Origin of the sequence: Pseudomonas sp. SDI, assembly GCF_003105155.1 — a bacterium.
GTDB lineage: Bacteria > Pseudomonadota > Gammaproteobacteria > Pseudomonadales > Pseudomonadaceae > Aquipseudomonas.
The window spans coordinates 1-112,700 of record NZ_QETK01000001.1; the positions used below are offsets into that span (position 1 = coordinate 1).

Annotated in this window: 107 protein-coding genes, 9 tRNA genes and 4 pseudogenes (1 of these 120 running past the window's edge); 40 read left to right on the forward strand and 80 right to left on the reverse strand. The window is 62.2% G+C overall.

What is annotated here, in order from left to right; genetic code table 11:
* Positions 1-305: 305 nt before the first annotated feature.
* Entirely contained in the window at positions 306-950 is a 645-nt protein-coding gene (gene leuD / locus DCO48_RS00005) for a 3-isopropylmalate dehydratase small subunit (RefSeq protein WP_116548591.1), read from the reverse strand.
* Positions 947-2,380, reverse strand: a complete 1,434-nt coding sequence (gene leuC / locus DCO48_RS00010) for a 3-isopropylmalate dehydratase large subunit (protein WP_116548592.1) — start codon at positions 2,378-2,380, stop codon at positions 947-949. The genes leuD and leuC overlap by 4 nt, the downstream gene beginning before the upstream one ends.
* A gap of 130 nt (positions 2,381-2,510) precedes the next feature.
* Between leuC and DCO48_RS00015 the strand changes: the two genes are divergently transcribed.
* Together DCO48_RS00015 and DCO48_RS00020 are read left to right on the forward strand one after the other, a co-directional pair.
* Entirely contained in the window at positions 2,511-3,389 is an 879-nt protein-coding gene (locus DCO48_RS00015) for a LysR family transcriptional regulator (RefSeq protein ID WP_116548593.1), read from the forward strand.
* A 69-nt stretch (positions 3,390-3,458) separates the two neighbouring features.
* Complete coding sequence (locus tag DCO48_RS00020; protein WP_116548594.1) at positions 3,459-6,755, forward strand: PAS domain S-box protein; 3,297 nt, start codon at positions 3,459-3,461, stop codon at positions 6,753-6,755.
* 76 nt (positions 6,756-6,831) lie between these two features.
* On the opposite strand, the gene DCO48_RS00025 is transcribed toward DCO48_RS00020, so the two are convergent.
* From DCO48_RS00025 to DCO48_RS00035, 4 genes are all read right to left on the reverse strand, one after another.
* The gene (locus tag DCO48_RS00025) at positions 6,832-7,275 is read right to left on the reverse strand and encodes an Hsp20 family protein (RefSeq protein WP_116548595.1); all 444 of its coding nucleotides are present in this window, start codon (positions 7,273-7,275) and stop codon (positions 6,832-6,834) included.
* Between the two features lie 115 nt (positions 7,276-7,390).
* A complete protein-coding gene (locus tag DCO48_RS00030) occupies positions 7,391-8,350 on the reverse strand; it encodes a tRNA-dihydrouridine synthase (RefSeq protein WP_116548596.1) in 960 nt (319 codons plus the stop codon).
* Between the two features lie 61 nt (positions 8,351-8,411).
* Entirely contained in the window at positions 8,412-8,582 is a 171-nt protein-coding gene (locus DCO48_RS22645; RefSeq protein ID WP_165840711.1) for a hypothetical protein, read from the reverse strand.
* 108 nt (positions 8,583-8,690) lie between these two features.
* On the reverse strand, positions 8,691-9,134 hold the full coding sequence (locus tag DCO48_RS00035; protein WP_116548597.1) for a thioesterase family protein: 444 nt from the start codon (positions 9,132-9,134) through the stop codon (positions 8,691-8,693).
* A 674-nt stretch (positions 9,135-9,808) separates the two neighbouring features.
* On the opposite strand from DCO48_RS00035, the gene DCO48_RS00040 reads away from it, so the two are divergent.
* From DCO48_RS00040 to DCO48_RS00050, 4 genes are all read left to right on the forward strand, one after another.
* Positions 9,809-10,186, forward strand: coding sequence for a hypothetical protein (locus DCO48_RS00040; protein ID WP_116548598.1), 378 nt, complete (start codon positions 9,809-9,811; stop codon positions 10,184-10,186).
* 228 nt (positions 10,187-10,414) lie between these two features.
* The gene (locus DCO48_RS00045) at positions 10,415-12,295 is read left to right on the forward strand and encodes a YcaO-like family protein (RefSeq protein WP_116548599.1); all 1,881 of its coding nucleotides are present in this window, start codon (positions 10,415-10,417) and stop codon (positions 12,293-12,295) included.
* Positions 12,292-13,038 (forward strand): hypothetical protein, encoded by a 747-nt coding sequence (locus DCO48_RS22525; protein ID WP_133247575.1) that lies wholly within the window; start codon positions 12,292-12,294, stop codon positions 13,036-13,038. Before DCO48_RS00045 ends, DCO48_RS22525 begins: the two co-directional genes overlap by 4 nt.
* Positions 13,038-13,769 carry an ATP-binding cassette domain-containing protein gene (locus DCO48_RS00050; protein WP_116548600.1) on the forward strand — a complete coding sequence of 244 codons (732 nt, stop codon included), beginning with the start codon at positions 13,038-13,040 and terminating at the stop codon, positions 13,767-13,769. The genes DCO48_RS22525 and DCO48_RS00050 overlap by 1 nt, the downstream gene beginning before the upstream one ends.
* On the opposite strand, the gene DCO48_RS00055 is transcribed toward DCO48_RS00050, so the two are convergent.
* The 7 genes from DCO48_RS00055 to gltX form a co-directional block, all read right to left on the reverse strand.
* Positions 13,758-14,606: an alpha/beta fold hydrolase gene (locus DCO48_RS00055; RefSeq protein ID WP_116548601.1), complete on the reverse strand. Its 849-nt coding sequence runs from the start codon at positions 14,604-14,606 to the stop codon at positions 13,758-13,760. The two genes, DCO48_RS00050 and DCO48_RS00055, sit on opposite strands and share 12 nt — an antisense overlap.
* Before the next feature lie 27 nt (positions 14,607-14,633).
* On the reverse strand, positions 14,634-15,173 hold the full coding sequence (locus DCO48_RS00060; protein ID WP_116548602.1) for a TetR/AcrR family transcriptional regulator: 540 nt from the start codon (positions 15,171-15,173) through the stop codon (positions 14,634-14,636).
* A gap of 165 nt (positions 15,174-15,338) precedes the next feature.
* Positions 15,339-15,414 (reverse strand) — tRNA-Glu (locus tag DCO48_RS00065).
* A 44-nt stretch (positions 15,415-15,458) separates the two neighbouring features.
* A tRNA-Ala gene (locus DCO48_RS00070) sits at positions 15,459-15,534 on the reverse strand.
* Positions 15,535-15,587: 53 nt separating this feature from the next.
* A tRNA-Glu gene (locus DCO48_RS00075) sits at positions 15,588-15,663 on the reverse strand.
* A gap of 77 nt (positions 15,664-15,740) precedes the next feature.
* Positions 15,741-15,816 (reverse strand) — tRNA-Ala (locus tag DCO48_RS00080).
* 299 nt (positions 15,817-16,115) lie between these two features.
* Positions 16,116-17,597: a glutamate--tRNA ligase gene (gene gltX / locus DCO48_RS00085; RefSeq protein WP_116548603.1), complete on the reverse strand. Its 1,482-nt coding sequence runs from the start codon at positions 17,595-17,597 to the stop codon at positions 16,116-16,118.
* Positions 17,598-17,740: 143 nt separating this feature from the next.
* Here gltX and DCO48_RS00090 point away from each other — a divergent pair, with 143 nt between their 5' ends.
* Together DCO48_RS00090 and DCO48_RS00095 are read left to right on the forward strand one after the other, a co-directional pair.
* Positions 17,741-18,781, forward strand: coding sequence for an HlyD family secretion protein (locus DCO48_RS00090; RefSeq protein WP_116548604.1), 1,041 nt, complete (start codon positions 17,741-17,743; stop codon positions 18,779-18,781).
* A 49-nt stretch (positions 18,782-18,830) separates the two neighbouring features.
* On the forward strand, positions 18,831-20,321 hold the full coding sequence (locus DCO48_RS00095) for a DHA2 family efflux MFS transporter permease subunit (protein ID WP_177410585.1): 1,491 nt from the start codon (positions 18,831-18,833) through the stop codon (positions 20,319-20,321).
* Positions 20,322-20,339: 18 nt separating this feature from the next.
* On the opposite strand, the gene uvrB is transcribed toward DCO48_RS00095, so the two are convergent.
* Positions 20,340-22,355 (reverse strand): excinuclease ABC subunit UvrB, encoded by a 2,016-nt coding sequence (uvrB, locus tag DCO48_RS00100; protein WP_116548606.1) that lies wholly within the window; start codon positions 22,353-22,355, stop codon positions 20,340-20,342.
* 293 nt (positions 22,356-22,648) lie between these two features.
* Here uvrB and DCO48_RS00105 point away from each other — a divergent pair, with 293 nt between their 5' ends.
* Both DCO48_RS00105 and DCO48_RS00110 read left to right on the forward strand, forming a co-directional pair.
* A complete protein-coding gene (locus DCO48_RS00105) occupies positions 22,649-23,839 on the forward strand; it encodes an amino acid aminotransferase (protein WP_116548607.1) in 1,191 nt (396 codons plus the stop codon).
* A 62-nt stretch (positions 23,840-23,901) separates the two neighbouring features.
* Positions 23,902-23,977, forward strand: a tRNA-Asn gene (locus DCO48_RS00110).
* Positions 23,978-24,107: 130 nt separating this feature from the next.
* Here the strand turns inward: DCO48_RS00110 and DCO48_RS00115 are convergent.
* The 4 genes from DCO48_RS00115 to DCO48_RS00130 form a co-directional block, all read right to left on the reverse strand.
* Positions 24,108-24,668: a DUF1285 domain-containing protein gene (locus DCO48_RS00115; protein WP_116548608.1), complete on the reverse strand. Its 561-nt coding sequence runs from the start codon at positions 24,666-24,668 to the stop codon at positions 24,108-24,110.
* 12 nt (positions 24,669-24,680) lie between these two features.
* Positions 24,681-25,283, reverse strand: coding sequence for a DUF4823 domain-containing protein (locus tag DCO48_RS00120; protein ID WP_116548609.1), 603 nt, complete (start codon positions 25,281-25,283; stop codon positions 24,681-24,683).
* 75 nt (positions 25,284-25,358) lie between these two features.
* Positions 25,359-26,327 (reverse strand): GTP 3',8-cyclase MoaA, encoded by a 969-nt coding sequence (locus DCO48_RS00125; RefSeq protein WP_116548610.1) that lies wholly within the window; start codon positions 26,325-26,327, stop codon positions 25,359-25,361.
* A gap of 125 nt (positions 26,328-26,452) precedes the next feature.
* A complete protein-coding gene (locus DCO48_RS00130; protein ID WP_116548611.1) occupies positions 26,453-27,091 on the reverse strand; it encodes a TetR/AcrR family transcriptional regulator in 639 nt (212 codons plus the stop codon).
* Positions 27,092-27,163: 72 nt separating this feature from the next.
* Here DCO48_RS00130 and DCO48_RS00135 point away from each other — a divergent pair, with 72 nt between their 5' ends.
* Positions 27,164-28,297 (forward strand): aminotransferase class V-fold PLP-dependent enzyme, encoded by a 1,134-nt coding sequence (locus DCO48_RS00135; RefSeq protein ID WP_116548612.1) that lies wholly within the window; start codon positions 27,164-27,166, stop codon positions 28,295-28,297.
* A 247-nt stretch (positions 28,298-28,544) separates the two neighbouring features.
* On the opposite strand, the gene DCO48_RS00140 is transcribed toward DCO48_RS00135, so the two are convergent.
* The 12 genes from DCO48_RS00140 to DCO48_RS00195 all read right to left on the reverse strand — a co-directional run bounded on the left by DCO48_RS00140 (position 28,545) and on the right by DCO48_RS00195 (position 38,367).
* Positions 28,545-29,330, reverse strand: a complete 786-nt coding sequence (locus DCO48_RS00140; RefSeq protein ID WP_116548613.1) for a TatD family hydrolase — start codon at positions 29,328-29,330, stop codon at positions 28,545-28,547.
* Positions 29,331-29,370: 40 nt separating this feature from the next.
* On the reverse strand, positions 29,371-30,357 hold the full coding sequence (locus DCO48_RS00145; RefSeq protein ID WP_116548614.1) for a DNA polymerase III subunit delta': 987 nt from the start codon (positions 30,355-30,357) through the stop codon (positions 29,371-29,373).
* A complete protein-coding gene (gene tmk, locus DCO48_RS00150) occupies positions 30,350-30,982 on the reverse strand; it encodes a dTMP kinase (protein ID WP_116548615.1) in 633 nt (210 codons plus the stop codon). The genes DCO48_RS00145 and tmk overlap by 8 nt, the downstream gene beginning before the upstream one ends.
* 19 nt (positions 30,983-31,001) lie before the next feature.
* Positions 31,002-32,195: an endolytic transglycosylase MltG gene (gene mltG / locus DCO48_RS00155; RefSeq protein WP_116548616.1), complete on the reverse strand. Its 1,194-nt coding sequence runs from the start codon at positions 32,193-32,195 to the stop codon at positions 31,002-31,004.
* Positions 32,196-32,198: 3 nt separating this feature from the next.
* Positions 32,199-33,014 (reverse strand): aminodeoxychorismate lyase, encoded by an 816-nt coding sequence (gene pabC, locus DCO48_RS00160; RefSeq protein WP_116548617.1) that lies wholly within the window; start codon positions 33,012-33,014, stop codon positions 32,199-32,201.
* Positions 33,014-34,258 carry a beta-ketoacyl-ACP synthase II gene (fabF, locus tag DCO48_RS00165; protein WP_116548618.1) on the reverse strand — a complete coding sequence of 415 codons (1,245 nt, stop codon included), beginning with the start codon at positions 34,256-34,258 and terminating at the stop codon, positions 33,014-33,016. The genes pabC and fabF overlap by 1 nt, the downstream gene beginning before the upstream one ends.
* Before the next feature lie 105 nt (positions 34,259-34,363).
* Positions 34,364-34,600, reverse strand: coding sequence for an acyl carrier protein (gene acpP / locus DCO48_RS00170; protein WP_003175607.1), 237 nt, complete (start codon positions 34,598-34,600; stop codon positions 34,364-34,366).
* Positions 34,601-34,807: 207 nt separating this feature from the next.
* A complete protein-coding gene (gene fabG / locus DCO48_RS00175; protein ID WP_116548619.1) occupies positions 34,808-35,548 on the reverse strand; it encodes a 3-oxoacyl-ACP reductase FabG in 741 nt (246 codons plus the stop codon).
* A 16-nt stretch (positions 35,549-35,564) separates the two neighbouring features.
* Positions 35,565-36,503, reverse strand: a complete 939-nt coding sequence (gene fabD, locus DCO48_RS00180) for an ACP S-malonyltransferase (protein WP_116548620.1) — start codon at positions 36,501-36,503, stop codon at positions 35,565-35,567.
* Positions 36,504-36,629: 126 nt separating this feature from the next.
* Entirely contained in the window at positions 36,630-37,640 is a 1,011-nt protein-coding gene (gene plsX / locus DCO48_RS00185; RefSeq protein WP_116548621.1) for a phosphate acyltransferase PlsX, read from the reverse strand.
* A gap of 3 nt (positions 37,641-37,643) precedes the next feature.
* The gene (rpmF, locus tag DCO48_RS00190) at positions 37,644-37,826 is read right to left on the reverse strand and encodes a 50S ribosomal protein L32 (protein WP_010223221.1); all 183 of its coding nucleotides are present in this window, start codon (positions 37,824-37,826) and stop codon (positions 37,644-37,646) included.
* A gap of 13 nt (positions 37,827-37,839) precedes the next feature.
* On the reverse strand, positions 37,840-38,367 hold the full coding sequence (locus DCO48_RS00195) for a YceD family protein (RefSeq protein ID WP_116548622.1): 528 nt from the start codon (positions 38,365-38,367) through the stop codon (positions 37,840-37,842).
* A gap of 95 nt (positions 38,368-38,462) precedes the next feature.
* Here DCO48_RS00195 and DCO48_RS00200 point away from each other — a divergent pair, with 95 nt between their 5' ends.
* Positions 38,463-39,041 carry a nucleoside triphosphate pyrophosphatase gene (locus tag DCO48_RS00200; protein WP_116548623.1) on the forward strand — a complete coding sequence of 193 codons (579 nt, stop codon included), beginning with the start codon at positions 38,463-38,465 and terminating at the stop codon, positions 39,039-39,041.
* 47 nt (positions 39,042-39,088) lie between these two features.
* Here the strand turns inward: DCO48_RS00200 and sppA are convergent, their stop codons facing one another.
* Genes sppA through rluC form a run of 3 tightly spaced genes read right to left on the reverse strand, consistent with a single transcriptional unit; the run spans position 39,089 to position 41,706 of the window.
* Entirely contained in the window at positions 39,089-40,072 is a 984-nt protein-coding gene (gene sppA / locus DCO48_RS00205; protein WP_116548624.1) for a signal peptide peptidase SppA, read from the reverse strand.
* Between the two features lie 7 nt (positions 40,073-40,079).
* On the reverse strand, positions 40,080-40,757 hold the full coding sequence (locus tag DCO48_RS00210) for an HAD-IA family hydrolase (protein WP_116548625.1): 678 nt from the start codon (positions 40,755-40,757) through the stop codon (positions 40,080-40,082).
* Positions 40,747-41,706 (reverse strand): 23S rRNA pseudouridine(955/2504/2580) synthase RluC, encoded by a 960-nt coding sequence (gene rluC / locus DCO48_RS00215; RefSeq protein WP_116548626.1) that lies wholly within the window; start codon positions 41,704-41,706, stop codon positions 40,747-40,749. Before rluC ends, DCO48_RS00210 begins: the two co-directional genes overlap by 11 nt.
* A gap of 747 nt (positions 41,707-42,453) precedes the next feature.
* Here rluC and rne point away from each other — a divergent pair.
* On the forward strand, positions 42,454-45,636 hold the full coding sequence (gene rne / locus DCO48_RS00220) for a ribonuclease E (protein ID WP_177410583.1): 3,183 nt from the start codon (positions 42,454-42,456) through the stop codon (positions 45,634-45,636).
* A gap of 118 nt (positions 45,637-45,754) precedes the next feature.
* On the opposite strand, the gene murB is transcribed toward rne, so the two are convergent.
* From murB to DCO48_RS00260, 8 genes are all read right to left on the reverse strand, one after another.
* Positions 45,755-46,774 carry a UDP-N-acetylmuramate dehydrogenase gene (murB, locus tag DCO48_RS00225; protein WP_116548628.1) on the reverse strand — a complete coding sequence of 340 codons (1,020 nt, stop codon included), beginning with the start codon at positions 46,772-46,774 and terminating at the stop codon, positions 45,755-45,757.
* Positions 46,771-47,235, reverse strand: coding sequence for a low molecular weight protein-tyrosine-phosphatase (locus DCO48_RS00230; protein ID WP_116548629.1), 465 nt, complete (start codon positions 47,233-47,235; stop codon positions 46,771-46,773). Before DCO48_RS00230 ends, murB begins: the two co-directional genes overlap by 4 nt.
* Positions 47,235-47,999, reverse strand: a complete 765-nt coding sequence (gene kdsB / locus DCO48_RS00235) for a 3-deoxy-manno-octulosonate cytidylyltransferase (RefSeq protein WP_116548630.1) — start codon at positions 47,997-47,999, stop codon at positions 47,235-47,237. The genes DCO48_RS00230 and kdsB overlap by 1 nt, the downstream gene beginning before the upstream one ends.
* Complete coding sequence (locus DCO48_RS00240) at positions 47,996-48,181, reverse strand: Trm112 family protein (RefSeq protein WP_003247142.1); 186 nt, start codon at positions 48,179-48,181, stop codon at positions 47,996-47,998. Before DCO48_RS00240 ends, kdsB begins: the two co-directional genes overlap by 4 nt.
* Positions 48,182-48,218: 37 nt before the next feature.
* Positions 48,219-49,229: a tetraacyldisaccharide 4'-kinase gene (lpxK, locus tag DCO48_RS00245; protein ID WP_116548631.1), complete on the reverse strand. Its 1,011-nt coding sequence runs from the start codon at positions 49,227-49,229 to the stop codon at positions 48,219-48,221.
* Positions 49,230-49,661 carry a biopolymer transporter ExbD gene (locus tag DCO48_RS00250; RefSeq protein WP_116548632.1) on the reverse strand — a complete coding sequence of 144 codons (432 nt, stop codon included), beginning with the start codon at positions 49,659-49,661 and terminating at the stop codon, positions 49,230-49,232.
* On the reverse strand, positions 49,658-50,293 hold the full coding sequence (locus DCO48_RS00255; protein WP_165840712.1) for a MotA/TolQ/ExbB proton channel family protein: 636 nt from the start codon (positions 50,291-50,293) through the stop codon (positions 49,658-49,660). The genes DCO48_RS00250 and DCO48_RS00255 overlap by 4 nt, the downstream gene beginning before the upstream one ends.
* A gap of 62 nt (positions 50,294-50,355) precedes the next feature.
* Positions 50,356-52,578: a DNA internalization-related competence protein ComEC/Rec2 gene (locus DCO48_RS00260; RefSeq protein WP_116548633.1), complete on the reverse strand. Its 2,223-nt coding sequence runs from the start codon at positions 52,576-52,578 to the stop codon at positions 50,356-50,358.
* A gap of 143 nt (positions 52,579-52,721) precedes the next feature.
* Between DCO48_RS00260 and DCO48_RS00265 the strand changes: the two genes are divergently transcribed.
* The gene (locus tag DCO48_RS00265) at positions 52,722-53,261 is read left to right on the forward strand and encodes a DUF2062 domain-containing protein (RefSeq protein ID WP_116548634.1); all 540 of its coding nucleotides are present in this window, start codon (positions 52,722-52,724) and stop codon (positions 53,259-53,261) included.
* Here the strand turns inward: DCO48_RS00265 and DCO48_RS00270 are convergent.
* The 3 genes from DCO48_RS00270 to DCO48_RS00280 form a co-directional block, all read right to left on the reverse strand.
* Positions 53,229-54,008: an ABC transporter permease gene (locus tag DCO48_RS00270; protein ID WP_116548635.1), complete on the reverse strand. Its 780-nt coding sequence runs from the start codon at positions 54,006-54,008 to the stop codon at positions 53,229-53,231. The two genes, DCO48_RS00265 and DCO48_RS00270, sit on opposite strands and share 33 nt — an antisense overlap.
* Positions 54,005-54,937, reverse strand: a complete 933-nt coding sequence (locus DCO48_RS00275) for an ABC transporter ATP-binding protein (RefSeq protein ID WP_116548636.1) — start codon at positions 54,935-54,937, stop codon at positions 54,005-54,007. Before DCO48_RS00275 ends, DCO48_RS00270 begins: the two co-directional genes overlap by 4 nt.
* Before the next feature lie 149 nt (positions 54,938-55,086).
* A complete protein-coding gene (locus DCO48_RS00280) occupies positions 55,087-55,710 on the reverse strand; it encodes a glutathione S-transferase family protein (protein ID WP_116548637.1) in 624 nt (207 codons plus the stop codon).
* 184 nt (positions 55,711-55,894) lie between these two features.
* Here DCO48_RS00280 and DCO48_RS00285 point away from each other — a divergent pair, with 184 nt between their 5' ends.
* The 3 genes from DCO48_RS00285 (at position 55,895) to DCO48_RS00295 (ending at position 59,667) form a co-directional block, all read left to right on the forward strand.
* Entirely contained in the window at positions 55,895-58,342 is a 2,448-nt protein-coding gene (locus DCO48_RS00285; protein ID WP_116548638.1) for an acyl-CoA dehydrogenase, read from the forward strand.
* 328 nt (positions 58,343-58,670) lie between these two features.
* The gene (locus tag DCO48_RS00290) at positions 58,671-59,144 is read left to right on the forward strand and encodes a hypothetical protein (RefSeq protein ID WP_116548639.1); all 474 of its coding nucleotides are present in this window, start codon (positions 58,671-58,673) and stop codon (positions 59,142-59,144) included.
* Positions 59,145-59,259: 115 nt separating this feature from the next.
* Positions 59,260-59,667: a PA2817 family protein gene (locus DCO48_RS00295; RefSeq protein ID WP_116548640.1), complete on the forward strand. Its 408-nt coding sequence runs from the start codon at positions 59,260-59,262 to the stop codon at positions 59,665-59,667.
* A 30-nt stretch (positions 59,668-59,697) separates the two neighbouring features.
* Here DCO48_RS00295 and DCO48_RS00300 read toward each other — a convergent pair whose 3' ends face one another.
* On the reverse strand, positions 59,698-61,191 hold the full coding sequence (locus tag DCO48_RS00300; RefSeq protein ID WP_116548641.1) for a PLP-dependent aminotransferase family protein: 1,494 nt from the start codon (positions 61,189-61,191) through the stop codon (positions 59,698-59,700).
* 90 nt (positions 61,192-61,281) lie between these two features.
* Between DCO48_RS00300 and DCO48_RS00305 the strand changes: the two genes are divergently transcribed.
* The gene (locus DCO48_RS00305; protein WP_116548642.1) at positions 61,282-61,740 is read left to right on the forward strand and encodes a GNAT family N-acetyltransferase; all 459 of its coding nucleotides are present in this window, start codon (positions 61,282-61,284) and stop codon (positions 61,738-61,740) included.
* 42 nt (positions 61,741-61,782) lie between these two features.
* Here the strand turns inward: DCO48_RS00305 and DCO48_RS00310 are convergent.
* The 3 genes from DCO48_RS00310 to DCO48_RS00320 form a co-directional block, all read right to left on the reverse strand.
* Positions 61,783-61,858, reverse strand: a tRNA-Gly gene (locus tag DCO48_RS00310).
* Between the two features lie 220 nt (positions 61,859-62,078).
* Positions 62,079-62,154 (reverse strand) — tRNA-Gly (locus DCO48_RS00315).
* Positions 62,155-62,159: 5 nt separating this feature from the next.
* Positions 62,160-62,235: transfer RNA gene (locus DCO48_RS00320), tRNA-Glu, on the reverse strand.
* Positions 62,236-62,570: 335 nt separating this feature from the next.
* Here DCO48_RS00320 and DCO48_RS00325 point away from each other — a divergent pair.
* Entirely contained in the window at positions 62,571-63,338 is a 768-nt protein-coding gene (locus DCO48_RS00325; protein ID WP_116548643.1) for a hypothetical protein, read from the forward strand.
* 94 nt (positions 63,339-63,432) lie between these two features.
* Here DCO48_RS00325 and DCO48_RS00330 read toward each other — a convergent pair whose 3' ends face one another.
* Positions 63,433-63,915: a GAF domain-containing protein gene (locus tag DCO48_RS00330; protein ID WP_116548644.1), complete on the reverse strand. Its 483-nt coding sequence runs from the start codon at positions 63,913-63,915 to the stop codon at positions 63,433-63,435.
* Positions 63,915-64,802, reverse strand: coding sequence for an ATP-binding protein (locus tag DCO48_RS00335; RefSeq protein ID WP_116548645.1), 888 nt, complete (start codon positions 64,800-64,802; stop codon positions 63,915-63,917). Before DCO48_RS00335 ends, DCO48_RS00330 begins: the two co-directional genes overlap by 1 nt.
* Positions 64,803-64,920: 118 nt before the next feature.
* On the opposite strand from DCO48_RS00335, the gene DCO48_RS00340 reads away from it, so the two are divergent.
* Positions 64,921-67,239, forward strand: coding sequence for a response regulator (locus tag DCO48_RS00340; RefSeq protein WP_116548646.1), 2,319 nt, complete (start codon positions 64,921-64,923; stop codon positions 67,237-67,239).
* Here the strand turns inward: DCO48_RS00340 and DCO48_RS00345 are convergent.
* The gene (locus DCO48_RS00345) at positions 67,232-67,717 is read right to left on the reverse strand and encodes a glutathione peroxidase (protein ID WP_116548647.1); all 486 of its coding nucleotides are present in this window, start codon (positions 67,715-67,717) and stop codon (positions 67,232-67,234) included. The genes DCO48_RS00340 and DCO48_RS00345 overlap by 8 nt on opposite strands.
* A gap of 35 nt (positions 67,718-67,752) precedes the next feature.
* Positions 67,753-68,145 carry a peptide-methionine (R)-S-oxide reductase MsrB gene (gene msrB, locus DCO48_RS00350; protein ID WP_116548648.1) on the reverse strand — a complete coding sequence of 131 codons (393 nt, stop codon included), beginning with the start codon at positions 68,143-68,145 and terminating at the stop codon, positions 67,753-67,755.
* A 163-nt stretch (positions 68,146-68,308) separates the two neighbouring features.
* Here msrB and DCO48_RS00355 point away from each other — a divergent pair, with 163 nt between their 5' ends.
* Both DCO48_RS00355 and htpX read left to right on the forward strand, forming a co-directional pair.
* A complete protein-coding gene (locus DCO48_RS00355) occupies positions 68,309-69,520 on the forward strand; it encodes a pyridoxal phosphate-dependent aminotransferase (protein WP_116548649.1) in 1,212 nt (403 codons plus the stop codon).
* A gap of 216 nt (positions 69,521-69,736) precedes the next feature.
* Positions 69,737-70,624, forward strand: a complete 888-nt coding sequence (gene htpX, locus DCO48_RS00360; RefSeq protein WP_116548650.1) for a protease HtpX — start codon at positions 69,737-69,739, stop codon at positions 70,622-70,624.
* A gap of 49 nt (positions 70,625-70,673) precedes the next feature.
* Here the strand turns inward: htpX and DCO48_RS00365 are convergent, their stop codons facing one another.
* On the reverse strand, positions 70,674-71,324 hold the full coding sequence (locus tag DCO48_RS00365) for a thiopurine S-methyltransferase (RefSeq protein WP_116548651.1): 651 nt from the start codon (positions 71,322-71,324) through the stop codon (positions 70,674-70,676).
* A gap of 103 nt (positions 71,325-71,427) precedes the next feature.
* Between DCO48_RS00365 and DCO48_RS00370 the strand changes: the two genes are divergently transcribed.
* The gene (locus DCO48_RS00370) at positions 71,428-72,195 is read left to right on the forward strand and encodes a class III extradiol ring-cleavage dioxygenase (protein ID WP_116548652.1); all 768 of its coding nucleotides are present in this window, start codon (positions 71,428-71,430) and stop codon (positions 72,193-72,195) included.
* 66 nt (positions 72,196-72,261) lie between these two features.
* Here the strand turns inward: DCO48_RS00370 and DCO48_RS00375 are convergent.
* Both DCO48_RS00375 and DCO48_RS00380 read right to left on the reverse strand, forming a co-directional pair.
* Positions 72,262-73,963: pseudogene (locus DCO48_RS00375) on the reverse strand (DEAD/DEAH box helicase).
* Between the two features lie 322 nt (positions 73,964-74,285).
* Positions 74,286-75,041, reverse strand: coding sequence for a spermidine synthase (locus DCO48_RS00380; RefSeq protein ID WP_116548654.1), 756 nt, complete (start codon positions 75,039-75,041; stop codon positions 74,286-74,288).
* A 129-nt stretch (positions 75,042-75,170) separates the two neighbouring features.
* Here DCO48_RS00380 and DCO48_RS00385 point away from each other — a divergent pair, with 129 nt between their 5' ends.
* Entirely contained in the window at positions 75,171-76,517 is a 1,347-nt protein-coding gene (locus DCO48_RS00385) for a class II 3-deoxy-7-phosphoheptulonate synthase (protein ID WP_116548655.1), read from the forward strand.
* Here the strand turns inward: DCO48_RS00385 and DCO48_RS00390 are convergent.
* Positions 76,498-77,739: a winged helix-turn-helix domain-containing protein gene (locus DCO48_RS00390; RefSeq protein WP_116548656.1), complete on the reverse strand. Its 1,242-nt coding sequence runs from the start codon at positions 77,737-77,739 to the stop codon at positions 76,498-76,500. The two genes, DCO48_RS00385 and DCO48_RS00390, sit on opposite strands and share 20 nt — an antisense overlap.
* 57 nt (positions 77,740-77,796) lie before the next feature.
* Positions 77,797-78,015, reverse strand: coding sequence for a DUF1127 domain-containing protein (locus tag DCO48_RS00395; protein WP_116548657.1), 219 nt, complete (start codon positions 78,013-78,015; stop codon positions 77,797-77,799).
* 96 nt (positions 78,016-78,111) lie between these two features.
* Here DCO48_RS00395 and DCO48_RS00400 point away from each other — a divergent pair, with 96 nt between their 5' ends.
* Entirely contained in the window at positions 78,112-78,963 is an 852-nt protein-coding gene (locus DCO48_RS00400; RefSeq protein ID WP_116548658.1) for a LysR substrate-binding domain-containing protein, read from the forward strand.
* Positions 78,964-78,965: 2 nt separating this feature from the next.
* Here the strand turns inward: DCO48_RS00400 and DCO48_RS00405 are convergent, their stop codons facing one another.
* On the reverse strand, positions 78,966-79,715 hold the full coding sequence (locus tag DCO48_RS00405; protein ID WP_116548659.1) for a sulfite exporter TauE/SafE family protein: 750 nt from the start codon (positions 79,713-79,715) through the stop codon (positions 78,966-78,968).
* Positions 79,716-79,824: 109 nt separating this feature from the next.
* Between DCO48_RS00405 and DCO48_RS00410 the strand changes: the two genes are divergently transcribed.
* The 3 genes from DCO48_RS00410 (at position 79,825) to DCO48_RS00420 (ending at position 81,880) form a co-directional block, all read left to right on the forward strand.
* Positions 79,825-80,787, forward strand: coding sequence for a LysR family transcriptional regulator (locus tag DCO48_RS00410; RefSeq protein ID WP_116548660.1), 963 nt, complete (start codon positions 79,825-79,827; stop codon positions 80,785-80,787).
* 46 nt (positions 80,788-80,833) lie between these two features.
* The gene (locus tag DCO48_RS00415) at positions 80,834-81,295 is read left to right on the forward strand and encodes a MarR family winged helix-turn-helix transcriptional regulator (RefSeq protein WP_116548661.1); all 462 of its coding nucleotides are present in this window, start codon (positions 80,834-80,836) and stop codon (positions 81,293-81,295) included.
* Positions 81,296-81,460: 165 nt separating this feature from the next.
* The gene (locus DCO48_RS00420; RefSeq protein ID WP_116548662.1) at positions 81,461-81,880 is read left to right on the forward strand and encodes an organic hydroperoxide resistance protein; all 420 of its coding nucleotides are present in this window, start codon (positions 81,461-81,463) and stop codon (positions 81,878-81,880) included.
* A gap of 59 nt (positions 81,881-81,939) precedes the next feature.
* On the opposite strand, the gene DCO48_RS00425 is transcribed toward DCO48_RS00420, so the two are convergent.
* On the reverse strand, positions 81,940-82,509 hold the full coding sequence (locus DCO48_RS00425; protein WP_116548663.1) for an elongation factor P: 570 nt from the start codon (positions 82,507-82,509) through the stop codon (positions 81,940-81,942).
* Positions 82,510-82,557: 48 nt separating this feature from the next.
* Entirely contained in the window at positions 82,558-83,691 is a 1,134-nt protein-coding gene (gene earP / locus DCO48_RS00430; RefSeq protein WP_116548664.1) for an elongation factor P maturation arginine rhamnosyltransferase EarP, read from the reverse strand.
* A gap of 133 nt (positions 83,692-83,824) precedes the next feature.
* On the opposite strand from earP, the gene DCO48_RS00435 reads away from it, so the two are divergent.
* Positions 83,825-84,244: a hypothetical protein gene (locus tag DCO48_RS00435; protein ID WP_116548665.1), complete on the forward strand. Its 420-nt coding sequence runs from the start codon at positions 83,825-83,827 to the stop codon at positions 84,242-84,244.
* Between the two features lies 1 nt (position 84,245).
* A complete protein-coding gene (locus DCO48_RS00440; RefSeq protein WP_116548666.1) occupies positions 84,246-84,728 on the forward strand; it encodes a GreA/GreB family elongation factor in 483 nt (160 codons plus the stop codon).
* On the opposite strand, the pseudogene DCO48_RS22855 reads toward DCO48_RS00440, so the two are convergent.
* The 4 genes and pseudogenes from DCO48_RS22855 to DCO48_RS00460 all read right to left on the reverse strand — a co-directional run.
* Positions 84,728-84,859, reverse strand: a pseudogene (locus DCO48_RS22855) (LysR family transcriptional regulator); the annotation flags it as partial. The gene DCO48_RS00440 and the pseudogene DCO48_RS22855 overlap by 1 nt on opposite strands.
* 79 nt (positions 84,860-84,938) lie before the next feature.
* A complete protein-coding gene (locus DCO48_RS00450; RefSeq protein WP_116548667.1) occupies positions 84,939-85,202 on the reverse strand; it encodes a bacteriocin immunity protein in 264 nt (87 codons plus the stop codon).
* Positions 85,203-85,208: 6 nt separating this feature from the next.
* Entirely contained in the window at positions 85,209-86,318 is a 1,110-nt protein-coding gene (locus tag DCO48_RS00455) for an S-type pyocin domain-containing protein (protein WP_256583935.1), read from the reverse strand.
* A gap of 264 nt (positions 86,319-86,582) precedes the next feature.
* A pseudogene (locus DCO48_RS00460) lies at positions 86,583-86,678 on the reverse strand (LysR family transcriptional regulator); the annotation flags it as partial.
* Between the two features lie 102 nt (positions 86,679-86,780).
* Here DCO48_RS00460 and DCO48_RS00465 point away from each other — a divergent pair.
* Positions 86,781-87,971 (forward strand): MFS transporter, encoded by a 1,191-nt coding sequence (locus DCO48_RS00465; RefSeq protein WP_256583936.1) that lies wholly within the window; start codon positions 86,781-86,783, stop codon positions 87,969-87,971.
* A gap of 60 nt (positions 87,972-88,031) precedes the next feature.
* Here DCO48_RS00465 and DCO48_RS00470 read toward each other — a convergent pair whose 3' ends face one another.
* From DCO48_RS00470 to DCO48_RS00490, 5 genes are all read right to left on the reverse strand, one after another.
* Complete coding sequence (locus DCO48_RS00470) at positions 88,032-89,369, reverse strand: TolC family outer membrane protein (protein ID WP_116548669.1); 1,338 nt, start codon at positions 89,367-89,369, stop codon at positions 88,032-88,034.
* Positions 89,370-89,379: 10 nt separating this feature from the next.
* Entirely contained in the window at positions 89,380-90,708 is a 1,329-nt protein-coding gene (locus tag DCO48_RS00475) for an HlyD family type I secretion periplasmic adaptor subunit (protein WP_305887837.1), read from the reverse strand.
* On the reverse strand, positions 90,705-92,447 hold the full coding sequence (locus DCO48_RS00480; RefSeq protein WP_116548670.1) for a type I secretion system permease/ATPase: 1,743 nt from the start codon (positions 92,445-92,447) through the stop codon (positions 90,705-90,707). The genes DCO48_RS00475 and DCO48_RS00480 overlap by 4 nt, the downstream gene beginning before the upstream one ends.
* Before the next feature lie 59 nt (positions 92,448-92,506).
* Positions 92,507-92,884: an AprI/Inh family metalloprotease inhibitor gene (locus DCO48_RS00485; protein WP_116548671.1), complete on the reverse strand. Its 378-nt coding sequence runs from the start codon at positions 92,882-92,884 to the stop codon at positions 92,507-92,509.
* A 63-nt stretch (positions 92,885-92,947) separates the two neighbouring features.
* The gene (locus DCO48_RS00490; RefSeq protein WP_116548672.1) at positions 92,948-94,405 is read right to left on the reverse strand and encodes a serralysin family metalloprotease; all 1,458 of its coding nucleotides are present in this window, start codon (positions 94,403-94,405) and stop codon (positions 92,948-92,950) included.
* 468 nt (positions 94,406-94,873) lie between these two features.
* Between DCO48_RS00490 and DCO48_RS00495 the strand changes: the two genes are divergently transcribed.
* Both DCO48_RS00495 and DCO48_RS00500 read left to right on the forward strand, forming a co-directional pair.
* Positions 94,874-95,254 (forward strand): hypothetical protein, encoded by a 381-nt coding sequence (locus DCO48_RS00495; RefSeq protein ID WP_116548673.1) that lies wholly within the window; start codon positions 94,874-94,876, stop codon positions 95,252-95,254.
* A 131-nt stretch (positions 95,255-95,385) separates the two neighbouring features.
* A complete protein-coding gene (locus DCO48_RS00500; protein ID WP_116548674.1) occupies positions 95,386-97,542 on the forward strand; it encodes a TonB-dependent siderophore receptor in 2,157 nt (718 codons plus the stop codon).
* A gap of 175 nt (positions 97,543-97,717) precedes the next feature.
* Here the strand turns inward: DCO48_RS00500 and DCO48_RS00505 are convergent.
* A tRNA-Ser gene (locus DCO48_RS00505) sits at positions 97,718-97,807 on the reverse strand.
* 199 nt (positions 97,808-98,006) lie between these two features.
* Here DCO48_RS00505 and DCO48_RS00510 point away from each other — a divergent pair.
* The 3 genes from DCO48_RS00510 (at position 98,007) to DCO48_RS00520 (ending at position 100,693) form a co-directional block, all read left to right on the forward strand.
* Positions 98,007-98,696, forward strand: a complete 690-nt coding sequence (locus DCO48_RS00510) for a crotonase/enoyl-CoA hydratase family protein (RefSeq protein WP_116548675.1) — start codon at positions 98,007-98,009, stop codon at positions 98,694-98,696.
* 236 nt (positions 98,697-98,932) lie between these two features.
* Positions 98,933-99,655 (forward strand): 1-acyl-sn-glycerol-3-phosphate acyltransferase, encoded by a 723-nt coding sequence (locus DCO48_RS00515; RefSeq protein WP_116548676.1) that lies wholly within the window; start codon positions 98,933-98,935, stop codon positions 99,653-99,655.
* Positions 99,656-99,721: 66 nt separating this feature from the next.
* A complete protein-coding gene (locus tag DCO48_RS00520) occupies positions 99,722-100,693 on the forward strand; it encodes a magnesium and cobalt transport protein CorA (RefSeq protein ID WP_116548677.1) in 972 nt (323 codons plus the stop codon).
* Between the two features lie 9 nt (positions 100,694-100,702).
* Here DCO48_RS00520 and DCO48_RS00525 read toward each other — a convergent pair whose 3' ends face one another.
* Complete coding sequence (locus DCO48_RS00525) at positions 100,703-101,428, reverse strand: amidotransferase (RefSeq protein WP_116548678.1); 726 nt, start codon at positions 101,426-101,428, stop codon at positions 100,703-100,705.
* Between the two features lie 531 nt (positions 101,429-101,959).
* Here DCO48_RS00525 and DCO48_RS00530 point away from each other — a divergent pair.
* On the forward strand, positions 101,960-102,760 hold the full coding sequence (locus DCO48_RS00530) for a cytochrome c (RefSeq protein WP_116548679.1): 801 nt from the start codon (positions 101,960-101,962) through the stop codon (positions 102,758-102,760).
* Positions 102,761-102,763: 3 nt separating this feature from the next.
* On the opposite strand, the gene DCO48_RS00535 is transcribed toward DCO48_RS00530, so the two are convergent.
* The 6 genes and pseudogenes from DCO48_RS00535 to DCO48_RS00560 all read right to left on the reverse strand — a co-directional run bounded on the left by DCO48_RS00535 (position 102,764) and on the right by DCO48_RS00560 (position 109,106).
* Positions 102,764-103,561, reverse strand: a complete 798-nt coding sequence (locus tag DCO48_RS00535; RefSeq protein ID WP_116548680.1) for a transglutaminase family protein — start codon at positions 103,559-103,561, stop codon at positions 102,764-102,766.
* Positions 103,558-104,508: an alpha-E domain-containing protein gene (locus DCO48_RS00540; RefSeq protein WP_116548681.1), complete on the reverse strand. Its 951-nt coding sequence runs from the start codon at positions 104,506-104,508 to the stop codon at positions 103,558-103,560. The genes DCO48_RS00535 and DCO48_RS00540 overlap by 4 nt, the downstream gene beginning before the upstream one ends.
* A 3-nt stretch (positions 104,509-104,511) precedes the next feature.
* Complete coding sequence (locus tag DCO48_RS00545; RefSeq protein ID WP_116548682.1) at positions 104,512-105,921, reverse strand: circularly permuted type 2 ATP-grasp protein; 1,410 nt, start codon at positions 105,919-105,921, stop codon at positions 104,512-104,514.
* A gap of 202 nt (positions 105,922-106,123) precedes the next feature.
* Positions 106,124-106,456, reverse strand: coding sequence for a ribonuclease E inhibitor RraB (locus DCO48_RS00550; RefSeq protein WP_116548683.1), 333 nt, complete (start codon positions 106,454-106,456; stop codon positions 106,124-106,126).
* A gap of 184 nt (positions 106,457-106,640) precedes the next feature.
* Positions 106,641-106,876 (reverse strand): annotated as a pseudogene (locus tag DCO48_RS00555) (hypothetical protein).
* Positions 106,877-107,021: 145 nt separating this feature from the next.
* Positions 107,022-109,106, reverse strand: a complete 2,085-nt coding sequence (locus DCO48_RS00560) for an LTA synthase family protein (RefSeq protein ID WP_116548684.1) — start codon at positions 109,104-109,106, stop codon at positions 107,022-107,024.
* A gap of 233 nt (positions 109,107-109,339) precedes the next feature.
* Between DCO48_RS00560 and DCO48_RS00565 the strand changes: the two genes are divergently transcribed.
* Complete coding sequence (locus tag DCO48_RS00565; protein WP_116548685.1) at positions 109,340-109,813, forward strand: methylated-DNA--[protein]-cysteine S-methyltransferase; 474 nt, start codon at positions 109,340-109,342, stop codon at positions 109,811-109,813.
* A 23-nt stretch (positions 109,814-109,836) separates the two neighbouring features.
* Here the strand turns inward: DCO48_RS00565 and DCO48_RS00570 are convergent, their stop codons facing one another.
* The gene (locus tag DCO48_RS00570; protein WP_116548686.1) at positions 109,837-110,028 is read right to left on the reverse strand and encodes a PLDc N-terminal domain-containing protein; all 192 of its coding nucleotides are present in this window, start codon (positions 110,026-110,028) and stop codon (positions 109,837-109,839) included.
* Between the two features lie 130 nt (positions 110,029-110,158).
* On the opposite strand from DCO48_RS00570, the gene DCO48_RS00575 reads away from it, so the two are divergent.
* Positions 110,159-111,100 (forward strand): ZIP family metal transporter, encoded by a 942-nt coding sequence (locus DCO48_RS00575; protein ID WP_116548687.1) that lies wholly within the window; start codon positions 110,159-110,161, stop codon positions 111,098-111,100.
* Here DCO48_RS00575 and DCO48_RS00580 read toward each other — a convergent pair.
* Positions 111,097-111,627, reverse strand: coding sequence for a hypothetical protein (locus DCO48_RS00580; RefSeq protein ID WP_116548688.1), 531 nt, complete (start codon positions 111,625-111,627; stop codon positions 111,097-111,099). The two genes, DCO48_RS00575 and DCO48_RS00580, sit on opposite strands and share 4 nt — an antisense overlap.
* A 60-nt stretch (positions 111,628-111,687) precedes the next feature.
* Positions 111,688-112,212, reverse strand: coding sequence for an ankyrin repeat domain-containing protein (locus DCO48_RS00585; protein ID WP_116548689.1), 525 nt, complete (start codon positions 112,210-112,212; stop codon positions 111,688-111,690).
* Positions 112,213-112,486: 274 nt separating this feature from the next.
* Between DCO48_RS00585 and DCO48_RS00590 the strand changes: the two genes are divergently transcribed.
* A protein-coding gene (locus DCO48_RS00590; protein WP_116548690.1) for a DUF3509 domain-containing protein crosses the window boundary here: on the forward strand, positions 112,487-112,700 show its 5' portion. Its footprint extends 59 nt past the window's final position; the window shows 214 of its 273 coding nt (coding positions 1-214); it begins with the start codon at positions 112,487-112,489; its stop codon lies off the right edge, out of view.

Sequence of the window (112,700 nt, forward strand, 5' to 3'; positions counted from 1 at the left end):
GCAGCGACCAGCGGGGCCAGCTGCGACAGGACGTGGCCGACCACGTCGGCGAGGTGCGGCAGCAGGGCGTGGCGCAGGTGGCCGACCTCGCCGCCGAGGTAGGGCAGGTCGGCGTGCTGCGGGCGTGCGGGATTGCCCAGGTGGGCCGCGGCTTGGTCGCCGAGCTCGTGCACGGCACTGTTGGTATAGGCTTTGGGGTGGGTGCCGAGGTTCTCCAGTACCTCGCGGTTGCAAGGTTAGCGCCCGCAGAGCTGGCCAGCCCCCTGTGGGCGCTGGCCTTATCGGCGATCAGGCCGACACTTCGCTCAAGCGTCGCGGAACAACCACGGCTGGCTCGCCCGGTGCTTGCCCTCGAACGCTGCAATCGCCTCGCTGTCCTGCAAGGTCAGGCCGATATCGTCCAGGCCATTGAGCAAGCAGTGCTTGCGGAACGCATCGATTTCGAAGCCCAGCACCTTGCCGTCGGGACGGCTGACGGTCTGCGCCTGCAAATCAATGGTCAGTTGGTAGCCCGGATTGGCTTCCACCTGTTTGAACAGCTCATCGACGTCGGCATCGCTGAGGATGATCGGCAACAAGCCGTTCTTGAAGCTGTTGTTGAAGAAGATGTCGGCATAGCTTGGCGCGATGATGCTGCGGAAACCGTACTCTTCCAACGCCCACGGCGCGTGCTCGCGGCTGGAGCCGCAACCGAAGTTCTCCCGCGCCAGCAACACGCTGGCCCCCTGGTAGCGCGCATGGTTGAGCACGAAATCCGGGTTCTGCGGGCGCTTGCTGTTGTCCTGGTACGGCTGCCCGACATCCAGGTAGCGCCACTCGTCGAACAGATTCGGGCCAAAGCCGGTGCGTTTGATCGACTTCAGGAACTGCTTGGGAATGATCTGGTCGGTGTCGACGTTGGCACGGTCCAGTGGTGCGACGAGGCCGGTATGCTGGGTAAAGGCTTTCATGCTGCGCTCCCTTGGATCAACTCGCGGACATCGACAAAACGCCCCGTCACGGCTGCAGCGGCAGCCATCGCCGGGCTCACCAGGTGGGTACGCCCACCGGCACCCTGGCGCCCTTCAAAGTTACGATTGGAGGTGGACGCGCAATGCTCGCCACTTTCCAGGCGGTCCGGGTTCATCGCCAGGCACATCGAGCAGCCCGGTTCACGCCACTCGAAACCGGCTTCGAGGAAGATCTTGTCCAGGCCTTCCTGCTCGGCCTGCGCCTTGACCAGGCCCGAGCCCGGCACGACGATGGCCTGCTTGACAGTAGCGGCAACCTTACGGCCTTTGGCGATCACTGCCGCCGCCCGCAGATCCTCGATCCGCGAGTTGGTGCAGGAGCCGATGAACACGCGGTCCAGCTGAATGTCGGTGATCGCCTGGTTGGCGCTCAAGCCCATGTACTTCAAGGCGCGCTCGATCGAGCCACGCTTGACCAGGTCGGCTTCGGCGGCCGGGTCCGGCACGCGTTGGTCAACCGCCAGGACCATTTCCGGCGAGGTACCCCAGCTGACCTGCGGCTTGATCTGTGCAGCGTCCAGTTCGACCACGGTGTCGAACACGGCATCAGCGTCGGAGACCAGGTCTTTCCAGGCTTCGACGGCCAGCTCCCACTGCTCGCCTTTTGGCGAATACGGACGGCCCTTGACGTAGGCAACGGTCTTCTCGTCGGTGGCCACCAGGCCGACCCGCGCACCGGCCTCGATGGACATGTTGCAGATGGTCATGCGGCCTTCGACGGACAGATCGCGAATAGCGCTGCCGGCAAATTCCATGGCATGACCGTTGCCACCGGCGGTGCCGATCTTGCCGATCACGGCAAGGACGATGTCCTTGGCGGTGACACCGAACGGCAACTGCCCTTCGACGCGCACCAGCATGTTCTTCATTTTCTTGGCCACCAGGCACTGGGTGGCGAGCACGTGCTCCACCTCGGAAGTGCCAATGCCATGGGCCAGGGCGCCGAAGGCACCGTGGGTGGAGGTGTGCGAGTCGCCGCAGACCACAGTCATGCCGGGCAAGGTGGCACCCTGCTCCGGGCCGATGACGTGCACGATCCCCTGACGCACGTCATTCATCTTGAATTCAGTGATGCCATATTCGTCACAGTTCTCATCGAGGGTCTGCACCTGCAGGCGCGACACCTGGTCGACGATGGCGTCGATACCGCCCTTGCGCTCCGGGGTCGTCGGCACGTTGTGGTCAGGCGTGGCGATGTTGGCATCGATGCGCCAGGGTTTGCGGTTGGCCAGGCGCAGGCCTTCGAAGGCTTGCGGCGACGTCACTTCGTGAATGATGTGACGGTCGATGTAGATCAGCGCCGAACCATCGTCGCGCTGCTTGACCAAATGCGAATCCCAAAGCTTGTCGTAGAGCGTTTTGCCGGCCATCAGACTGTTCCTCATCAGCGTCTTTCTATGCCAATAACCCCTTGGCTTGTATGGCGGATGCTATGGGGTTAGATTGAATAACTCAAATTCATAATTTTTATGGTTTGGATAACCGAAAGGAATACGAGTAGTGGACCTGGCAAACCTCAATGCCTTTATTGCAATTGCCGAAACCGGCAGCTTTTCCGGCGCAGGCGAGCGCCTGCACCTGACCCAGCCAGCCATCAGCAAACGCATTGCCGGGCTTGAGCAACAACTCGATGTGCGGCTGTTCGACCGCCTGGGCCGCGAAGTCAGCCTGACCGAGGCCGGCCGCGCCCTGCTGCCGCGCGCCTACCAGATTCTCAACGTGCTCGACGACACCCGCCGGGCCCTGAGCAACCTGACCGGCGAGGTCAGCGGTCGGCTGACCCTGGCCACCAGCCACCATATCGGTCTGCACCGCCTGCCGCCGCTGTTACGGGCCTTTACCCGGCAGTACCCGGCCGTGGCGCTGGATATCCAGTTTCTCGACTCGGAAGTGGCCTACGAGGAAATTCTCCACGGCCGCGCCGAAATCGCCGTGATTACCCTGGCGCCGGAGCCGCATCACCTGGTACGCGCCGTGCCGGTGTGGGACGACCCGCTGGATTTCGTCGTCGCCCCGGGCCATCCGCTAGCCTGCAAGGGTGCGGTCAACCTGACCGACATTGGTCACCACCCGGCGGTGTTTCCCGGCGGCAATACCTTTACCCGGCATATCGTCCAGCGCCTGTTCGAGGCCCAGGGCCTGACGCCGAACATCGCCATGAGCACCAACTACCTGGAAACCATCAAAATGATGGTGTCCATCGGCCTCGCCTGGAGTGTGCTGCCGCGGACTATGCTCGATGAGCAGGTTGCACCCATCGCCTTGCCGGGCATACAGCTGTCGCGCCAGCTAGGCTACATTCTGCACACGGAACGAACGTTATCGAATGCGGCCAGAGCGTTTATGGCACTGCTCGACAGCCATGCGAGAGAACAGTAGGACCGCCCGTCAGCGCCCACGGCCGGCCCGATCCCAAGGAAGTGTTATCCGCCAAAGGTCTGGTAATCGATGCCCAAATCAGCAAACCGTTTTCCGCGCCTGCCCCGAATCCACGCGGCAGACCCCCAGGAGTCGGAGCAAACCTGGGAGAACGCACCGCAACTGCTGGCGGCCCTGAACGGCGCGCGCCTGGGCGCCTGGTTCTGGGATGTTGACAGCGGCCGCATCAACTGGTCGCGCGGCACCCAGGCGCTGTTCGGCTTCGACCCGCATCAGCCGCTGCCCAACGACCTCGATTACCTGGACTTGCTACCGCCGGAAGACCGTGCCCGCACCTTGCAGGCGTTCCACGCGGTGCTCAATGGCGAGCCGGTGGAGCAGGCCCTGCGCCACCGCATCCGCTGGCCGGACGGTAGCCTGCACTGGCTGGAAATCAACGGCAGCATGAGCAAGGACCGCAACGGCCGACCGCAGATGATCGGGGTGATCCGCGAGATCACCCGCCAGCGCGAGCGCGAAAGCGCACTGATCAACTCGGAAAAACGCTTTGCCACGCTGTTCCACCTCAGCCCCAACGTGGTCCTGCTCACCCGGCGCAGCGACGGCATGATCTACGAGGTCAACCAGCACTTCGAGCAGACCCTCGGCTGGCCGGCCAGCCAGATCACCGACAAGACCACCCTGGAACTGGGCCTGTGGGTCAACCCGCAGCAGCGCCACCAGGTGCTGGAAGCCACCCGCGGCACCAAGGGCCCGGTCACCCTGGAGGTGCAGTTTCGCGCCAGCAGCGGGCAAGTCCACGATGGCATTCTCAGCACCCAGACCATCGAGCTGGAAGGTGTCGCCTACCTGCTCAGCACCTTCGTCGACACCAGCGAGCGCAAACGTGCCGAACAGGCACTCAAGGACAGCCAGGAACGCCTCGACCTGGCACTGGACTCGGCACAACTCGGCACCTGGGACTGGCACATTCCCAGCGGCATGCTCTACGGCTCGGCGCGCGCCGCGCAGTTGCACGGACTTGAGCCAGTGCCGTTCCACGAATCGTTCGAAGCGTTTTTCGAAGGCGTACCCGAGCAGGAACGCAGCACCATGCGCCAGGCCTACCGCAGCCTGCGCGAAGGGCCAGCCGGCAATTACCAGATCACCTACCGGATTCAGCTGGAGAACGGCACTTCACGCTATATAGAGAGCCGCGCCCGGTTATATCGCGACGCCCAGGGCAACCCGCTGCGCATGGCCGGGACGCTGCTCGACATCACCGACCAGGTCGAACGCGAGCAACGCCTGACCAGCTCCGAGGAAAAATTCGCCAGCCTGTTCCAGGTCAGCCCCGACCCGATCTGCGTCACCCGCCAGGACACCGGCCAGTTCATCGAGATCAACCCGGCGTTTACCCAGACCTTCGGCTGGAGTGCCGAGCAGGTGCTCAACCGCACCGCCGAGGAAATCGGCCTGTGGGCCGAATCGGCCGAGCGCGCCCGGCGCATCGAACAGGTAATCCGCGACCAGGCGCTGAACAATGTGGCCGTGGTGGTCAACCATCAGGACGGCCAGGCGCTGACCTGCGTGATCTCCAGCCGGCCGATCAAGGTCGACAACCAGACCTGCAGCGTGACCACCCTGCGCGACATCACCCAGCAGCAGCGCGCCGAGGCAGCCCTGAAGGCCAGCGAAGAGAAGTTCGCCATGGCCTTCCACTCCAGCCCCGACGCCATCACCATCACCGAGCGCGACAGTGGCCGCTATCTGGAAGTGAACGACGGTTTCTGCCGCCTTACCGGCTACCGCGCCGACGAGGTACTCGGCCGCAGCGCCAACGATATCGGGCTGTGGGCCGACGACAAGCAGCACACGCTGCTGCTGGCCGAAGTGCAGGAGCGCGGGCGGATTCATCACCGCGAGATGCTCGGACGCAGCAAGCGCGGGGAAATCCTCACCCTGGAAGTGTCGGTGGAGCCGATCACCCTCAACGAGGCCGACTGCCTGCTGCTGACCGCCCGCGACGTCAGCCAGTTGAAGAACGCCGAGGCGCAGATTCGTCACCTGGCCTATCACGACCCGCTGACCAACCTGCCCAACCGCGCGCTGCTGATGGACCGCCTGAGCCAGCAGATTGCCCTGCTCAAGCGCCACAATTTGCGCGGCGCCCTGCTGTTCCTCGACCTCGACCATTTCAAGCACATCAACGATTCGCTCGGCCACCCGGTCGGCGACACCGTGCTGAAGATCATCACCGCCCGGCTGGAGGCCAGCGTGCGCATGGAAGACACCGTCGCGCGCCTGGGCGGCGACGAGTTCGTGGTGCTGCTCAGCGGCCTGGAAGGCAGCCGCGAGGAGGTCACCGACAAGGTTCGGGAACTGGCCGATACCCTGCGCGAGCTGCTGGCCGAGCCAATGTCGCTGGACGGCCAACGCCTGCAGGTAACACCGAGTATCGGCGTGGCGCTGATACCCGACCATGGCTCGACCCCGGCCGACTTGCTCAAGCGGGCCGATATTGCCCTGTACCGGGCCAAGGATTCCGGGCGCAACACCACGCAACTGTTCCACACCACCATGCAGAAGGCGGCCAGCGAGCGCCTGCGCATGGAGAGCGACCTGCGCATGGCCCTGGCCCGAGGCGAACTGGCGCTGCACTTCCAGCCGCAAGTGGACGCGCGGGACAACCGCATCGTCGGTGCCGAGGTGCTGCTGCGCTGGCACCACCCGCTGCTCGGCCAGCAGCCGCCGGCGCAGTTCATTCAAGTGCTGGAGGAAAGCGGGCTGATTCTGGAAGTGGGCAGCTGGATTCTCGACGAGGCCTGCGATGCCTGCTCACGGATGTTGCAGGACGGGCTGATCGATGCCGAGGACTTCAGCCTGTGCGTGAACATCAGCCCCCGGCAGTTCCGCCAGAACGACTTTGTCGAGCGGGTGCGGCGCAGCCTGGATGACTACCGCCTGCCCTACGCGATGCTCAAGCTGGAGATAACCGAGGGTATCGTGATCCAGAACCTGGAGGACACCATCAGCAAGATGCGCGAATTGAAGGCGTTCGGCGTGAGTTTTGCGATGGACGACTTCGGCACCGGGTATTCGTCACTGACCTACCTGAAGCGCTTGCCGGTGGATGCGTTGAAGATCGACCAGTCGTTCGTGCGCGACGCACCGCTGGACCCGAACGACGCGGAGATCGTCCGGGCAATCGTGGCAATGGCGCGCAGCCTGGACCTGGCAGTGATTGCCGAAGGGGTCGAGCTAAGCGAGCAGCTGGAGTTTCTGGAGCGGCTGGGCTGCCATTTGTACCAGGGCTATCTGCACAGCCGGCCGTTGCCGCTGAACGAGTTCCGGGCGATGTTGCTGCAGGCGCCGGCGGATTACTGAAACGCCCAAGCTCAGGGGGCACTGTCGCTCAACAATCAGGCACAAAAAAGGGCACCTCACGGTGCCCTTTCTTCGATCAGTTCAGCGCCGCTTGGTCGCTGTTGATCGGGATGCGCTTGGCCTTGGCGTCTTCCGGCACGATGCGCAACAGATCGATGCTCAGCAGCCCGTTGGCCAACCCCGCGGCCTTGACCTCGATATGGTCGGCCAGGCGGAACGACAGCTTGAACGCACGCTGGGCGATGCCCTGGTGCAGGTAGGTGACGCTTTCGCCGCTGCCGTCACGTTTGCCGCCAGTGACAGTCAACACGCCCTTCTCCACTTGCAGATCAAGATCCTGCTCCTGGAAACCGGCCGCCGCAACGACGATTCGATAATGGTCATCGCCATGTTTTTCCACGTTGTAGGGTGGGTAGGTGCTACCCGACTCATTACGTGCCGCGGATTCGAACAGATCGTTGAAACGGTCGAAACCAACGGAATGACGGAACAGTGGAGCCAGAGAAAATGCGGTAGTCATGGTAAATCTCCTGAGTTATCAGCGAGTTGGTGTTCAACGCGACCCGACTTCGGCATCGCGTACTCCCTAGATAAGGACCACCCGGACGATTTCAAGCACGCCCATACACATTTTTTCAGGCCGCCTCGACCAACGGCATCCCGAGCAAGCGGCCGATCCGCTCGCAGTCCTGCTCGCGGCGCAGCTCGACAAACAGTTCGGCCGCCTCGGGATACGTGCGGGTGAGCATCGCCACCCACTGTTTCAGGCGCCCCGGCGCTGCACGCGGGGTCAGCTCGGCGATGACCTGGGCCCAGAACTCGCGGATCAACGGCAGCAAACCCTGCCAGCTCAGTGGCTCGAAGGCGACGCCATCGCGCACCGCAGCGATCTGCCGGGCCAGGTCCGGGCGCGAGACCAGGCCGCGACCCAGCATGATGTCCTCGACACCACTGACCTCACGGCAACGCCGCCAGTCGTCGAGGGTCCAGACCTCGCCATTGGCGAACACCGGCACCTTGACCACGTCCTGCACCCGCGCCACCCATTCCCAGTGTGCCGGCGGCTTGTAGCCTTCGACCTTGGTGCGCGCGTGCACCACCAGCTGTGCGGCGCCACCTTCGGCCAGCGCCAGGGCACAATCGATGGCGCCGTCCGGGCTGTCGAAGCCCAGGCGCATCTTCGCCGTGACCGGAATGTGCGCCGGCACCGCGCGGCGCACTTCAGACAAAATCGTATGGAGCAGCTCGGGCTCCTTGAGCAGCACCGCGCCACCGCGGGACTTGTTCACCGTCTTGGCCGGGCAGCCAAAATTCAGGTCGATCACCGGCGCGCCGAGCTCGCAGGCCAGCGCGGCGTTTTCCGCCAGGCATCCTGGGTCGGAACCGAGCAGTTGCACCCGCATCGGCACGCCGGCCGCGGTTTGCGCACCCTGGCGCAATTCCGGGGCGAGCTTGTAGAACTGCGACGGCGGCAACAGCCGGTCGCAGACGCGGATGAACTCGGTAACGCACCAGTCAACCCCACCGACCCGAGTCAGCAGGTCGCGCAGGATGTTGTCGACCAGCCCCTCCATCGGGGCCAGGGCAATTTGCATGGGAAGAAGGCCTGCGGCAAAAGCCGGCAGTTTAACAAAGGGCTGCGGCGAAGGATGATCTTTACTTTGCCGGCGAGACGTACTGCACCTGCGCCATCGCGCGCGGGCACTCAGGGTGAACAATGGATAACGAGCAACAGGCAAGGCCACACGGGCCGAGCATCATCTGGTTCACCGGGGTTTCCCGGGTCGGCACCACAATGCGCTGGCCGGCGAGATCAAGGATCTTCACCGGGATCAGCCGCAATAATGAAGCGCTGCACAAGCGGGCGCTGAGTTTCGATACTTCACGTTGTTCGGTGGTGTAGATCGTCGAGCGTATTCTCGCCCATACCGGGCTTCAACACGCCGACGGGTCGAGCAAGGCGGCGCCGTAGCCTTCGAGAAACTCGGCAGGCATGCGCTTGGGCTTGCCGCTGGACAACTCGATGCAGACAAAGGTGGTTTGCGCGCGCAACAAGGTGGTGCCATCGCTGGGCCGCACCAGCTGGAAATGCCGGGTCATCTTCAGGCGCTGGTCCCAATCGACGATCCACGTCGCCAATTGCAGCTCGTCGTCTTCGTAGGCGCTGGCCAGGTAGTCGATTTCGTGACGAACCACGGCCATCGCCCGGTCCAGGCGCCGGTATTCTGCCAGGTCCAGGCCCAAGCGCTGCGAATGGCGCCAGGCACAGCGCTCCAGCCAGGTGACGTAGACCGCGTTATTGGCGTGGCCGAGGCCGTCGATGTCGTCGGCAGCGACGCGAAGGTCGATGACGAATGGCGTTGCCAGATCCCAACTCATGTCCGCTCCAATCGGTGATGAATGGGCAGAGTGTAACGGATGCTTGGCCACCCCAGCGATAGACTACAAATTGTATTATTATCTCCCCATAGGCCGACATCCGAATGAACCAACGTAGCGTTACCTACCACTCGTCGGAACTCTTCGTGTGAAGGGAAAATTAACTTTAGCCAATCCTCATGGAGCAAGGAAAAAACCTACAGTAAAAATAAATAATTCCCACTAGGTAGAAAATTAAGATCCCACAAAATTAAGAGAGCCACGTCACACAAAAGACCTTCAAATACATTTCAGACAAAACAACCAGAAAAGACTGAAAGATTTTACGAACCAATTTCCCACAAAACCAAAACAACTGGTTAAACACCACTACCTTTGACTTGGAACGCCTATTCAAATAAAAATCCCGAACCCCAATCACGGAGAAAGCAAAAAGGGACGTAAGATATGAACAGCGAAAATAGTGTGTTAGGCGAAACCCTTCTTGCACTTGACCATTCCATACAGCACCAAATTGATATGGAGTTTTTTGGCAGATCAGGAGGTGCAGGTGGTTGCGGTGGCTCTGGTGGATGCAGCGGGGGTAGCAATTCTGTGAACTACGAACCCGTATAAAACGTCCATCAACCACGTGCCTCGCCAATTAGCTGGGCACGTGGCACGAGAAATCCGCCATGCCAATAAAAATTAATAACTATGAGCTATTGAACTTCGAACCGGACACTCTCCTACTCACGAAATCTGGAATAACCAAGCCAAATGAAACACCTATCAAATCCTTGCTATCCGAGCTTGCAACCCTTAAAAACCAATCAATCGCAGAGCAGCAGCTAGACACCATAATAGCGAACCACTTTGACACACCTAGAATCGCCTTAGATTTCTTGCTGGACACGGTAACGATTCAGCGAGCAGCAAAAGCACCCTACTATCGTAAGGAAACCTTATATTTTGATACCGAACCAATAAGCCAAGCCAAAGGAATATTTTCAGATAGCATAAACCTGGAGACCTGCTCATTCGACGAGCACAACGTCGTCCCCAAAAAATGAAAGAAAGCTATTTATTCTCGCAACATTCGACTTACACCCAAGCAACGCCAGAGACTTTTATTTCAAATTTTGTACAAAAAACCCCGAAAGCGCGATTATTCCAGGGTATTTCATAGAGGGAAAGTACCATCTCAGCCAGCCCTTCATACCAGCTATCGGGAATCCATGCGCATTCTGTGCAATCGATAGAATTCGAAACGCTGAAAAGCTCAGACCTGGAATGTGTCAATGCTTGAGGATGAACCCGTGAGCATTCCGCACGACTACTGCATAAAATTTACAGAAGCCGACGTCATGAGTGATACATTAAACTTTCACTGCAAAGGAAACTACCTGATTCACCAGACAACCCGACACATCAGCACACTGCACCATTTAAAAGACAACGATCTGATCACGCTTACCGGCAACGAACTACTGTTGTATCCGGATCACTGTGACACCACAGAGCCCAATGAAATTTCGCCACTTACATCGAAACAACCATTGCATCGCAAAGCATCTTGCGAAAAATTCAGTGACTACGCCATTCCAGTCGACACGTTGCGCGCCATCCTCTCACCATTGGTGTCTCGACCGGACCATCCTTACAAACGTGGATACCCTAGTGCTGGGGCACTTTACCCCGTTGAACTATTTTGCTGCGATCTGAACGCACAATCCGCCTGGCCGAACTCTCACGTTTATCACTTACTCCCTCGTTCGAGAAAGCTAGAGAGCATCCAAAACTGCTTCGCCGCCGAACACCTACACGACACATTATTGCCTACCAAACAGGACATCGGCAGCCCTTCGATCGCGTCAATCTATTTCATGTATTTACCCAAAGCGCTTTTCAAATATCGATATCGAGGGTATCGCCACGCTCTGTTGGAGGCTGGAGCTCTGCATACAGCTTATAGGACAGCACGCGTGAAAATACATAGCAAAGTTGCGCATTCAAATCACCCTGATTATCTATTTTTCCAACCCAACGCACTCAGAAGCCTTCCATCCTCTATCGATACTGGAAGCAAATGGCAAATTCACGGATCCGGCGTTGGCTGGGGGAGCAAGTCGATTGCCTCCGCCATGGGCGAATTCATTGAACGGCGCCACTTCTATCTGGACATTGCCAGAGAGAAGTCAGGCACTCTGCAAGACGCGTTAACCTCTGCGGAGGCCAATGAATTCGTAAGCGCCTTCCTCCAGACGAGCCGCACAGAAACCACTAAAGAAAAAATCAGAGCACACGCCTTTCAACTCACAAAAGCCTGGCGGACCAAAGACTGGTCACCCTGCTTCATCCCTAGCGTCTGCCTCTCACTCACACCAGTGACCGGCGACAGCGACAACAACTATTACCCGAACAGAGATACTTGTGGATGCAGCCTACACTGGAGCGCAAAACATTCAATCCAAGGCGCTATTCAAGAGTCCCTGGAAAGACAATTCCTAACACGCTTCTGGCTAACCAATACGTGCCAAAAAATCCTTAAGCCCATTGAGATCGATAAACTACTCAAGCATTCAGAGTGCGGCGCAACGTTCAAACACCTAAGTAGCGCCGGGACGCTACAGGCCTTCGACATCAGCGATAGTGATTTCCCAGGAACGTGCATAATAGCTATTTATAGCAGCGACGTCACTGGACGCGCTGTAAGGTATTGTGCAGGCATGTCTTACGCTAAGAATCGACGAGCCGCCCTCGAAAAATCCATACTTGAGCTTTGGCAGACATATCGCTTCATGAATCTTTTCTATAGAAGCGATTCGAAAAATGAAACAATAAAAGACGAATACTTAAGGCACTTCCTGACCTGCAGCAGCGAGCACACCGCAGCACAATTCAATAACATTACTGAGGCCCCGCCACCTAACAGAACCTCACACCCACTCACACTGAAAAACCTAATATCCGCACTTACCGCAAAAAACCTACACGACTACCTATACATGAACAGCACGAGCGTAAACGGAAATGATTTTTACGCCTGCAAATTTTTATCTCCAAACATATTCCTACACATGAACAACGCAGCAAACATAAACACAGAAAATAGCTACTCCCATGGCTTCAGCGACAAAATAATAAAATCAAGGCAGTCTACAATGGTGCCTTTCCCATGAATGCGAGATATAAAAACCTTCTACACCGCCTCCACTCCACCCTCCTTATATTACTCAAAGAACAGCTAAAAGAACCAACAGCAATACTTTGGAGCATTGTCTCACCTTGTATATTTTTCCACTTCATGGCGATTGCGCCGGACAACCGACCACCGCATGAAGGACATTACATAATCGTCGCCTCCTGGTTTTATGCCTACATTGCGTTAAGTACTGCCTTGTTCGGCTGTAGTTTTTATTTAATTGGCCGGCGCGAAAGCGGCTTTATTCGCTCTTTTATTTATAATCGATCCTCAATCGCACTCTACCTTGCTGCACACATCACTGGTTACGCCCTTATCGCGCTTTGCTATGCTAGCCTTTTTTATCTGGTTACACGCCCTGCTTTTGGCGACTACTCAGCAATGGAATTCATCAACCTCATCATTCGATTCTTTATTAGCTACACTTATTTTTCTTGTGCCGGCCTATTAATAGCACTCTTACCCTTGAAGTTCTCTACAGCCAGCACGCTATTCTCAATAATTTCTTTCACTATGCTATCGCTAAGTTACCTTAGCAGTACGACAGAAAGCACACTCTCGACACTCAACCTTGTCAATCCCTTGAGGCTGGCACAGACGTTTATCTGTGCCCCTTCAAATCTGCCGCTCATCGTATGCGGCGCTATTTTTTCTACACTTACATGCGGTTCGCTTCTCCATAAATACCTGCGCATTCACCCTGTCTGGAGCCGCTATTGATGAACCTGCTCAGCGTAATAAACATCAGCCACCATTTTGGAAACAAGCAACTGTTCAACGACGCATCCCTGGACATCGAAAAGGGCAAACTTACCGGCTTGCTAGGCCCAAACGGTTCGGGCAAGACAACCTTTTTCGACATGCTGTGCGGGCTGCTACCCCCACAGCATGGAACAGTATCAAACTCCGCCACGACTCAACTCTATCTTTCGCAGACACTTTCGACACCCACCTCTCTTCGCATGGATGAGATATTTAAATTACTATCTGCCCTTTCCTGTACTGCGCCACCTTCAAATGCGGACATCAACGCTAAACTGGCAGAATGGCCGAGCCAAATTGGTGAGCGTTACCGTGAAACAAGCAAAAGAAAGCCTGCAGTTTGCAGCTATGGTGAGATCCGGTGCTTTTTCACTCTATCTTTGCTGCTGTTACCCTGCGAGCTTATCATTCTCGATGAACCCACTGCGGGGGTGGATCCCGAGTTTCGCTATTATATATGGCAGTGCCTGCGTCAAGCTGCAGACCAAGGGGTGACCGTGCTTGTTTCATCCCATTACATTGAAGAGATAGCAAACCATTGCGATATATTCCATTCCATCATCGACACCACGTTTGCAACCTTCAACTGTAGCAAAGACTATCTAAAACAATTTGGCGCCAGCACGCTGGACGAAGCATTCATCAAGTCACTTTCGCATAGCCGCCTGGCGTCCAGCTCAACACCTTGAATTACCGGCCAATTGCAGAGCCGGCTGAGCGTTCCGCCCCAACAATGCCAGAACACCATCGATCACCAGCGGATCGGCCAACACCCGTTGGTGCCCACCTTCCTGGAGCATCAGCAAGCGGCTGTCGAACCAGGCATCGTGAATGATTCGGGCTTCTCCGGCAGGCACCAGCCGGTCGTCTTCGGCATGCACGATCAGGCCGGGCATCTCCAACTGATAGCCAGTGACATCCAGGCGCATGATCGGCACACCGACTTCGCGCTCGATCTGCCGAATGAACGCCGCCCGAGCCCGCGCCGGCAGGCCCAGATGGTGGGCAAAGCCACGTAGCACGCCAATCAGCCGGGCCGGTGCGGCAATGCTCACCACGGCGTCGGCACGCAGCCCCCACTGCAACGCCAGCAGTACACTGGCACCGCCCATGGAATGCCCAATCACGGCCTTCAGCGGCGGCAACTCGGCCGCCGCCTCCAGCAGCGCCCGGGCGAACAGCACAACATTCGCCTGATTGCCGGGCGAACGACCGTGCGCCGGGCCCTCCAGGGACACGGCGGTATAGCCGGCATCGACCAGGGTTTCAATCAACTTGGCAAACTGCGTTGGACGCCCTTCCCAACCGTGCATCAACAGCACGGTCGGGCCCTGCCCCCAGCGCAAGGCCGACAGGCCGAAGCGCAAGGTGATGCGTTCGGCACGCGCCAGCAGCGGCAACTCCCAATCACGCGGTGGCAAGGTACGCGGGGTCATGAAGGCGCGACGCATCTTGCGCGCGACACGCTCGGGAAGCAGATGGCCCAAGGTGCCATTGACGCCACGAATCCAGCTCAAGGTATTCATCGCTTCGCTCCAGTGCACAAGGCTCGATCAGATCACCGCCGACTTGGCGGCACGTAACACACGGTCGGAAAGTTCGTCGCTGCCAAGGGCCCGCGCCAGGGCCAGGCCACCCACCATCAGGGCAAGGTCGGCGAGCACCTTGTCGGCGTCTTCGGGGCTGTCGGCCAGCTCGGCCGTCATCAATTCGATATGCTCGGCCAGCACCTGGCGGAAGTCGTCAGGCAAGCGGCTCATCTCGCTCAGCGAGGTCGGCAGCGGGCAGGCGTGCTCGGTGGCGTCGCGGTGCTTGCGCGACAGGTAGAAGGCCGCCACCAGCGCCCGCCGCGCTTCGCCATTGAGCGCAGGATCGACTTCCCGCAGCAGGGCACGACGCTCGCACAGCAACTGGCTGAAGGCTTCGAGCATCAGCGCGTCCTTGCTCTCGAAATGCGCGTAGAACCCACCGACGGTGAGCCCAGCAGCGCCCATTACCTGGCCAACGCTGGGCTCGGCGGGGCCGTGCAGAATCAGCGCACTACGCGCGGCATCAAGAATGCGTTCGCGGGTTCGGGCCTTCTTGTCGTTCATCGCTCGCCTCCAAATATTATGATCGCAATATTATCAGCGTAATATTTATTCGCAAGCACTTTCCCCTGCCACTGGTCGCGGCAAGGGAAAAACTTTTTGGCGGGAAAAAACAAAAGGCTCATTCAATAATCGAATGAGCCTTGAAATTCCGCAGAGCGGATAAAATGGCGTCCCCTAGGGGACTCGAACCCCTGTTACCGCCGTGAAAGGGCGGTGTCCTAGGCCACTAGACGAAGGGGACTTGTAACCTTCGTAGAGATCCGTTTTCACGAACCCTGGCAAAATTGGTGGAGCTAAGCGGGATCGAACCGCTGACCTCCTGCATGCCATGCAGGCGCTCTCCCAGCTGAGCTATAGCCCCAGATTTTTCGTCTCGCGACGCTGCGACCTCTTTCGACATCGCATGTATAAAACTGGCGTCCCCTAGGGGACTCGAACCCCTGTTACCGCCGTGAAAGGGCGGTGTCCTAGGCCACTAGACGAAGGGGACGCAACCCTTCTACCAATTGACCAGGCTGCTTGCCTGATCTGCTTGCAGTCAATATTACCGACTGCAAACCTGGAAATTGGTGGAGCTAAGCGGGATCGAACCGCTGACCTCCTGCATGCCATGCAGGCGCTCTCCCAGCTGAGCTATAGCCCCACAATGTCGCTTTGAACTGAATCGCTTGGCTGGGTGCTTCGCGCTTCGTTTCGTTCATCGCTGTGGACGGGGCGCATATTAAGATCGGATGGCGAACCTGTCAAATATATTTTCAACAAAATTCAAAATTTTTTTCCGAGATAACAAACACTTACCTGTCTCTGACGGGAAAAAGCCCGATTTTGCTGGGCCGCGCGCCCGATAAAGCATCGCCGCCAAGGCCGACTCCGACACAGGGCAATGGTACGCCCTGCCCTGCTGGAGCCGGCATTGCCGGCGATCAGTTGCTCAAGCGAGTGTCAGGCAATCGTGCCCAAGAGCTTTTCCCACTCCTTGTTTTCCTTCTTCGACACGCCACCCAGCAGGTCCAGCGCCTGGCGCAGACGGAAGCGGGTCAGGTCCGGACCGAGGATTTCCATCGCATCGAGCACCGAGACCGAGCTGGCCTGGCCAGTGATCGCGGCAAACATCAGCGGCATGGCATCACGCAGCTTCAGTTCCAGTGCCTCGACGACGGCCTGAATGGTCGCGGTGATCCGCTCTTTTTCCCACTGACGCAGGCTTTCCAGTTTCCACAGGATCAATTGCATCACCTGACGCACCTGGTCGCCGGAGAGCTTCTTGCTTTCGAACAGCTTGGCGTCCAGCTTCAGCCCGCCTTCGAAGAAGAACCCGCCCAGCGGCGCAATCTGGCTGAAGGTTTCGACGCGACCCTGCACATGCGGGGCGATCTTCATCATGTAGTCGCTGTTGAACGCCCACTGCTGCACGCGCGCGGCAAACTCCTGCACCGGCAGGTCGCGCAACCACTGGCCGTTCAACCAGGACAGCTTCTCGATATCGAAAATCGGCCCGCCCAGCGAGACGCGGGACAGATCGAAGTGCTCGACCATTTCGCTCAGGGAGAATTTTTCGCGCTCGTCCGGCATCGACCAGCCCATGCGGCCCAGGTAGTTGAGCATCGCTTCCGGCATGAAGCCCATGCGCTCGTAGAAGGTAACCGAGGTCGGGTTCTTGCGCTTGGACAGCTTGCTCTTGTCCGGGTTGCGTAGCAGCGGCATGTAGCACAGCTGTGGCTGTTCCCAGCCGAAGTATTCGTACAGCTTGATCAGCTTGGGTGCCGACGGCAGCCACTCTTCACCGCGCAGAACGTGGGTGATGCCCATCAGGTGGTCGTCGACCACGTTGGCCAGGAAGTACGTCGGCAGGCCGTCGGTCTTCATCAGCACCTGCATGTCCATGCGATCCCAGGGGATCTCGACATCGCCACGCAACAGATCAGGCACCACGCAGATGCCTTCGCTCGGCACCTTCATGCGGATCACATGCGGCTCGCCAGCGGCCAGGCGGCGCGCCACTTCTTCAGGCGAGAGCAACAGGGCACGGCCATCGTAACGCGGGGTTTCACCCCGCGCGATCTGCTCGGCACGCATCTGATCCAGCTCTTCGGCGGTACAGAAGCACGGGAAGGCATGACCGAGGTCGACCAGTTGCTGAGCGTACTGTTTGTAGATCTCACCACGTTCGCTCTGCCGGTACGGACCGTGCGGGCCACCAACATCCGGGCCTTCGCTCCACTCGATACCCAGCCAGCGCAGGGCGTCGAAGATCTGCTGTTCGGATTCGCGGGTCGAACGCAACTGGTCGGTGTCTTCGATACGCAGGATGAATTCGCCACCGTGCTGCTTGGCGAAGCAGTAGTTGAACAGGGCGATGTAGGCGGTGCCGACATGGGGATCGCCAGTAGGCGAAGGCGCGATGCGCGTGCGAACGGTGGTCATGGGAGTCTCGAACAAGAGATGAAACAAAGGCTGGATGTTAACAGGGTGAAGGTGCCCGGCTCCAGTAATGGGCGCGATCGTCACTTGTGCCAGCGGATCCAAAACTTGTTAAATTTGCTTACATTTTTAGAACGATCGTCCTCATGCCTGCCCAACTCAAGCGTCGCCTGCTGATTTTTCTGACCCTGGTCGTCTTGATCGCCCTGGCCTTTCTGGCGCAGTGGTACTTCAAGGGACGCTTCTACGAGAGTACCGACAACGCCTATGTACAGGGCGAAATCACTCGACTGTCGAGCCAGCTCGGCGCGCGCATCGAGCAGGTGCTGGTCGAGGACAATCAGCACGTCGCCAAGGGCGACCTGCTGGTACGCCTTGAAGGTAACGACTTCCAGTTCGCCGTCGAGCGCGCCCGCGCCGCCCTGGAGACCCGCGCAGCTGAGCGCATGCAGGCCGAAAGTCGGCTCACCCAGCAGGCCAGCCTGATCGCTGCCGGCCAGGCCCAGGTGTCGGCCAACCAGGCGACCCTCGGCCGCACCCAGCTCGACCTGAACCGCGCCCAGGCGCTGCGCAAGCCCGGCTTCGTTTCCGAAGAGCGGGTGACCACCCTCTCCGCCGAAAGCCACGTCGCCCGCTCCCAGGTCAGCAAGGCCCAGGCCGACCTGCAGGGTCAGCGCCAGCAGGTCAATGCCCTCAGCGCCGACATCAAGCGCCTCGACGCCCAGATCGCCACCGCCCGCACCGACCTGGCCCAGGCCGAGCTGAACCTGGCGCGCAGCGAGATTCGCGCGCCGATCAGCGGCATGATCGGCCAGCGCGCTGCACGCACCGGGCAATATGTGCAGGCCGGCGCTTACCTGCTGTCGATCGTTCCCGACCAGGACATCTGGGTGCAGGCCAACTTCAAGGAGACCCAAATCGGCAAGATGCAGCCGGGGCAGAAAGCCGAGCTGCGGTTCGACAGCTACCCCGACACCCCGATCGAAGGCCGCGTCGACAGCTTGTTCGCCGCTTCCGGCGCGCAGTTCAGCCTGCTACCACCGGACAACGCCACCGGCAACTTCACCAAGGTGGTGCAGCGCATTCCGGTCAAACTGACATTTGCCGCCGACAACCCGCTGCACGGCAAGATTCGCCCAGGCATGTCGGTGACCGCGACCGTCGATATCCGCGACAATGGCCGGTGACCCGCTGATCCGTCCCGCCGGCGAACCGAGCCGGCGCGACTGGATCGCAGTGATGAGTGTGATGCTTGGCGCGTTCATGGCCGTGCTCGACATCCAGATCACCAACTCGTCGCTCAAGGACATCCAGGGCGCGCTGTCGGCGACCCTGGAAGAAGGCTCATGGATCTCCACCTCGTACCTGGTTGCCGAGATCATCATGATCCCGCTGACCGCCTGGCTGGTGCAGTTGCTCTCGGCGCGGCGCCTGGCAGTGTGGGTATCGCTGGGCTTTCTGGCCTCCTCGCTGCTGTGTTCGATGGCCTGGAACCTGGAAAGCATGATCGTGTTCCGGGCGATGCAGGGTTTCACCGGTGGCGCACTGATTCCGCTGGCGTTCACCCTGACCCTGATCAAGCTGCCGGAGCACCACCGCGCCAAAGGCATGGCCATGTTCGCCATGACCGCCACCTTCGCCCCGTCGATCGGCCCGACCCTGGGCGGCTGGCTGACTGAGAACTGGGGCTGGGAGTACATCTTCTACATCAACGTTCCGCCTGGCCTGATCATGATCGCCGGCTTGATGTATGGCCTGGAGAAGAAGGCAGCGCACTGGGAACTGCTCAAGCGCACCGACTACGCCGGAATCGTCAGCCTTGGCGTGGGCCTGGGCTGCTTGCAGGTGTTTCTTGAGGAAGGCCACCGCAAGGACTGGCTGGAATCCGGGCTGATCGTGAGCCTGGGCAGTATCGCCCTGCTCAGCCTGATCACCTTCGTGATCGTACAGTTCTCCAAGCCGAACCCGCTGATCAACCTGCGCATCCTGCAGAACCGCAACTTCGGCCTGTCGAGCATCGCCAGCCTGGGAATGGGGGTCGGGCTGTATGGCTCGATCTATCTATTGCCGCTGTACCTGGCGCAGATCCAGAACTACAACGCGCTACAGATCGGCGAAGTGATCATGTGGATGGGGATTCCGCAGCTGTTCCTGATACCGCTGGTGCCGCAACTGATGAAGGTAATCTCGCCAAAGATTCTCTGCACACTCGGGTTTGGCCTGTTCGGCCTGGCCAGTTTCAGCTCGGGAGTGCTCAACCCGGACTTTGCCGGTACCCAGTTCAACCATATCCAGATCATTCGCGCACTGGGCCAGCCGATGATCATGGTGACCATCTCGCTGATCGCCACGGCGTACATTCAGCCACAGGATGCCGGCTCGGCGTCGAGCCTGTTCAACATTCTCAGGAACCTGGGCGGGGCCATCGGCATTGCCTTGCTGGCGACGCTGCTGGATGCGCGGACCAAGGTGTATTTCGACTATTTGCGCGAGGCGATCGTGCCGACCAACCCACAGGTGGCAGAGCGCTTGGCGCTGCTGACCGAGAAGCTCGGCAGCGAGGCCGCGGCGCTGGGCAAGCTGAGCGAAATCACCCATCAGCAAGCGATGATCATGGCCTACAACGATGCCTTCCATTTTGTCGGCATCGGCCTGGCGATCAGCATGCTCGCGGTGTTGCTGACGCGCAAGCTGCCGCAGGGGGTTAAGGCGGGTGAGGCGCACTGATTGCCGGCGATGAGGCCCTCACACGGTGATCAAGCGCTCGCGCAACTGGGTAATCTCGTCGCGCAACTGCGCCGCCGCCTCGAACTCCAGGTCCCGCGCGAGCTGGTACATCTTCTCTTCCAGCTGCTTGATGCGCTTGGCAATCTCCCCCGGCGAACGCAGTTCGGCCTCGTAGCGCGCGCTCTCTTCGGCCGCCTTGGCCATGCCCTTGCGCTTCTTGCTGCGCGAGCCCGGCACGTTGGCGCCTTCCATGATGTCGGTGATGTCCTTGACCACGCCCTTGGGCACGATGCCATTGGCTTCGTTGAAGGCGATCTGCTTGTCGCGCCGCCGCTCGGTCTCGCCGATCGCCCGCTCCATCGAACCGGTCATCCGGTCGGCATACAAGATCGCCCGGCCATTGAGGTTACGCGCCGCCCGACCGATGGTCTGGATCAACGACCGCTCCGAGCGCAGGAACCCTTCCTTGTCGGCATCGAGGATCGCCACCAGCGATACCTCCGGCATGTCCAGCCCCTCACGCAGCAGGTTGATCCCCACCAACACATCGAAGGTGCCCAGGCGCAGGTCGCGGATGATCTCGACCCGCTCCACCGTGTCGATATCCGAGTGCAGGTAGCGCACGCGCACATCGTGGTCGGCCAGGTAGTCGGTGAGGTCCTCGGCCATGCGCTTGGTCAGCGTGGTGACCAGCACCCGCTCCTCCACCGCTACGCGCTTGTGGATTTCCGAGAGCAGATCGTCGACCTGGGTAGTCGCCGGACGCACTTCGACCTGCGGGTCAACCAGGCCGGTCGGCCGCACCACCTGCTCGACCACCCGTCCAGCATGGTCGGCCTCGTACGCCCCCGGCGTCGCCGAAACGAAAATGGTCTGCGGGCTGACCTCTTCCCACTCGTCGAAGCGCATCGGCCGGTTGTCCAACGCCGACGGCAGGCGGAAACCGTATTCCACCAGGGTCTCCTTGCGCGAACGGTCGCCCTTGTACATCGCCCCGACCTGCGGAACGCTGACGTGGGATTCATCGATCACCAGCAGGGCATCGGCCGGCAGGTAGTCGTACAGGGTCGGCGGCGCCGCGCCAGCCGGCCGCCCGGAGAGGTAGCGCGAGTAGTTCTCGATACCGTTGCAGTAACCCAGTTCGAGGATCATCTCCAGGTCGAAGCGAGTGCGCTGCTCAAGCCGCTGCGCTTCCACCAGCTTATTGGCCTTGTGCAGGTATTCGAGCCGTTCCTGCAACTCGACCTTGATCCCCTCCACCGCCTCCAGCAGCGTCTCGCGCGGGGTGACGTAGTGGCTCTTAGGGTAGAAGGTGAAGCGCGGCAGCTTGCGGATCACTTCGCCGGTGAGTGGGTCGAAGGCGGCAATGTTCTCCACCTCGTCGTCGAACAACTCGATGCGGATCGCCTCCAGGTCCGATTCGGCCGGGAACACGTCGATCACATCACCACGCACGCGGAAGGTGGCGCGGGCAAAGTCCATCTCGTTGCGGGTGTATTGCAGGTCGGCCAGGCGGCGCAGCAAGGCGCGCTGGTCGAGCTTGTCGCCACGGTCCACGTGCAACACCATCTTCAGGTAGGTTTCCGGGCTACCCAGGCCATAGATGCACGACACCGTGGTGACGATGATCGCATCGCGGCGTTCCAGCAGGGCCTTGGTCGCCGACAGGCGCATCTGCTCGATATGGTCGTTGATCGAAGCATCCTTCTCGATGAAGGTGTCCGAGGATGGCACATAGGCTTCGGGCTGGTAGTAATCGTAGTAGGAGACGAAATACTCCACCGCGTTGTTCGGGAAAAACGCCTTGAACTCGCCATACAACTGGGCCGCAAGGGTCTTGTTCGGCGCCAGCACCAAGGTCGGGCGCTGCACCTGGGCAATGACGTTGGCGATGCTGAAGGTCTTGCCCGAACCGGTCACGCCGAGCAGGGTCTGATGCGCGAGGCCGGCCTCGATACCTTCGACCATCAAGCGGATGGCCTCGGGCTGGTCGCCGGCCGGCTGGAAACGCGTGACGAGCTGAAACTCGGACATGACGAACCTCTGAGGTGTGCGGAAACAGGCAACTGTATTTATAGACAGTATTTATACCCAATTTAGGGCGCCACGCGCCAGTTTCAAGCGTAATTGCCGGACATTTCCCACGGTTGACCGGGAGAAACGACTAACGGTCGAAAAATATTCGGCCAAACAGCAGGAAAAGCTGCGACAGACTGTCGCCGTGACCGACGGGTATCACTATACTGACTCCCCGTTTGTGCACCGCTCTAGTGCATCCGACTGGAGCGTGCGACCCCTATCACTCTCCATTCAGAGCCAAGGTAATAATGAGCCTGTTTTCCGCTGTCGAGCTGGCACCACGCGATCCCATTCTGGGCCTCAACGAAGCATTCAATGCCGACACCCGCACCCACAAGGTGAACCTGGGCGTGGGCGTGTACTGCAACGAAGAAGGGCGTATTCCACTGCTGCGTGCGGTCATCGAAGCCGAAACCCAACGTGCAGCCCAGCACGCCTCCCGTGGCTACCTGCCGATCGACGGCATCGTGGCTTACGACCAGGCGGTGCAGAAGCTGCTGTTCGGCGCCGAGTCCCCTCTGCTGGCCGCTGGCCGCGTGATCACCACCCAGGCCGTCGGCGGTACCGGCGCGCTGAAGATCGGTGCAGACTTCCTCAAGCAGCTGTCGCCAAACGCTGTCGTTGCAATCAGCGACCCGAGCTGGGAAAACCACCGCGCGCTGTTCGAAACGGCCGGGTTCCCGGTACAGAACTACCGCTACTACGACGCGGCCAGCCACGACGTCAACCGCACCGGCATGCTTGAAGACCTCAATGCCCTGCCGTCCGGTTCGATCATCGTCCTGCACGCCTGCTGCCACAACCCGACCGGCGTCGACCTCAGCCCCGCGGACTGGAACAACGTTCTCGATGTGATCAAGGCTAAAGGCCACATTCCATTCCTGGACATGGCCTACCAGGGCTTCGGCGACGGCATTGCCGAAGACGCTGGCGCCGTGCGCCTGTTCGCCGAATCGGGGCTGAACTTCTTCGTTTCCAGCTCGTTCTCGAAATCCTTCTCGCTGTACGGCGAGCGTGTCGGCGCCCTGTCGATCGTCACCGAGTCCAAGGAAGAGAGCGCCCGCGTACTGTCGCAGGTCAAGCGCGTCATCCGTACCAACTACTCCAACCCGCCAACCCACGGCGCCAGCATCGTTGCCGCCGTACTCAACAGCGAAGAACTGCGCGCCATGTGGGAAGCCGAGCTGGGCGAAATGCGCCAGCGTATCCGCGGCATGCGCAACCAGATGGTCGAGCTGCTGGCCGCCAAAGGCCATGACTTCAGCTTCGTCGGCCGTCAGCGCGGCATGTTCTCCTACTCGGGCCTGACCGTTGAACAGGTCGCTCGCCTGAAGAATGAGTTCGCGATCTACGCGCTGGATACCGGCCGGATCTGCGTCGCGTCGTTGAACCAGCGCAACATTGGCATCGTCACCGACGCGATCATCGAAGTACTGTAAGGCAACCTTTGCTCAGGGGAGGCTTGACTTCCCCTTAGCAATCAGTAAGATACGCCACAGATTCCGCGATAGCTCAGTCGGTAGAGCAAATGACTGTTAATCATTGGGTCCCAGGTTCGAGTCCTGGTCGCGGAGCCAAACACTAAAAAACCTCCAGTTGCCTCAGGCACTGGAGGTTTTTTCGTTTCTGCCCCACGCAAACGCCAGGGATGGGCCGAGCGGTGCGCCACCTCCGCACAACGCGCCACATTGGCGGAAAACACGGAACCTATTGACGCCCAATGGGGAAGAACGCCCCGCCACTCCAAACACCCAGCCATTGTTCACCGTCGATTTCGCAGTCCTGCGCCAGCTCCACCAACTGGTAGAACACGTTGCGATGAATCAGCGCTTCGAGATTGCTGCGCATGTGCACATAGGGCGCCGGCTCCTGCGTCAGCGGATCAATCACAAAACGTAGCGGATGCTCGGCGCCCGCCTCGACCACTTCGTCGACATTGCTGGTAAAACGCAACAGCTGCTCGGCACCACGCCCCTCCACCGCCAGGCTGACGGCAATGAACGGCGCGTCGTCGACCTTGATCCCGACCTTTTCCACCGGAGTGATCAGGAAGTAATCGTCGCCATCGCGACGAAGGATAGTGGAGAACAGCTTGACCATCGGCTTACGGCCGATCGGCGTGCCCTGGTAGAACCAGGTGCCGTCACGGGCGATACGCATATCGATATCGCCGCAGAAATCCGGATTCCACAGGTGTACCGGGGGCAGACCTTTATCCGCCTTGGGGATTTGCGCCAACAGATCGTTGGCCTTACCGGTATCGACCATCTTCAACGCTCCTCAGCGACTCACACCCAACAGACTGCGAGCGTATTCCTCCAGGGGTGGCCCAAGCAAATCGGCTGGCTTGTTGTCATGGAACGTCAGCAAACCGCCACGACTGCGAATGGTGGTAGTGTCGATCAAGTAGCGGGTGCTGGTTTCGATAAGCATCAGCTGAATGGTGCCAGTATCGATGCCCAGGCGATCGACCGCCTGCTCGTCATACCATTCGTCACCATTGCCGATGCGGTCGTCAGCCTTGGCGAAGCGGGTATACAGCAGGTAATGCGCCCCCACCGAGCGGGCCTCTTCCAGCGCCTGCTCCAGGCCCAACGGCCCACGTGCACGGCGCACCAGCGGGAAATACTCGATGAAGCCCTTGAAGGCCTCCTCAGCCACCACATTCGGCCGCGGGTAAGCGCTACCCGGCGGTACAAAGGCACCCTGGCCGATGAAAATGAATGAGTCAGGTTGCAGGCGCAACGACATCGAGCGGCGGGTTTCGCTATGGTCGAGCAGACCAGCGTCGCTCAAATGGTAACGGGCACCCTCGCCCATATCGCTGACATTCATGCAGCCGCCCAGCGCCAACAGCGCCAGCGGCAGAACCAGGCTACGCATCTTTCCTCCAGAGGCCGGCGACGGAAAACCGGCGAACAGCCGGCAGATGCAGGTTTTGCGCCAGCTTCTTGCAGCCTAGCCGCCGATGATCTTCATCACCGTGGCGCCGCCGGAAAACGCCAGCGCCTGCTTGTCGCCCAGCGCCTTGACCAGCAGCCCCTGCAACGCCGGCAGAGCCTGGTGACGTGGCTTGTCGAGCAGGTCGCCGATGAAATGCCGGTTGCTCGACGACAAGCAACCATGCAGCCAGCCCGTGGAAGACAGGCGCAGCCGCGAACAGGTGCGGCAGAACGGCACGCTCTCGTTGGCGATCACACCGAAATAGCCCAGCGCGGGGATGCGGTAGCGCAGCGCGGTGGCATCGAATGGCGCGTCGGCCTGCAAGTACTCGTGATGCGCACCGATCACCCGCAACAGCTCGTCGAGCCCGACAAACTGCTGCAGGAAGGCATTGTTGTCGCGGGCCAGGTGCCCCATGCGCATCAGCTCGATGAAGCGCAGCTCGTAACCACGCGCCAGGCAATACTCCAGCAATGGCAGCACCTGATCGAGGTTCTGCCCGCGCAACGGCACCATGTTGACCTTGATCTTCATCCCCGCCTCGCTGGCCAGTTGCATGCCGGTCAGCACCGCCTGCAAGTCACCGCCACGGGCAATGCCGCGAAACGCCTGGGCATCGAGGGTATCGAGGGAAACGTTGATCCGCCGGATGCCGGCCGCCTGCAGCACCGGCAGCTTGCGTTCGAGCAGTTGACCATTGGTGGTCAGGCTGATGTCGTCCAGGCCGAGGCCGGCAACAGACGAGAGAAACGCTTCGAGCTTGGGGCTGACCAGCGGTTCGCCGCCAGTGATGCGCAGGCGCTCGATGCCGGCAGCTTCGATCAGGTAGGCCACACCGCGGGCCATGGCCTCGGCAGACAGCTCATCCTGCGCGGCGACTAGGCGCTTGCCATCCGGCACGCAGTAAGTGCAGGCATAGTTGCACGCGGCGGTGAGGCTGACACGCAAGTTGCGAAAACGTCTGCCTTGCTGATCGACGATCATGAAGCACTCCGGCATGGAAAATTCGGCCTGCAAAACTTGACTCAGAAATCAAGTTTTTGCAAGCCTCCTACCCGAGTATATGCCTGCTGGCGGTCGCCCCATAGCACTGGAGCGACGCCGGCGACTCAGTTACCGGAGGGTTCCGGGTCGCGCTTACGCTTGTTGCCCATGCGCACGCCGATATCCATCAGGAACTGGAAGAAGCCCTCCTGATCTTCCAGCACGTTACTCCAGAACGGCGAGTGATACAGCGCCACAGCGCCGTGCACCAGCGCCCAGGCTGCGCAGTAATGGAAGTACGGCGGCACGTCTTCGAGCTTGCCTTCGCTGATGCGGCCCTTGATCAGCAGGGTCAGCCGGTCGAAGTTGGAAGCACGGATCTTGTGCAACTCCTCGACCATTTCCGGCACCTGATGGCCCTTGACCACTTTCTCTTCGAGGCGATCGAACAGGCGGTAGCGCTGCGGGTCACGCATGCGGAATTCGAAATAGGCGCGCGACAGGGCTTCCTTGTCGCGGTCGACGTCGGCAGAGTGCAGCAGTTCGTTCAAATCGCGCTCGTAGTCGAGCATCAGGCGCAGGTAGATCTCCGCCTTGGATTTGAAATGCTTGTAGATCGTGCCTTTGCCGATACCGACAGCATCAGCGATCATCTCGACGGTGACGCTGTCTTCACCCTGTTCGAGAAACAGTTTGAGCGCGGTATCGAGAATTTCTTGCTCTCGGCGACGAAACTCACGGACCTTACGAGGTTCTTTCTGCATAAGAAGGACTGGGTCAAAATCGAAGCCCGGTATTATGCCTAACTTGCGCCAAAATGCACGGATCATCCGACCATGTCTATGTTTCATGATGAGTTTGAGCAGGCGAGCGACCTGCGCTATCTGAACCACGCAGCCGTCGCGCCCTGGCCTAGACGGGCCAGCGAGGCGGTTGCGCGGTTTGCCCAAGAGAACGTCTTGCTTGGCGCACGTGACTATTCTGACTGGATGGCCATGGAACAGCGCCTGCGTGAACGCCTGCAGCGCCTGACCAATGCACCATCCAGCGACGACATCGCGCTGGTCAAGAACACCTCGGAAGCCCTTTCCTTCGTGGCCTTCGGCCTCAACTGGCAGGCAGGCGAGCAGATCATCATCAGCGACGAGGAATTCCCTTCCAATCGCATCGTCTGGGAAGCACTCGCCGAGCAGGGCGTGGAAGTGCGCCAGGTCAGCCTCAAGGGCAGCGACCCGGAAGCCGCCCTGCTCGCTGCCTGCGGGCCGAGTACCCGCCTGATGGCGATCAGCGCCGTGCAGTTTGCCAGCGGCCTGCGCCTGGACCTGGCGCGCCTGGGCCAGGGCTGCCGCGAGCGCAATGTGCTGTTCTGCATCGACGCGATTCAGCAACTGGGTGCCCTGCCCTTCGATGTGCAGGCCTGCCAGTGCGACTTCGCCATGGCCGACGGGCACAAGTGGATGCTCGGCCCCGAAGGCCTTGGCGTGTTCTATTGCCGCGCCGCGCTACGCCCGCAGCTCAAGCTCAGCGAATACGGCTGGCACATGCTCGAACACATGGGTGACTACAACCGTACCGACTGGGAACCGGCCCGCAGTGCCCGGCGCTTCGAGTGCGGCAGCCCGAACATGCTCGGCGCGGTGGCGCTGGAGGCGAGCCTGTCGCTACTGGAGGAAGTCGGCATGGGCCAAGTGGCAGCTGCAATCGAGACCCGCGTGCAGTGGCTGAGCCAGGGCTTACTGGCGATTCCCGGCGTTCGCCTGCACAGCCCGCAGGACCCGGCCAGGCGTGCCGGGATTGTCTCGTTCAGTATCGACGGGCTGGATAACGCGACCGTATACCAGCAATTGAAGGAAGCGCACGTGGTGTGCATCCCGCGTGGGCCGGGGGTACGCTTTTCGCCGCACTTCTATACCGAACGCCGCGTGATCGACGAAACCCTGGCGCTGGTTCGGCAGATCGCAGAGCGATGAGTGCTCAGCAGCCGGCGACGTATTCCAAATCTGTTTAAAAAACGACCAGCCAGCAGTGGAATCGCGGCAATCCTGACCAATACTTGAATGTGTCGGTGCGACACACCCCCCAAGTGCGGCACCGATAAAGACGACCATGGACCGCTCGTCTTTGTTTTACTCCTAATGGTCTTAACCCGGATTCCCCCCCCAGAACCCGGGTTTTTTTTGCCCGGGATCTGGGCAAGGTTGCCGGCCGCAGCGCGGCCTAGCCAGCCACACTCGCCAGTGGGAACAGGCGCTTGAAGTTCGCCGTGGTCTGCTCGGCCAGTTGCTCGAAGCGTTCGCCCCGCACCATCGCTACGAACTGCGCTACTTCGTGCACGTACTCCGGCAGGTTCGGCTTGCCGCGGTACGGGATCGGCGCCAGGTACGGCGAGTCGGTTTCCACCAGCAGCCGGTCGGCCGGCACTTGGCGCGCCACATCGCGCAGGGCGTCGGCGTTGCGGAAGGTAACAATGCCCGACAATGAGATGTAGTAGCCCAGATCCAGCGCCGCCCTGGCCATTTCCCAGTCTTCGGTAAAGCAGTGCAGCACACCGGCCTGCGGCAGCGCTGCCTCGCGCAGCAGCGCCAGGGTGTCGGCGCGCGCCGCACGGGTATGCACGATCACCGGCTTGCCGGTGATCCGCGAGGCCTCCAGGTGCAAACGGAACGACGCCTGCTGCAACTCGGCCGCTTCCGGCTCGTAGTGGTAGTCCAGCCCGGTTTCGCCAATCGCCACCACTTTCGGGTGATTCAATTCGGCCAGCAGCCAGTCCAGCGCCGGCGCTTCGCCCGGGGCCAGGTCCAGCGGGTGGATGCCCACCGAGCAATCGACGTCGGCATACTGCTCGGCCAGCGCCTTGACCCCGGCCGCGTTGTCGGCGCTGACACCGATGCACAGGAAATGCCCCACTCCCTTGGCCCGCGCTGCATCCAGCGCAGCATCGAGGGAGCCGCCATGGGCAGCGAGGTCAAGACGGTCGAGGTGGCAATGGGAATCTACGAGCATGGGTTCCGACAACACTGAAAATAAATGAAAGACGTTGCGCTCAACGCTGACCGGGCAGCATCGCCCACGAGGCCAGCAGCGCCTCCAGCAGCAGCACGCGATTGAGGTTGGCCTTGGCCAGCACCTTCTGGCGCTGACCCAGAATCCAGTCCTGGATCTCCAGCACCTTGCCCTGCGGGCTCTTCTGCGCCAGGTACTGCACCACCTTGCGCATATCGGCCAGGCCGAGCCCCTGCTCATCCTGGGTCAACTGATAGCGCAGCACCAGGTTCGACCAATCGCAGAACCAGTCGAACAGTTGCAGCAGCGGGATGGCGTTCCACGACTCGGCCAGTTGGGTCGGCGATTGCTGCTGCTTGAGCAACTTCTTCACGCCGTCGACCACCTGCGCACGCTGCTCGCGCACGCCCTGGGCTTGCAGGGTAACCGCCAGCAGCGGCGAACCGGCGGCCAGGCTGAGTAATTCCTCACGTTGCTGATCGTCGCTGTCCGGCAACGCATTGGCCAGCCAGGCCTGGCTCTGAGCCTGACTCGGTAGCGGGCAGGCGATCTGCTGACAACGGCTCTTGATGGTCGCCAGCAAACGGCTTGGCTGGTGGCTGACCAGCAACAGCACGGTATTGCCCGAAGGCTCCTCCAGGCTTTTCAGCAAGGCGTTGGCAGCATTGATGTTCATTGCCTCGACCGGCTCGATGAGAATCACCTTACGCCCGCCCAGCTGCGCAGTCTGCACCACGAAGGAAACCAGGTCGCGCACCTGATCGACCTTGATCGGCTTGTCGGCCTCTTCCGGCTCCAGCACGTAGTTGTCCGGATGGCTGCCAGCCGCCAGCAGGTGGCACGACTTGCACTCACCGCAGGCTTGCAGGCCAACTGGCCGCTGGCACAACAGCAAGGCCATCAGCCGTTCGGCCAGGTCCCGCTTGCCGATACCCTGCGGGCCATGCAGCAGGTAGGCGTGCGCATGCTGGCTGCGCCCGGCCAGTTGCTGCCAGAGCGTCTCCTGCCAGGGGTAGGCCTCAGCCACGGCAACGCTCCAGAATCTCTGGCAGCAGGCCGTCCAGCGACTGCTGCACTTGAGCCAGGCTTTGTCCCGCATCGACCAGGCGATAGCGCTTCGGTTCGGCCTTGGCGCGGGCCAGGTAGGCCTGACGCACCGCTTCGAAGAAGGCCTGGCCTTCCTGTTCGAAGCGATCCAGCCGGCCGCGGGCCGCCGCGCGGGACAGGCCGACTTCGACCGGCAGGTCGAACACCAGGGTCAGGTCCGGGCGCAAGCTGCCCTGAACGAACTGCTCAAGGCTGGCGATACGCTCGACGCTCAGGCCGCGACCACCGCCCTGATAGGCATAGGTGGCATCAGTGAAGCGGTCGCACAACACGATCGTGCCACGGGCCAGCGCCGGACGGATAACTTCGGCCAGGTGCTGGGCACGCGCCGCGAACACCAGCAGCAACTCGGTATCGGCCGCCATGGCTTCAGCGCTGGGTGCCAGCAGCAGCTCGCGGATCCGCTCGGCCAACGGCGTACCACCCGGCTCGCGGGTCAGCAGCACGTCCAGGCCGGCGCGGCGCAGGTGCTCGGCAAGGTACTCGCGATTGGTGCTCTTGCCCGCACCTTCGGGACCTTCCAGGGTGATAAACAAACCAGTCACAGGCAGTCCTTACAGTTGATCATTGCGCAGAGGGTTGGGCTGGCGATGCGCCCGGCGGCGTCGAACCTGCCGGTGCTTCGGGCTCGACCGGTGGCTCCAGCGGGCCGGACGATTCGACCGGCTCGGAGGCGCCTGGCGCGGCCTGCGGCGGCGTATCGGGCGCCGTCTGCGGAGTAGTGGCCGGGGCCGGGCTGGAGCGGTAGTCGCTACGGCGCTTGAGCTGATACTCGCGTACCGCCGAATTGTGCCCGTCGAGGTCGTCGGAAAAAACGTGGCTGCCATCGCCACGCGCGACGAAGTACAGGCTGCTGCCCGACGCGGGATTGAGCGCGGCGTGAATCGCCTCGCGCCCGACCATGGCAATCGGCGTGGGCGGCAGGCCAGAAATGACATAGGTGTTGTACGGGGTCGGCTCGCGCAGGTCGGCGCGAGTGATCTTGCCGTTGTAACGCTCGCCCATGCCGTAGATCACGGTAGGGTCGGTTTGCAGCATCATGCCCAACTGCATGCGCCGCACGAACACCCCGGCAATCTGCGCACGCTCCTGTGGCACCCCGGTTTCCTTTTCGACCAGCGAGGCCATGATCAACGCCTGGTACGGGTCACGGTACGGCAGCTCGGCCGGGCGTGCCGCCCACTCCTTGGCCAGCACCTCATCAAGGCGGGCGTAGGCCTGCTGCAGGAACTCGATATCGCTCATGCCGCGCACGAAGCGATAGGTGTCGGGGAAAAACCGCCCTTCGGGGAAGACACCACGATGGCCGAGCTTGTCCATGACCTCAGCGTCGCTCAAGCCATCGAGGGTGTGCTCGATCTTTTCATGCTTGGCCAGCGCCGCGCGTACCTGGCGGAAATTCCAGCCTTCGACCAGGGTCAGGTTGTACTGCACCACGTCGCCACGCCGCCAGGTTTCGAACAAGTCGCGCACGTTCATGCCGGGCTGCAGGCGGTATTCGCCGGTGTGCAGCGGCACGCCGGCCATATTAAAGCGCCAGTACAGGCGCAACCAGAACGGGTCGTCAAGCAGACCCTGGGCCTGCATGCGGTAGAACATGCGGTTGGGCGTGGTTCCGGTAGGCACATCAAGCAACTGCTCCTGCTCGACCTGCAGCGGCTGCTCCAGCGCCGAGTACACCTTCCAGGCCGAGAACCCCAGCAGCAGGCCGACCAGGATCAACCCGGCCTCCAGCAACACCAACAATTTACGTCTCACGAATCAGGCATCCAGTAGCGTACGGGCAATGGCCTGCAGTTTACGGGTGAGCGGGCCCGGCGGCCAGTTCAGCGACTCACATGCGCGCACCGGCCACACGCCGTAGACACTATTGCAAAGAAAAACCTCGTCCGCCTGCTGCAGATCCAGCAGGGACAAATCGCACACCCGGGCGACGATGGAATGCTGCGCCGCAGCGTCGAGCAGGGCCGCGCGCATCACTCCGGCGACACCGCAGCGCGCCAGGTCGGCCGTGAGCAACTGGCCATCGCGAACCAGGAACAGATTACTGTAGACCCCTTCGATCGGCCGACCGGACTGATCGCACATCAGCCCCTCGGCAAATGCCGGGTCCTGCCATTCGTTGCGGGCCAGCACCTGCTCCAACCGGTTCAGGTGCTTGAGGCCGGCCAGCAATGGCTGCTCGGCCAGGCGCGTGCGGCAGGCGAACAGCCGCACGCCCTGCTCGGCATGGGCCGCGGGGTACTGCGGGGTCGGGCTGGCCTGGAGGATACGCCTTGGCGGCACGCCGGCAGCGGCAGCATAGCCGCGCTGGCTATCGCCACGGGTCAGAATGAGCTTGAGTACGCCGTCACCCAAGGCCTGAGCGTAACGGCACACTTCGTCACGAATCAGTGCAAGGTCTGCACCGATAGCCAGGCGCTGGGAACCCAGCGCCAGGCGCTCGAGGTGGTACTCGAGCAACGATGGCCGACCGGCAATCACGGCGATGGTTTCGAACACCCCATCGCCGTATGCCAGCCCCCGGCTCTGCAACGCTATCGCGTCCGCCGGCTGGCCGTCGATCCAGCTGTGCATCAGTCGGCGAACCGGCGGAACACCAGCGAGCCATTGGTACCGCCAAACCCGAAGGAGTTGGACAGCACCACATCGATCGGCATGTTGCGAGCCGAGTGCGGCACGAAGTCCAGGTCGCAGCCTTCGTCCGGTTCATCGAGGTTGATGGTCGGCGGCGCTACCTGGCTGTTGATCGCCAGCACGCTGAAGATCGCTTCGACCGCACCGGCAGCACCGAGCAGGTGACCGGTCATCGACTTGGTCGAACTGACCGCCAACTGGTAGGCGTGCTCGCCGAACACCGACTTGATCGCCGCCACTTCGGCGAGGTCGCCTGCTGGCGTCGAGGTACCGTGAGCGTTGATGTAGTTGACCTCGCCGGCATTGACCCCGGCATCGCGCAAGGCATTGGCCATGCAGCGCGCGGCACCGGCACCAGTGTCGGGCGGCGAGGTCATGTGGTAGGCGTCACCACTCATGCCAAAGCCAACCAGCTCGGCATAGATGGTCGCGCCCCGCGCCTTGGCGTGCTCGAGCTCTTCGAGCACGAGTGCACCGGCACCGTCGGACAGCACGAAACCGTCGCGGCCTTTGTCCCACGGACGGCTGGCACGGGTTGGCTCGTCGTTGCGGGTGGACAACGCGCGCGACGCACCGAAGCCACCCATGCCCAAGCCGCAGGCCGCCATTTCGGCGCCGCCGGCAATCATCACGTCAGCTTCGCCAAAGGCAATGTTGCGTGCCGCCATGCCGATGCAGTGCGTACCAGTGGTACACGCCGTGGCGATAGCGTAGTTAGGCCCTTGCACACCCAGGTGGATGGACAGGAAGCCGGAAATCATATTGATGATCGAGCCTGGCACGAAGAATGGCGAAATCCGCCGCGGGCCTTGATCGTGCAAGGTCCGGCTGGTTTCTTCGATATTGGTCAGGCCACCAATGCCCGAACCCATCGCCACGCCGATACGTTCGCGGTTGGCATCGGTCACTTCCAGGCCGGCATTACGCACCGCCTGAAAACCGGCCGCCAGACCGTACTGGATGAACAGATCAAGCTTGCGGGCTTCCTTGACCGACAGGTACTGCTCGACTTCAAAGCCCTTTACCGAGCCGCCAAAACGGGTGGAGTAGGCAGACAGGTCAGTATGCTCAATCAGACCGATGCCACTGCGGCCAGCCAGAATGCCCTGCCAACTGCTTGGCACATCCGTGCCCAGTGGCGACAGCATACCCATACCGGTGACCACGACGCGTCTACGCGACACAGCACTCTCCTTATTCTGAATGTCTACATCTCTTGCAAAGAAAAAACCGCACGCCGGCAAAGGCAGTGCGGTTTTTCCATGACAAGAAGCGACGACTACAACGTCTTAGGCCTGGTGGCTGGTGACGTAGTCGATAGCTGCTTGAACAGTAGTGATCTTCTCGGCTTCTTCGTCAGGGATTTCGGTCTCGAATTCCTCTTCCAGAGCCATCACCAGCTCAACGGTGTCAAGGGAATCGGCACCCAGATCTTCGACGAAGGAAGCAGTGTTCACCACTTCTTCTTCTTTAACGCCCAGTTGCTCGGCGACGATTTTCTTGACGCGTTCTTCGATGGTGCTCATACCTTGTTTTCACTCCTAATGGACATAAGTCAGGCAGCTGGCCGGTGTGTAAGTTTATAGAAAGACGCCTGCTTTTCAAGCGTAACGCACCCTTCCCGCTTCACACCCGCCCGCTGCCTAGAATTTGGTTGCAGCTTTATAACGGATTTTAGACCGCACGTATGACATTTTTTTGAAGCAATCCGTCACATCAAGCTGCAGATTAAATTACATGTACATCCCGCCGTTGACCGGGATAGTAGCACCGGTCACGTAAGCTGCACCGTCGGAAGCCAGGAATGCAACCACTTTCGCGATCTCATCAGCCTGACCCAAACGGCCCAGTGGAATCTGCGCTTGCAGCGCTTCACGCTGCGCTTCCGGCAGTTCGCGGGTCATGTCGGTATCGATGAAGCCCGGGGTAACCGAATTGACGGTCACCGCACGCGAACCGACCTCACGCGCCAGGGCACGGCTGAAGCCTTCCAGACCGGCCTTGGCCGCAGCGTAGTTGACCTGACCGGCGTTACCCATCGCGCCGACGACCGAGCCGATGCTGATGATACGACCCCAACGGGCCTTGGTCATGCCACGCAGAACCCCCTTGGACAGACGGTAGAGGCTGTTAAGGTTGGTGTCGATCACGTCGAACCACTCGTCGTCTTTCATCCGCATCATCAGGTTGTCACGGGTGATGCCGGCGTTGTTGACGAGGATGGTCGGCGCGCCGAACTGCTCCTGGATCGCAGCCAGGGTAGCGGTCACGGACTCGTCGCTGGTGACATTCAGCTCCAGGCCGGTGCCGGCAATACCGTGCTCCTTGAGGGTGGCGGCGATACGCTCGGCACCCGAGGCGGAGGTGGCGGTACCAATAACGGTAGCGCCCAGACGACCGAGTTCCAGGGCGATGGCCTGGCCGATACCACGGCTGGCGCCGGTGACCAGTGCAACTTTACCTTGCAGGCTCATGCAAGCTTCTCCTAATTCAGGCCAGCGCCGCGCGAGTGGCGGCGACAGCATCCGGGGTATTGAGGTTGTAGGTGGTCACACCATCGGCACAACGCTTGTTCAGGCCAGCCAGGACCTTGCCCGGGCCGCACTCGACCAGATTGACCGCACCCTCAGCGGCCAGGGTCTGTACGCACTCGACCCAGCGTACCGGCTGATACAGCTGGGCCAGCAGGTCCTGCTTGAGGGTCGGCAGATCGCTAGCCACCGCAGCACTGACGTTCTGTACCAGCGGGATTTGCGGCGCCTGCCAGTCGATAGCATTGACCGATTCGGCAAAGCGCTCGGCCGCCGGGCGCATCAGCTCACAGTGCGACGGCACGCTGACCGGCAACGGCAGGGCGCGCTTGGCACCGGCAGCCTTGCAGGCCTCCATGGCGCGCTCGACAGCGGCCTTGGCACCGGCGATGACCACCTGGCCTGGCGAGTTGAAGTTAACGGCACTGACAACGTCGCCCTGAGCCGCTTCGGCGCAGAGGGCGACGACCTGGGCATCGTCCAGACCGAGAATGGCCGCCATGGCGCCCTGCCCGGCCGGGACGGCCTCCTGCATCAGTTGGCCGCGGCGCTCGACCAGCCTGACCGCGTCGGCCAGGCTCAGGCTGCCAGCGGCAACCAGCGCGCTGTATTCGCCCAGACTGTGACCGGCAACGAATGCCGGACGCGCCCCGCCTTCGGCCAGCCACAGGCGCCACAAGGCGATCGAGGCAGCCAGAATGGCCGGCTGGGTTTTGTCGGTTTGGTTCAGTTGTTCTTCCGGGCCGTTCTGGGTCAGTGCCCAGAGGTCATAACCCAGAGCCTCGGAGGCCTCACGGAAGGTATCAATCACCAGCGGGTACTGGGCGCCCAACTCGGCGAGCATGCCGAGAGACTGCGAACCTTGACCGGGAAAGACGAATGCGAGGGATGCAGACATTGAACAAGCCCCTAATGATCTTGTCGTCGGAAATACGCACCCAGCCGCAGCTGGATACAAGAAACTGACAGTTGGATGGTAACGAGAACCGAGCGGTCACATTTAACCACGGCCATTGCCGGATACCTAAAGGAGTAGATCCTCCAGGCGCCCGTGCAAACGCTGCGGCAAGTTCTCCTGGATCTCGATCAGGGCGCGCTGAATCGCACTCTGGAAGCCCTGGACACCGGCCGAGCCGTGGCTTTTTATCACAATCCCCTGCAAACCGAGAAAACTTGCACCGTTGTGCCGCGCCGGCGCGAGGTCGGCCTGCAAGCGCTTGAGCAGCGGCATGGCCATGGCGCCAACCATCCGCGCGCCCAGACTCCCTCTGAACAGCGCTTCGATACGCGCACCAATCATGCTCGCCAGGCCCTCGCTGGATTTAAGCAGGATATTGCCGACAAAGCCGTCGCACACCACTACGTCCGCCTCGCCACGGTACAGGCCGTCGCCTTCGATATAACCGATGTAGTTCAGGCCACGAGCGCCTTGAAGGAGGCTCGCCGCCAGCTTGACTTGCTGGTTGCCCTTGATGTCTTCGGTGCCGACATTGAGCAGCGCCACACGCGGACGAGAAATACCCAAGGCCTGAGCGGCCACCGACCCCATCACGGCGAATTGATAAAGATGCTCGGCACTGCAATCGACATTGGCGCCCAGGTCGAGCAGTTGGCAGTAACCGGTCTGGGTCGGAATGGCCGCGACCATGGCTGGCCGATCGATACCCGGAAGGGTCTTGAGCACATAGCGCGACAGCGCCATCAGGGCCCCGGTATTACCGGCACTGACGCAAGCCTGGACCTTGCCATCGCGCACCAGCTCAAGGGCCACGCGCATGGACGAATCGGGCTTGCCGCGCAATGCCTGGGACGGCCGCTCATCCATACCGATCACTTCGCTGGCCGGTGCAATCTGCAGGCGCGAGCGATCCGCTGCCGACTGGCCAGCGATCAAATCTTCAAGAAGGGAGGGTTGACCGACGAGGGTCAGGTGCAGCGATGGTGTAGCCGACAGACAAGCGAGACTTGCCTGAACAATGCTGCGGGGACCGAAGTCCCCGCCCATTGCGTCAATCGCGATGATCTGAGCGGACAAGGATTACTCGTCAGCGCCCTTGTCGATCACTTTACGACCACGGTATACGCCTTCTGGCGATACGTGGTGACGCAGGTGCACTTCACCAGTGGTTTTCTCTACGGACAGAGCGTTTTCCGAGAGGGCGTCGTGCGAACGGCGCATGTCACGGGCAGAGCGGGATTTTTTGTTCTGCTGAACAGCCATAATTGATTAACTCCTAAACGTTTGGGTCACGCTTTAACTGCGCCAATACACTGAACGGGTTGGACCGTGTTACCTCGTCCTTGCTCGGTTCGGGCTCGTCGGCGCCCGCCGGCTGCTGGCATTCTTCCGGATGATGAGCAGGCACGATGGGTAAGGCGAGCAGAAGCTCTTCCTCGACCAAGGCCTGCAGATCCAAAGGATCTTCGCCCAGTTCCAGCACGTCATAACCTTTCGGTAACGACTGGGTATTCGCACCCTCCTTCACCACAGCGTAAGTACTTTCGCTATGGATCGGCAGGGTGACCAGCTCAAGACAACGCTGGCAAACCATTTTGACCTCGACGTCGAGATCGGTGTGGATGACCACAACTTTCTGCTCGTCTCGCTCAAAATCGAATTTAGCCTGCACCGTACCGACAGTGTCGGAAAGCGGGTCGCAGAGTCTCTCCAAATCGGCGAGCTGCAACGTTCCTTCGAAGGAAACGCCACGATCGGCCAATTTGCGCGGGTCAACGTGAGGTGGAATCGGGTCATTCAACATAGGCGCAGCATTCTAGGGATGGCCCCCGCCCCTGTCAAAGGAAATTCCGCCCCATTCAGCATGTTAGAATCGCCCAACCTGCTCAGGAGTTCACCATGCTGCCCTTGTTACTGGCTTCCAGCTCCCCTTATCGGCGCGAATTGCTGTCGCGCCTGCGCCTGCCATTCGCCTGCGCATCGCCGGATATCGACGAACGGCGCCTGGACGACGAGCCAGCCTTGGAGCTGGTCAAGCGCCTGGCCCGGGAAAAGGCCCAGGCCCTTGCCGGGCGCTACCCGGGCCACCTTATTATCGGCTCCGACCAGGTGGCGGTGCTCGGCGAGCAGATTCTCGGCAAACCCCACACCTTTGACAAGGCCTGCGAACAGCTGCTGGCCGCCAGCGGCAACCATGTGACCTTCCTTACCGGCCTGGCGCTGCTGAACAGCGAGAGCGGCCAGTGCCAGGTCGATTGCGTGCCCTTCACGGTACACATGCGCGAGCTCGACCTACCGCGCATCGAACGCTACCTGCACGCCGAGCAACCCTACGACTGCGCCGGCAGCTTCAAATGCGAAGGCCTGGGCGTCAGCCTGTTCCAGACCACCCATGGCAGCGACGCAACCAGCCTGATCGGTCTGCCACTGATTCGCCTGGTAGACATGCTGCTGAGCGAAGGCGTGAGCATTCCCTGAGGCACAAAAAAGCCGGCCCCGGGGCCGGCCTTTCATTCACGGGTAACTCACCGCAAGGTGGGCCCCTGGAAGCCCATCCACATTGCCAGATGCTCGGCAACGCTGGCACCGATACGCTTGGAGAAACGATCGAACGGCGACTCCTCGACAGTGAAGTCGACCAGCGTCTTCTCCCCGACCACCTCGCGCGCCACGTAGTCGGTACTACCCAGCCCATCCACCAGCCCCAGCTGCAGCGCCTGCTCGCCCGACCAGATCAGACCACTGAACAGCTCGGGGTGATCCTTGTCCTTCAAACGCTCGCCACGCCCCTGCTTGACGCTGGCAATGAACTGGCGATGCGTGGTTTCCAGCACACCCTGCCAGAAACGGGTTTCCTCCGGCTTGGCCGGCTGGAACGGGTCAAGGAAAGCCTTGTGCTCGCCCGCGGTGTAGGTGCGGCGCTCAACCCCGAGCTTCTCCATGGTGCCAACAAAGCCATAACCGGCCGCCGTCACGCCAATGGAGCCGACCAGACTGGCCTTGTCGGCATAGATCTGATCGGCGGCACTGGCGATGTAATAGGCACCCGAAGCCCCCAGATCGCTGATGACCGCATACAGCTTGATCGCTGGGTACTCGGCACGCAGGCGACGGATTTCATCATAGATGTAACCCGACTGCACCGGACTGCCACCCGGACTGTTGACGCGCAGGATCACACCCTTGGTTTTCGGGTCCTTGAAGGCCGCCTGCAGGCTAGCAATGATGTTATCGGCACTGGCCGGCTCCTTGTCGGCGATCATCCCTTGCACGTCAATGACTGCGGTATGACTGGCACTGCGGCTGGCAGCCTTTTCCACATCCATCAGCGGCGTGAACAGCACGAGAATGCCGAACAGGTAGAGGAAAGTCAGCAGCTTGAAGAAAATCCCCCAGCGCCGCGAGCGACGCTGCTCCACCACGCCGGCCAGGAGCGTCTTCTCCAACAACTGCCAGCTTTTCTGATCTTCGCTTTTCTCGGCGCTTGGCGCCTTCCACTCGTCCGTCATGCTGTACCTATCCTGGAATAACCCCGGCAGCCGCCCGATTCAACCACGGCTGCAATTGAGAAAAGTGATCAATGGACAACTGTGGTGCGTAAACGCTCAATGCCTCGAGCGACATCGCCCCATGACCGATGGCCACCGAATGCACACCGGCATTCTGCGCCATCAACAGGTCGAATGCCGAATCGCCGACCATCAGCGTACGCGATGCAGGCACCTGGCAATGCCGCATGATCTCCTCCAGCATCAACGGATGCGGCTTGCCGCGGGTTTCGTCGGCGGCACGGGTGATATCGAAGAAATCCTCCCAGCCATTGGCACGCAACACCCGATCCAAGCCGCGACGGGCCTTGCCGGTCGCCACCGCCAGACGGTAGCCATCGGCGCGAAACGCCTCAAGCGCCTCGACAACGCCAGGATAGAGCGGCGAAGGCTGCTCATCCAGGGCCATATAGATGTCGGCGTAGTGCTGCCGGAATGCCATGACCCCGGCTTCATCCAACTGCGGATATAAGGTGCTGATCGCTTCCGACAGCGCCAGACCAATGATGCCCTTGATCGCCTCGTCGGCACACAACGGCTGACCGGCGCGCTCGGCCGAACGGTGCATCGCCTCGACGATGCGCCCGATTGAGTCGGCCAGGGTGCCGTCCCAATCGAAGATCAGCAGGTCGTAATCACGGCGCACTCAGCAGACGCTCCACGGTCTTGGCCCACATTTCGTCGACCGGCGCCTCCAGTTTCAGCTCGCCGCCATCGGGCAGCGGCACGGTCAGCGCGTAGGCGTGCAGAAACAGGCGCTTGCCGCCCAGGTCACGCACTTCGCGGGTAAAGTCTTCGTCGCCGTACTTGCTGTCGCCGGCAATGCAGTGCCCGGCATGCAGGGCGTGCACGCGAATCTGGTGGGTACGACCGGTGATCGGCCGGGCCTCGACCATGGTCGCGAAGTCGCCGAAGCGGCGCAGCACCTTGAACAGGGTCAGTGCCTCCTTGCCTTCTTCGTTGACTTCGACCATCCGCTCGCCGGAACGCAGGTTGCTCTTGAGCAACGGTGCGTTGACCTGCTTCTTGGCCGTAGCCCAGTGCCCGCGCACCAGCGCCATGTAGCGTTTGTCGACACCGTCGCCGCGCAGGGCAGCGTGCAGGTGGCGCAGCATGCTGCGCTTCTTGGCGATCATCAGCAGGCCGGAGGTATCGCGGTCGAGCCGATGGACCAACTCCAGTTCCTTGGTATCCGGGCGCAACTGACGGAAGGCCTCGATCACCCCGTAGTTCAGCCCACTACCACCGTGCACGGCAATGCCGGCAGGCTTGTTCAGCACGATCAGCGCCTTGTCTTCGTAGACAATCGCCGCCTCCAGGCGCTGAAGCAAGCCTTGCGCCAACGGTGCTGGCTCGTCGCGCTCGGGTAGACGAACGGGCGGCACGCGCACGATGTCGCCAGCCTGGAGTTTGTACTCGGGTTTGATCCTTCCCTTGTTCACCCGCACTTCGCCTTTACGCAAAATGCGATAAATCAAGGTCTTGGGAACGCCCTTGAGTGCGGTGATGAGGAAATTATCGATGCGTTGGCCGGCAAGTTCCGGCGCGACCTCGATCAGCTGGACGCCGGAGGTCGGGGGGGCAGTAGTCGTCATTTGCGAATCATAACAATTTTTTATGGATTTGAAGCACTTAATGATTGCTGCTATAGTCGCGAACGCCGCCAAAAGCGGCTGGCCAGCGGACCAATGGCTTTGAGCCGGCCCTGACCTACGCAATTCTCCAGGACGCGAGGCCGTCCGACGGGGCTTTTGCCAGTTTACAGAATTGCCTGGAATCGCCACCAGCGCCGATGAGAGAAGACCGATAAAAAACAAAAAAGAGCGGTGTTTGGCCCTCCCACTTCGTTTTTTTTCGACGCCCACTCTACTCAGCGCAGTCGCTTTCACGCAGCCATGGCAGATGCTTCGGAAATACAAGCCTTAGCCATAAATGCGCGAGCTCCCGTACGGAGCTGGCGATAAATGCAACCCGTTGCGGATTCAGCGCGCGGCAGCACCCGAATTATCAGGGATACGTGTAGGGTGGAGATGCACAACCGTCGGACCGTGTAGTACTGCGTTCAGTCCACAGGCCCCTGGCCCCGCGACCGAACCCGGTCTTGATCAAGATGCCCACTGGGCGTCCACGGCCGAAGGCTGATTCCTCCTCCTGACTGAGTGCATTTGACACCACAGCTAGCAGGACGCGTCGTCGCGACTTCGGCAGTTCTGGTTTACCAGGCCACCGCAAGCCGCTGGACACGGGATGGCCCCGCCAGCCCTGACGCACCCTGACACCGACCGTGAGAAGTCGTGTGTGCCGAACGCCGTTTCCGGCAGCCCGGAAACCGACGGTATTACATGAAAAGAATGCTGATTAACGCGACTCAACCCGAAGAGTTGCGTGTTGCTCTGGTAGATGGCCAGCGCCTCTACGACCTGGACATCGAGTCCGGTGCACGCGAGCAGAAGAAGGCCAACATCTACAAAGGCCGGATCACCCGCATCGAACCCAGCCTGGAAGCCGCTTTCGTCGACTTCGGCTCCGAGCGCCATGGCTTCCTGCCGCTGAAGGAAATCTCCCGCGAATACTTCAAGAAGGCACCTGAAGGCCGGGTGAACATCAAAGAAGTGCTCAGCGAAGGCCAGGAAGTTATCGTCCAGGTCGAGAAAGAAGAGCGCGGCAACAAGGGCGCTGCCCTCACCACCTTCATCAGCCTGGCCGGTCGTTACCTGGTCCTGATGCCAAACAATCCACGTGCCGGCGGCATCTCCCGTCGCATCGAAGGCGAAGAGCGCAACGAACTGCGCGAAGCCCTCAACGGCCTGGTCGCCCCTGCCGACATGGGCCTGATCGTGCGCACTGCCGGCCTGGGCCGCAGCAGCGAAGAAATGCAGTGGGACCTCGACTACCTGCTGCAACTCTGGACCGCGATCAAGGAAGCCTCGCAAGACCGCGCCGCGCCGTTCCTGATCTACCAGGAAAGCAACGTCATCATCCGCGCCATCCGCGACTACCTGCGCCAGGACATCGGCGAAGTGCTGATCGATAGCATCGACGCCCAGGAAGAAGCCCTGACCTTCATCCGCCAGGTGATGCCGCAGTACGCCAGCAAGATCAAGCTGTACGAAGACAGCGTTCCGCTGTTCAACCGTTTCCAGATCGAAAGCCAGATCGAAACCGCCTTCCAGCGCGTTGTCGACCTGCCGTCCGGCGGCTCGATCGTGATCGACCCGACCGAAGCCCTGGTCTCCATCGACATCAACTCGGCGCGCGCCACCAAAGGTAGCGACATCGAGGAAACCGCCCTGCAGACCAACCTGGAAGCGGCTGAAGAAATCGCCCGCCAACTGCGTCTGCGCGACATCGGCGGCCTGATCGTGATCGACTTCATCGACATGACCCCAGCCAAGAACCAGCGCGCCGTGGAAGAAAAAGTCCGCGAATGCCTGGAAGCCGACCGCGCCCGCGTCCAGGTCGGCCGCATCTCGCGCTTCGGCCTGCTGGAAATGTCCCGTCAGCGTCTGCGCCCTTCGCTGGGCGAAAGCAGCGGCATCGTCTGCCCACGCTGCAGCGGCACCGGCATTATCCGTGACGTCGAATCGCTGTCGCTGGCCATCCTGCGCTTGATCGAAGAAGAAGCCCTGAAGGACCGCACCGCCGAAGTCCGCGCCCAGGTGCCGATCCCGGTCGCCGCGTTCCTGCTCAACGAAAAACGCAACTCGATCACCAAGATCGAACTGCGCACCCGGGCCCGTATCGTCATCCTGCCGAACGACCACTTGGAGACTCCGCACTTCGAAGTCCAGCGCCTGCGCGACGACAGCCCGGAAGCCCTGAGCGGCCAGTCCAGCTACGAAATCGCCGCAGCCGAAACCGAAGAAGTCCAGCCGGCTGCCGCCACCCGCACCCTGGTTCGCCAGGAAGCGGCGGTCAAGACTGCCCCGGCCCGCGCCAACGCACCGGTTCCAGCCGCCGCCGAAGCCCAGCCTGCCCCCGCCCCGGCTGCCCACGCGGTGCCTGAGCCAAGCCTGTTCAAAGGCCTGGTCAAGTCGTTGGTCAGCCTGTTCGCCGGCAAGGAAGAGCCTGCCGCTACCCCGGTCGTCGCCGAGAAGCCTGCTGCCGAGCGCCCAGCGCGCAACGAAGAGCGCCGTAACGGTCGCCAGCAGAGCCGCAACCGCAATGGCCGTCGCGACGAAGACCGCAAGCCGCGCGAAGAGCGTGCCGAACGTGCCCCGCGCGAAGAGCGTCAACCACGTGAAGAGCGTGCTCCACGCGAAGAACGTGCACCGCGTGAAGAACGTGCACCGCGTGAAGAGCGTGCCCCGCGTGAAGAGCGCCAACCACGCGCGCCACGTGAAGACCGTCGCCCCCGCGAAGACCGTCCTGTTCGTGAATTGCGCGAACCGCTGGACGCTGCACCGGCTGTCGCCGCTGCCGCTGCCGCACCAGCCGTACGTGAAGAACGTCCTGAGCGCGCCCCGCGCGAAGAACGTGCTCCACGCGAAGAGCGCGCGCCCCGTGAAGAGCGTGCACCTCGTGAAGAGCGCACCCCACGCGAGGAACGTGCACCACGCGAAGAGCGCGCACCACGTCCACCGCGCGAAGAGCGTCAACCACGCCCTGCCGAAACGGCTGACGAGGCCATCGAAGCCGGCGACGAGCAACTGCCTAACGAAGAACTGCTGCAGGACGAGAACCAGGAAGGCGCCGAAGGCGAACGTCCACGTCGTCGCTCCCGCGGTCAGCGTCGTCGCAGCAACCGTCGCGAACGTCAGCGTGATGCTAACGGCGATGTCGTCGAAGGCACCGAGGAAAGCGCAGAGGAAGGCAACGAGCCAACCGGCGCCGAACTGGCTGCCGGCCTGGCCGTGACTGCCGCTGTTGCCACCAGCAACATCAGCGCCACCGCCGAAGCTGAAGCCAATGTTCAGGCCGAGCGCGCTACTGCCGCCATTGAAGAGGCTGTACCGGCTGCCGCTGTCGAAGCCGTTGAAACAACTGACGCAGTGAAGGCCGCCGAAGCTGCCGAAACCGTTGAAGTTGTCGCTGAAACTGCAGTGGTTGAAAGCACCGTCGTCGAGCCTGCCGCTGTGGTTGAAGCAGCCCAGCCGATTGTTGCCGAAGAAGTGGCTATCGCCCCAGTGGTCGAGCAGCCCGTCAGCGAGCCGGTCGCCGCGGTCGAGCCAGTGGTCGACGTGGCCCCGCAGCCAGTGGTAGAAGCACCGGTTGAAGTGGCTGTTGCCGCCGAGCCGGTCGTTGAAGCCCCACGCGAACCGCAAGTGGTTGAGCCAGCAGTGGTTGAGCCAGTTGCTGTCGAGCCTGCGCCGGTGGTTGTCGAAGAAGCTCCGGCAGCTGTAGAGCCTGTCGAAGTTGAAGCGCCGGTGGTAACCCTGGCCAATGGCCGTGCACCGAACGACCCACGTGAAGTGCGTCGTCGCAAGCGTGAAGCAGAAGCGGCCGCCGCCGCTGCTGCTGCCGCAGCACAGCCTGCTGAGGCACAAGCCCTGGAAACCGCCGAAGAGCACAAGCCTCACGGTTGATTCCAGCGGCTAAATAAAAAGCCCCGCCAGTGAACACTGGCGGGGCTTTTTTATACCTTGCTGAAACACCCGAAGCCCACCCGCTCTCCTATTGTGGGAGCTGGCTCGCTGTCAGCGGTCAGTACAGATTCGGCTCCATCTCCAGCTCAACCCCGAAGCGCGCCAGAATGTCACCCTGGATCTTCTGCGCCAGTGCATGCAGTTGCCCACCACTGGCCTGACCATAATTGACCAGTACCAGCGCCTGCTGCTGATGCACCCCGGCATCGCCATCGCGAAAGCCCTTCCAGCCAGCCTGCTCGATCAGCCAACCTGCCGCTAGCTTCACCTGACCATCGGCCTGTGGATAAGCCACCAACCCCGGATGCGCCTGACGAATCCGTTCTACCAGTACCGCAGCAACCACCGGGTTCTTGAAGAAACTCCCGGCATTGCCCAGCTCCAGCGGGTCCGGCAGTTTTTCCCGACGGATACTGCAAATCGCCGTACTGACATCCTGCGCCGACGGCTGCTCGACACCCTGCTCGTTCAAACGCTGGCGCACCGGACCGTAATCCAGGTGTAACTGCGTGCCCCGACTCAGCGCGAAACGCACCCGCAGAATCAACCAGCGCCCCGGATTGCGCTTGAACAGGCTGTCGCGGTAACCAAAGTCACACGCCTGCAGGTCGAAGTCGCGCAACTCGCCGGTGTGCCGATCCAGCGCCGTCAACCCAGCAAACACGTCCTTGATCTCGACCCCATAAGCGCCGATGTTCTGCATCGGCGCCGCACCGACAGTGCCCGGAATCAAACTGAGGTTTTCCAGCCCGGCCATGCCGTGATCCAGCGTCCACTGCACGAATGGATGCCAGGCCTCCCCCGCTTCAGCTTCGACCACCACCCGCTGACCATCGTCGGACAGCACCCGAATCCCCTGACTGGCCATGCGCAGCACCAGCGCTTGGACATCGGCGGTCAGCAGCAGGTTGCTACCGCCCCCGATCACCAGCACCGGCCACTGCCGTTCGGCGGCATACGCCAGCAACTGGCGCACCTCGTCGTCGTTGTGGGCCTGGGCAAACTGTGCGGCCTTGACCTCGATACCGAAGGTGTTGAACGGCTTGAGCGAAACCTGTGCCTGTACCTGTACGCTCATACACGCCCCTTCAATTCGCCCACCAGGCCCTGGCACGCCGCCTCGATCAGGTCCAGTACCCGCTCGAAGCCTTGCTCGCCGCCATAGTAAGGATCCGGGACTTCGTCGACGGCGCCGTCATAGCGGCGCAGGAACAGGTCCAGCTCAGCCTTGGCGCCAGCCGGCTGCAACGCCTTGAGGTCACCGAGGTTGCTCTTGTCCATGGCCAGGATCAGGTCGTAGTCGGCAAAGTCTGCCGCACGCACCTGCTGCGCACGCTGCGCCGACAGGTCATAACCGCGCAGCAAGGCCGCACGCCGCGTCCGGCTGTCCGGCTGCTTGCCGACATGCCAGTCACCGGTGCCCGCCGAAGCCACTTCAACCCGCTCGGCAAGGCCGGCCGCCTGCAGCTGATGACGCAACACGCCTTCGGCGGTAGGCGAACGGCAGATGTTGCCCAGACAGACAAACAGAACCCGCATCAAGCCTCCAGCAAGCGCCGAACGCGCTCCAGGTCTTCCGGGGTGTCGACGCCCACGGGCGGCGCTTCGATGGCATCGGCAACATGAATACGCACACCGTTCCACAGCGCGCGCAACTGTTCCAGCGACTCGGCCCTCTCCAGCCAGCACGGCCCCCAACTGACGAAGTCCTGGAGGAACCCGGCACGGTAGGCATACATGCCGATGTGGCGGCGATACGGCACGCCTGCCGGCAGTTGCTCACGGCTCTGGGCGAAGGCATCGCGCGCCCACGGCAGCGGCGCGCGGCTAAAGGTCAGGGCCAGGCCATTGCTGTCGCTGACCACTTTCACCGCGTTCGGGTTGAACAGTGCTTCGACCTGCTCGATCGGCTCGGCGAGGGTAGCGATGCCGGCTTCCGGATGGGCCGCCAGGTTGGCGGCCACCTGGTCGATGATCACCGGCGGAATCAACGGCTCGTCGCCCTGCACGTTGACCACGATGGCATCGGCCGCCAGGCCCAGCTTGGCCGCGACTTCGGCCAGGCGGTCGGTGCCCGACTCATGGTCGTCACGGGTCAGCAGCACTTCGGCGCCAAACGCCTGGCAAGCCTCGACAATGCTGGCATCGTCGGTCGCAATCACCACGCGCGCGGCGCTGCTCTTGCGGGCCTGCTCCCACACATGCTGGATCATCGGTTTGCCGGCAATCGGCAGCAGCGGCTTGCCCGGCAGGCGTGTTGAACGCAAACGCGCCGGAATCACCACGGTAAAGGTCTGGCTCATTTGTCCAGACGCTCGTCGTCGGTCAGGGTGCGCGCTTCGCTTTCCAGCATCACCGGGATGCCATCGCGGATCGGGTAGGCCAGGCCTGCGCCCTTGCTGATCAGCTCGGTCTTGTCGGCGCTGAGTTTCAGCGGGCCTTTGGTGATCGGGCAAGCGAGGATATCGAGCAGTTTGGTGTCCATGTACATTCCTCAGGCCGGTGGCCGGAAAAAGAAGAAATCAGGGCTGTGCGGGTGCCGGCAGCAAGCGCAACAGTTCGGCGTCGAGCCAGGCGACAAAGGCCGGCGAAGGCCGCGCATCGACCGCAAGGTACCACCAGTCATCCGCCGCGAAGGCGCGGCATTTGACCGCGTCCTTCTCGGTCATCACCAGCGGCAGCGGCGGCGTGAAGCTCAACGCCTGGGCGCTGAACGCGGCGTGGTCGGCAAAAGCGTGCGGCACTGGCCGCCAGTTTAGCCCTTGCAGGGTATTGAAGAAACGCTGCGGGTTACCGATACCGGCCACCGCATGCAGTGCCTGGCCTGGCGGGAAGTGCTCGAGCCCACGGCGCTCGCCGCTGCGCAGGTTGACCAGTGCGGTCGGCTGAAGGGTGAAGGCGAAACCGTCGTCGCGGTCCGCCGTGGCGCCGTTGAACAGCACCGCGTCGACGTCGGCCAGGCGTTCCACCGGCTCGCGCAGCGGCCCCGCCGGCAGGCAGCGGCGATTACCGAGGCCACGGGCCGCGTCGATCAGGACCAGTTCCAGGTCACGGGCCAGGCGGTAATGCTGCATGCCGTCGTCGCACAGGATCAGGTCCAGCGGCTCGGCAGCCAGCAGGGCTCGCACGGCTTGGGCGCGGTTCGGGTCGATCACCAGCGGCACCCCGCTGCGTTGCACGATCAGCAGCGGCTCGTCGCCGGCTTCGGCTGCCGACTGCTCGGCACGCACCCGCCAGGGGAACTGCGGCGGCCTGGCGCCATAACCACGGCTGACCACGCCCACGCGCAGCCCGCGCTGACGGCAATGTTCGATCAGGAAAAGAATCAGCGGCGTCTTGCCCGTGCCACCCACGGTGATGTTACCCACCACCAGCACAGGCACCGGCGCGCGATAGATCTCGCCCTGGCCCGCCAGAAAACGTTCGCGCTTGGTGCGCACTACACGGCGGTACAGGGCCTCCAGCGGGCGCAGCAGCGCCAGCGCCGGATGGCCGTTGTACCAGGCCGCAAGCAATCGATCGGCAGCAGCCATTTATGGGGTCCCCGGCGCCGCCTCGACCGTGGTCATGCGCAGCTGGCTGAAGCCCAGCTTGCCGGCCGCATCCATGGCGGTGACTACGGCCTGGTGCGGCGTCTTGCCGTCGGCACTGATCGACAGTGGCAACGTGGTGTCGCCATTGGCTTCCTTGGCCAGCGCCTCGGTCAGGGTGGCCAGGTCGCTCTTGGGCAGCAGGTGGTTATTGATCGAATACACGCCCTCGGCGCTGATGGTGATCTCCAACTGCTTCTGCTCGCTGTCCGGGGCCGGCGCACCGCTGGCCGCTTCCGGCAGTTCGACGCGCAATTGGGTTTCGCGAGTGAACGTGGTGGTAACCACGAAAAACAGCAACAGGATAAACACCACGTCGATCAACGACGCCAGGTTGATGTCCACGGTCTCCCGTGGCTTGCGCCGGAATTTCACGCCTTGCCCTCGCTCAGGTCGACATCACGGTCGCCCTGGACCACTTCGACCAGCTTGATCGCCTCCTGCTCCATGCCAACCACCAGCTCGTCGATGCGCCGTTGCAGGAAGCGGTGGAAGAACACTGCCGGAATACCGACCATCAGGCCCGCCGCCGTGGTAATCAGCGCCTTGGAGATACCGCCGGCCAGCACCGAGGCGTTGGTGGTCATGCCCGAACCGGTGAAGGCACTGAAGATATCGATCATGCCCAGCACCGTCCCGAGCAGGCCGAGCAGCGGCGCCATGGCAGCGATGGTACCCAGCGCGTTGATGTAGCGCTCCAGCTCGTGGATGACCCGGGCGGCGGCTTCTTCGATGCATTCCTTCATGATCTCGCGACCATGCCGGGAGTTCGCCAGGCCGGCGGCGAGGATCTCGCCCAGCGGCGAATCGGCGCGCAAGGCCTTGAGCTTATCGCTATTGAGTTGTTTGTCCTTGATCCAGCGCCAGACCTGCCCAAGCAGGTGCGGCGGGGTCACTCGACTGGCACGCAGGACCCACAGGCGTTCGGCAACGATCGCCATGGCGGCAATGGAGCTGAGGATGATCGGCAGCATCATCCAGCCACCGGACTTGACCAATTCCCACACAGTTAGGACCCCCTCGAAAAAGTTCGCCACTCTACCATAGGGGGCCGGGCCGCCGAACAGCGTCATGTCGGTTCGCGCCAGAAACGGCGCTGCTCACGCTGCGCCTGCGGCCTGGCAAAACGCCCCAGGCGCAGGCGCACCGCCCCGAGCACGGCGCTGTCGTAGACGACACTGCCCAACGCCGCATAGCGCGCCAGCACCTGCGGGTGCGGATGGCCGAAATGGTTGTAGCGCCCACGCGACAGCAGGATGCCGGTGGGTGCGGTCAATGCGAGAAAGGTCGCGCTCGACGAACTGCGACTGCCATGGTGCGGCGCCTGCAACCAGTCGACCGGGCCAGCCATCGGGCTGTGCAGCCAGGCCGCCTCGGCGCGGGCATCGATATCGCCGGTCAGCAACAGCGATTCGCCGCCCGCCTCCACCCGCAACACGCAGGAACCCTGATTGCTGCCGCTCGCGCCCTCCCACTGCCACAGACTGAAGTGCGCGCCCTCCCACTCCCAGCGCTCGCCGCTGGAGCAGGCGCTGGCGTGCAGGCCAGCATGCAGCGCAGCCGGATCGCCCGCGATGACTCGCGCCACCGGCAGGCCGCGCCGAATGGCACGGGCGCCGCCAGCATGATCGCTGTCGGCATGGCTGAGCAACATCAGGTCGAGCCGGTCGATACCGAGCTTGCGCAAGGTCGGTAGCACCACCCGTTCGCCCAGGTCGCTGTCCGCCAGTGCCGGGCCAGCGTCGTAGAGCATGACGTGGGCGCTGGTACGGAGGATGAACGCCTGGCCCTGGCCGACGTCCAACTGCCAGACTTCCACTTCGCCAAACGGCACCCGCTGCGGCGCCAGCAGGCCAGCCAGTGCCAGCAGCGGTACCCCGAGCACGCGCATGGGCAAGCCTGTCGGCAGCAGGATCAACAGCGCACCGAGCACGATCAGTGCCAGGCCCCACCAAGGTGGCGCCGCGGGCAACCAGGCCGGCTGCCAGGCGGCCAGCCAGTCAAGCACCGCAAACAACCCGGCCAATGCACCGCCCGCCAGCCAGAGCAGCGTTTCGCCAATCCACGGCAGCGGCAGCAGCAACGTTCCGCCCAGCGCAAGCGGCACCACGATCACACTGACCCAGGGCACGGCCAGCAAGTTGGCCAGCGGTGCCGTCAGGCTCACCGGCAGGCCCCAGCCCAGCAGCACCGGCAACAGCCCCACGGCAATCAGCCACTGCGCACGCGTCCAGGCTCGCCATCGATGCCAGGCACCGAGGCGGCCGCTGAAACTGAAGATCAGCACCGCAACGGCGGCAAACGACAGCCAGAACCCGGGCAACAGGCTGGCCAGCGGCTCGACCAGCAGCACCCCGACCAGCGCCAGCAGCAACGGCCAGCCGAAGCTCAGATGACGGAAGCGCAAACGCCATAGCAGCACCACCGCAAGCATGATGCAGGCGCGCTGCACCGGTACCTGGAACCCGGCCAGCAGGCCGTACCCCAGCGCCGCGGCGAATGCCAGGCCGCAGGCCCAGGGTAGCCACGGCAGCCGTCGCGGCCAGCAGCCGATTCGCGCCAGGCCGGCGACCAGGGCATAGATCAACCCCGCCAGCAGGCCGACATGCTGCCCGGAGATCACCATCAGGTGTACCGTGCCGGTCGCCTGCAGGGCTTGCCAGTCTTCGGCAGAAAGCCCTCCGCCGTCGCCCAGCACCAGCGCCGCCAGTGCGCCTTCGCGGCCATATGCATCGACCCCGGCCAGACGTTGGCGCAAGCTGTCGCGCCAAGCCCAGGCCGCCGGCGCCAACCGCTCGCCGGCCTTGACGCTACCGCTGGCACCGATACGCCGCGCCAGCAGGTGTGCTTGCGGGTCCGGGCCATGCGGGTTGAGCAGGCCGCCCGGCTGCCTGAGAGTCACTGCCAGGCGCCAGCGTTCGCCACTGCGCAACGGCGGCCCGCCGTGCCAGGTCAGTTGCAGCCGCGCCGGTAGCGTCTCGCGACGAGAACGCGCGTCAGCCAACTCGAAGCGTACCGCCTGCGCACCCTGCGCCGGCAAACCGACCACCTGCCCTTCCAGCCATAGTGTGCGCCCGTCCAGATGCGCCGACAGGCGCTCGTCCAGCGCCGCCTGCGCCGACAAGCAGGCCCAGCCCAGCCCGAGCAGAAACAGCCCCGCTCGCCAGCGGCGAAACATCAGGCAAAGCAGCCCGAAGAAGAGCAGCCCCCACTGCCAACCGACCGATGGCAGCACGGGCAACCAGATCAGGCTCAACAAACCGCTCGCAAGCGCCAACATCCCTGTGCGCATAACTTCAAGCCCCAGAACCCAAACCCGTTCATCAGGCTTAGTTCAAGCGAGCGCAGCGTTTGCTTATTAATTGTCACAAAGTCTGAATTGGCGCTGTTTATATTCCGTGCATACTGGCCCCCTTCAGAGCGCCGAGACCTCACATGCCGCGTCGACTTTTCAAACGCTACATGCCCGATCCGACGAGCATCCGGGAGCACAAATCCTTACGCTTTCTCGGACGGCTGCTGCACGACCCCAACTTGTGGCACCTGAACCGCCACTCGGTCGCCCGCGCCATGGGCGTCGGCCTGTTCGCGGCGTTCATTCCGATTCCGATGCAGATGCTGCTGGCCGCCAGCCTGGCGATTCCGGTCCGCGGCAACCTGCCGATCGCGGTCAGCCTGGTCTGGCTGACCAACCCGATCACCATGCCGCCGGTGTTCTTCTGCACCTACCAGATGGGCGCCTGGCTTATGGGGATTCCAGCGCGTACGCTGCCGGAAGAACTGACGTTCGAATGGATCACCGAGCAGTTGTCGACCCTGTGGCAGCCGTTCCTGCTCGGTTCGCTGGTGTGTGGTGTGCTGCTCGGTGCGCTGGCGTACTGCCTGACCATGCTCTACTGGCGCTGGTGGGTTGGCAGGCAGTGGCGCCGGCGCCAGCAGCGATCAGCTGCGCATGCCCCGACCGCTGACCAGTAGGCGCACGCAACCGACGTACAGCACGGCAGTGGCGACCAGCATGAAGGTGATGGCCGTGCCGATCTGGATGTCCGAGACGCCGAGAATGCCGTAGCGGAACGAGTTGACCATGTGCAGCACCGGGTTGGCCAACGACACCGTCTGCCAGAACGGTGGCAGCAGGTTGATCGAGTAGAACACGCCGCCCAGGTAGGTCAGCGGCGTCAGCACGAACGTCGGGATGATCGAGATATCGTCGAAGTTGCGCGCAAACACGGCGTTGATGAACCCGAGTAGCGAGAAGATCGTCGCGGTCAGCAGCACCACCAGGATGGTCACGCCAAGGTGATGCACCTGCAGGTGGGTGAAGAACATCGACAGGATGGTCACGATCACCCCCACCGCCAGCCCGCGCAGCACACCGCCCAGGGTGTAGCCGATGAGGATAGTGTGCGGCGACACCGGCGATACCATCAATTCCTCGATAGAGCGCTGGAACTTGCTGCCGAAGAAGCTCGACACCACGTTGCCGTAGGAGTTGGTGATCACCGACATCATGATCAGCCCCGGCACGATGTACTCCATGTAGGTGAAGCCACCCATGTCGCCGATCTGCCGGCCGATCAGGTTACCGAAGATGACAAAGTACAGGACCATGGTGATCGCCGGCGGCAGCAGGGTTTGCGGCCAGATCCGGGTGAAGCGGCGTACTTCGCGATAGACGATGGTATTCAGGGCAATCAGGTTGGGGCGCAGTTCCGAACTCATACCGCCACCTTCGCCAGGTTTTTTTCCACCAGGGACACGAACAGTTCCTCAAGTCGGTTGGTCTTGTTGCGCAGGCTCTGCACCTCGATGTTCTGCAGGGCCAGTTGGCCGAACAGCGCGGTGATGCCCACTTCCTTGTCTACCTGCACTTCCAGGGTGTGCGCTGTGATCAGCCGGCACGGGTAGCCGACCAGATCCGGCGCCTGGGCGAGGTCATGCTTGAGGTCGAGCAGGAAGGTCTCGACGTGCAGCTTGCCGAGCAGGGCGCGCATGCTGGTGTTCTCGACGATGGTGCCGTGATCGATGATGCCGATGTGGCGGCACAGCTGCTCGGCCTCTTCCAGGTAGTGCGTGGTGAGGATGATGGTGATGCCTTGCTGGTTCAGCTCGGTGAGGAAGGTCCACATCGAGCGGCGCAGTTCGATGTCCACGCCCGCCGTCGGTTCGTCGAGGATCAGCAGGCGCGGCTCATGGATCAGCGCGCGGGCGATCATCAGTCGGCGCTTCATGCCGCCGGACAACGAGCGCGACGGCACATCGCGCTTGTCCCACAGACCGAGCTGAGTCAGGTATTGCTCGGCACGCTCCTTGGCCACCTTCATCGGAATGCCGTAGTAACCGGCCTGGGTCACGACAATATCGAAGGTTTTCTCGAACTGGTTGAAGTTGAACTCCTGCGGCACCACGCCGATGCTGCGCTTGAGCTGGGCCGGGTTGCGGTCCAGGTCGTGGCCGAAGATGTTCACAGTGCCGCTGGTCTTGTTCACCAGGGTCGAAAGAATGCCGATGGTGGTGGACTTGCCGGCACCGTTGGGGCCGAGCAAGGCGAAGAAGTCGCCTTCGGCAACGTCCAGATCGATGCCCTTGAGGGCCTGGAAGCCGTTGCCGTAGGTCTTGGTTAACTGCCGGATGGACAGAGCAGAACTCATAGCGGGTCTACGCACCAGATTGGAGGATTCACGGATCAGAAAACGGCCGATCAACGGTCAACCGCGGTGAAATGTGGCCATGGTGCTTGGCCCGGCCACACAAGTACAGTCAAGTCTATCGATAGTAACTATCGGTTTAAGCGAAACGATCAGGTCAGTGCGGTCATCACCGCGGCCTGATAGGCCGGACGCTCCTGCAGCCGCTCGTACCAGGCGCGCAGGTGGCGCATGTCCGGTCGCTCGATAGGCATCTCGAACCAGGCGTAGACGAAGCTGCCCAGCGGCACATCGCCCATGCCCGGTTCCTGCCCGGACAGAAAGGGTTGCGTGGCCAGCGTGGCGTCGGCAATCGCCAGCAACTGGGCGCAGGTTTTCTGTGCAGCGTTGATCGCAACCCAGTCGCGTTGCTCCGGCGGCGTGCGCAACAGGCCCCAGAACAGGGGGCGGAATGGCGTAGCGAAGGACGAGGTGGTCCAGTCCATCCATTTGTCGGCCTTGGCTCGCGCCACCGGATCGCTCGGGTACCAAGGCGTGCCGGGCGCATGCTTGGCCCCCAGGTAACGGACGATGGCATTCGACTCCCAGAGCACCAGCCCGTCGTCTTCGATCATTGGCACCAGGCCGTTGGGGTTGAGCGCACGGTAATGCGGCTCGTCGACCTGGCCAAACGCGCCGCCGGCATCGATGGATTCGTAGTCCAGGCCCAGTTCCTGGGCACACCACAATACCTTCCTGACATTGGACGAATTCTTTCGACCCCAGATCTTGAGCATGACGACTCCCTGACTGAATGCGCTGGACGGCCAGTCTACTCCAGCAACGCACGCAGGCAATCGTTAGCCATGAAACGAACTCCGTCGTTCATGTTCTGTCACTGTTCAGACGAGGCTGTTTAGCGGATGCCTACTAAGCTCTGATGGATGGCTGTAGCCCCCACGGTTTCACGGAGGAAAAACTATGTTGCTGTTGTGGTTGGTGGTGCTGGTGATCGGCGCGGCGTACCTCGCCCACCGGCGTGTCGGGGCCTTGCCGGCCTTGGGCATCGTCGCGGTGTATCTGCTGGCGATGGGTATTTTCAGTCGCGCGCCGGGCTGGTTGCTGGCGATTTTCTGGGGGGTGCTGGCGGCCAAGTTTGCCCTGGTGCTGCTCCCCGACCTGCGTCGTCGGCTGCTCAGCGGCCCACTGTTCGGTTGGTTCCAACGCACCTTGCCGCCGATGTCGCAAACCGAACGCGAAGCCATCGATGCCGGGACGGTGTGGTGGGACGGCGAGCTGTTCAGTGGCCGCCCCGACTGGAACACCCTGCTGACCTACCCCAAGGCGGCGCTGAGCGCCGAGGAACAGGCCTTTATCGACGGCCCCACCGAGGCGCTCTGCGCGCTGGTCAGCGACTGGCAGATCGGCCAGGACCTCGACCTGCCGCCGGCAGCCTGGGCACACATCAAGGAGCATGGCTTCTTCGCCCTGATTATCCCCAAGGAGTATGGCGGCAAGGGCTTCTCGGCCTACGCCCACTCGCAGGTGGCGATTAAGCTGGCGACCCGCAGCGGCGACCTGGCCTCGACGGTGATGGTGCCCAATTCGCTCGGCCCGGCCGAACTGCTGCTGCACTACGGCACCGACGAGCAGCGCAACCACTACCTGCCGCGCCTGGCCCGCGGCGACGAAATCCCCTGCTTTGCCCTCACCGGCCCGCTGGCCGGCTCCGACGCCGGGGCCATGCCCGACACTGGGGTCATCTGCAAAGGCCAGTGGCAGGGTGAAGAAGTACTCGGCCTGCGCCTGAACTGGGAAAAGCGCTACATCACCCTCGGCCCGGTGGCCACCCTGCTAGGCCTGGCCTTCAAGGCCTACGACCCGGATCATCTGCTGGGCGAACAGACCGAACTTGGTATCAGCCTGGCGCTGATTCCCACCGACACCCCGGGCGTCGACATCGGCAAACGTCACCTGCCGCTGGGCGCGGCGTTCATGAACGGGCCGAACGCCGGCAAGGACGTGTTCGTGCCACTGAGCTTCCTGATCGGTGGCCAGAAAATGCTCGGCAAAGGCTGGATGATGCTGATGAACTGCCTGTCGGTGGGGCGCTCTATCTCGCTGCCGGCCGTGGGTACCGGGGCCGCCAAGTACACCAGCCTGGTGAGCGGTCAGTACGCGCAGGTACGCGAGCAGTTCAACGTGCCGCTGGCCGCCTTCGAAGGCATTCAGGAGTCGCTGGCACGCATCGGCGGCAACGCCTGGCTGATGGACAGCGCACGCCTGCTCACGGCCAAGGCGGTGGACCTCGGCGAGAAGCCCTCGGTGCTCTCGGCGATCCTCAAGTACCACCTCACCGAGCGTGGCCGCGAATGCATCCAGCACGCCATGGACGTGCACGGCGGCAAGGGCATCATCATGGGCCCGAACAACTACCTGGGGCGCAACTGGCAGGGTGCGCCGATCTTCATCACCGTCGAGGGCGCGAACATTCTGTCGCGCAACCTGATGATCTTCGGCCAGGGGGCGATTCGCTGCCATCCGTTCGTGCTCAAGGAAATGGCCCTGGCCGGCCGCGACGACCATGACCAGGCCCTCAAGGAGTTCGACCAGTTGCTGATGCAGCACATCGGCTTTGCCGTTGGCAACGCGGCCAGCACCCTGGTGCTGGGTCTCGGCCTGGGGCACCTGGAGAAAGTCCCCGGCGATGCGCTGAGCCAGGGTTACTTCCGTGCCCTCAACCGCCAGGCGGCGGCATTCGCTATGCTCGCCGACCTGAGCATGATGCTGCTCGGGGGTGAATTGAAGCGTCGCGAACGGCTGTCGGCGCGCCTCGGCGACGTGCTGAGCAACCTGTACCTGGGGTCGGCGGCACTCAAGCGCTATCACGACCTCGGCGCCCCCGACTACATGCGCCCACTGCTCAGCTGGGCCATGGAGGAAAGCCTCGGCCAGGCCGAAAAAGCCCTCGATCGGATCCTCGATAACTTCCCCAACCGCTTTATCGGCTGCGCCCTGCGCCTGGTAGTGTTCCCGTTCGGTCGCCGACATACCGGCCCATCCGATGCACTGGATGCCGAAGTGGCCGCACTGATCGGCCGGGCCAAGGGCGACCCGGCACTGGAAGAGCTGCTGGCCGGCTGCTACCGCCCGACCGATGCGGACGATCCGGTGGGAGCCCTGCAACACGCCAGCGACCTGCTCGGCGCCAGCGCCCCGCTGCACAAAAAACTGCATCAGGCCCTCAAGGCAGGGCAGCTCGCGCCAGCGCCGGGCGAGTCGCTGATCGATGCCGCGCTGCAAGCCGGGGTGCTACAGGCCGGCGAAGCGCAGAGCCTGCATCAAGCCGAAGCGGCGCGGCGGCGGGTGATCGATGTCGATGCCTTTACCAAGGCGCAACTGCTGCCGACGGCGGGTAAAGTCCGCTGAGCCAAGGGGAGCAAAACGGGCGCGCGCAGCCGTATATATGCGCGCCGGTTTTGCTCCAGCGGATCGCCTCCATGAGCAACGCTCCCCTCGAATGCCATCTTGCCCTGCCCACCCACCTGCGCAGCATCCTCGCGCACTCGGCGATTTCGCAATGGTCGGTTTCCAGATGCCCCTACCTGTCAACTGACATTTCTATCAGTAGCGAAAACTGCTTCCCGAGCCTGATAATTTGAAGCCATGAGGGCAGCCGCACCTATAAGCCACATCCCCGCTGCTATCAGCTGTTCTTACTACATGGACTTATTCCTCCATCGAAGGAGATACCCGAATGAGCTGTTCACGCTCGCTTATTGCATTGGTCTTCTCAAGCGCTAGTACGCTCGCACTGGCTGCCGACCTGACACTCCTGGTAGAGCCGCAGAACGTAGAGTTGCGCCTGAGCAAGCCTTTGGGCCTCACCTCAAGCGTTATCGCTTCCCACAACGACACGACGGTCGCGCTGCCGACAGGCCAGACCGTTATTTACAAACTGGCTGACCGCTCCGCCGATCCGAACAAACTGACACCCACCTACGCGCTGATTTCCATACAACCAGCGGGCGAGTCGAAAACCCTCAGCAAAGTCAGCTGCAAGAACGATGGCCAGGCCAGCGATGCCCCAACCGTTGAAATCAACGTGGGCAAGCAGACCACGAAATGCCTGCCCAAGGGGCCGTCGGTCAGCCTGACCGGGACCTCCGAGAGCGACGATGTGGCCATTTTGGTCGAGCCCACTATCACCGATGCCAAGGCCGCTAACTGAGCTGTTCCGCGCACGTAGACAACGGGGAAAAGCCCGCTGAGCCAATCGGACCGGGACATCGGGCGCGCAGCGCCGTATACTCGCGCGCCCGTTTTTGCTCTAGAGGATCGCCCCCATGGCCAACGCTCACCTCGAATATCATCTTGCCCTGCTCACCCACCTGCGCAGCATCCTGGCCGCCCTCGGTGAAGCCGAACAGGTGCCGGAAGAAAGCCATGAGCTGTTCCTCGAGCGCTTCGACGACCTGATGCAGCAACTGCCGGTCGACCCGGAAAGCAAATACCTGGGCCAGGACCTGATGTGCCAAGTAATCCAGCGCTACCCGCAGATCGCCCACCTGGTGCCACGCGACCTGCTGTGGTTCTTCGGCGGTGATTGCCTGCACTTCATGCCGGACCAGGAATTGGATCTCTACCAGGCCCTGGAGGAACGCCGCTACGAGGCCGAACAGAACGACGAACCGTTCGACTGGAACCAGGAAAAACAGCTGCTGAGCATGTCGTCGGACGACAGCACGCACTGATATCCGTCGTGCCCCCGAAGTTGATTGCGATTAACTTCGGGTCATCGTCTGCAAGCGCTTTATCCGCTCAGCCAGTAGCCGCACCGCAGCTTCCAGCTCGTGTTCGGTGTAGGCCGCAAACCCCAGCAAGAACCCCTGCTCCACCGCCCCGGACGCATACAGACCGCTCAGCCCAAGCAGATCGATGCCTGCCTGGCGCGCCGCGTCGATCACCGGGCGCTCCGTCATGCCCGGCTTCAGCACACACGGCAACTGCAGCCCGCCCGCCGGCACCCGCGCCTCGAGAAAGTCGCCAAGATGACGGCGGATCAGGCCTGCCAGGCAGCTCAAGCGCTCGGCATACACATTGCGCATGTTGCGTACGTGCGCACCGAAATGGCCGCCGACGATAAAGCGGGCCAATGTCAGTTGGGCCAGCGACGCGTTATGGCCGTCCTGCAAGGAACGCGCGACCGTCATCGGCGCGACCAGTGCCGATGGCAGCACCATGTAGCCAATCCGCAAGCCGGGAAACAACGATTTGGTGAACGTACCGATGTAGAGCGTCCGCTCGCCGCCATCCAGGCCCTGAACACAGGCGGTCGGCCTGCCGGCATAGTGAAACTCGCTGTCGTAATCGTCCTCGATGATCCAGGCCCGATGTTGCGCCGCCCACTCGATCAGGGCCAGACGCCGGTCCAGCGACAGGGTCGTACCGCTGGGAAACTGGTGCGATGGCGTGACATACACGGCCTTGGCAGGTGCGGGATGCTCGACGATGCGCGCGACCTGCAAGCCTTGCGCATCGACCGCAATCGGCAGTACTTCCAACCCGGCGGCGGCAAATGCCTTGCGTGCACCGTAGTAGACCGGGTCCTCGATGAAAATGCGCTCCCCGGCGTCGAGCAAGACTTGCGCGCACAAGCTCAATGCCTGTTGCGAGCTGGTCAGGATCAATACCCGATCAGGGCTGGCCCGCGCCCCACGCTCAAGGTTGACGTAATCGGCGACAGCCCGGCGTAACGGCTCGGCACCTTGCGGGTCGCCATGACTCAGGGCGCGATGGCCGTACTCCTTGAGTACCTGACGCTGCAGGCGCTCCCAGGTCGACAGCGGAAACATCCGCGTCTCCGGCACACCGGGAGCGAACGGCCGGGGGCTGAGCTGTTCGCTGACGCCGCCGGCGGCGAAGATCGCCGCGCCGCGCTGGCTCAGATTGGCTGGCGACACCCCGGACGGCGGCCTCGCTCCTCGCCGGCCACGGCGCAACTGGGTCGCCGGCGAGACGAAGCTGCCGCTGCCTACCCGCCGCTCGATGAAACCCTCGGCATGCAACTGCGAATAGGCCGCCTCGACGGTGTCCCGCGATACTCCCAGCGATTGTGCCAGCAGGCGCGATGCGGGCAACGGCTTACCCGCATCCAGTGCACCATCGAGAATCAATTGGCGGATGGCCCGCTGCACCCGTGAGTGCAGCGGCAGATGTGCCAGTTCGGGGTGGCCGATGCGGGCCTTGACCGACTCGAGCAAGGAATGCCTGAACAATTGGTCTGCTCATCCTGAGGCTATTGGTGGGGAACATCATGCCATTGAGGCGCTATAAAAACGCCTTCAATGCCAACAAGGATGCTTGAAATGAAAATTGCAGAGTGCACCCTCACCGTTCGCCCGGTGGAAGAGCAGGATTACCCGCAGTGGCTGGAATACTGGCAGGCGTACCAGGACTTCTATCGGGTCGCGCTGAGCGAAGCGACCACCGCCACCACCTGGATGCGTTTCTTCGATCCGCGCGAACCCGTGCATTGCGCGGTGATCAGCGACGGCACGCGACTATATGGGTTCGTCCACTTCCTGTTCCACCGCTCGACCTGGGGCACCACAGACTTCTGCTACCTGGAAGACCTCTACGTAGCGCCGGAAGCACGCGGGCACCAGGTCGGCAAGCGACTGATCGAACACGTGCAGGCCGAGGCTCGCGAGCAGCACTGCGCGCGCCTGTACTGGCATACCCAGCAAAGCAACAGCACCGCCCAGCGGCTGTATGACTGGATCGCGGAAAAGCCTGGGGTGATCGAGTACCGGATGGTTATCTGAGGCAAAAAAAACGCCGTTCGTATGAACGGCGTTTTTTGAATCTGGAGCGGGAAACGAGACTCGAACTCGCGACCCCGACCTTGGCAAGGTCGTGCTCTACCAACTGAGCTATTCCCGCAAAGTGAAGCGTCTCCGAACCTGCAACAATCTGGCTCTTAGCCTTTAACCTATTGATTTACAAAGGTTTATTGCTTGTTTGGAGTGGGCGCTATTGTGAACCTGTTTTACCCGGTTGCCAAGCCCCTGAAGAAAATTTTCTCCGTGAACCTTGTCCCGTGTAGCGCCCAGGCACAATACGCAAAAAAAACGCCGCTCAAACTGAGCGGCGTTTTTTAATTTGGAGCGGGAAACGAGACTCGAACTCGCGACCCCGACCTTGGCAAGGTCGTGCTCTACCAACTGAGCTATTCCCGCAAATATGGCGTCCCCTAGGGGACTCGAACCCCTGTTACCGCCGTGAAAGGGCGGTGTCCTAGGCCACTAGACGAAGGGGACACACTACAACATTCACTCCCTGCCGCGTTTCGCTGTGTGCTTTACGCTGCAAGTGGCGCGCATTCTAGGGGTGCTTTGAGAAGCCGTCAACCCCTATATATAAATTTATTTAAATCAATGACTTCGCCCTGCTTCCTGGCTCATCGGGCTGAAACTCGCGCCTGCGCTTTGACGTTTTTTTTCTGACACCCAAGCCCCAGCGAGCCCCGTGTCGCCGGGGGTTCAAGGCCCCTGGCCATTATCGTCCCCACGGCAACCGCCAAACGCCTCTATCCGGGCAAATGGGAAGCCACTACACTCAAACAGGTAAACCTTTACTTGATGAGGCGTTAACGGTGACACCACTTCTGATCACCCTGCTTATAGTAGCGGGTATCGCGTTACTGATCGTGATCGGCTACCTGAACAACGTGGTCGAGAACAACAAGCTGGAACGCGCGCGTCTCAAGGTCGAGCTGGCTGACCGCCTGCGCCGTTGTGGCGAGATCAGCGAAACCTTCCCCGGCCAGTTGATGACGCCCGCTCTCAAATTGTTGATGACCCGCCTGGAGCTGAACCTCAACCAGCGCCAGCTGAACCTGGACAAGCACAGCAGTGCCCTGCGCACGCGCATCAGCGAGCTGGAAGGCCTGATTGCCCAGGGCGAAGCGCTGCCGGTCAACAACCCGCCAAACCCGATTCTTACCGAAGCCAAGGCCAAGGATGTGCGCTTCCTCCTCGAAGCCCTGCACAGCCAGGTAGTGCGCGCCTCGCAGGAAGGCTTCCTGGCCAACAACGAAGCCAAGTACTGGGTGAAGGAAATCCGCCACATCCTGGTGCTGCTGCACATCGAGTTCTTCAACAACCTGGGCCAGGCGGCCCTGCAGCAGAACCAGCCAGGGCATGCGCGACTGGCCTTCGAGCGCGGCGTGCAGTACCTGCGCAAGCAGCCCGACCCGGTGCAGTACCGTGAACAGCTCGACTATATGGAGAAGCTGCTGGCACGCGCCAACGCCATGGTGCTGAACAAGCTGGAGCCGGCCGAGGACGAAGTCAACGAACTGACCGAAGGGCTGAAGGCCGATCCGGCGGACGACTGGAAGAAGAAGGTTATCTACGACTGATCATTGGGCATGCCCTTCGCCGGCAAGACCAGCTCCCACAGGGCGTGGTGATTCAGTGGAAAAGAGGGGGCCATCAGGGCCCCCTCTTCTGCTTTCAGCAATCGGTCGATTGCAGGAAGATCTCGGCCAGACGCTCCAGCCCCAGCTGATCCGCCTCGCTGAAGCGCGCCAGCTTCGGACTGTCGAGGTCCAGCACACCGATCAGGCGACCGTCCTTGACCAGCGGAATCACCAGCTCGCTGTTCGAAGCGCTGTCACAGGCGATATGCCCAGGGAAGGCGTGCACGTCTTCGACCCGCTGGGTTTGTCGCGTAGCTGCCGCCGCGCCACACACACCCCGCCCGAACGGAATACGCACACAGGCCACCTGCCCCTGGAACGGCCCAAGCACCAGTTGCTCGTCGCGGTTCAGGTAGAAGCCGGCCCAATTCAGGTCGTCGACCTGGGTATAGAGGAAGGCCGAAAACTGCGCAGCGTTGGCAATGAAGTCACGCTCGTCGGCCAGCAATGCCTGCAGTTGCGCAGTCAGCAGGCCATAACCATCCAGGCCCTGGCCCGCCGCGTTCAAATCGATCATCAGTGTTGCTCCAGCAATTTGAGTCCCACCCAGTAACGGGCGAATTGATAGGCACATCGGCCATTACGGTTGCCACGCCCGGTCGCCCAGCGGATGGCCGCCTTCTCCAGCTCTTCGTCGCGCACCCAGCTCAACCCGCTTGACGCGGCCAACTGGCCAATCCAGTGCTCGACCACATCGAGGAAATGCTCCTGGGTGAACGGATAGAACGACAACCACAAGCCGAAACGATCGGACAAGGCAATCTTGTCTTCCACCGCTTCGCTGGGGTGCAGTTCGCCATCGATCATCTTCCAGTTTTCGTTGTCGCTCTGTTTCTCCGGCACCAGGTGCCGGCGGTTCGACGTGGCGTACAGCAGGACGTTGTCCGGCGCCTGTTCGAGCGAGCCGTCGAGCACGCTTTTCAGCACCCGGTAGTCGCCCTCCCCGGCTTCGAAGGACAGGTCGTCGCAGAACAACACAAAGCGTTGCGGCAGTTTTTGCAGCTGCTCGACCACCCGCGGCAGGTCCGCCAGGTGATCGCGCTCGATTTCGATCAGGCGCAGACCGGCCTTGGCATGCTCGGCAAGCAAGGCGCGCACCAGCGACGACTTACCGGTGCCGCGCGAGCCCCACAGCAGCGCGTGGTTGGCCGGCATGCCATCGAGAAACTGGCGGGTGTTGCGACCCAACTGGTCGCGCTGCTTGTCGACGCCAATCAGGTCCGACAGGCGCATGTCCAGGCTGACCTGCAGCGGCAGCAGGAAACCGCTGCGGCCTTCGCGCTGCCAGCGTGCGGCCAGGCAATGGTGCCAGTCGATGTCCAGGCGCAACGCCGGCAGCAAGGGTTCGAGGCGTGCCAGCACGGTCTCGGCACGTTCGAGAAAGGCGTTCAAACGAGAGTCCACGGTAAGTCCTCAAGACAAGGGAATGGGAGCACGCTGAATGTGCGACAGTACGTGCCAGCAGCCGGGCTTGATCGGCTATGCTTGCGCAGCGCACGGAATGTGGAACTGGCTCGGGACCATGGATATCAAGTTCACCAATCGCCTGTCTTACAAACAAGCCCGGCTGACGGTCCTCGTCGGCTTCATCCTCGGGACCTTGCTCAGTCTCATCCAGATCGGCATCGATTATGCCAGTGAAGACGCCTCTATCAACCGCGAGATGCAGGCGCTGCTGGAAATCAGCCACAACACCGCCTCGCGCATCGCCTACAACATCGATTCGGAGTTGGCGCGGGAACTCACCGGCGGGCTGCTGCAATCGCCGGCCATCACCCGCGCCCAACTGATCGACAACAACGACACGGTGCTTGCCGATGTGCGGCGCCCGCGCCAGGAAAGCAGCTACCGGCTGATCAGCGACTTCCTGTTTGGCGAGCGTCGCCAGTTCAAGGACCGCCTGGCCCTGAGCCACATGCCCGACGAGTACCTCGGCACGCTGTTTATCGATGTCGACACCTTTGCCTTCGGCGGGCGCTTCCTCAAGCGTGCCGAGGTTACCCTGCTCAACGGCTTCGTGCGCAGCCTGGTACTGACCGGGATCCTCCTGGCGCTGTTCTACATCATGCTGACCAAACCGCTGGTGCGGGTGATCAGCGCGCTGAGCAACAGCGATTCGCGCAACCCCAACCAGAACAAACTGACCTTCCCGCCCGGCCACGAGCAGGACGAGATCGGCGTTCTGGTGAAGGTGGCCAACCAGCAGTTCGTCAGCATGGCCACCGAGATCCAGCAGCGGCGCAACGCTGAGAACCGCCTGACCGACTACCTCAACGAGCTGGAAAACATCGTTTCGGCGCGCACCAACGAGCTGAAGGCGAGCAACACCCGCCTCAGCCAGTCCAACGAGGAGCTTGAGGAAGCCCGCCGTCGTGCACTGGACATGGCCCAGGCACGTGCAGCCTTTCTGGCCAACATGAGCCACGAGATCCGCACCCCGCTCAATGGCCTGCTGGGGATGATCGCACTGTCGCTGGACAGCCCGCTGAATGCCGAGCAACGCCAGCAACTGTCGATTGCCCACGACTCGGGCAAAGTGCTGGTAGAACTGCTCAACGATATTCTCGACCTGTCCAAATTCGATGCCGGCCAGCTTGAACTTGAGCGCATTCCCTTCGACCTCGGCGCGCTGGTGGAGGACACCGCCAACCTGCTGTCGCAGAACGCTGCACCCAGTGTCGAGCTGACCTGCCTGATCGATCCGCAGTTTCCCGCCCTTGTCCTCGGCGACCCGACACGGGTGCGGCAGATCGTCAGCAACCTGCTGTCCAACGCCCTCAAGTTCACCCGCTTCGGCCGCGTCGACGTGCGCCTGACCACGCATAACGGCGGCGTGCGCCTGGACGTCAGCGACACTGGCATCGGCATCCCGCAGGAGGCCCAGGTACGGATCTTCCAGCCGTTCACCCAGGCCGGCGCCGGCATCACCCGTCAATATGGCGGCACCGGCCTGGGCCTGGCCCTGACCAACAACCTCTGCGAAGCCATGAAGGGGCGCCTGAGCATCAGTTCCGAAGCCGGCTTCGGCAGCCAGTTCAGCGCCGAACTGCCCTTGCCCCGCCACACCCCGGCGATGACGCCGCCGCAGCTGAGCGGTACGGTCGCGGCGCTAAGCAATGCCAGCAGCGGCCTCGCCGAGTTGCTCGATACGCTCTTGCCCGCCTGGGGCCTGACCTACCGCCGCCACGACAGCCTCGACACCCTGCTCGGCGAACAGCCAGACCTGATCATCACCGACAACCTCGACGCCCTGTTCGGCTTGCGTCCGACCCTGAAGGCGCCAATCCTGCTGGTCACCGCCTATGGCAACTTTCTCCCCGGCGAACAGGCCGCCCACCTCGCACCGTTGCAACAGCAGGCCCGGCCACTGGCGCGCAACGCGCTGTACCAGGCGCTGCGGCGAACCCTGCTCGGCAGCGAGGGGCTAACCAGCGAAGCGCAGACGGGCAACCTGCCCAGCGAATGCCGCGCGCAGATCCTGCTGGTGGAAGACAACCCGGTCAACCAACTGGTGGCCAAAGGCATGCTGGCCAAGCTGGGCTGTGAAGTGACGGTGGCCGCGCAGGGCGCCGAGGCGCTGGAGCAACTGGAGCGCAGGCCGTTCGACCTGGTCTTGATGGACTGCAACATGCCGGTGATGGACGGCTACGAAGCCAGCCGGCGAATTCGCCAGAGCGGCCAGTGGCCCAGCCTGCCGATCATCGCCCTGACCGCCAACGCCATGCCCGAGGAGCGCGAGCGCTGCCGGGCGGCGGGCATGAGCGACTACCTGGCCAAGCCGTTTCGTCGCGAAGAGCTGCTGGCATTGATCGACCATTGGGTGCCACTGAAACCTATCTGAGCAGTTTCTCGATGACCTCGACCAGCGCCTCGGGCTTGGTGCTCGGCGCGTAACGGGTGACCTTGCCGCTGGCCGGGTCGATGAGGAACTTGGTGAAATTCCACTTGATACCCTGCGAGCCGAGCACCCCCGGTGCACGCTGTTTCAGGCTGACGAACAGCGGGTGGGCGCCGGCGCCATTGACCTCGACCTTGCGGAACAGCGGGAAGCTCACACCGAAATTCAGCTCGCAAAACTGCGCGATCTCGCGCTCGTCGCCCGGCTCCTGTTTGCCAAACTGGTTGCAGGGGAAGCCCAGCACCACCAGGCCGCGATCACGGTAGCGCTCCCAGAGCTTTTCCAGCCCCTTGTACTGCGGGGTGAATCCACACTGGCTGGCGGTGTTGACCACCAGCACGGCTTTGCCTGGAAAGTCCGCCAGGGTCTTTTGCTCGCCCTTCATCGTGATGCAGGGAATATCCAGCAATGCATCGGCCATGATGGTGCTCCTTGGTGATCGGCAGGTTGCGTTGATTAACGGGGCACCAGGTCCAGGCACACCGAATTGATGCAGTAGCGCAGGCCAGTAGGCGGCGGGCCATCCGGGAACACATGACCCAGGTGCGCATCGCACTGGGCGCAGGTGACTTCGGTGCGGATCATGCCGTGGGACGTGTCGCGGATCTCGATCATCGCGCCACCGTCGATCGGTTCATAGAAGCTTGGCCAACCGCACCCGGCATCGAACTTGACCCGCGAATCGAACAGCGGCGCATTGCAACAGATGCAATGGTAGACACCGTCGGTGCGGGTGGAATTGTATTTGCCGCTGAACGGGCGCTCGGTACCTTTGAGCCGGCACACGTTGTATTGCTCGGGGTCGAGCATTGCGCGCCATTCTTCCAGGGTTTTCTCGATCTTTTCCATTGCCAGGCCTCATCACGCTAAAAAGCCCGCGCTGCGTCTTTTCCACAACGCGGGTGGCACGTATTATTGCGCCTCATCAGACGCCAGTCTGGCACCCGCGTTACACGCATTTCAAACCTTTTCACAGCGCTACGCGGCGATCTTTTCTAATCGGGATCACATCATGCAGGTCAGCAAATCGAACAAGCTCGCCAATGTCTGCTACGACATTCGCGGCCCAGTGCTCAAGCACGCCAAACGCCTGGAGGAGGAAGGCCACCGTATCCTCAAGCTGAACATCGGCAACCCGGCGCCCTTTGGTTTCGAAGCGCCGGACGAAATTCTCCAGGATGTGATCCGCAACCTGCCAACCGCCCAAGGCTACAGCGACTCCAAGGGTCTGTTCAGCGCCCGCAAGGCGGTGATGCAGTATTACCAGCAGAAGCAGGTGGAAGGCGTCGGCATCGAGGACATCTACCTGGGCAACGGCGTTTCCGAGCTGATCGTGATGTCGATGCAGGCCTTGCTCAACAACGGCGACGAAGTGCTGATCCCGGCCCCGGACTACCCGCTGTGGACCGCCGCCGTGAGCCTGGCCGGCGGTAATCCGGTGCACTACCTGTGCGACGAGCAGGCCGACTGGTTCCCTGACCTGGCCGACATCAAGGCCAAGATCACCCCGAACACCAAGGCCCTGGTAATCATCAACCCGAACAACCCGACCGGCGCCGTGTACTCGCGCGAGTTGCTGCTGGGGATGCTCGAGCTGGCCCGCCAGCACAACCTGGTGGTGTTCTCCGACGAGATCTACGACAAGATCCTCTACGATGAGGCCGTGCACATCAGCACCGCTTCGCTGGCACCGGACCTGCTCTGCCTGACCTTCAACGGCCTGTCCAAGTCGTACCGGGTGGCTGGCTTCCGCTCCGGCTGGCTGGCCATCTCCGGGCCCAAGCAGCACGCGCAGAGCTACATCGAAGGCATCGACATGCTGGCCAACATGCGCCTGTGCGCCAACGTGCCAAGCCAGCATGCGATCCAGACGGCACTGGGTGGTTATCAGAGCATCAACGACCTGGTGCTGCCGTCGGGCCGCCTGCTGGAACAGCGTAACCGCACCTGGGAGCTGCTCAACGACATTCCCGGTGTCAGCTGCGTGAAACCGATGGGGGCGCTGTATGCGTTCCCGAAAATCGATCCGAAAGTCTGCCCGATCTTCAACGACGAGAAGTTCGTACTCGACCTGCTGCTCTCGGAAAAACTGCTGGTCGTGCAAGGCACCGCCTTCAACTGGCCGTGGCCGGACCATTTCCGCGTGGTAACCCTGCCGCGGGTCGACGACCTGGAGCAGGCGATTGGCCGTATCGGTAACTTCCTGAAGACCTATCAGCAGTAACCTACACTCAAGCCTGCGCCGCTCCCTGGCGCAGGCTCTGCCCTGCGACCTTGCGACTTTTCCTACCTGCCGCCGTGGCTCGCGGACGGGGTCGATGTGCACGGATCGGCACCAAGTACACAGTTTGAAATAGTCGCCCGGTTGAATAGACAAGGCGCGCACCTTATATACCCCGGCATACGCTTCATTTCTGTCCGTCAGGAGAACCAAACCACCATGATGCGCATTTTGCTGTTTGTGGCCACCAACCTTGCGGTCGTGCTGATTGCCAGCATTACCCTGAGCCTTTTCGGCTTCAACGGGTTCATGGCGGCAAACGGAGTTGACCTCAAGCTCGATCAGTTGCTGGTTTTCTGTGCTGTGTTCGGCTTTGCCGGATCGCTGATCTCGCTGTTCATCTCCAAGTGGATGGCGAAGATGAGCACGGGTACCCAGATCATCACCCAGCCGCGCACTCGCCATGAACAATGGCTGCTGCAAACCGTCGAGGAACTGTCCCGCGAGGCCGGTATCAAGATGCCGGAAGTGGGCATCTTCCCCGCCTACGAGGCCAACGCCTTTGCCACCGGCTGGAACCGCAACGATGCACTGGTTGCGGTGAGCCAGGGCTTGCTGGAACGCTTCTCGCCGGATGAAGTCCGTGCAGTACTGGCCCACGAGATCGGCCACGTCGCCAATGGCGACATGGTGACCCTGGCGCTGATCCAGGGCGTGGTGAACACCTTCGTGATGTTCTTCGCACGGATCATCGGTAACTTCGTCGACAAGGTGATCTTCAAGAACGAAGAAGGCCAGGGTATCGCCTACTACATCGCGACCATTGTCGCCGAATTGATTCTGGGCATTCTGGCCAGCACCATCGTCATGTGGTTCTCGCGCAAACGCGAATACCGCGCCGACGAAGCCGGTGCCCGCCTGGCCGGCACCGGCGCGATGATCGCCGCCCTGCAGCGCTTGCGCTCGGAACAAGGCGTGCCGGTGCACATGCCCGACACCCTGAACGCTTTCGGCATCAATGGCGGCCTGAAGCAGGGCCTGGCCGGCCTGCTGATGAGCCACCCGCCGCTGGAAGAGCGTATCGAAGCGCTGCGCCGTCGCGGTTAAGTTTCACCGCCAGCAAAAAGGGCGACCCTCGGGTCGCCCTTTTTTTGTTTCAGCGCTGCAAACGGTAGATCCGCTCGCACAACTGCTCGACACCTGCCTGACGAAACTTGGGACTGTCCTGAAGGATGTCGTGACTGGCCAGCTCAGCCGGCTGCCAGGCGGCGAACAGCCTCTGCACCTCCGCATCAATGACAGCGAACGGTGGGCCATCGAGCTTGGTCTGGTCGTAGTCCATGGTGATCAGCAAGCCCGTGCTCCCTACTGGCAGCAACATCTCCAGGTGCCGGGCATAGCGTTCGCGCAGGGGCGGCGGCAGGGCAATCAGCGCAGCGCGGTCATACACGGCAGTGCAGCCCTGGGCATCTGCCGCACTCAGGGCGAAGAAATCGCCACAGCGGATCTCGATGCCGGCGCAGCGATACACCTTGAACGCCGGGCATTGCTCAACCTGCGGCACCAGGTCGTGCTCGCGGAAAAAATCCTCGACGGCCTGCTCCGACAACTCCACACCCAGTACCTGCAAACCCTGCCCGGCCAGCCACAGCAGGTCCAGGCTCTTGCCACACAGCGGTACCAGCACACGGGCGCCGACCGGCACCTCGAGCACGGGCCAGAAGCGCTGCAGGTCGGCATTGACCTGCAACTGATGGAAGCCAATCTGGTTATGCTTCCAACGTGAATGCCAGAACGCTGCCTGCATGTATCACCTCGATAAATTCGATCAAATACTGCGAAAACTTATATTAGATTTAGATCAATGATCTGCCTGAAGATAAACGCATCTTAACCTCAGGAGCGCGTTCATGCTGCCCAGCCTGTTTATCTCCCACGGCTCGCCCATGCTGGCCCTCGAGCCCGGCGCCAGTGGGCCGGCGCTCAAGCGCCTGGCCGCCGAGCTGCCGCGACCGAAGGCCATTGTGGTGGTGTCGGCGCACTGGGAAAGCCGCGAATTACGGGTATCGAGTAACCCACAACCGGATACCTGGCACGACTTCGGCGGTTTTCCGGCCGCCCTGTTCGCCGTGCAGTATCCGGCACCCGGCGAGCCGACGCTGGCAGCCCACGTGGCGAACCTGCTCGGCGCCGCCGGGCTGAATGCCCGCCTCGACCCACGACGTCCATTCGATCATGGCGTGTGGGTGCCGCTGTCACTGATGTATCCACAGGCCGACATCCCCATCGTGCAGGTATCACTGCCCTCCCAGCTCGGCCCGCAGCTGCAGGAACAGGTAGGCCGGGCGCTGGCCGCCCTGCGCAACGAGGATGTTCTGCTGGTCGGCTCGGGAAGCATCACCCACAACCTCGGCGAACTGGACTGGCACGCCGGACCGGAAAGCGTCGAGCCGTGGGCCCTGGCCTTTCGCAACTGGATGATCGAGAAGTTACAGGCTGCAGACAGTGCGGCGCTGCTGGACTACCGACGCCAGGCACCGTTTGCCGTGCGCAGCCACCCCAGCGACGAGCATTTGCTGCCGCTGTACTTTGCACGCGGCGCGGGCGGGTTATTCGGGATTGCGCACCAAGGCTTCACCCTGGGGGCGCTAGGGATGGACATCTACCGTTTCGATTGAGCGATGCGGCCCGCACAGGCAAAAAAAATCCCCGAACCAGTCGGGGATTTTTTCAATCACTCAGGATCAGTCTTCACGGTACCGACGCAGCTTCAGCTGCTTACCGGCAACGCGAGTGTCCTTGAGCTTGGTCAGCAGACGGTCCAGACCATCTTCCGGCAGCTCGACCAGGCTGAAGCTGTCGCGCACTTGAATGCGACCGATCGCTTCACGCGCCAGACCACCTTCGTTGAGGATCGCGCCCAGCAGGTTCTTCGCAGCGATACCGTCACGCGCGCCCAGCGCGGTACGGCAACGTGCGCGACCTTCGCCCAGCGGCATCGGTGCACGGCGCTCACGCTCGCCACGCTCCGAACGCTCGCCACCGGCAGTACGCTCACGCGGGGCGGAAGACGGCACCAGCGGCTGCTCTTTCTCGACCGCTTCCAGGGTCAGCGCCTGACCGTTGGTCGCCTTGCGCAGCAGGGCTGCGGCCAGGGCACGCGGGCTGCAACCGATATCGGCCGTCAGGCGGTCGAGCAGATCGCCATGCGAGGCTTCGGCATCGGCAACCAGCGGCGCGAGGCTGTTGGTCAGTTTCTTGATACGCGCATCCAGCACGGCCTGGCCATTCGGCAGGCGAACTTCGGCAACTTTCTGACCGGTAACACGCTCGATCACCTGCAGCATGCGCCGCTCGCGCGGGGTAACCAGCAGCAGCGCACGGCCTTCGCGACCGGCACGGCCAGTACGGCCGATACGGTGAACGTAGGACTCAGGGTCGTACGGCATGTCGACGTTGAACACGTGAGTGATGCGCGGTACGTCCAGGCCACGGGCAGCGACGTCGGTAGCGACGACGATGTCCAGACGGCCATCTTTCAGCGAGTCGATGACGCGCTCACGCTGGTTCTGGGCAATATCGCCGTTCAGCGCAGCGGCTTTGTAGCCTTTGGCTTCAAGGGCGCTGGCCAGGTCCAGGGTGGCTTGCTTGGTACGCACGAAGGCGATCAGCGCGTCGAACTCTTCCACTTCCAGCAGACGCAGGACAGCGGATACCTTCTGGTCGGCGTGGACCATCAGGTGAGCCTGTTCGATGGCCGTTACCGTCTGGGTTTTGCTCTGGATCTTGACGTGCTTAGGATCACGCAGGTGACGTTCGGCGATTGCCCGGATGGAAGCCGGCAGGGTCGCGGAGAACAGCACGGTCTGACGGGTTTCCGGCATGGCCTTGAAGATCACTTCGAGGTCGTCCATGAAGCCCAGCTTGAGCATTTCGTCAGCTTCGTCGAGCACCAGGTGGTTGACGGTAGCCAGGACCTTCTCGTCGCGACGCAGGTGGTCGCACAGACGGCCAGGGGTTGCCACGACGATTTGCGCGCCGTTGCGGATTGCTTTCAACTGTGGGCCCATCGGGGCACCACCGTACACGGCTACCACGGTTACGCCCGGCATCTGCTTGGCGTAGGTTTCGAATGCGGTAGCGACTTGCAGCGCCAACTCACGGGTTGGCGCCAGGATCAGGGCTTGCGGCTCGCGCTTGCTCGGGTCGATACGGTTCAGGATTGGCAGAGCGAAGGCAGCGGTTTTACCGGTACCTGTCTGCGCCTGACCGATCATGTCGTGACCAGCAAGAATAATCGGGATCGATTGCTGCTGAATGGCCGATGGCTCTTCGTAGCCAGTGGCCAGAACGGCGGCAACAATACTTGGATGAAGATCGAGAGCGGCGAAGCCGCCGGTTTCCTGGGTCATGGGTCTGCCTCTAAGTGCATCCGCAAAGACCCATGCTCCAAAGCTGCGCATGCCTTGTAAGACCCGAGGGTCACCCTGGCAGCTTTGTCGGCGGGGATTTGCGAAAACGATTGAAGAAAAAAAGGAACGTCAAGGAGAGTCCGCGATGCGGACGCGCAGCCGAAGCTGGCTTCGGGGAATTGCACACCTTAAACGAGGTCTGGTAAAAGACCGGCGCGTACTATACCTGAATTACAGATTCGCGTGAGACTTTTTTATTGGAACACGACGCCTAAAGGCCTCGGAACGACAGGCTTTGTCGTTTATCGAAGCCTACTCAACAGGCGGCATCTGCGGCCGAAGCTGAAACGTTTTATTCAGGACGCCGGTCGGATCACCTCGATCAAGCCCTGCAGCGAGTAGCCAAGCCGCGGTTCAAGGGCACTGGCGCGTGCCTTGAGGCCGTCCAGGTCGAGCGTTTGTTCGAGATCTGCCGGGACCATCAGGATGACATTACCTTCCTTGACCGGCAGTTCCCAGTAATGCCGATGGTAGAGCCCGCGCAGCAAAGCCGCGCCCAAGGGCTTGCCGTCGTCGCCGGCCCACTGGTTGATGATCAGCCAGCCGCCGGGGTTGAGGCGTTGCTGGCAGTTCTCGAGAAATTTCCAGGCCAGGTGGCCGACACCCGGACCGTGGTCGGTGTAGAGGTCGACGAAGATCAGGTCGGCCGGCTCGGCGCTGTCGAGCAGCTCCAGCGCGTCGCCGACACGAATGTACAACCGAGGGTCGTCGTCCAGCCCGAGGTACTCGATGGCCAGGCGCGGCACATCCGGGCGCAGCTCGATGGCCTCGACATCTTCCAGCGGCAGGAACTTCAGGCAGGCCTGGGTCAGCGTGCCAGCCCCCAGGCCGAGAAACAGCGCGCTCTCCGGCTCGGCGTGGGCCAGCGCACCGATCAGCATGGCGCGGGTATAGTCGTACTCCAGCCAGCTCGGGTCGGCGGTGAATACGCAGCTCTGCTCGATGGCCTCGCCGAACTCGAGAAAGCGGTAGTCATCGACCTCCAGCACACTGATGGTGCCGAACTCGTCGTGCACCTGCGCCAGCAGTCGCTCTACCCGTTCCACTGTCATGCTGTCTCCCGGCAACCCTGAGTGCCCGAACAAAACCGCCATTGTCCGTCAATACGCCCAGTGCAACAAGGCGCATGCCAGGTGTTAGCATGGCCGCACTGCCCTTTACCGATAATAACCGAGCCTGTGATGAGCCAACCCTGGAGCCCCGATAGCTGGCGCGCCCTGCCGATCCAGCAGCAACCGATCTACCCCGACGCCGCGCACCTGCTCAAGGTCGAGCAGAGCCTGGCCAGTTACCCACCGCTGGTGTTCGCCGGTGAAGCGCGCGAACTGCGCCGGCAATTTGCCGAGGTCACTCAGGGGCGCGCCTTCCTCCTGCAAGGCGGCGACTGCGCAGAAAGCTTTGCCGAATTCTCCGCGGCGAAAATCCGCGACACCTTCAAGGTGCTGCTGCAGATGGCCATCGTCATGACCTTCGCCGCCGGCTGCCCGGTGGTCAAAGTCGGACGCATGGCCGGCCAGTTCGCCAAACCACGCTCGGCCAACGACGAGACCATCAACGGCATCACCCTGCCGGCCTACCGTGGCGACATCGTCAACGGCATCGGTTTCGACGAACGGAGCCGCGTGCCCGACCCGGAGCGCCTGCTGCAGGCCTATCACCAGGCCACGGCCACCCTCAACCTGCTGCGCGCCTTCGCCCAGGGCGGCTTTGCCGACCTGCATCAGGTGCACAAGTGGAACCTGGACTTCATCGCCAACTCGGCGCTGGCGGAAAAGTACAGCCAACTGGCCGACCGCATCGACGAAACCCTGGCATTCATGCGCGCCTGCGGCATGGACAGCTCGCCGCAACTGCGCGAAACCAGCTTCTTCACCGCCCATGAAGCGTTGCTGCTGAACTATGAAGAAGCCTTCGTGCGCCGCGACAGCCTGACCGGCGACTACTACGATTGCTCGGCACACATGCTCTGGATCGGCGACCGCACGCGTCAGCTGGACGGCGCCCATGTCGAGTTCCTGCGCGGGGTGAACAACCCGATCGGGGTGAAAGTCGGCCCGAGCATGAACACCGAAGACCTCATCCGCCTGATCGACATCCTCAACCCGAGCAACGATCCGGGCCGCCTCAACCTAATCGTGCGCATGGGCGCCGACAAGGTTGGCGAACACCTGCCGGCACTGATCCGCAGCGTCGAGCGCGAAGGCCGCCAGGTGCTGTGGAGCTCCGACCCGATGCATGGCAACACCATCAAGGCCAGCAGCGGTTACAAGACCCGCGACTTTGCGCAGATCCTCAGCGAGGTAAAACAGTTCTTCCAGGTGCACCAGGCCGAAGGCAGCCATGCCGGCGGGATTCACATCGAGATGACCGGGCAGAACGTCACCGAATGTATCGGTGGCGCCCGGCCGATCACCGAAGACGGCCTCTCCGATCGCTACCACACCCACTGCGACCCACGGATGAACGCCGATCAGTCGCTGGAGCTGGCGTTCCTGATCGCCGAAACGCTCAAGCAGGTGCGGCGCTAAGGTCCGCCAGGATCAACGCCTGACGCAAGCGTTCGCTGTCGGCGCGGGTGCAGTTCAGTTGCACCCGCGCCAGGCCCAGCCAGGCGGCCAAGTGATTCAGCTGGTGCGCCAGGGCCAGCATCCCCTCCTCATCCAAGCCCGGACTTTCTTCATGCAGCGCATGGATGGCGAGGCGCTGGTGGGCGCGCTCGGCGCGCAGGTCGAGCCGCGCGGCAATCCGCTCGTGGTACAGAAACGGCAACACATAGTAGCCATACACCCGCTTGTGCGCCGGGGTGTAGATCTCCAGGCGATAGCGGAAGCCGAACAGCCGCTCGGTACGGCCGCGGTCCCAGACCAGCGAGTCAAACGGCGAGAGCAAGGCGCTGGCGGTCAGCTTGCGCGGGACTTTCGGCGCTTCCAGGCAGTAGGCCAGCTGCTTCCAGCCCTGCACGGCACAGCGCTGCAAGCGCCCGTCCTCGACTAACTCGTCGAGCCGCGCCCGGCTTTGCGCCGGGCTCAGGCGGAAGTAGTCGCGCAGATCCTGTTCCGTGGCCACCCCCAGCGCACCGGCCGCATGCAGCAGCAGGCCGCGCTGGGCCTCGGCTTCGGCGGGCATCGGCAGGTCGAGCAAAGCTCGCGGCAGCACCCGCTCGGGCAGATCGTAGAGGCGCTCGAAGCCGCGCCGCCCGGCGACGGTCACCAGGCCGGCGGCGAACAGCCATTCCAGCGCGTGTTTTTCTTCGCTCCAGTCCCACCAGGGCCCGGCGCGCTCCTGGCGGGTCGACAGGCTGCCGGCACCCAGGGCGCCCTGCTCGGTGACACTGGCCAGCACGCGGGCGATGGTTGCCTGTCGCTCACGCCCGAACTGCGCGAGCTGACGATAGACGCCGACGCCCTCGCGGGCCTGCTGCATGCGCCAGTGCAACAGCGGGTACAGCTCCAGCGGCAGCAACGACGCCTCATGCCCCCAGTATTCGAACAGCTTGCGTTGCCGGCCACGACCCCAGGCGAGTTGGTCGAGCAAGGCCGGCGAGTAGTTGCCCAGGCGGGAGAACAACGGCAGGTAGTGCGAACGCACCAAGGCATTGACCGAGTCGATCTGCAGCACCCCCAAGCGTTGCAGCATACGGTGCAGGTGCCCGGCGCCCAGCTCGGCACGGCGTGGACGCGTGCCGAAACCTTGCGCGGCCAGGGCCAGCCGCCGGGCCTGGGCCAGGGATAAGGATGACGTAGGGGGCATGCCCGACTCCTTGTGCGACAGCCCCTTACAGTAGCGGCGAGTACGGCGACGGCGCACTCATTTTTTCAGCGGGTCATCCCAGAACGGCCGTTCGACCTCTTGCAAGATATCGGCACGGCTCAGGCCGATGTCGTGCAGTGCCTCGTCGCTCATGCTCGCCAGCTCTTGCCGTTGGCGATACAGCAGGCGCCAGCGGGCGATCTGCTGGGCGAGAGTCCCGAACAGGTCGTGGCGTGTGGTTTTCAGGTGCAAGGTGGAGCTGCTATGGCCTTTCATCTTATTGCCCTCCGTTAGGATGGCTTCAGTGTCGGGCCGGGCTTAAGATCAATCCAACGAATGTTTCTTATGCTTGGCATCTAGGAGATTGATGCAATGTCCCAGTACCAGAGTATCGACTCGGATGTGTTGCGCACCTTCGTCGCCATCGCCGAACAGGGCGGTTTCACCCGCGCCGGCGAAGTGGTCAAGCGCACCCAGTCGGCGGTAAGCATGCAGATGAAGCGTCTGGAAGAGGACATCATCCAGCGCCAGCTGTTCGAGCGCGACGGCCGCCAAGTGCGTCTGACCGCCGAGGGCCAGGTGCTGCTCGGGTATGCGCGACGTATCCTCAAGCTGCAGGGCGAGGTGTTCAATACCTTGCGCATGCCGCATATGGTCGGGATGGTGAAGATCGGTACACCGGACGATTACGCCATGCGCTTCCTACCGGGAATTCTCTCGAGTTTCGCTCAGGCCTACCCGCTGATTCAGGTGGAAGTGCATTGCGAGACATCGAAACAGCTGATGCTGCGCCAGGACCTCGACCTGACCATCGTCACCCGCGAGCCGGGCTATGAAGTGGGCCAGCTGCTGCGTCAGGAGCGGCTGGTGTGGGCGGCGGCGCAAGGCTTCTGCCCGCACGAGCAACGGCCGATGCCGCTGGCGATGTTCAACAGCGACTGCTTCTGCCGGTCGTGGGCGACCAATGCGCTGGAGGCAATGGAGCATGAGTACCGGATTGCCTACACCAGCCCGAGCCTGGCAGCGATCTTTGCGATTGTGAGTGCCGGGCTGGCGGTGACGGCACAGTTGCAGAGCCTGCTAACGGCGAACCTGCGGATTCTCGGCGAGGCCGAGGGGCTGCCGCTGTTACCCATGGCCAATGTGATGCTGCTGCGCAACCTGCAGACGCAATCGCCGATTACCGATTGCCTGGCGGATTACATTGTGGAGGGGTTCAAGTAGCCTCAGGCCTTGAACGCCAACAACAGCGCACACACAATCAGGAACGCACAAAACAACGAGCGCAGCACCTTCTCCGGCAGCGCATGCGCCAGCTTCACGCCCCAGCTGATGCTGAGCAGGCCACCCACCGCCAGCGCGATGCCCATGCCCCACTGCACATGCTGGTGCAAACCATAGGTCAGCAGGGTGACCGCAGTACTCGGCGCCGCCAGCGCCAGCGACAGGCCCTGCGCCACCACTTGAGTAGTGCCGAACACACTGGTCAGCACCGGTGTTGCCACCACCGCCCCGCCCACCCCGAACAACCCACCGAGCACCCCGGCACCCGCGCCGAGCACGCCCAGCCATGGCCAGGGCTGCCGCAGCTCGGTGGACGGCGGCGCGCTACGCATGAACATCCGCGCAACGTTCCACCCGGCCAGGGCTACCAGAAAGCCGACAAAGCCCAAGCGCATCGCCTGTGCATCCAGCCCCACCGCCCAGATCGAGCCCAGCCAGGCAAACACAAAGCCGGCCGCGGCCAGCGGCAAGGCGTGACGCAACTCGATACGGTTGCGCTGGTGATAGCGCCACAGCGCCAGCAACACGTTCGGCACCACCATCACCAGCGCGGTGCCCTGGGCCACTTGCTGGTCCAGACCGAACAGCACGCCCAGCACCGGAATAGCGATCAGGCCACCGCCGATTCCGAACAGCCCGCCCAGGGTCCCCAGCGCAGCGCCCAACCCGATGTACATCAACCACTCGATCATGCCGGCCTCTCTATTAAGCAATCCGGGCATGCTACCGAGCACAGGCTAGCGGGGAAACGCACAGCAACGCACAATGGCTGTGCCAACCTCGCATAAGCAGCCTCCTACCATGAACCCCGATGCCCTCACCGGCCAACTGAGCCTGTTCCTCGATGTGCTGGAGACCGGCAGTTTTTCTGCCGCCGCCCGCCGCCATCCACTGACGCCCTCCGCCGTGGCCCGGCGCATCGACAGCCTGGAAGGCGCCGTCGGCAGCCAATTGTTCGTACGCAGCACACATGCCGTGCGGCCAACGCCGGCCGGCCTCGCCTTTGCCGAACGCGCCCGGCGTATCGTCGGCGAACTGCGCCTGGCGCGGGCCGAAGCAGTATCGCTGAGCAGCGCTCCGGAAGGCCTGATCCGTATGGACGCGCCCGCCGCGTTCGGCCGGCGCCATCTGGCCCCGGCCATCGCCGACTTTCTCGTGGCCTACCCCGGCCTCGACGTGCAACTGCGCCTGATCGACAGTTTCGTCGACATGCACGGCGCCAATCTCGGCCAGGTCGACCTGGTGCTGCGCGCCGGGCCGCTGGCCGATACTCGGCTGGTGGCCACCCCGCTGGCGAAGATGGTGCGCATTGCCTGCGCCAGCCCCGCCTACCTGAAGCAGCGCGGCGTTCCCCTCAGCCCGGCCGAGCTGCCGGAACACGACGGCCTCGACTGGGACGGCCTGGCACCGCCGTTCGCCTGGCGCTTCGCCATGGATGGGCAACTGCGTCTGTTTCGCCCCTCACGCCTGCGCATGAGTGCCAATAACGCCGAAGCCCTGGTGTCCGGCGCGCTGGCCGGGCTGGGTATCGCTCACCTGCCCACCTGGCTGATCAGCGAGTACCTGCTGCGCGGCGAACTGGTAGCGTTGTTCTGCGACAGCGGCCTGCCCGCGGCCGAGTCGTCGGGCATTTATGCCTTACGCCTGGAACATGAAACGAACTCTCGCAGCCGTTTGCTGCTCGAATTCCTCAAGAGCCGTTTCAGCCCGGTGCCACCGTGGGATCTGGCCCTGCAAAGCGAACTGCGCTGGCAATCGCCCTAATGACCTGCGTGCTAACATTTCACGGACCATCGACCCAAGGACCTGCATGAACGCCGACTCCAACGCCACCGCCCCTTGCGAAGCACTGCTGCTCGACAACCAGGTCTGCTTTGCCCTGCACTCCACTTCGCTGCTGATGACCAAGGTATACAAACCCTTGTTGCAGGCGCTCGGCCTGACCTACCCGCAGTACCTGGCGATGTTGGTACTGTGGGAGCGCGACGGCCTGACCGTCGGCGAAATCAGCCAGCGCCTGCTCACCGACCCCGGCTCGCTGACCCCGCTGCTCAAGCGCCTGGAAGGCGAAGGCCTGCTCAAGCGCACCCGCAGCCGCGAGGACGAACGGGTGGTGATCGTCGAACTCAGCGACCGCGGGCGCGCCCTGCAAGCGCAGGCCCAACGCATTCCGCCGTGCATTCTGGGCGCCAGCGGTCAGTCGCTGGAGCGCTTGCAACAATTACAGGCGCAACTGCTCGAACTGCGCAACAACCTGCAAAAAAGCCTCTAGCGCCCTCTAGGTCGCGGCGCTTGCCTGCACGCGCAGGCCGCCCGCGATAACCGTTCGGGAGAATTCCGAAATTTTATCTTGCGCACTAACTATTTGCGCTCTACATTTAATCCCGTACCCAGCCAGCGCCACTGGCGCCCTAGTCCACACACGTACGAGGCTCCTATGAAAACGCTCTATACCGCAGTCGTAACTTCCACCGGTGGCCGTGATGGCCGTGCGGTTTCCAGCGACAACGTTCTCGATGTGAAACTGGCCACGCCGAAAGAGCTCGGCGGTGCCGGCGGCGCTGCAACCAATCCGGAGCAGCTGTTCGCTGCCGGTTACTCGGCCTGCTTCATCGGTGCCCTGAAGTTCGTTGCCGGCCAGAGCAAACGCCAGTTGCCCGCCGAATCGCAGATCACCGCCGAAGTCGGCATCGGCCAGATCGAGGGCGGCTTTGGCCTGGATATCGACCTGCGCATCAGCCTGCCGGGCCTGGAGCAAGCCGACGCGCAAGCGCTGGTCGACGCCGCGCACCAGGTCTGCCCGTACTCCAACGCCACTCGCGGCAATGTCGATGTACGCCTGCACGTCAGCGTCTAAGCGTAAATCGCGGACATAAAAAAACCCGGCCTCGGCCGGGTTTTTCGCGAACGCCAGAATTACTTGGCGCGGCCCTTGTAGGAACCACCTTCGCGGGTATCGATCTCGATCATGTCGCCGATTTCGATGAAGTCGGCAACGCTCAGCTCGGTGCCGTTCTTCAGTTTGGCAGGCTTCATGACCTTGCCGGAAGTGTCACCGCGAGCGGAACCTTCGGTGTAGTCAACCTGACGCACGATGGTGGTCGGCAGCTCAACCGAAACCAGGCGACCTTCGAAGAACACGGCTTCGCAGACGTCGGTCATGCCTTCTTCGATGAACGGCAGAACAGCCTCGATGTCTTCAGAGTTCAGCTCGTACATGGTGTAGTCGGTAGTGTCCATGAACGTGTAGGTATCGCCGCTGATGAACGACAGGGTCGCTTCTTTGCGATCCAGGATCACGTCGTCCAGCTTGTCGTCGGCCGAGTAGACAGTTTCAGTCTTGTAGCCGGTCAGCAGGTTCTTCAGCTTGGTTTTCATGATCGCGCTGTTACGGCCCGATTTGGTGAACTCAGCTTTCTGAACCAGCCACGGGTCGTTGTCGATCCGCAGGACGGTACCGGGTTTCAGTTCTTTACCAGTTTTCATTGCGTGATATCCGAATTTGGATGGATTTACAAAAATCGAGGCCGCGTATCATAGCCAATTTCGGTAAAACTGTACCAGCGCTGCGGCAAGGTCCGGCTGAGCGGCTTGCACCGCGCACCAGCGTTCGGCGTGCGCGCTGAGCTCCGGCCAGTGCGCCAGCAGTTGATTCCAGGCCTGGCCCATGTCGCGGTCCATGTTCCAGGCACGCCACAGATCGACCAGTGCCGCCTTGGCGGCGGGCGACAAACCGACCACGTAGTGATCGAGAAACGCCTCGAGTTTTTCCCAGTGGGCATATTCTTCCTGCACATAAATGTGCCAGAGCAACGGGCGCCCGGCCCATTGCGCGCGCACGAAAGAATCTTCGCCGCGCACCGCATTGAATTCACAGCTCCAGAGCAAGCGGTCGTACTCGTCCTGGCTGACGAACGGCAGCACCTGCACGGTCAGCGCCCCGCGCTGCGCGGTAGCGCCGACACTCAGCGGGTCGTCGCCGAGCCAGCGGCGCAGGTCGCCGAGTATCCGTCCTTCCGGTACCAGCAGGTGGTTGGCGCGATCATCGGCGGCCAGCGCATCGAGCCAGCTGGCCAGCCCCGGGTTCTCGTAGGCAAACAGCGAGATCAGCCGCGCGCCCGCCTGCGCCTGCACGCCAAGGCTCGTGAGAAACGCCTGGCGCGCCTGCGGGTCCTGCTCAAAAGCGCGCCGCCGCGCCAGCAGGTCGGCCTCGCGCAGCAGGCCGCCGGTTTTGGCGGTAAAACCGGGGAAGAAAAACACCTTGCGCAGGCCGTTGGGCTGCGGCGACGGCAGCCCGTGGCAACCTTCGACCCAGTCTTCGGCACTGAGGTAATCCAGGTTCAGCCACAGCGCCGGGGTGGCGCGCGTGCGCATGGCCTCGACATACGCAGCCGGCAACTGGCAGGCAAAGGCGCCGATCACCACGTCGGCAACCACTGTCGGTTGCCAGGTCGTCGACCACTGGCGCACCTCAACGCCCTGCTGCCACTGCTGCGCGGCCTCGACATCGGCTGTCGGGCACAAGCGCACGAAGGCGTTCAGGTCGTCGACCCACAGGCGCACCTGCAGATTATGCTCAGCCACCAGTTGCCGGGCCAGACGCCAGGTCACGCCAATGTCGCCATAGTTGTCGACGACGCAGCAGAAGATATCCCAGGAAGCTTTCATGTCGGGCCCTCTTGCGCCGCAGGTGAAAAATCGCCGATTGTCCGGGTAAACGCGCGCTGGCGACAGTGCCAGCGCTGAATAAAACCCTGCGGGCATGCGACAATCGCGGCCTTGCCCTGGCCAGGAGGCTGTCATGCCTTACCGTGCACGTCGGCGCGCACTGCGCGTCACCTTCAATCCTGTGTCGCTGATTGTCAGCGTAGCCGTCGGCCTCTGGCTCGGCGCGGTCGCCATCGGCGTGAGCCTGTGGCTGCTCGGGCAGTACCTGCCGCAGGTGCAACAACCACTGCGTGATGCCATTGCCCCGCCGGCAGCCCCCGTTGCCCCGGTCGCCCCAGCGCCATATGGCGCCGCGGAACAGACACCGGAGCAGAACCGCATGTTCGAGCAATACCAGCAGATCCTCCGCCAGCAGCAGGTCGAGCACGCCGAACAACAGATGCAGGGCGACCCGCGCAACCTGTCCAAGCCTGCCTGCCAGTTCTGGTTGCAACAGAACCGCACGGCACCCACCGAGAAAAGCCGGGCCAATGTCCTTGAGTTCTGCCACTGAAATGACCAAGCCTGAACTGCTGCAGCGCATCATCGAGCGCCTGGGCGTGGATTTCGACATGATCCAGCGCGCCGCGCAGACCGCCTACGAGGCGGCCACGGCGGAAGAAAACATCGCCGAGAACAAATACGACACGTTGGGCCTGGAGGCCTCGTACCTGGCCACCGGACAAGCACGGCGCATGGAGGAGATTCGTCTGGCGAAACTGGCGTATCAGCAGTTGAGCCTGCGCGACTATGACCCGCAGCGCGGGGTGCAGGTGAGCAATCTGGTGCTGCTGGAGGACCTGGAGGGCGCGGTGCAACGGCTGTTTCTCGGGCCGGAGGCGGCGGGCCTGAAGATTGCCGAAGGCGCCGAACTGATCACCGTGATCACCCCGCGCTCGCCGCTGGGGCAGAGTTTGCTCGGCAAGGTGGAAGGCGATGAGATCGAATTACTGCTGGAGAGCGGGCGGCGGACGTATGAGGTTATCAAGGTCAGCTGAACAGCATCGAACCGCTGCGCCAGCCCCTGCGCAGCGAACTGCTCGATGATGAAATCGACGAACACTCGGGTCTTCCCCAGCAATAATTTGTGCTGGGCGTACTACAGCGCAATGGTGCCGTCATCCACATAGTTGTGTGCTGACGGCGGAGATTGCCCCCAAAGCCACGGAGTACGGCGAGCGCAGGTAGCTCCGCATCCTGAAGGCTTACTAGGAGCCGGCCTTAAAACCGGGAAGGCCATTGGCTTCACGCCATTTCTTGATGGTATTGGTAATGCCTTCGGCAGAGTCATCTGCACCGTCCTCAGGATAATAAATTAAGTCGGTGCCATCGGGATGCTCTGAAATTCTTCTGAATTGATCCAAAAGGTCGCCCAGGACTTCGTCCGAGGCACCATTGTCGTTGGCCGCAAATAGCTCCTCCACAAAGTGAATGAACTGAGCCTCGGTGTAGTCGGAAATGCTCTTTTCCATAGGTAGTTACCGGTGAAGGTTGATATGGTTTTTTGGAGTATTGACTCGGAGGTTATCCACGTCATAGACAGCCCCCCCATCGACGATGCGTTCAATGTGGTGCAGCTCAAAAGTATTTCTTTTCCCAACAGTGTCTTTATCGCGGGCATTGGGGGCATAACCGTTCTGCATACGCTTTACATTTCGCTGAACGAACTGACTCAGCAGCTCAGGATCATTCCCAACCTCGACCCAGAAGGCTTTTCGGAGCGCATCAAAGTTTGAGAATTCGCGCCCTCTAAGCCTGTCAGCAATTCGTGTTGGGATCGGCGCCCCTAGCCCAGCGCTTGCCCCGGCCAACCATATCCCGATCACATCCTGGCCGATGCCAGTGACGACGCCAGGCTCATTCCGAACGCTGATTGATAGATAGATTGGCGCTATTTCAGGCTTAGTCGGAAACCAAATTATCGCGTCCTGGTAGTCCGTGGGATGCACCGGATTGACCAGGACTTTATTGGACTGCTCAGTGGGCGGATACACCCATACCGCCGGTAGTTTCGGAGCACCTTCAAGCGCAGGGATACCCAACTGGCTAGGGTCGGCAACTGGCGTCCAAATCACTTCAATGCCCTGCCCCAGATCGGCCACAAATTGCTCGCCGCGTGGCGTGGCGGCAATGACCTTGGCGCTCTCCCATTCAGATTTACGGCCCGTGTAAAAGCCGTAGGCATTGATTGTGTCCGCTGACAACTGTTGGACATGCAGGCGGACACGGGTACGCCCCACGCTTAGCGCGTGGTATTGCTCGTTGGTGTAGAAGGCGCTGTCAGCCGAGGTTGTATTGGGCAACAGCATGCCGATGGTGCCAACCACAGCGCCTGCCATCAGCATAGCGCTCCCTTCGATCAAGCCCAGGGACAGAGTGCCGCCTAATCGAGAGGCGATGGCGGTTGCAGTCGTCGAGCTACCAATCAGTTGTAAGGGTGTGCCACCGGCCTTGATTGCCGTACCTGTGCCTAAAACGGCCCAGTCGCCATAATCTTTCAGCTGTTCGAGTGGAACGAACCCACCAGGATTGTTGTGATCTACTACGCCGTCGGGCAGGTTGCAGGACATTTGCAAAAATGTACCCACGGCAGTTTTTGTCCTTTTGGCTCGTTTCCCGCTCTCGTGCAGCGTGTAAGCGCGCCTCAGCCGCCTCATAGGCTGTCTTGTTCGCGGCGACTGCCCGCTCCCAGTTTCCTTGTAGATCCTCTGGTGGTGCAGGTTCTTGTCGCTTCGCATCAAGCCACTGTTGGTAACACACCTTGCAGTGGTGACCTGCATATTGATCGCTAGCCATAGACCGCCCTGTTATTGAGCCTAGTTATGCTGCATTGAGGTCATAGCTTCGCCCCTAAGTGCCGACGGCACCACATGGCAACGCTCGGCGGCGCGGGTGAAGCTGTCTGTGTCGGCAACGGCCAGGGCATATTCCAGTGGCTTGAAGTTCATGACTTATCTGTTTTAGAGATGAATTCGATGAGAACGATACATTGGCGTCATGCTAGTGCATTTTCGATACTGGGCACTCCTACCCCTGAAGCGAGACGGTCCATGGCCACCTCATCCGCCCCACTGAGTCGCGCACTGATCCTGCTGATGGCGACCGCCGTCGGCCTGGCCGTGGCCAGCAACTATTACGCGCAGCCGTTGCTGCATAGCATTGCCGAGCATTTGCACCTGAGCACGGCGGCGGCCGGCAGCATTGTCGTGGCGGCGCAGCTCAGTTACGGCGCGGGCCTTCTACTGCTGGCGCCGCTGGGCGACCTGTTCGAACAGCGCCGGTTGATTGTCACGATGATTGCCATCAGCACCCTCGGCCTGCTGATCAGCGCCTTTGCCCCGAGTCTGCCGTGGTTGCTGGTGGGAACGGCGCTGACCGGGCTGTTCTCGGTGGTAGCCCAGGTGCTGGTGCCGATGGCGGCGGGCCTGAGCGATCCGCAGCAACGCGGGCGGGTGGTCGGCACGCTGATGAGCGGCTTGTTGCTGGGGATCCTGCTGGCGCGCACAGCCGCAGGTTTCATGGCCAGCCTGGGTGACTGGCGCAGTATCTACCTGCTGGCGGCGGGATTGATGGCGCTGAGTGCGATGGCCCTGTACCGCGCCTTGCCGGAGCGCCGGCAGCATGCCGGGCTGGGCTATCCGGCGCTGATCGGCTCAGTGTTTCGGCTGTTCATCGATGAACCGGTGCTGCGCTTGCGTTCGCTGATGGGGCTGTTGGCGTTCTGCCTGTTTGCGCTGTTCTGGACGCCGCTGGCGTTCCTGTTGTCGGCCGAGCCGTACCAGTATTCGGACGCGGCGATCGGCCTGTTCGGTCTGGCCGGCGCTGCCGGGGCGCTGGCAGCGACCTGGGCCGGGCGTCTGGCGGATCGCGGCAAAGGTAACCTGGGGACCACGGTGGGGCTGCTGGCATTGTTGCTGTCGTGGGTACCGCTGGCGTTTGCGCAGTCATCACTGCTGGCGTTGCTGGTGGGGGTGCTGGTGCTCGACCTGGCGGTGCAGCTGGTGCATGTGAGTAACCAGAACGCGGTGATCGCTCTGCGGCCGGAAGCGCGCAATCGCTTGAATGCGGGGTACATCACTTGCTACTTCATTGGCGGCGCGCTGGGCTCGTTGCTGGGGACGCAACTGTTCCAGTCGCATGGCTGGATGGGGATTGTCCTGGCCGGGTTTGCGATTGCCGGGATTGCCCTGGGGGTCTGGGGGCTGGCGGGGCGCAAGATGGCGCGGGTGGAAATCGCGTAGGCCCCTATCGCGGGGCGACCCGACTCATCCGGTGATCGACTGCAAAGCAGTCGCTAGGTTTCAGCGCAAAAACGCCTCATCCACCCGCGCCAGGTGCTCCTCGCGCAAGGTTCCGGCGTAGTAATGCAGTTTGATCCACGCCAGCAGGTAGTCATACCGCGCCTGCGCCAGATCGCGCCGGGTAGTCGCCAGTTGCTGCTCGGCATTCAGCACATCCAGATTGACCCGCTCGCCACCGAGCACGCTCTGCTGAGTCGACACCACCAACGCCTGCGCCGAGGTCAGCGCGCGCTGATACGCCTTCAACCGCGCCACCCCCGAGACACAGGCGTTGTACTGCCGGCGCAGCTCGATCAAGGTCTCCCGCGTCTGCCCTTCCAGCTCATATTCGGCCTGCTGCAGATTGCGGCTGGCCTGGCGCGTCGACGCCGACACAGCACCGCCGGCAAAGATCGGTACGCTCACCTCGATCCCCACCGTGTTGGTGTCGTAGCGCTGGTTATAGGTGTTGCCGCTGTCCGATTCCATCCGCCGCGACGTGGCAAACGCGCTCACCCGCGGCAAGTGCCCGGCACGGTTACGCTCCACCTCGTAGTGCGCCACTTCCAGCGCCTGGCGTTGCGACGCCAGCTCCGGGTTATTGGCCAGCGCCAGCTCCTGCCAGGCCTGGTAGCTCGTCGGCTCCAGACCGAACAAGGCAAAGCCGTCGTTCAGCGGTGCCAACTCGTCGATGCGTACCGCCGGCTCGCCGGTCAGCGCGCCCAACTCGCGCAGCGACGCATCCAGGTCATCGCGGGCCTGGATCTCGTCGGCATCGGCCAGCTCGAAGCGTGCCTGCGCTTCCAGAATGTCGGTGCGCGTGCCCTCGCCCTGCTGGAACAATTGCTCGTTCTGCCGGAACTGCTGCCGATAGGCCTGCTTGCTCGCCACGCTGATGCCGATCTGGTCCTGGGCAAACAGGGCCTGGGTATAACTGCTCATCACCCGCACCAGCAGTTCCTGACTCTTGCCACGAAACGCCTCGTCGGCATACAGCGCCTGCGCCACCCCCTTGCGATAACTGGCATAGGCTTCGTAGTCGAACAACGGCTGCTGCAGGATGAAACTCGACCCATAGCTGTCGTAGCGCCGATCCTCGCTGCCGCGCCGGCCCTCGCCCAGGTAGGTCGCCTTGGAGTCGTTGCGGCCCTTGTTGTAGTTGTAGGAAATGTTCGGCAGCAGCCCGGCACGGCCAATCGCACGGTTTTCCTGGCCGGCCTCGCGCGCCTGGATCGCGCCGAGGAACTGTGGATCCTTGCGCAAGGCCTGCTCATACACCTGGAACGGCCCCATGGCCTGCGCCGCCGTTGCCACACCCAGGGCGAACGTCGTCATCAGCCCGGTCATCAAGCACTTCATCACAGGCGTCCTATTGTTCGGTCAATGCGGTGCCGGCGCGGTCGAGCAACGGCTTGAACAGGTAGTTGAGCAGCGAGCGTTCGCCGGTACGCACGAACAGCTCGGCGGGCATGCCCGGCTTGATCACCAGACCATCGAGACGGGCCAGCGCTTGCTCGCTGACGCTGCTGCGCAGCACGTAGTACGGCTGGCCGGTTTTCTCGTCGATCAACTGGTCGGCGGAGATCAGCGCCACTTCGCCCGTCACCCGCGGCGTGCTGCTCTGGTTGAAGGCGGTGAACAAGATATCCACTGGCAACTGCGGCGCGACCTTATCCACCAGGTTGACCGGCAAATGCCCTTCCACTTCCAGTGCGGTGCCCTGCGGCACCACTTCCAGCAGGGTTTCGCCCGCCCGCACCACCGCGCCTTCGGTGTGCACACCGAGGTTCACTGCGATGCCGGCGGCCGGCGCGACGATCTCGCTGTGCTGCAACTCGAACGACGCCGACGTCAGCTGCTGCTCAAGGGTTACGCTTTTGAGCTGGGCCTCGGCGAGCTGACCGCGCACTTCCTTCTGGTATTCCTCCTGACGCTGCTGCAGGTTCAGCCGCGCCTCGACAATGCCCTGCTCCAATCGCGCACTGTCGCCACTGTTCTGCGCGAGGTCGCGCTGCACCTGGGACAGTTGCCGCTGGTAGTCGAGCAAGCGGTTGCGCGGGATATAGCCATTGCTGGCCAGCGGCTTGAGGTTCTCCAACTGCTCGCGCAACGACGCCGCCTGCGCCTCCAGATCGCCGCGGGCCCGACGCATGCCGGCCAGTTGGGCAACGCTACCGTCGATGCTCGCGCGCAAGCCAGCCTGCTCGCGGGCCTGGGCTTCGCGGCGGCTACTGAACAGTTGCCGCTGGCTTTCCAGCACCAGGCTCAATTGCGGATCGGGGTCGCGACTCAGCGCTTCGGGGAAGGCAATCGCCGTACGGTTGTCGCGCTCGCTCTGCCAGCGCGCCAGGCTGGCCCAGGCCAGCCGGTACTGGGCCTGCAGCGATTGCACGTCGGCCTGCACCTGGGTCTGGTCGAGACGGAACAACGGCTGGCCCTGCTGCACACGTTGCCCTTCGTGCACCAGGATCCGGCTGACCACGCCGCCGGCCATCGACTGCACCGCCTTGCGCTTGCCCGAAACCACCACCGTGCCCTGCACGGCAATGCCCTGATCCAGCGGCGCCAGGCTGGCCCAGGCGATAAAGCCACCGAAGCCGAGCAGGATCAGCCACCAGCCAAGGCGAACATAGAAACCGGCATCGCGGCCACTGGCCGCTGCCACTACTGCATGGGTCATCTGCGCATCCTTGCTCATGCTCCACTGCTCCCGACCACGGCGGCATTGGCCGCCGGGCGCTGGGCCTGTTCCTGAGCCCGACTCAAGGCCTGCATCACTTCGTCGGCCGGGCCGAAAGCCTGCATCCGCCCTTCGCCGAGCACCAGCAGCTTGTCGGCCTGGGCCAGGGCGGCGGAACGATGGGTCACCAGCACCACGGTGCGGCCCTGGGCCTTCATCAGCGCAATGGCGCTGGCCAGGGCGGCTTCGCCGCTGGTGTCGAGGTTGGAGTTGGGCTCGTCGAGCACGATCAGGCTCGGCCCGCCATACAGCGCGCGGGCCAAGGCAATGCGCTGCTTCTGCCCGCCGGAAAGGTCGCCGCCATCTTCGCCCAGGCGGGTGTCGTAGCCCTGCGGCAGGCGCAGGATCAGCTCATGCACACCAGCCTGGCGCGCCGCCTCCACCACTTTCAGCCCATCCAGTTCGGCAAACCGGGCAATGTTCTCGGCAATGCTGCCGCGCAACAGCTCGATGTTCTGCGGCAGGTAGCCGATGTGCGGGCCGAGGGCCGCGCGGTCCCAGCGATGCAGGTCGGCACCGTCCAGACGCACCGTGCCGGCCAGGGTCGGCCAGACGCCGACCAGCACCTTGGCCAGGGTCGACTTGCCGGAGCCGGACGTGCCCAACACCCCCAACACTTCACCGGGGTTGAGGGCAAAACTCACCTGCTGCAGGGTCGCCACGCGCTTGCCCGGCGGACCGGCGCTAAGCTGTTCGACGCTCAGGCGTCCGCTCGGCGCCGGCAGGTCCATGGCGGCAGCTGCTTCGGGGAAATCACGCAATAGCGTATCGAGGCGCTGGTAGGCCTGCTGCGCGCCGCTCCACTGCTTCCACACGGCAATCAGTTGGTCGATCGGACTGAGTACCCGGCCCATCAGGATCGAGCCGGCGATCATCATGCCGGGGGTCATGTGCCCTTCGATCACCAACAGCGCGCCGAGCCCGAGCACCAGCGATTGCAGGCACAGGCGCAGGGTTTTACTGATGGCCGTGATCACCGCCGAGGTGTCGCTGGCCTGGTTCTGCAAGCCCAGAAAGCGGCTGTGCAGGGCAAACCAGCGCTGGCGCAACGCGTCGAGCATGCCCATGGCCTGAATGCTTTCGGCATTGTGCAGGTGGCTGCCGGCAAGGTGCGCCGATTGCTGCTGCAGGTTGCCGGCTTGCACCAGCGGTGTGTGCGTGAGCCGCTCGTTGAGCACTGCCAGCACCACCAGCAACGCCGCGCCAGCACAGGCCAGCACGCCCAGCCAGACGTTGAAGAGGAAGATTACCGCCAGGTAGATCGGGAACCACGGTGCATCGAAAAAAGCGAATAACGCCGGCCCGGTGACAAACTGACGCAGCTGGGTCAGGTCGCCGAGAGCCTGACCGGCATACCCATCGTGCTGGCGTAGATTGCGCTGGAAAGCGGCGCGGTACACGTTGGCATTGAACCTCTGCTCCAGTTGATTACCCACGCGGATAACAATGAAACTTCGAATGCCTTCCAGCACGCCAATAAAAATAAAGAAGCCGACCACCATCAGGGTCAACATCCACAAGGTGGTTTCATTCTGCGAAGAGAGTACCCGATCGTACACTTGCAACATGTAGATCGACGGCACCAGCATCAGCAGATTAATCAATGCGGTAAAACAGCCGACACTGACAAGTATCGATTTATAGTCAGCCAGTGCCGCCCACAAAGGAGCACCGGCTTGGCGCGTCGGTGTGTTCATTGTCCGCCTTTCAATCCCTGAAAATTCGGCGCTTCCTTATTACCAGCAGCGTCGCTTTTTTATGCTTTGGTTATACGTTCCAACACCAGTTGTTTATTGTCGTGGGTGCGCCACTTGTAAACGTTCGGGGCGGCGCGATTGAAGTGCACCAGGGTCGTGCCGCCGTTGCCGACAAAGGCCAGGGTATCCGGGGTGACCAACCAGCCGCTCGGCCGCTCGCCGATGAGCCGGGCCGCACACTCGATGTCGCCGCCCAGCTTGGTTTCCGGCGCTTGCAGTTGCAACCTGCAAGGGGCGGTGCCATCGCCTTCGGTGTAAAGCTGCCAATCGCCGGCCAACTGGCCGGGGTTGGGGAGTAACAGGCTGCTCGCCATACTGACCTCGGTGCACAACATCAAGGAAACCGCGCTCAGCGCGAGGGTTCGTTTCAAGCTCATGGGCTGTCTGCCTATCCGGGAAAAAGGAGCAGCGCTTGCGCGCTACCCCCGTTGGACCAGCAATCAGACCACGATATCCGTAGCGACGGCCTGACCGACAGTAGTCACCAGGAAATCGGCTTGGCCGAAACCGCCGAAGTCCACTGCCAGGCTACCCAGGTTGCTGCCCTGGTCATAGCTCAGCACCGCTTCGCCCGCATGCCCGCTGAAGGCATCGACGAACTGCAGCGGCAGTTTGCTCTGCGCAAAGGCCGTGAAGCCGGACAGGTCGATCTTGTCCTGGCCGCTGACAAAATCCATGATCTTGTCGGCTGCACCCGGACGCGAGTCGCTGCTGGCAGAGAACACGAAGGTGTCCTTGCCGGCGCCGCCCCACAGTTTGTCGGCCCCGCCACCGCCGAAGATGATGTCGTTACCGGCGCCGCCCTTGAGCTCGTTGGCGGCCGCATTGCCGATCAGCAGGTCGTTGCCCGAACCGCCGATGGCGTTCTCCACGGTGACTCCCTTGGCAATGGAAATGTTGCCAATCATGCCGCCGACGTCGGAGAACGAGGCCTCATTGAGGTTGATCTTCTGGTTCTGGGTGAACCCGGAGAAGTCCAGGGTATCGTTACCGCCGCCATCCCACACCGCGAAGACCACTTTCGACGACGCCGAGGTCGCCGAGTAGAAGTCACGGTCGGCCGTGGCGTTGAAGCCGTAGACCGTGTCGCCGGAACGGGTCGCGTAATTGGCCCCGTAGAGTTTCTGGATCGCGGCAATATCGTCCACCAGCGGCGCCGACGAGTAGGTCACGACGCCGCCTTTGCTGAAGTTCTGGCTGGTATTGCTCTCGCTCCAGTAGCTCATCACGCTATAGCCACGGGTGTCCTGGGCATAGGACGCATCGTTGTAGGTCGGGTAGCCCTGACCGGCGTTGTAGTCGCCGGGGTGGGACAGACCGAGTACGTGACCGATCTCGTGGGTCAAGGTCTGGCGACCGTAGTTGCCATTGTCCGGGTTGACGTTCTCGCGGTACTGACTGTTGATCAGGTACCAGGACTCACCCTTGTGCGAACCCGGCTGCTGGAACGGCAGGTAGGCAAAGGCCGCCCCGCCGCTGCTGCCGTCGCTGTAGTTGCCGAAGGTCATGTGACCGTCGCCACCCGACGCCGACTCCTGGAAGGTAACCTTCGCCACGTCAGACCAGGACTGCATCGACAGCTTGGCCTGGGCCTTCTGTTGAGCCGAGAAGGCACTGAACGAGCCCAACTCCCGGTCGAAATCGGCCGGTGCGCGGGTCAGGAACGTATAGGTCAGGTTGATCGCACCGTCCTTGTTCACGTCGACCCAGGCCGCGCCATCGCGCAGCAATTGGGTCGCGGCCTGGTCGACCGTGAACGAAGGTTTGCCATTGATAGTGCCGGCACCGCGATCGTATTGATGGCTGAAGCTATTGATCGAGCTGTACGCAGCACTTGCGCCCTGCGGATTGACTGCTGACAACGCCGATGCAATAGCCGTTTCTTTGACTTTCGACATTCAGACACTTCCTTGTTTACAAAAAAGCCGTTTTTGTCCGACAGGACGCTCCCATGGCGAGATCGTCCTATCACTCGCCTTTATAAGGCCGGGAAAAACTGACACACGAAGAATTAAACTGTCCAGCTTTTTTTGACGTCAATTTTGACGCTTTCACAATCAGACAAACAGATAAATCGGTGCAGCCCGCCTGATACTTGCGCTGCATCTGTTTGCGCAAATCGCGATATATCGTAAAAACCATTCTGCACCGTTGAAATACAAAATGACTGATCGGTTCTATTTTATGAATGCCGAACTTTAGTTATGAAAATGCGACAAGCGACTAAATTAAACGAACTGAGTAATTGTGAAACTTTCTCTGTAATAACGACTGTCAGCGACCCTCCGTCGCCTACCGATTGACTTGGCGGTCGACGTGGCGCTCAGTAGGGATTGGTCAACAGCCCTCTCAACCTGGACACCCTTATGACAAGACTCACGGTGCAATCCGGCGATTTCTTGCAAGGTGAAGGCGAGTACCGCAATGGATCGCTCACACTCAAGACCGCCCGCAGTCCCTCTCCCGGAGAAAAAATCGCCCTGTCGCGGATCAAGGACATGAAAGTCGCGAATCAGGAATTCAGTCGCAACCTTGGCAGCGCCCTTGGCTGGGGCATGGCCGGGGCCCTGTTTGCCGGCCCGCTGGGCCTGATTGCCGGGCTCTGGCTGGGCGGCAAGGACGAAGAGGTGACCTTTCTGGCCACCTTCAAGGACGGTCGCAAGTTGCTCGCGGTTACCGACGGCAAGACCTGGTCACGCCTCGACGGCCACTGGCGGCGGACCAGCCAGTTGCCGCAACGGCCGTAGACGCGCATCGATAGCAATCGATCAACTCCTTGAATCGGCAATCAATTCGGGGGCACCGCAGCGCGGTTGCCCCTGCTAAGATGGCGCCCGCGCGCAATGCGCCTGCTGCGGCCATCAAGGAGTTTTCCCGCATGACCTCGCTTCGCCCCTGCCTGCCTTCCAGCCTGTTGAGCCTGGGTCTGGCGCTCGGCAGTGCGCCGGCTGTTGCCGCTGCGCCTGTCACGCTCGCCCCGCTGTCGGTTTCCGACGACTACCTCGATGGTTACGCACCGCGCCAGGCGGCGGTCGCCGGCTTCAGTGCCGCGCCGTTGCTGGATACGCCAGCCTCGGTGGCGGTGTTCAGCGAACAGCTGCTACAGGACCGCCAGGTGCGCCTGCTCAGCGAGGTGCTGCAGAGCGACGCCTCGGTGGGCGACAACTACGCGCCCGTGGGCTATTACGAAAACTTCATGGTGCGCGGCTTCAGCCTCGACGCGGCGCACAGCTACAAGATCAATGGCCAGACCCTCGCCGGCGAGCAGAATGTGGCGCTGGAGAACAAGCAGCAGGTAGAACTGCTCAAGGGCCTGTCGGGCTTGCAGAGCGGCGTGTCGGAGCCGGGCGGGCTGATCAACTACGTGACCAAGCGGCCCGAAGAGGTGCGCAGCCTGAGTGTGTCGAGCAACGAACAGGGCGAACGCTACATCGCCAGCGACCTCGGCGGCTGGTTCGGCAGCGAGCGGCAGTTCGGCCTGCGCGCCAACCTGGCGCATGAGGACATCCGTTCCTACGTCGACCATGCCGATGGCAAGCGGGATTTCGCCTCGCTGGCCTTCGACTGGCAGATCAACCCGGATGCCCTGCTGCAATTGGATGTCGAGTATCAGCAACGTGAGCAACGCTCGGTGCCGGGCTACCAGTTGCTCGGTGGCAACCGCCTGCCGCATGACGTCGACCCCAAGGACCGGCTGGCTTACCAGCACTGGGCCAAGCCGGTGCAGATCGACTCGCTGAACCTCGGCGGGCGCTTCGAGTACCGCTTCAACGACGCCTGGACCGGCAGCCTTAGCGCGTCGCGCAGCCGGGTGGTGATCGATGACTACAGTTCGTTTGCTTTTGGTTGCTATGACAGCGCCTGCGAGAACCCACCTCCGGGCAATTACTTCGGCCCGAATGGCGACTACGAAATTTACGACTACCGCAGCCCCGACGATACCCGCCAGACGGACGAGACACAGGCTGTCCTGAACGGTCGCTTCACCACCGCGGGTCTGGAACATGACCTGAGCATTGGCAGTAGCGCCCAGAGACGCACCATAGACTTCCGCCCGTCGTTCTCAGAGTACGTCGGTAGCGGCAATATCCATCAGCCGACCGAACAGTTCGCACCGTCCGACCGGTCTGTGGCCGGTAGCAAGCGTCGCCTGGATAGCCGCCAGTATGGTCTATTCGCCAGCGACAAGGTCAGCTTCAACGAACACTGGCAGAGCGTGATTGGCGCACGCCTGCTGCGGCTGGACGAAGAAGCCTTCAATGATGGCGGCGAGACATTGCGCCATACCCGCCGCTATGAACTGCTACCCAATGCGGCACTGATCTACAAACCCCGCGCGGATGTTTCGCTGTATGCCAGTTACAGCAAGGGCCTTTCCGCAGGCGGGGCGGCGCCGCTGGTGACCGATAACTACCAGGAGATCCTCGCCCCGACCACCTCGCGCCAGCTCGAACTGGGCATCAAGCGCGACTGGCAGCGCATGAGCCTGAGCGCAGCAGTGTTCCAGCTGCGTCAGGCTTATCAATATGCGCGGCCGAACGGGGATGACAGCTTCACTTACGTGCAGCAGGGCCAGCAAAAGAACACCGGGCTGGAGCTCAACGCCAGCGGTTGGTTGACCTCGCGCTTGCAAATCAACGCCAGCGCGGCGGCGATCCGTGCACGGGTGAACGGCAGCGGCACTGCAGCTTATGACGATCATCAGGCGCTAAACGTACCGAACTTCCGCGCGGCGTTGCAGGCCGACTACGCCATTGACGAGGTGCCAGGCCTGGCCCTGCTCGGCGGTGTGCGCTACAGCGCGAGCAAGTACGCCAATTACGCCGGCACCGTGGAAGTGGGTGGGTATTCGGTGGTGGATATTGGCAGCCGCTACCGCACACGGATTGGCGGCTACGACACCGTGCTGCGGCTGACGCTGGACAACCTGTTCGACCGTACCTACTGGCGCGATGCCGGCGAGTACCTGGGCGACGGCTATCTGTTCCAGGGCGCACCGCGCACCGCGCGGGTAGCGGCGACAGTGAGCTTCTAGAAACACCCCCTGCAACCCTGTGGGCCGGCTTTGCCGGCGATGAGGCCGGTAAAGGCCCTATCGCTGGCAAGGCCAGCTCCCAGCGGATCAACCGCAGCTGGACCCGGGCTTTTCCAGGCACAAACAAAAAGCCCCCGAACTCTCTCAAGTTCGGGGGCTTTTCGCGTATCGAATATGGCGGTGAAGAAGGGATTCGAACCCTTGATACAGTTTCCTGTATACACACTTTCCAGGCGTGCTCCTTCAGCCACTCGGACACTTCACCGTATCTCTTCAAGCTATTCAGCCTGTCGAGGCGCGCTAATGTAGTCGAAAGGGCTTTAGATGGCAAAGGTTTTTTTCAGAATTTTCATGCGCTTGCAGAAACCACCCAGGCTCATGTGACCAGTTGGTCAACCTTCGTGCTTTACCTGACCGCAACTGCTGGGTAACGTCTGCCCCACTTCTCCTCAAGGAACCCTGTCATGAGTGACCTGATTACCTACCAGTTGGACGACGGCATTGCCACCCTGACGCTGAACAACGGCAAGGTCAATGCCATTTCGCCCGACGTCATCGCTGCCTTCAACGCCGCGCTCGACCAGGCGGTTGCCGACCGCGCCGTGGTAATCATCACCGGCCAGCCCGGCATTCTCTCCGGCGGCTACGACCTCAAGGTCATGACCGCCGGCCCGAAAGAAGCCGTGTCGCTGGTCACCGCCGGTTCCACCCTGGCCCGTCGCCTGCTGTCGCACCCGTTCCCGGTGATCGTTGCCTGCCCAGGGCATGCCGTGGCCAAGGGCGCGTTCCTGTTGCTCTCGGCCGATTACCGCATTGGTGTCGAAGGCCCATTCAGCATCGGCCTGAACGAAGTGCAGATCGGCATGACCATGCACCACGCCGGCATCGAGCTGGCCCGTGATCGCCTGCGCCGCTCGGCCTTCCACCGCTCGGTGATCAATGCCGAGATGTTCGACCCGATCAGCGCCGTGGATGCCGGCTTCCTCGACAAGGTGGTGCCAGCCGAGCAACTGCACGAGACCGCACTGGCCGCGGCACGGCAGTTGAAGAAGATCAACATGCTGGCGCACAAGAACACCAAACTGAAAGTGCGCAAAGGCCTGCTCGAGCTGCTCGACGAGGCGATCATTCGCGATCAGGAGCACATGGGCTAAGGCCCATACAGGCTGCATCGGTGGGCATTTGTTCTACCGGTGCTGAGCGTGCCAGCGATAGCCGCCACAGCGGCCTCGTCGCTGGCAAGGCCGGCGCCCACAGGGGTGGCCAGCCTTCAGGGGCAATGGCAGCAAAGGCACCCGAACGAGTGCATTTGTAACAATAAAAACCTTCGTTTGCTGAACCCCGTGCACAACCGTACACTGCGCCGCGTTTGCCTGGTGTGAGTCGTACGATGCTTTATCTGTTCCGCATGCTGCTCTTGGGGCTGCATTTCATTCTGGCCGGGATTCTCGGCGTGCTGATCGGCCTCTGCCGGCCCTTCAACCCCGACAATAGCCGGCTCTTCGCGCGTATCTACGGCTGGCCCGCCACCTGGCTCATGCGCCTCGACGTGCAGGCCGAAGTCGGCCCGCTGTTCGACCAGCCACCCGGTTGCGTGATCGTCGCCAACCATCAGTCCAACTACGACCTGTTCGTGCTCGGCCACGTGGTGCCGCCACGCACCGTGTGCATCGGCAAGAAAAGCCTGAAGTGGGTGCCGCTGTTCGGCCAGTTGTTCTGGCTGGGCGGCAATGTGCTGATCGACCGTGGCAACGCCTATCAGGCACGCCGCGCCATGCAGACCACCACCCGGACCCTGCAAGAGCAGAACACCTCGATCTGGATCTTCCCGGAAGGCACGCGCAACCCCGCCGACCTGTTGAACCCGTTCAAGAAAGGCGCCTTCCACCTGGCCGTCGAAGCCGGCGTGCCAATCGTGCCGGTGTGCGTCAGTCGCTACGCCAAGCGGGTCAAGCTCAATAGCTGGCGGCGCAGCAAGGTGATCATCCGTTCGCTCGCGCCGATCGCCACCGCCGGCCTGACCCACCAGGACGTCCCCGCCCTCATGGAACAATGCCGCGCACAGATGCAACGCTGCATCGACAGCATGGAAAGCGAACTGCAAGCCGCCTGAACGGTTGCCGTTTGCCGGTAGACCGACCAAGCTACGGTTCACGATAACCAGCAGAAGCGGACAACCATGGGTCGAGTCGTTGCGGCAGCGGTGTACAGCGCCGGCAGGAAAGTCACCAACATCAGCCTCGACGAAGGTGCGCAATGGGCGGCCAGGCCCGGGCACTTCGTCTGGATTGGCCTTGAAGAGCCCAACGCCCAGGAACTGGCGAACCTGCAACGCCAGTTCAACCTGCACGAACTGGCCATCGAAGACGCCCTGGAAAAACACAGCCGGCCGAAGCTGGAAACCTTCGGCGACGCGCTGTTCATCGTCACCTATTCGCCAGTGCGCCATGAAGGCAAGCTGGAGTTCATCGAAACGCACATCTTCGCCGGCAACGGCTACATCATCACCTGCCGCAACGGTCATTCGAAGTCCTACGCACTGGTGCGCCAGCGCTGCGAGGCGCGCCCGCTGCTGCTGGAGCATGGTGAAGACTTCGTGCTGTACGCCCTGCTCGACTTCGTTACCGAGAACTACCAGCCGGTGACCGAAGCCATTCATGGCGAAATCGAAGAGCTGGAGCACAGCGTGCTGGGCGGCTCGCTGCAGGAAGAGGACATCCGCCGCATCCACGGCCTGCGCCGCGACCTGCTGCGCCTGCGGCGCTACGTGGCGCCGATGGTCGAGATCAGCGAGGAACTGCAACGCCTGACCTTCCCGTTCATCGACAAGAACATGCGCCCGTATTTTCGCGATGTGCAGATCCACGTCACCCGACAGATGGAAGACCTGGCCGGGATCCGCGATATCGCCAGCCAGACCATCGAGATCGGCATGTTGCTGGAGTCGTCACGCCAGAGCATCACCCAGCGCAAATTCGCCGCCTGGGCCGCGATCCTGGCCTTCCCGACCGCGGTGGCCGGGATCTACGGGATGAACTTCCAGAACATGCCGGAGCTGGGCTGGCACTACGGCTATTTCAGCGTGCTGGGCGTGATCGCTCTCGGCTGTACCGGGCTCTACGCCAGCTTCAAGCGCTCCGGCTGGCTGTAGCCGGCAACCTCAGGCGTTACCCTGGGGTTTGTGCGCGACGAAACGCATCATCCACTCGGCCACCGTACTGCCCTGGTGCTCGTGCACCAGGCTGTCGATACCTTTGCGGTAGACCTCAGGGCCGAGGTTGTCCTGACGCAGTTCGAGCAGCGCCCGCGAGTAGTCGTGGATAAATTCCGGGTGCCCCTGGAAGCACAGCACCTGGTCGCCAATGTGATAGGCGGCATTCGCGCAGAAATCGCTGGAAGCAATCACCGTGGCATTTTCCGGCAGGCGGGTGACCTGGTCCTGATGACTGATCAGCAAGGTCAGCTCCTCGACCTGCGGGCTCATCCACGGCGCCTTGGCATTCATTACATAGCGATGGGTACCGACGCCCCAGCCCTGGGTGGCGCGCTCGCTCTTGCCACCGAGCAGCAGCGCCAGCAACTGATGGCCGAAACACACGCCCAGCAGCTTGTCGCCACGCTGATAGTGTTCGAGCAGGAAGGTCTTGAGCTTCTCGATCCACGGATCGTTGCCGAACGAGTCGGCCTTGCTGCCAGTCACCAGGTAGGCATCGAATACCTGGTCGTCCTGCGGATACTCGTCGCGCGTCACGTTATAAACGCTGAATTCGGCGGCGATCGGCTGGCGGGTAAACAGTTGCTCGAACATCCGTCCGTAGCCCTGATACTGCTCGACCAGCTCGGGTCGCAGGACGTCGGTTTCCAGGATGCAGATGCGTAACGACATAGATTTAGTCCTGAACGACAGAAGGCGGAAATGCCCCGTAGAGCCTGCCGCGAAAGGCCGCGGTAAGCAATAGCAGAGTCAGACGAACGGTCATCTCAACGGGATCCACGTGCGCGGCGGGTAAAGGTGTCTAGCGTGCCGCGTCATCCGCAGATAGCAATAAGCCTCATAGCCAATCTGACGGATAAAAAACATATACAGACGAAAGCGATCTAAAACACGGGTGACGTTAACCCTAAGGTTAGTTGTATACCGATGCTCAGCCGGTTCGCGCAGGCCCCGATTTCATTGGCGTGCGAACCCTGGACAAGGATGCCGTCGGGCAAACAGGAATAACAACAAAAAGGCAGTCAGCCATGTTCAAACACTCCAAAGTACGTCAGGCCGGGCTCATTTTGTTCGCCACCACCCTGCTGTTGATTCTACCGAACCTTACCCGTCTGTTCGGCTGAACCACGTGCCCCGCCCGTTCCTCTGTGCCATCGCTGCGCTGGTGTATGCTGCCGATTCCTTCCGGTTGGAGACCTGCGCATGCGTCGCTGCCTTGCCCTGCTGTGCCTGCTGCTGTGCCTGCCCTTGCAGGCCGCACAACTGACCCTCGAACTGGGCGCCACTGGCCGCACCTGGCAAAGCGAAGCGCTGCTGCGCCACCCCAAGGCCCAGGACCTGCGCATCGACAACGATGTTTCCTACAAGAAGCCCGTGTACTACCGTGCCGTGCCGCTGGCGGCGCTGCTTGAGGGGGTGCAGCCGGGCGATCACCTGCAGGTGGTGGCCCTGGATGGCTTTGCCGCCGAACTGGAGGCCGCACCGCTGTTGCAGGAAGGCCCGGCGCGCGCCTGGCTGGCTATCGAAGACCCGCAGCAGCCCTGGCCGCCGCTGGCACCAGGCAAGCCGAGTGCTGGCCCGTTCTACCTGGTCTGGAGCCACCCGGAAGCCAGTGCGATCAGCCCTGAGCAATGGCCGTTTCAGGTGGCCAGCATTCGCCGCCTGGCACCGCTGGCCGAACGCTTCCCGGCGCTGCGTCCGGACCCGCAACTGGCCGCCGACGACCCAGTCAACCGCGGCTTTGCCCAGTTCCAGAAAAACTGCCTGGCCTGCCACCGCCTCAATGGCGCCGGCGACGCGCAGTTCGGCCCGGACCTGAACCGGCCCCACAACCCCACCGAGTATTTCCAGCCAGCGTTCCTTCGCCGTCTGATCCGCGACCCGCAAAGCCTGCGGCAATGGCCGCAGGCGAAGATGCCGGGGTTCGCCGAGACGGTGCTGAGCGAGCGCGACCTCGACGACCTGCTGGCATACCTGGCGCACATGGCCGGGCGCAAATCCTGAAGTCTACTGCTGCTGCGCCGCCAGGGTCGGGGTTACCAGCACGCTGGCATGCATCTGCTCGTAGCCGCCACCGCGACGCATGCCGCGCACCGGGCAGGCGTCAAGGTAGTCCAGGCCCACTGCAAGCTTGAGGTGCCGCTCGGGCAAGGCCAACTGATTAGTCACGTCGAAACTGTACCAGGCCCCGTCCAGCCAGGCCTCGGCCCAGGCGTGGCTGGCCATATGCTGACTGTCGTTGTCGAACAGGTAGCCGGACACATAACGCGCCGGCACGCCGAGGCTGCGGCTACAGGCGAGAAAGGCATGCGCGTGGTCCTGGCAAACCCCGGCACCGCCGGCAAACGCCTGGGCGGCACTGGTTTCGACGACGGTGCTGCCGGGTCGGTAGAGCATGCGTTCGTGCAGCGCCGCCATCAGCTCGATCAGCGCGCTGCGATCGCGGCGCCGGCCACACTGTTGCTGGGCGAAACCGCGCAAGGCGTCGTCGGCCTCGGTCAGTCGGGTGAAACGCAGGAATGGCAACGGCGACTGCAACTCATGCTCGGCCTCGCAGGTCGGGTCGATCTCTACCTGGCCGCGTGCCGAGATGATCAGGTCGGCATGCGGCTCTTCCAGGCTCAGCACATGCAGGATGTTGCCAAACGGATCGCGCTGAGCGCGCACCGGCCGCGGCAGGTCAAGCTCCCAGCACAGCACCTGCTGGCGCTGGTTATCGGGCGGGGTCAGGCGCAGGTACTGGATACTGGTGCGTACCTGGTCCTCGTAGTGGTAGGACGTTTCGTGACTGATCGTCAGTCTCATATGACCTCCAGGTAGGCATGGTGAATGGCGTTACCCAGCTCACGAACCTGCGGAATGTAGTGGTTCAGCCACGGGTGCAGCCCCGCGCCAAGGATTTCGTCGATCCCGGTGTAGCGCAACCGCCCGTCGATCTCGGTGGCCAGGCGCTGCGCCGGGCGGCCGTTGATGCCCGGCAGGCTGGCGAGGATCTGGTCGATCTCCTCGGTACAGGCACGCAGCGAGCGCGGCACGTCGGCACGCAGCAGCAACAGCTCGGCCACATGCCGGGCCGCCGGTGCATCGCGGTAGATCTCGGTGTAGGCCTCGAACGACGACAGCGCACGGAGCAAGGCGCTCCACTCGTAATAGCCACGGGCCGAGCTGTCGCTGACCGCTTCGGCTTCTTCGCCGAGCATTTCGTAGCGTGCATCGAGCAGGCGCAGGGTGTTGTCGGCGCGCTCGATAAAGGTACCCAGGCGAATGAAGCGGAACGCGTCGTTGCGCATGATGGTGCCGTAGGTGGCGCCGCGGAACAGGTGCGAGCGCTCGCGTACCCATTCGCAGAAGCGGCTCAGGCCATAGCGCCCCAGGCCCTGCTCGGCAATGCCACGGATCTCCAGCCAGGTGGCGTTGATGTTCTCCCACATGTCGGCGGTGATCTTGCCGCGCACCGCGTGGGCACTGGCCCGCGCCGCCCCCAGGCAGCTGTAGATGCTCGCCGGGTTGTCCGGGTCGAGGGCAAAAAAGTGCAATAGGCGCTCGGCGTGCAACTTGCCGTGACGCTCCAGGTAGTCTTCCAGGGTGCCGGTGATCTGCAGCGGCATGGCCAGTTCGTCGAGGCCGTCACTGCGCCCGTCCTGTGGCATCAGCGACAGCGAATAACTGACTTCAAGCATCCGCGCGAGGTTTTCCGCACGCTCCAGGTAACGCGACATCCAGTACAGGTCCGAAGCGGTTCTACTGAGCATGGTTCAATCCTCCACTACCCAGGTGTCCTTGGTTCCGCCGCCCTGGGATGAATTCACCACCAGGGAGCCCTCGCGCAGCGCCACGCGGGTCAGGCCGCCGGGCACCACGCGAGTTTCCCGACCGGACAGGACGAATGGACGCAGGTCGATATGGCGCGGCGCAATGCCGTTCTCGACGAAGGTCGGGCAGGTCGATAGCGACAAGGTCGGCTGGGCGATGTAGGCCGCCGGGCGGGCCTTGATGCGTTGAGCGAAGGCCTCGATCTCGGCCTTGGTCGACGCCGGCCCGACCAGCATGCCGTAGCCGCCGGAGCCCTGGGTTTCCTTGACCACCAACTCTGGCAGGTGCGCCAGCACATGGGACAGTTCGTCGGGTTTGCGGCATTGCCAGGTCGGCACGTTCTTCAGAATCGGCTCCTCGTCCAGGTAGAAACGGATCATGTCGGTGACATACGGGTAAATCGACTTGTCGTCGGCCACCCCAGTGCCGATGGCGTTGGCCAACGCCACGTTGCCGCAGCGGTAGGCCGACAGCAGACCGGGCACGCCGAGCATCGACTCGGGGTTGAAGGCCAGCGGGTCGAGGAAAGCATCGTCGAGCCGGCGATAGATCACGTCCACGGCCTTCGGGCCGTCGGTGGTGCGCATGAACACGCGCTCGTCGCGCACGAACAGGTCGGCGCCTTCGACTAGTTCCACGCCCATTTCCCGGGCCAGGAAGGCATGCTCGAAGAACGCGCTGTTGAAGCGCCCCGGAGTCAGCACCACCACACTCGGGTCGTCCAGCGGGCTGGCGCTTTTCAGGGTGTCGAGGAGCAGATTGGGGTAGTGATCGATGGGCGCGATGCGCTGCGCGGCGAACAGTTCGGGGAACAGCCGCATCATCATCTTGCGGTCTTCGAGCATGTAGCTGACGCCGCTGGGGGTGCGCAGGTTGTCCTCCAGTACGTAGTAGCTGCCGTCGCCATCGCGCACCAGGTCGACCCCGGAAATATGCGCATAGGTGTCGCGGTGCAGGTCCAGGCCCTGCATCGCCAGTTGATACTGCTCGTTGGCCAGCACCTGCTCGGCGGGAATGATCCCGGCGCGCAGGATGCGCTGCTCGTGATACAGGTCGGCGAGGAACAGGTTGAGCGCCTTGACCCGCTGGATACAGCCCTTCTCTACCACCCGCCACTCGCTCGCCGGGATGGCCCGCGGGATGGTGTCGAACGGAATCAGTCGTTCAGTGCCCTGCTCGTCGCCGTACAAGGTGAAGGTGATACCAGCGCGATGGAACAGCAGGTCGGCTTCACGCCGACGCTGGGCCAGCAACTCTGGCGGCGTCTCTGCCAACCAGCGTGCAAATTCGCGGTAATGCGGACGGAGCTGGCCGTCGGCGGCGTACATCTCATCATAAAAGGTGCGGATCATGCCGAACTCCTTGTCACCCGTGCAGCGGAGCTATCGCAAGCCCCGTGCCAGCGGCATTAACCCTTATTAATCAAGCGCTTGTAAAATGACCAAACCGGCGCTGCACCTGTCTGGTGCAGCCCGGACGCATCGTGTCGGGCCAGCGCTTCATTGCGAAGCGCTGCCTGCCCCGCAGCGGCGGTCGCCGCCGCCCAGGGCACCATCAGGCGATAGGGCGCTCCTGCTTGACGCCCCAGCCCTGTATTTCCCCGCCCAGCGGGGCAATGACGGCTTCAAAGTCCTGCTCGAACTCGTCGATCCCACCATAAGTGGCGAACATGACCTTGCTCAATTCCAGGTGCCAACCGCCGTCGTCGCACTCGTGCACCTGGGCACTGAGCGACTCTCCGCGAAACTGTCCTGCGGCCCTGCGCGCCCGCTCCTCGTCCGGGAATACCGCATAGAACTCGATGGGATGGATTTGCGCGAAATTGAAGCCGCCCTCTTTCATGCGGCGTAACACCGTGCTGCTGATGTCCTCTTGAAAGCTGCTCATGAATCGTCCTCCTCGTCGCGATGGATAGACTTTCAGTGCGGGACGCACTGGCCCTCCACGCGGGACGTGGGCGGGCGTTCGAGCGGTGTAGCAAACGGTGGATAGGCAGGCGCGGTGAAAAAACCGACGACCTCGCTTGCAGCGTAGTGGCAATTACGCTGCCTCGCCAGCCGGGACAGTCGGTTCAGGGCTTTTCGCTGATGCGGAAGATTTCAACGCCGCGTTCTTTTTTCAGCCAGACGGCGGTCGGCGAACTGACGCGGTCCTGGAAATCGTTGAGGTCGAGTTCGTCCATGATCGAATACAGGTGGCAGCGGATCGCCGGGCGGCTTCCTCGACACGGGGCTTATGCTCGGCGGCGAACGCCAGCGAGATGCGCTCGCCCGTCTGATCCACAAAGGTGAGGTCGCATGCTTTCATTGCCGTCTCCTCAATGATGGCACGGCGGTGAATCAGCCTTACCTTCCGTTGACCTGCGGTGCGGGGGCAATGTTCAACACCCTTTGTGTGCTGGCAGGCACAAAAAAGGGACCCGCAGGTCCCTTTCTCTCAACACACGCCTCGCTTACTGCGGCGTGCCATGCACCACACCGGCAGTGTTATCCAGCAGGCTCTTGGTCGCGGTCTGGATGAACGACTCCAGTTTGCGCGTCATGTCAGCCTGGTCCGGGGCTTCGATCAGTTCGGCATTGAACTCCTTGCCCAACTGATAACGGTAAACCCGCGGCGACATGTCCTTGGACTCGATCAACAGCCGGTCGCCCTGCACCAGGCCAACGATCTGCTCGCTACCCGACGGCTTGATCATGCCAATGCCCTGATCGCCGGCCGGCAAGTTGAGCAGGTCACGCCCCCAGCACTGGTGACGGGTTTCCCCGCCCAGCCGCCCCATCACGGTGGGCACGATGTCGACCTGGGTACCGACGGTGTGATTGACCGCACCGAATTTCTCCTGGATGCCCGGGCCGATCAGCAGCAGCGGCACGTTGAAACGGCCCAGGTCGAGCTCGGTCACCTGTTGGTGGTTGCCAAAACCGTGGTCGCCGACGATCACGAACAGGGTTTCCTTGAAGTACGGCTCTTTGCGCGCCTTCTCGAAGAACTGCCCCAGCGCCCAATCGGAATAGCGCATGGCCGTGAGGTGCTCGTCGAGGCGGCCCTGACCGGTTACCGGCTCAACCGGCAAGTCCTTCGGCAGCGCATACGGCGTGTGGTTGGACAGGGTCTGCAGCAAGGCATAGAACGGCTTTTTGCCATAGGTGTGCGCCAATTCCTGCGCGCCGCGGTCGAACATGTCCTGGTCGGAAACGCCCCAGGTCGGGTCGGAGAACACCGGGTTGACGAAGTCGTTACGGCCGATGAAGGTGGTCATGCCCTGGTTGCCGAAGAACCCGGACTGGTTGTCCCAGGCGAAGTCGCCGTTGTAGACATAGACATCATCGTAGTCGCGAGCGCTGAGCAGCGCCGGCAGGCCAGACAGCTTGTGCCCGCCTTCGGGGGTTTGCATCAGGTATTCGAAGCCCGGCAGGTTCGGGAAGCAGGCCATGGTGGCGAACATGCCCTGGTGGGTATGGGTGCCGTTGGAGAAGAAGCGGTCGAACAGCAGGCCTTCCTTCGCCAGCTTGTCGAAATACGGGGTGATGTTGTTCGGGCTACCCAGGGCGCCCACCGAGTGGCCGGCGAAGCTTTCCATCAGGATCACCACGACGTTCTTGATCGGCAGGGTATTCTGCCCCGGCGGGGTGAAGTCGCGACGGATCGCGGCGCTGTCGGCATCGACCAGTTTGTCGTGCTCGGTCAGCAACATGCTACGCACGGTCTGAGTAGCCTGGCCTTGGTCGAGGGTGGCCTTCCAGACATTGGCGCGGTCCTCGCCGAAACGGCTCTTGGCGGCGTCGATCAGGGTCAGCGTGCCATTCAGGCCAAGCTGGTTGACGAAGTTCGAGTCGGTAGTGAAGGCATCGCCCCAGCGCATCGGCGGGCCCTGACGCAGGGTGCCACGGGCGGCAACCACGGTCACCAGCAGGATCACCACGAAGACCACGCCACGGGTATACCACGGCGCCACGCTGCGGGACCCGGCGACGTTGTTGCCGTACTCGCCGCGCGGCCGGGTAATGCGGTCGCAGCCTTTGAACAGCAGGCTCAGCAGCCAGGTGCCGAAGGCCCAGGCCAGCAGGTAGCGGACCACCGGGAAACCGTACCAGAGCATGCTCAGCACGGTTTTCGGGTCTTCCTTGACGTACTGGAAGACCAGCCCGTTGAGGCGCTGGTGGAACTCGCGGTAGAAGTCCATCTCCATCAGGCCGAGGAACATCACCACGCTGGAGGCCAGGGTCAGCCACAGGCGGAAGAAGCCGCGCTGGGCCATGGCCCAGGCACTGAGCACGGCCAGCAGCAGCGGGATGCTCAGGTAAACCACCACCCGCAGGTCGAAACGCAGACCGTTGCGGAAGCCTTCGGCGACGGTGGAGTACGGCGTGTCGCCGATCATGTCGCTGTTGTACATCAACAGTGCCAGGCGTACCAGGCTGAGCATCAGCATGATCACCAGGCCGCACAACAGGGTGTAGGCCAGGTGCGATGTTACCGTCGGTTGCAGCCGGCGAGGTGCAGCCGACTGTTGCCGCAAGGCGTCCGTGTTAGCCATGAATGCAGAGATCCTAGGATTCGGTTTTTATAGAGGGCGTAAAGCGAAACGGCTTAATGTGCCCTAAACCACCGGACGATGCACGGCGATTGGGCGAACGATTAATTGCGCGCGCGGATTGTCGGCAATCGAATGTGAAAATTTCGTTCAGAAACACACCTGGAAAAACTCTACGGCGCCAGCCTCGCGCTGGAGTATCGTTGAATCTTCGACCTGCCAGGAGCCTGCCGGCCATGCTGTACCGATATCACCCAAGCCCGATCGGCGACCTGTTGCTGGCCGGCGACGAACAGGGGCTGCATCTGCTGCACATGGACAGTGCGCAGCCGTGGGAGCTCGCACAAGGCTGGTACCCGGCAGCGCATCAACTGGATGCGGTGGCGCGTCAGTTGGATGAATATTTTGCCGGCCGCCGCGAACGCTTCGAGGTGCGTCTGGCGCCACGTGGTACGGCGTTCCAGCGCGAAGTGTGGTGGGCGTTGCAGCAGATTCCGTACGGCACCACCACCAGTTACGCGCGGCTGGCGCAGAGCATCGGTCGGCCACGGGCGATTCGCGCAGTGGGCACGGCCAATGGCGCGAACCCGGTGGCGGTGATTGTGCCGTGCCACCGGGTGATCGGCAGCGACGGCAGCCTGACCGGGTTTGCCGGCGGGCTGGAGCGCAAGCAGCAGTTGTTGCAGTTGGAAGGCGCGTGGTTGATCTGAAGGCCCTATCGCGGGGCCAGCCGCTACACCCGCAGATTGCCCCGCGGCCCGGCGATGGCCCAGATAATCAGCCCGAGCACCGGCAGCAGCAGGATCAACAACACCCACAATACCTTCGCCCCACCGCTGGCACCGCTCTTGAGCACATTGATGATCGCCCAGATATCCAGAGCCAGAATGATCAGGCCTACCAGGCCATTGAACGTGGAACCCATGCCAACACTCCGATAGTTGAACCTGCCCCTCAGGATAGCTGGCTATCAGCACCATAGAGGCAACCCGGTCGCGTACTGGGGAAAACCCTGGTTACACTCCGTTCATCGAATCGTCGCGCAGAGGTCCACCATGCCGCCCGCCCACAGCCACAGCAACCCTGCCCCGTCCTCGCTCTGGGGCGCCTGGCTCAGCCAGGCACAAACCAGCCCCTGGCTCAGTGCCGGCCTCGGGCTGAGCCTGCTGGCGGTGATCGGCCTGTTGCTGGCCAGCGCCTGGAACGCAGTGCACGGCGACAACAAGGACAACCTCGAACTGGCATTCCTCGGCGGCCTGGCCGGCTTCGCCGCCACCGCCCTCGGCGCAATCCTGGCCGTGGTGCTGCGCGAAGTCAGCTCGCGCAGCCAGGACGTGATGCTCGGCTTCGCCGCCGGCATGATGCTCGCTGCCAGTTCCTTCTCGCTGATTCTGCCGGGCCTCGACGCCGCCCGCGAAATCACCGGCAACGGCCCGTTCGCCGCCCTGACCGTGGTGGTCGGCATGGGCCTGGGCGTGCTGCTGATGCTCGGCCTCGACCGCTTCACCCCGCACGAGCATGAAAGCACCGGCCCCTGCGGGCCGCAGGCGGAACGGATCAATCGGGTCTGGCTGTTTGTGCTGGCCATCACCCTGCACAACCTGCCCGAAGGCATGGCTATCGGCGTGAGTTTCGCCACCGGCGACATGAATGTCGGCCTGCCGCTGACCAGCGCCATTGCCATTCAGGACATCCCCGAAGGCCTGGCCGTCGCCCTGGCCCTGCGCGCCACCGGCCTGTCGCCCCTGAAAGCGGCGCTGGTGGCCATCGGCTCGGGCCTGATGGAGCCACTGGGGGCAGTAATCGGCCTGGGCATCTCGACCGGCTTTGCCATCGCCTACCCGGTAAGCATGGGCCTGGCCGCCGGGGCGATGCTTTTCGTGGTGTCCCACGAAGTCATCCCGGAAACCCACCGCAACGGCCACCAGACCTTGGCAACCCTGGGCCTGATGGGCGGCTTTGCGGTGATGATGTTCCTCGACACCGCGCTCGGTTAAACGTGCACGGCGACCCGCAGCGCCTCCAGCGAAGGCGCTGCGGCAATGCCGACCTCGGCACACAGTTCCAACACCCGCGACAGGTCATTGCCGCACACCAGCACCAGTTGCAGTTCGTCGTCGAGCAGTTGGCTGAAGTTCATCAGCACATAACCGCCGGCGTCCTTGTTCATGCTGCCCATCTGCACCTGGATGCGGTTGAGCGCAGTGAGCGGCTCGACCTTGGCCAATTGCTTGGGCTTGATATTGAACGGCACGCTGGCGTCGAACGAGGCGACGATCTGCGCGAACAGGTCCTGGTAGGTGTCGGCCTGGAACAGCACGGTGTCCGGCAGGCTGCCGAGCACGATCCATTCGCCCAGCGGGATCGGGAAGGTGTCGTCGTAATTGATGTCGGGGTTGGCGGCGAGGAACGCGGCAGGGTCGGCATAGGCCTGGGCGGCTTCGTCGGCAATGCGTTCGATGTCTTCATCGCGCATGCAGCCGGCGCTGATTTTGCCGATGAGTTCAACCAGTTGGTTTTTCATGAAGGGGCCCTGCGCCGCGGAAAAAAGTCGCCAAGGATAGCCGCAAACGGCCCCTGAGGGTTAGCCGGCCAGCGCTTGCAGTTGCGCCGCGGCATCGCCGGCACCCATCGCCTGGGCGGCGCCGAGTGCGCTGATACCCTTGGCATCCTGGCGTTGCGGGTCGGCCCCCTGTGCGAGCAGGAACTCGACGATGGCAGTGCGATTGAACATTGCTGCCAGCATCAGCGCGGTGCGTCCGTCGGCCGCTGCGGCATCGACCGGTACGCCATGGGCGAGCAGCAACCGGATCATCTCCAGATCGCCTTTGAACGCTGCACCGGCAATCGGCAACTGGCCGTTGTCGTTGGCTATCAGCGGGTCGGCGCCGTGCGCCAGCAGCACACCGACGGCCTCGGCGTGACCGTGGTAGCTGGCGAGCATCAACAGGGTGTCGCCCTTGTGGTTGCGCAGGTTGGCGGGCAAGCCGTTCTCCAGCAAGCGCCCGAGCATGTTGGCATCGCCCTGGCGGGCACGCGCGAAGACTTCCTCGGCAAAGGCCACGGCTTCGTCGTCGTTCATCGGGGTGGGGGTTTGCTTGTCGGACATGGGGAACCTCCTGGCTGCCGGAAATGCCCAAGTCTTGGTCAGGGCCAGCGTTGGGTCAACGATGGATAATCCATCGGCCCAAGAGTTCAAATCTATTGGCCTGCACCTTGCAAAATGCACTGTGCAAATTGCACGACCTTGCACAATGCATGGCAACGCCGAACGCACAAACTCTCAATTCATTGATTTATAAGAATTTTTTAACAAGCTTGATCCTGGCACGGTCGCTGCACCTATCACTCCATGTCTGCCACCCAATCCGTCAGGAGTTGATATGGACCTCATCCAGGAAAAATTCGCCTCGGTGTTCGCTGCCTACGACGTCACCACCCAATCGCGCCCGGACGGCGGCATCCTGCTGACCCTGCGCGCGGCCGATGGCAAATTGGTGAAACGGACCTTGTCATACGGCCAGTTGCACAGCGCCGAGCAGCTGTCGTGGGCGATCAGTGCCATCCGCCGCGACCTGGCCGAGCAGGCCAGCGAAC

Coding starts and splice junctions, on each gene's coding strand:
- DCO48_RS00500 (WP_116548674.1), top strand. CDS start 95,386: ATGACCTCGCTTCGCCCCTGCCTGCCTTCCAGCCTGTTGAGCCTGGGT.
- DCO48_RS00495 (WP_116548673.1), top strand. CDS start 94,874: ATGACAAGACTCACGGTGCAATCCGGCGATTTCTTGCAAGGTGAAGGC.
- DCO48_RS00450 (WP_116548667.1), bottom strand. CDS start 85,202: ATGGAAAAGAGCATTTCCGACTACACCGAGGCTCAGTTCATTCACTTT.
- DCO48_RS00490 (WP_116548672.1), bottom strand. CDS start 94,405: ATGTCGAAAGTCAAAGAAACGGCTATTGCATCGGCGTTGTCAGCAGTC.
- DCO48_RS00020 (WP_116548594.1), top strand. CDS start 3,459: ATGCCCAAATCAGCAAACCGTTTTCCGCGCCTGCCCCGAATCCACGCG.
- DCO48_RS00425 (WP_116548663.1), bottom strand. CDS start 82,509: ATGAAAACTGGTAAAGAACTGAAACCCGGTACCGTCCTGCGGATCGAC.
- fabG (WP_116548619.1), bottom strand. CDS start 35,548: ATGAGCCTGCAAGGTAAAGTTGCACTGGTCACCGGCGCCAGCCGTGGT.
- DCO48_RS00400 (WP_116548658.1), top strand. CDS start 78,112: ATGTCCCAGTACCAGAGTATCGACTCGGATGTGTTGCGCACCTTCGTC.
- DCO48_RS00390 (WP_116548656.1), bottom strand. CDS start 77,739: ATGCCCCCTACGTCATCCTTATCCCTGGCCCAGGCCCGGCGGCTGGCC.
- DCO48_RS00585 (WP_116548689.1), bottom strand. CDS start 112,212: ATGTCCGACAAGCAAACCCCCACCCCGATGAACGACGACGAAGCCGTG.
- DCO48_RS00050 (WP_116548600.1), top strand. CDS start 13,038: ATGAACCTGCTCAGCGTAATAAACATCAGCCACCATTTTGGAAACAAG.
- DCO48_RS00485 (WP_116548671.1), bottom strand. CDS start 92,884: ATGAGCTTGAAACGAACCCTCGCGCTGAGCGCGGTTTCCTTGATGTTG.
- htpX (WP_116548650.1), top strand. CDS start 69,737: ATGATGCGCATTTTGCTGTTTGTGGCCACCAACCTTGCGGTCGTGCTG.
- DCO48_RS00030 (WP_116548596.1), bottom strand. CDS start 8,350: ATGCAAATTGCCCTGGCCCCGATGGAGGGGCTGGTCGACAACATCCTG.
- DCO48_RS00580 (WP_116548688.1), bottom strand. CDS start 111,627: ATGAAAAACCAACTGGTTGAACTCATCGGCAAAATCAGCGCCGGCTGC.
- DCO48_RS00200 (WP_116548623.1), top strand. CDS start 38,463: ATGCTGCCCTTGTTACTGGCTTCCAGCTCCCCTTATCGGCGCGAATTG.
- leuD (WP_116548591.1), bottom strand. CDS start 950: ATGAAAGCCTTTACCCAGCATACCGGCCTCGTCGCACCACTGGACCGT.
- DCO48_RS00520 (WP_116548677.1), top strand. CDS start 99,722: ATGGGTCGAGTCGTTGCGGCAGCGGTGTACAGCGCCGGCAGGAAAGTC.
- fabD (WP_116548620.1), bottom strand. CDS start 36,503: ATGTCTGCATCCCTCGCATTCGTCTTTCCCGGTCAAGGTTCGCAGTCT.
- DCO48_RS00440 (WP_116548666.1), top strand. CDS start 84,246: ATGACCAAGCCTGAACTGCTGCAGCGCATCATCGAGCGCCTGGGCGTG.
- DCO48_RS00410 (WP_116548660.1), top strand. CDS start 79,825: ATGAACCCCGATGCCCTCACCGGCCAACTGAGCCTGTTCCTCGATGTG.
- DCO48_RS22525 (WP_133247575.1), top strand. CDS start 12,292: ATGAATGCGAGATATAAAAACCTTCTACACCGCCTCCACTCCACCCTC.
- DCO48_RS00295 (WP_116548640.1), top strand. CDS start 59,260: ATGGCCAACGCTCACCTCGAATATCATCTTGCCCTGCTCACCCACCTG.
- DCO48_RS00195 (WP_116548622.1), bottom strand. CDS start 38,367: ATGTTGAATGACCCGATTCCACCTCACGTTGACCCGCGCAAATTGGCC.
- DCO48_RS00370 (WP_116548652.1), top strand. CDS start 71,428: ATGCTGCCCAGCCTGTTTATCTCCCACGGCTCGCCCATGCTGGCCCTC.
- DCO48_RS00040 (WP_116548598.1), top strand. CDS start 9,809: ATGCCAATAAAAATTAATAACTATGAGCTATTGAACTTCGAACCGGAC.
- DCO48_RS00305 (WP_116548642.1), top strand. CDS start 61,282: ATGAAAATTGCAGAGTGCACCCTCACCGTTCGCCCGGTGGAAGAGCAG.
- DCO48_RS00575 (WP_116548687.1), top strand. CDS start 110,159: ATGCCGCCCGCCCACAGCCACAGCAACCCTGCCCCGTCCTCGCTCTGG.
- DCO48_RS00130 (WP_116548611.1), bottom strand. CDS start 27,091: ATGCAGAAAGAACCTCGTAAGGTCCGTGAGTTTCGTCGCCGAGAGCAA.
- DCO48_RS00055 (WP_116548601.1), bottom strand. CDS start 14,606: ATGAATACCTTGAGCTGGATTCGTGGCGTCAATGGCACCTTGGGCCAT.
- DCO48_RS00090 (WP_116548604.1), top strand. CDS start 17,741: ATGCCTGCCCAACTCAAGCGTCGCCTGCTGATTTTTCTGACCCTGGTC.
- DCO48_RS00345 (WP_116548647.1), bottom strand. CDS start 67,717: ATGGCCGATGCATTGCTGGATATTCCCTGCATCACGATGAAGGGCGAG.
- DCO48_RS00380 (WP_116548654.1), bottom strand. CDS start 75,041: ATGACAGTGGAACGGGTAGAGCGACTGCTGGCGCAGGTGCACGACGAG.
- rluC (WP_116548626.1), bottom strand. CDS start 41,706: ATGACGACTACTGCCCCCCCGACCTCCGGCGTCCAGCTGATCGAGGTC.
- DCO48_RS00125 (WP_116548610.1), bottom strand. CDS start 26,327: ATGATCGTCGATCAGCAAGGCAGACGTTTTCGCAACTTGCGTGTCAGC.
- rne (WP_177410583.1), top strand. CDS start 42,454: ATGAAAAGAATGCTGATTAACGCGACTCAACCCGAAGAGTTGCGTGTT.
- DCO48_RS00330 (WP_116548644.1), bottom strand. CDS start 63,915: ATGATCGATTTGAACGCGGCGGGCCAGGGCCTGGATGGTTATGGCCTG.
- DCO48_RS00120 (WP_116548609.1), bottom strand. CDS start 25,283: ATGCGTAGCCTGGTTCTGCCGCTGGCGCTGTTGGCGCTGGGCGGCTGC.
- DCO48_RS00230 (WP_116548629.1), bottom strand. CDS start 47,235: ATGCGGGTTCTGTTTGTCTGTCTGGGCAACATCTGCCGTTCGCCTACC.
- DCO48_RS00060 (WP_116548602.1), bottom strand. CDS start 15,173: ATGAACGACAAGAAGGCCCGAACCCGCGAACGCATTCTTGATGCCGCG.
- DCO48_RS00340 (WP_116548646.1), top strand. CDS start 64,921: ATGGATATCAAGTTCACCAATCGCCTGTCTTACAAACAAGCCCGGCTG.
- DCO48_RS00570 (WP_116548686.1), bottom strand. CDS start 110,028: ATGGGTTCCACGTTCAATGGCCTGGTAGGCCTGATCATTCTGGCTCTG.
- DCO48_RS00465 (WP_256583936.1), top strand. CDS start 86,781: ATGGCCACCTCATCCGCCCCACTGAGTCGCGCACTGATCCTGCTGATG.
- DCO48_RS00365 (WP_116548651.1), bottom strand. CDS start 71,324: ATGCAGGCAGCGTTCTGGCATTCACGTTGGAAGCATAACCAGATTGGC.
- sppA (WP_116548624.1), bottom strand. CDS start 40,072: ATGACGGACGAGTGGAAGGCGCCAAGCGCCGAGAAAAGCGAAGATCAG.
- DCO48_RS00395 (WP_116548657.1), bottom strand. CDS start 78,015: ATGAAAGGCCATAGCAGCTCCACCTTGCACCTGAAAACCACACGCCAC.
- acpP (WP_003175607.1), bottom strand. CDS start 34,600: ATGAGCACCATCGAAGAACGCGTCAAGAAAATCGTCGCCGAGCAACTG.
- DCO48_RS00270 (WP_116548635.1), bottom strand. CDS start 54,008: ATGAGTTCGGAACTGCGCCCCAACCTGATTGCCCTGAATACCATCGTC.
- DCO48_RS00045 (WP_116548599.1), top strand. CDS start 10,415: ATGCTTGAGGATGAACCCGTGAGCATTCCGCACGACTACTGCATAAAA.
- DCO48_RS00385 (WP_116548655.1), top strand. CDS start 75,171: ATGAGCCAACCCTGGAGCCCCGATAGCTGGCGCGCCCTGCCGATCCAG.
- DCO48_RS00540 (WP_116548681.1), bottom strand. CDS start 104,508: ATGCTCAGTAGAACCGCTTCGGACCTGTACTGGATGTCGCGTTACCTG.
- leuC (WP_116548592.1), bottom strand. CDS start 2,380: ATGGCCGGCAAAACGCTCTACGACAAGCTTTGGGATTCGCATTTGGTC.
- pabC (WP_116548617.1), bottom strand. CDS start 33,014: ATGCACAGCTGGATCGACGGCCAGCCGGCGGACGCGATAGCGTTGCAG.
- DCO48_RS00290 (WP_116548639.1), top strand. CDS start 58,671: ATGAGCTGTTCACGCTCGCTTATTGCATTGGTCTTCTCAAGCGCTAGT.
- msrB (WP_116548648.1), bottom strand. CDS start 68,145: ATGGAAAAGATCGAGAAAACCCTGGAAGAATGGCGCGCAATGCTCGAC.
- DCO48_RS00135 (WP_116548612.1), top strand. CDS start 27,164: ATGTCTATGTTTCATGATGAGTTTGAGCAGGCGAGCGACCTGCGCTAT.
- DCO48_RS00035 (WP_116548597.1), bottom strand. CDS start 9,134: ATGAGTTGGGATCTGGCAACGCCATTCGTCATCGACCTTCGCGTCGCT.
- DCO48_RS00140 (WP_116548613.1), bottom strand. CDS start 29,330: ATGCTCGTAGATTCCCATTGCCACCTCGACCGTCTTGACCTCGCTGCC.
- DCO48_RS00525 (WP_116548678.1), bottom strand. CDS start 101,428: ATGTCGTTACGCATCTGCATCCTGGAAACCGACGTCCTGCGACCCGAG.
- DCO48_RS00420 (WP_116548662.1), top strand. CDS start 81,461: ATGAAAACGCTCTATACCGCAGTCGTAACTTCCACCGGTGGCCGTGAT.
- DCO48_RS00415 (WP_116548661.1), top strand. CDS start 80,834: ATGAACGCCGACTCCAACGCCACCGCCCCTTGCGAAGCACTGCTGCTC.
- DCO48_RS00515 (WP_116548676.1), top strand. CDS start 98,933: ATGCTTTATCTGTTCCGCATGCTGCTCTTGGGGCTGCATTTCATTCTG.
- lpxK (WP_116548631.1), bottom strand. CDS start 49,229: ATGGCTGCTGCCGATCGATTGCTTGCGGCCTGGTACAACGGCCATCCG.
- DCO48_RS00475 (WP_305887837.1), bottom strand. CDS start 90,708: ATGAGCAAGGATGCGCAGATGACCCATGCAGTAGTGGCAGCGGCCAGT.
- DCO48_RS00355 (WP_116548649.1), top strand. CDS start 68,309: ATGCAGGTCAGCAAATCGAACAAGCTCGCCAATGTCTGCTACGACATT.
- DCO48_RS00535 (WP_116548680.1), bottom strand. CDS start 103,561: ATGAGACTGACGATCAGTCACGAAACGTCCTACCACTACGAGGACCAG.
- DCO48_RS00405 (WP_116548659.1), bottom strand. CDS start 79,715: ATGATCGAGTGGTTGATGTACATCGGGTTGGGCGCTGCGCTGGGGACC.
- kdsB (WP_116548630.1), bottom strand. CDS start 47,999: ATGAGCCAGACCTTTACCGTGGTGATTCCGGCGCGTTTGCGTTCAACA.
- murB (WP_116548628.1), bottom strand. CDS start 46,774: ATGAGCGTACAGGTACAGGCACAGGTTTCGCTCAAGCCGTTCAACACC.
- DCO48_RS00265 (WP_116548634.1), top strand. CDS start 52,722: ATGCCGCGTCGACTTTTCAAACGCTACATGCCCGATCCGACGAGCATC.
- DCO48_RS00285 (WP_116548638.1), top strand. CDS start 55,895: ATGTTGCTGTTGTGGTTGGTGGTGCTGGTGATCGGCGCGGCGTACCTC.
- DCO48_RS00025 (WP_116548595.1), bottom strand. CDS start 7,275: ATGACTACCGCATTTTCTCTGGCTCCACTGTTCCGTCATTCCGTTGGT.
- DCO48_RS00260 (WP_116548633.1), bottom strand. CDS start 52,578: ATGCGCACAGGGATGTTGGCGCTTGCGAGCGGTTTGTTGAGCCTGATC.
- DCO48_RS00530 (WP_116548679.1), top strand. CDS start 101,960: ATGCGTCGCTGCCTTGCCCTGCTGTGCCTGCTGCTGTGCCTGCCCTTG.
- DCO48_RS00435 (WP_116548665.1), top strand. CDS start 83,825: ATGCCTTACCGTGCACGTCGGCGCGCACTGCGCGTCACCTTCAATCCT.
- DCO48_RS00105 (WP_116548607.1), top strand. CDS start 22,649: ATGAGCCTGTTTTCCGCTGTCGAGCTGGCACCACGCGATCCCATTCTG.
- DCO48_RS00560 (WP_116548684.1), bottom strand. CDS start 109,106: ATGGCTAACACGGACGCCTTGCGGCAACAGTCGGCTGCACCTCGCCGG.
- DCO48_RS00545 (WP_116548682.1), bottom strand. CDS start 105,921: ATGATCCGCACCTTTTATGATGAGATGTACGCCGCCGACGGCCAGCTC.
- DCO48_RS00240 (WP_003247142.1), bottom strand. CDS start 48,181: ATGGACACCAAACTGCTCGATATCCTCGCTTGCCCGATCACCAAAGGC.
- DCO48_RS00565 (WP_116548685.1), top strand. CDS start 109,340: ATGCTGTACCGATATCACCCAAGCCCGATCGGCGACCTGTTGCTGGCC.
- DCO48_RS00480 (WP_116548670.1), bottom strand. CDS start 92,447: ATGAACACACCGACGCGCCAAGCCGGTGCTCCTTTGTGGGCGGCACTG.
- DCO48_RS00510 (WP_116548675.1), top strand. CDS start 98,007: ATGAGTGACCTGATTACCTACCAGTTGGACGACGGCATTGCCACCCTG.
- uvrB (WP_116548606.1), bottom strand. CDS start 22,355: ATGTCCGAGTTTCAGCTCGTCACGCGTTTCCAGCCGGCCGGCGACCAG.
- earP (WP_116548664.1), bottom strand. CDS start 83,691: ATGAAAGCTTCCTGGGATATCTTCTGCTGCGTCGTCGACAACTATGGC.
- gltX (WP_116548603.1), bottom strand. CDS start 17,597: ATGACCACCGTTCGCACGCGCATCGCGCCTTCGCCTACTGGCGATCCC.
- DCO48_RS00470 (WP_116548669.1), bottom strand. CDS start 89,369: ATGAAGTGCTTGATGACCGGGCTGATGACGACGTTCGCCCTGGGTGTG.
- DCO48_RS00280 (WP_116548637.1), bottom strand. CDS start 55,710: ATGCTCAAGATCTGGGGTCGAAAGAATTCGTCCAATGTCAGGAAGGTA.
- DCO48_RS00550 (WP_116548683.1), bottom strand. CDS start 106,456: ATGAGCAGCTTTCAAGAGGACATCAGCAGCACGGTGTTACGCCGCATG.
- DCO48_RS00115 (WP_116548608.1), bottom strand. CDS start 24,668: ATGGTCGATACCGGTAAGGCCAACGATCTGTTGGCGCAAATCCCCAAG.
- DCO48_RS00275 (WP_116548636.1), bottom strand. CDS start 54,937: ATGAGTTCTGCTCTGTCCATCCGGCAGTTAACCAAGACCTACGGCAAC.
- rpmF (WP_010223221.1), bottom strand. CDS start 37,826: ATGGCTGTTCAGCAGAACAAAAAATCCCGCTCTGCCCGTGACATGCGC.